This window comes from Paenibacillus sp. FSL E2-0178 (genome assembly GCF_038593005.1).
Classification (GTDB): domain Bacteria; phylum Bacillota; class Bacilli; order Paenibacillales; family Paenibacillaceae; genus Paenibacillus_AQ; species Paenibacillus_AQ phytohabitans.
The window spans coordinates 2883183-2998525 of record NZ_CP151953.1 but is presented as its reverse complement, the minus strand read 5'-3'; the positions used below and the strand labels follow the sequence as shown (position 1 = coordinate 2998525).

Below are 115343 nucleotides of genomic sequence, written 5' to 3'. Positions count from 1 at the left end.
CGGCGACTACTTCAGGAGTACTCAGGCGGGTGCTGGCGGTGAAGCGGCAAGCAGGACCGGCAGCATGTTCCTTGAACACATCCCGATCCGCTTCAACATTGCGGACCCGTCAGAGCATTATCATGTGCCGCTGCTGGTTGCGCCGGGAGGATACAGCACATACCGCGGCAGTTAAACGTACCGATACAAATACGAATACCCTTACGAATATCACTGGACCGGAGGTGGCCGTTACATGGAGGAAGCCTATGAGATTATTATCAGGAATGGGGATGTTGTACTCCCTGGAGAAGTCCGTAAGCTGGATATCGGTGTGAAGGACGGCAGAATCGCTGCCCTGGGCGAAGCGCTGCACGGCTCACCTGCCACTACAATTATTGATGCAGCAGGACAATATGTGCTCCCCGGCATGATTGATATGCATGTTCATTTCAATGAGCCGGCGTTCGGCCATTGGGAAGGCTTCCGCAGCGGATCGGCTTCCCTTGCCGCTGGAGGCTGTACCTGTTATGCGGATATGCCGCTGAACGGTAATCCGCCGACTGTAAATATAGAAGCACTCCGCTTGAAGACAGAAGCTGCAGCCGGGAATTCGGCGGTGGATTATGTGCTGTGGGGTGGACTCGTGCCCGGCAATCTGGAAGACCTGGAGGAGCTGGCGGCGGCAGGTGTTACCGGCTTCAAGGCGTTTATCTCGAATCCCGGCGGTGAAGGCGAAGGCCGGTTCCGCGAGGTGGATGACGATACCCTGTATCAGGGAATGGTCCGCATCGCCGCAATCGGAGGCATTCTCGCCCTGCATGCGGAGAGTGAAGAGATGACCTCGGCGCTCGGAGCAGCTGCACTCCGCGAGGGGCGGAGCACTGCGCGTGATTTCGCCGCCTCCCGCCCGCCCGAAGCGGAGCTTGAGGCTGTTGCCCGGGCACTCCTATATAGTGAACGGACCGGCTGCCGGCTGCATTTCGTGCACATCAGCACCTCCGCAGCCTTGGAGCTGATTCACGAGGCCAAGCAGCGGGGGCTGGATGTGACAGCGGAGACCTGCCCTCATTATCTGATTCTGAACGAGGACAGCATGGAGGAGCTGGGGCCGCTGGCGAAATGTGCTCCGCCGCTGCGCAGCAGCGGGGAGCGGGAACGGCTGTGGCATGCGGTGGCGGCGGGCCTGGTGGATCTGATTGCTTCGGATCATTCCCCTTGTCCGGCGGAATTGAAGCTGGCGCCCGGCTTGTCTTTTTTTGAAGCCTGGGGAGGGATATCGGGGGCGCAGAGCAGTCTGGAGCTGATGTTCCATGAGGGTGTGCGGGTGCGCGGCCTGCCGGTCACTCAGATCTCTGCGCTATTGTCGGAGCTGCCAGCCCGGCGTTTCGGGCTGGAGCAGCGCAAAGGCTCCATCGCTCCGGGGCTGGATGCCGATCTGGTGCTGCTTGACCCGAATGTGAATTATACCCTGCAGGCGGAGGATTTACATTACCGCCACAAGCATAGTCCTTATGCCGGTATGACCTTATCCTGCAAGGTAACGGCAACCCTCTCCCGCGGCAATGTGGTTTATACCGCCGGAGAAGGCATTGTTGCAGCGGATGGCGGTGAATGGCTGCGGATCTCCAGCCGCCAGCCGGCCCGGTGAAGCTGCCGGTCCGGCATGTCCCGGCCGGAGAGATGCTGAAGCTGCTGGATGAACTCGCAGCCTTCAGTGCTCCCGGCCCGGGGGTTACCCGGCTGCTGTACACGCCGGAGTGGTACCGGGTACAGCATTTTTTGCAGGAGAGAATGTCTGGATTCGGACTTGAGGTCAGAACGGATGAGGTCGGAAATGTATACGGCAAGCTGGCCGGATCAGTGGTAACGGATAAAGTAATTCTAACCGGCTCACATATCGATACGGTGGTGAACGGCGGACGTTATGACGGTGCTTACGGAGTAGCTGCTGCTGTAACTGCACTGCATTATCTGCAGATGACCTTTGGCCAGCCGCTGCGGACGCTGGAGGTGGTGTCCTTTTGCGAGGAGGAGGGCAGCCGCTTTCCGTTGACGTTCTGGGGTTCCGGCAATGTTACAGGGCTCTACGACGGGAGTGAGCGCGAGAATTGTGCAGACGGCGAAGGGGTAACGCTCGGAGCGGCGATGGCTGCCTGCGGTCTGGGCGGCAGCATTGAAGCCTCCGGAGCTAGCCATTATAATACTTCAGAGAGTGGCGGCACTGCCTTCGGACACAGTCCGGTCCGCAGTGATATTGCCGCCTACGTTGAACTGCATATTGAACAGGGGATTATTCTGGAACGGTCGTTCCAGGAGATCGGAGTGGTGCAGGCGATCGCCGGTCAGCGGAGATACAAGGTCAAGGTGTGCGGCACAGCCAATCATGCCGGAACAACGCCGATGGGACTGAGGCAGGATGCACTGGCAGGCAGCGCAGAAATGCTGCTGGCACTGGAGCGTTCCGCTGTGGCAGAAGGGGACCCGCTGGTGGCAACAACGGGCAGGCTGGAAGTCTATCCGGGGACGCCGAATGTCATTCCGGGCGAAGTTCAGTTCACGCTGGATATCCGGCATAGCGAAGCCGTGACACTGGAGCGCTTTTGCTTAGGGATGCTTGATAAGTTCACAGCGATTGCCGGCAGGCGCGGTCTGATTCTGGAGGTGCTGCCTCTGCTGGCTACAACTCCTGCACCTATGGATACGGAGCTATGCCTGTCGCTGGAACAAATCTGTGTGGAGCAGGGGCGGTCGTACCGGAGCATGGTCAGCGGGGCGGGGCATGATGCCCAGCTATTCGCGCCGCGCTGCCCGTCGGCAATGATATTCGTGCCCAGCCGGGGAGGGGTCAGCCATTCTCCTGATGAATATACTTCACCGGAAGAGCTGGCTGCGGGACTCGAAGTACTGACGGCAATCTTATATAAATTGGCTTATACAGAGAACTGAAGCTCAGGGGGTTCTTGAGAAGGTGGAATTCCGGAGATTCAGGAGATTCAGAGAGACGAAAGGGGAGAGAGTGATGAAGCGCTACGAAGATTTGTCGCCGTCCTTGCGGTGTATTATGACTCCGGGGCCGGTGGAGGTTGATCCGCGTGTGCTGCGGGCCATGTCTTATCCGGTACTGGGTCAATTCGATCCCGAGTTTACAGATATTATGAACGAGACGATGGAGATGCTCCGGGAGCTGTTTGCCACAGGCAATAAGTGGGCCTATCCGGTGGACGGCACATCACGCTCCGGGATTGAAGCGGTAATGGTCAGTCTGATTGCTCCGGGAGACCGGGTGCTGATTCCGGTCTTCGGACGCTTTGGACATCTGCTGCATGAGATTGCTGAGCGCTGCGGTGCTGAGGTGTTCACTATAGAGCAGACCTGGGGCAGCGTGTTTCCGCCGGAGGATGTGATCGCGGCGATCCGCAGCTTCAAGCCGGATGTGGTGGCGATTGTCCACGGGGAGACCTCTACGGGACGTGTGCAGCCGCTGGCCGAGATCGGGCGGGTGTGCCGTGAGCAGGATGCCATGCTGATTGTGGACGCGGTGGCGACCATTGGCGGGGTGCCTGTGGAGACGGATGCCTGGATGCTGGATGCCGTGGTCGGCGGAACGCAGAAATGTCTGTCTGTCCCTTCGGGCATGTCCCCGGTCACCTATAACGAGCGTGCCGAAGCCAAGCTGCTGAAGCGCAAACAGGTAGAGAGGGGGCTTAGAACCGGCGGCGATGAGGCAAGCGAGCTGCCGGTTGTCCGCAGCAACTACTTTGACCTCGGCATGCTGCAGGATTACTGGAGTCCCCAGCGGCTGAATCACCATACGGAGATGACCTCCATGCTGTACGCATTGCGTGAGGGGCTGCGGCTGGTGCTGGAAGAAGGGCTGGAAGCCCGTCATGCCCGCCATAAGCATCATGAGCGAGCCCTGGTAGCCGGCCTGACCGCAATGGGTCTGGAGCTGTACGGTGATCCGGAGAGCAAGCTGACGGTAGTCACCTGTGTGCTGATTCCGGAGGGAGTGGACGGGGAGTCGGTGCGTTCCATGCTGCTGAACCATTTCGGGATAGAGATTGCCAGCTCGTTCGGTCCGTTAAAAGGCCAGATCTGGCGCATCGGCACGATGGGCTTCAGCTGCCGGGAGAATAATGTGCTGCGTCTGCTTGGTGCACTGGAGGCGGCGCTTGTACGCCACGGATTCGCCGTTTCAGCCGGCCAGGGTGTCCAGGCGGCACTTGACGTATACGAGTCAAAAGTAAGATAATCATAAAAATGCGCTAAGTGGTGAAAGGTAAGCAGCACCAGTTGCGATCCGGAGCAGCCGGACGGCTTGTATTTTAGCTAAGTACCTCTGTATAAGCATCGTTAAGCTCCGCTTAGATAAGCAGTCAGGTCTATCCTCCTGGCGGTAGTTCAAACAACGGCTTGCGACCCGTGAGGGGCGTCAGGGCCGTTTTTGCTAAATAGAATATAAATATAGGAAACCAATAACCGGAAGGGAGTGTGTATTATGACTTATACAAGAAAACCACTCGCGGACTGCGTGCCCGGACTTGTGGCTACAGCCCGCGGCGACCAGCCGGCGACACTGGTGATTACTGGCGGCAAACTGGTCAATGTATGCTCCGGAGAGATTCTGGAGGGTATGTCTGTAGCAGTACAGGGCGGACGTATTGCCTACGTTGGCAAGGATGTCTCGCATACGATCGGTGAGGGGACACAGATCATTGATGCGGCGGGCAAATTCATTGCCCCGGGTCTGCTTGACGGGCACTGTCACATCGAGAGTACACAGCTGACGGCGACTGAGTTTGCCCGTGCAGTGCTGCCTATGGGCACGACCGGCGGATTCTTTGATGCCCATGAGATCGCCAATGTATTCGGGCTGAAGGGCATTAAGCTGATGCTGGATGAGATGCGTGCAACTCCGCTGGCGGCTTATATGCAGGTTGCCTCCTGCGTACCTTCAGCAGGGGCGGAATTCGAAACGACCGGCGCATCGATCGGACCGGAGGAAGTAGCCGAGGCTTTTACCTGGGGCGAGGATGTCATTGCGCTGGGCGAAGTGATGAATTTCCCCGGCGTGGTGTACGGTGATGAGAAAATGCTCGGGGAAATTCAGGCGACCCTGCGTGCGGGGCGTTATGTGGACGGTCATTTCACCTGGCCGGCGGATGACTGGAGACTCCCGGTCTATGCCGCCGCAGGAGTAACAGGCGATCATGAGTGTGTGACGGCGGAGGATGTAATCGAACGTGTACGTCTTGGGATGTATGCCAAAATGCGCCGCGGCTCCGCCTGGCATGATGTGGCGAAGACCATCACCGCGCACACTGAGCATGGGCTCGACCCGCGCCGGATGATGCTGGTGACCGACGACCGCAGCTCAGAATCGCTGCGGGATGAAGGTCATATGGATTTTGTGGTGCGGCACGCCATCTCCCAGGGCCTTAAGCCGGTCACGGCTTTTCAAATGGCAACGATCAATACCGCCGAGCGGTTCGGGGTAGCCCGTGATATTGGCTCAATTACTCCGGGCTCCTGTGCAGATATCATTCTGCTGGACGGAAATCTGGCTGATGTTCATGTTGTCATGACGATTGCGGCCGGAGTGGTCGTAGCGGAGAACGGGATCATGACCGCTGAGCTGAGTCCGTACACCTACCCGGAGGAAGTGCTGGCTTCCGTGCATCTGCTGCAGCCTCCGGCTCCGGAGGACTTCGTGATCCATGCACCAATTGCTGAAGGTACTCTGGCCACACGGGTCATCAAAGTGATTGAGAATCATGTGGAGACCGGGGAATTGATCATCAATCTGCCGGTGGCTGAGTCCAGGCTGCTGGTCCAGGAGGGCTTGTGCAAAATCGCCGTCCTGGAGCGGCATAAGGGAACCGGCAACAAATCGGTTGGAGTGGTTGAGGGGATCGGCTTCCATGAGCCTGCTGCGATTGCCATGACTGTAGCCCATGACAGCCATAATGTGCTGGTCATCGGTAATGATGATAACCTCATGGCTAAAGCTGCGGGTGCAGTAGCTGAAGCTCAGGGCGGTGTTGCGGTTATTACCGCTTCCGGAACAACTCTGTTCCCGCTGGCAATTGCCGGACTGATGTCGGCAGAGCCGTTCGAGATTGCGGCAGCCCAGTCTGCGGCCATCAGCAAAGCGCTGTATGATGCAGGCTGCACACTGAATTATGCTTTTATGACCTTGTCGCTGCTTGCACTGGCAGTTATTCCGACGCTGCGGATCTCGGATAAAGGGCTGGTGCGGATTTCGCCGGAAGAGGGGATTCAGCTGGTTCCATTGTTTGTGAGCTAAATCCTTGCGATCAGAAGCCGGCAAATGTCTTGCCGGATCATACAGACATCACCTAAACGGGATGCTGCCCGCTCATTACAGAGCCTGGGCAGCATCCTTTTTTGCATGTGATTTCTCTTGTCAGAATAGCCTTTACTGCTAAAATAATGACATTAATCCGGTGCGGGGCATATAATTAACCATTTCATCACAATTAGAAACATATTTTTTTAAAATTTTAATGAAAAACATTAACAAATTGTGAGAAATAGTCGATAATACTTTTAAATTAGTTAAAATTATTGTCGAATCGTGTATTTGCGGAAAAATACTGAAAGTCCAAATATAAGGAACGGGGTGTATGAGATGATGAGATTAGAAACACAGGACATCGTGAATATCACCAAGAAGCAAATTACCGGTATTTTTAAAATGGAGCCGGTGGAACTGAGATTTGTCAACGACTTTCAGGGTGAGCAGTATCTCTTGACCAATGATAAGCTGCATCTCAGCAACCAGCATTATTGGGCCAAAGTAATGGATTGTGTCTTCGACAGTCATGTCAGACCTGTATTGATGTGCGAGGTGCTCTACTTCCTGCGGAATGAGTTTCTGGAGAGTGATATCAAGCTGATGTTTTCTTATGACTTTGCGGATGGGGCAGATGGGGCAGCGGTCGCTACTGCTGAAATCAGCTTCAATGATTCGCCGGAGCTGCAGCCGGGTGAGATTGCCGAATTGATTGATTTTGCGTTGACATTGCAGGATAAACAGTGGTTCGAGGAACTGACTGCCAAATATAAACAGCTGACCGCTTAAATTTATGCGGAAGGATAAGCTGACTGAATACAGTTCATAGGATAAAGCCGTCCGGGCCGCAGGGGAAGTCAGCCTGCGGACTAGGCGGCTTTTCTGTTGTATAGGAAATGATGATATTCGTCTGTTGGGGGGACTTAAAGGGATAAATCCCTCTAATTCCGCCGAAAGTGGGCGGTTGGGTGAAATTAAAGGGATAAATCCCTCTAATCCCGCCGAAAGTGGGCGGTTGGGTGAAATTAAAGGGATAAATCCCTCTGATTCCACCGAAAGTGGGCGGTAGGGGGGACTTAAAGGGATAAATCCCTCTAATTCCGCCGAAAGTAGGCGGTAGTTTGAAGTTAAAGGGATAAATCCCTCTAATTCATCCGCCTCTCTGCTCAACGGAAGAAATGAGGAGCAAAAGTGCCCCTGATTCTACTGGATGCTGCTAAAGGGAGGAAATGAGGAGCAAAAGTGCCCCTGAATCCACCGGATGCTGCTTAAGGGAGGAAATGAGGAGCAAAAGTGCCCCTGATTCCACCGGATGCTGCTAAAAGGAGGAAATGAGGAGCAAAAGTGCCCCTGATTCCACTGGATGCTGCTAAAGGGAGGAAATGAGGAGCAAAAGTGCCCCTGATTCCGCTGTATGCTGCTTAAGAGGTAGTCTGAATGGAGCAACGCGAAGCGGCGCTTAATCTGCATAAGCTGCTCGGGCAGTATAAACTTGCACAGGCCGCATAAACCCCGGCTTGATACACCCGTTAGGGTGTTTTTCTTTAAATATAGAAGGAAGTATATGTTTACGCCATACTTTATCCTTATATTTCCCGCTGGAACGGAAGCATTCCCTCAAAAGACGGCATAGCCGCTTCCGCTTAGGTAATGAACGTCTCCGGAGTGGATGATTCCGCAGCTTCAGCAGCTGGGAGCCAGCCTAACGCTGTGCGGTTCACCATCCGGGAGAGGAAGTCTATCCATTCCGGGTGGTCATTCAAGCAGGGGGCGACAGTTAAATTCTCAGCTGTTCCACCGCCTGAAGCGAACAGCTCCCGGCCTTCTACAGCCAGCTCATGCAGCGTTTCGAGGCAGTCGGTTACAAGCCCCGGGGAGAAAATCATAGGCCTCCGGATCCCGCGTCCGCTGAGCTCTTTGAGCGTATCGGCAGTAGAAGGGCCGACCCATTTCTCGGGTCCGAAGCGGGATTGGAAGGAAATCTGCCAGCGTTCCGGTGCCCAATTCATAGCCTCTGCAAGCAGGCGGCCGGTCTCATGGCATTGCTGAGGATACGGGTCTCCGGTCTCCGCATAACGGCGGGGTATTCCATGGAAGGACAGAATATAGTAATCCGGTTCTTCGTTCAGCTCGCCAAGCTTCCGGAGCAGCAGCGACTTCATCGCCGAGATATAGTCCGGCGCATCATGATAGGCTTCGATGAAGCGAAGAGCCGGCACGAAACGCTTGGAGACCTGCCCTGAGCGACTATGCCGCCCCAGTGCGGCATAGCTTGCAGCTTCATAGACCGACGCAGTTGTAGTCGAGGAATACTGCGGGAACAGCGGGAGTACAATGATCCGTGTAATACCTGCAGCCTCCAGCTTGCGGAAGGCTTGCTGCATGCTTGGCTCGCTATAGGCAAGACCTAATTCCACCTGGTAGCGGCTGCCAAGCAGGGACTGCAGCGCAGTCTGCTGAGCCCTGGAGTGGACGAGCAGCGGGGAACCTTCCTTCATCCAGATATCCTGATACAGCTTCGCAGACCGGCGCGGCCGGGTACGAAGGATGATGCCGCGCAGCAGAGGCTGCCAGAGCAGCGGATGATAATCAATGATTCTGCGGTCAGACAAAAAGCGCTTAAGATATGGACGAACCGCCTTGGCGCTTGGGGCGTCAGGTGTTCCGATCTGAGCAAGAATAACTCCTATGGGAGGCTGATTCATGAGCAGCAGCGGCTCCTTTCCATGAACATGACATCGTTTAAAAATATCACATATAGAGGCAGAGTTACAATGTGTTGAATCACATTATTATCATATGACGGTGTAAATGGGAGAATTTGAGAGTTAGGAGAATTGTAGTTTTGAAGTTAATTGCGAAATAGTGATGTTTCTTATAGGGTGTGTGATTTTATATACAGAGAAAAGTGTATCAATTTTGATACCATCAAGCCAGAAATTACCGATAGCAGCCTGAAATCATCTTATGTGAATTTATTCACCTTTTTATGTGAATTGTTTCACCTTTTAAAAGATTGTATAAATGGATGCATCTTTTTTGCACACGGGATGGGTCGCGCAGGAACGGGAAAGGGGGGATGACCTCTTATGAAGAGTCAGGGTACTCTTTGTAAGAAGGAATGGAATGAACGGGAAAAACGGTTTACAAGAGCTACATACTACTGGGGATATAATAAAGGAGAATACGCATTTGAAAAAACTAATTGCTTTGACTGTAAGCGCAGCCTTGCTGCTCGCGCCAATCGCCTACACGATTAACGCACCGGCCTTGAACCTGAAGGTGGATGCGGTTTCAGCAGCTTCGGAAGAAGCTCCGGCAGCTACTGCTAAACCAGCTCCTAAACCGACTGCCAAACCAGCTCCTAAACCGACTGCAAAGCCTGCAGCAACACCTAAGGCAACCGCAAAACCTGCAGCAACACCTAAAGCAACTGCAAAGCCTGCAGCAACACCTAAAGCAACTGCTAAACCGGCAGCAACCGCTGCACCTGCAGCATCCGCCAAAGCATCTGCTAAACCGGCAGCAACCGCTGCACCTGCAGCATCCGCCAAAGCATCTGCTAAACCAGCAGCAACCGTTAAGCCAGCTGCTACAGCTAAGCCTGTTGCAACAGCAGCACCGGTTACTGTTAAAGAAGCCGTGTATCAAGACGGAGTCTATGTAGCCTATGGCGATGCTTATTCCAAAGGTACTGAAGGCGCTAAAGTTACAATCAAAGACGGCAAAATTGCCGACATCGAGCTGCTGAGAACCAGCCCGAAAATTATCGACCGCAACGCCCGTGATAACTACAGCGGCGTATGGGTGGCATACGGTCTGATGAAAGACAGACTGATCGGTAAAACAAGAGACGGCGCAGCAGCTGTTGACGCTGTATCCGGCGCAACCCGCTCCAGCAACGGCTGGAAATTGTCGGTTGACAGAGCGTTCGAAAGATCGCTGCAGGATAAACCGGCTGATGCTACTTATTTCGCCGGCGACCACATGGGTGTAGACCCTGAAGCCAAGTATGCTGTATTCGCAAGCTATGATGCGAACAAGCTGACTGCAGTTAAACTGTATCCGCTGACTGCAACTGGAGATTTCGCAGATGAGAAGACTTATACTGCTGAACAAACGGCAGCGATTGCAGCAATTACACCAGTGCTGTTGGCCAATGGTTCTGCGGCTAAGCCTGTAGCCGGCTTCGAAGCTGAATCCAAAGCTGCCATCAACGCATTCTGGGATGCTGAACAAAATGCAAGCATCAACAACACTTCCGCTTATGTGGACGGATTCTACTCTTCCTACGGTACAGCAAGAAGTGTAGGCGTTGAGAGAGCTGATGTTGTAATCCGCAACGGCAAGCTGGTTGATGTGAAATTGTTCAGACTTGGTACTAACCTGATTGACAGAGGCGCAACTGCTTATGCTGAAGTAGTGAAAGCTAATGCTCCTATGACTGCTAAATTACTTGCGAACGGTTCTTATATTGCTAATTATGATGAGAAGGTAGACGGAATTTCCGGCGCTACTGAGAGCAGCCACGGCTGGAACCAGGCAGTAGAAAGAGCTTTCGAGAAGGCTCTGAAGGTTTCGCCAGAAGGTAAATACTTCGACGGTAAATTTGCCGGCGTAGATAACCAGTCTAAAGTTCTTCTGCTGGTAGATGTTGATGCTGATCAAGTTACTGGTATTACAATGAGCCTGTTCGGCACAGACGGCAAAATCATTGCTAACGACAAGCTTACCGCTGATCAGAAATCTGCTGTAGAAAAATTGACAGCCGGATTGCTTGCAAACGGCGTGGACACTGCTGATATCGCTGGCCAGGAAGCTGTATCTGCTGCAGCAAAGGCAGCCCTGACTGATGCCCTGACCAATGCTTCCAAAGTACAAGGCACTTATAAAGACGGCACGTTCACCGCTTACGGTGACGCGTATGACAAGGGTACAAACAAAGCTGACGTTACCCTGCGTAACGGCAAGATCGTAAATGTTGCTCTTTCCCGTGTAGGAATGAACATGGTAGACCTGGGTAAAGCCGCTTACGCTGAAGTTCAAAAAGCAATTCCGGTGCTGACAGCCAACTTCCTGGCTGCAGGTACAAGAGAAGGCGTAGCACAGGTTGATGCTGTATCCGGCGCTACCAGCAGCAGCAATGCACTTAAAGCTGCCGTTGACAGAGCTTACGGTAAAGCTGAAGTTGTTGAAACCGAAAAGGCTGCATACTTCGACGGGATCTTCATCGGTGCCAGTGCAGACAAATCCGTAAATGTAATGGTTACTACTAAGTTCAATGTTCCAGTAACTATGGTTGTTTACTACCTTGATGATAAAGGTAAAGTAAGATACAACCTGACGGATGACGAATTGCTCGTGAAATACGAAATCGAGAATACTTCTAACGGCAAAGGGCTGCACAAGTACGGATACCGTGCTGCAGCATTCGGAACGAATGATGCTCAGAAAGCAATCTCTGCCAAAGCTATTGAAGCTATCAAAGCAGCACTTGAAGCAGCTGGCAAATAATTAAATCTAACCACAAAGGGGCGTCCCTGACCATGCAAATGGTTGGGGGCATCCCTTTTTTATTTTTACACGAACGGGCTGTAAGGGGGGATGGACATAATTAAGAATGGATATCGTATAGTAATTTAAAGGGATTTCGGATGTGAATGTCTAAACTTTAATATACACCGCAGGTTCAAAGCCTGTAAGTAATAGGAGGCTCCTCATGACATTAATTAAACAGCTATCCCCACAGGATGAATTCACCGGCTTCTATCTGCTTAGGGAACTGGTGCTCAAACAGACAAACGGTACTCCTCCAAAGGATTATTTTGATATTGTACTTGGTGATTCCAGCGGCCAGCTGTCGGCTAAATATTGGGATGTAAGTGTAACGGATAAAGAAACTTTTTTCCCGATGGCCCTGGTGAAGGTCCGCGGGATTGCCCATACTTACCGGGAGAAGCTACAGGTCAAAATAACCAAAATCAGACTGGCGGACGAGTCCGATGGCGTGTCGCTTACCGAGTTCATCCGTTCAGCCCCTGTGCGTCCTGTGGATCTGATCCACACGATTAAGAATTCAATGGCCAGTATAACCGACCAGGAGGTCGCATCGATCGTATCCTTCTGTGTAGGCAAGGTTGAAGAGAAGCTAATGCACTATCCGGCGGCCAAAACACATCATCATGCTTATTTTGCCGGACTGGCTTATCATATGGTGCGGATGCTGGAGATCGGGGATTTCCTGTGCAAGCAGCGCCCGTTCCTGAATCCTGATCTTATGAGAGCGGGAATTATCCTCCACGATATTGCCAAACCGGAAGAAATGATCTCGCAATTCGGCATTGTGTCGGATTATAGTGTGCAGGGCAAGCTGATCGGGCATATATCGATGGCATCAAGCTGGATTACAGAGGCGGCAATCCGCACCGGTATTGATCTGGAGTCGGAAAAGGTATTGGCCCTGCAGCATCTGGTCCTATCACATCATAATCTGGGTGAATGGGGAAGTCCGGTGCAGCCGCAGACTGCTGAAGCGGTCGCCTTGCATCATATCGATGCCATGGATGCCAAGCTGCAGATGGTGGAGGATGCGCTGGATACTACTCCCGAGACGGAAGAATGGACACCGTTCATCAGGGGACTGGAGAATAAGGCGGTTTACCGGATGAAAATCTGAGGCTATGCTGTAACGCATAAGAGAATAACAACACCCCCAAGCCACGATTGCGGCTTGGGGGTGTTTGTTCATGCCATAAGGGGCATGAATTCTATGATTTGCGGGCAGACGGAGGGATCCTGCCGGCTGTTCGTACTATTTCTGCTGTTTCTATTGTTGCGGCTGATTCAGCTGCAGACTCAGCCGCAGCTTCAGGAGGTTCCACCTCAAGACCATATTGATTACACAGGGCACGGAGTCCGCCTGGGAATCCCTCTCCAATGGCAACAAATCTCCATTTGTCCTTGTGCCGGTAGAACTCGCCAATGACTACTGCCGTCTCAAGGCTTAAGCCCTGGCCAAAGGGAAAAGCGGCCAGCCTGTTTCCCGTCTGGGAATCAATAAGTGAAGCGGAGGCGTTATTGATCTGGCCCGGGTTCTGGCCGGAAGCCTCCCCATAGAGTGTGAAGGTCAAAGTGATCCGCGTAATAGACGCAGGCAGCTTCGCCAATTGAAGATGCAGATGTCCCGCGTTTGGAGCAGGCTTCGAGTAGAATACAGAACCGCTGGGGTCTTCCATGTTTCCGTAGAAGACAAAATCCTGATCCTGTCCGCAGCGTCCTGACTCCCGGAGCAGGAAAGCAGAGGTGTCCGGCTCCATGGCGGAAAGCGTTGGATCCCACTCCACAGACACGAGAATTCTCGAAGCACTGAGCTTGCCGCCGATATCCACCCGCTGGCCTCTCACCAGCTCGGGTACAGGTTGAACTTCAGGGGCAGGCGGTGTTGCAGCCGGGAGACTTGCAGAAGAAGTCAGACGCTGAGTGGGTACGAGGGGAGCTCCGCGATCCGGTACAGCCGGGCTTACGGGAATTTCCGTCTTTGCTGCAGCAGTCTTCGGGGCAGCCGGTTTCTTGGCGGCTTTCTTGGGGGATGCCTTGAAGGCAGTATAACCGCCCGCATACATCGTGCCTGCCTGGTAGCCCTGGCTGCCCGCTAAGAGGAGGGGATCGAACTGCTGCCACTGCTCCATCAATTTTAATAGAATGAGTGCCGAAGCTCTGGCGTCATCCAGTGCATCATGGTGCTTCAGCCTAATGCCGAAATGCTCGGAGACTACATTCAGTTTATGGGAGGGCAGCTCCTGAAGCATTTTTTTGCCCAGCAGGTAGGTACACATATATTTGAAATCCGGATAGCTGAATAACGAATCATCCAGGCAATAACGCAGAACGCTCATATCGAAGGAAGCATTATGCGCAATCACAATCTCGCCTTGCAGCAGCGGTTCAATCGTGGGCCACAGCTCTGCGAAGGTAGGTTTGCCTTTAACCATTGAGGGCGTAATTCCGTGTATCGCGATATTCATTCCGTCGAACCTCTGCCGCGGGTCAATCAACCAGTCATATTCTGCGGTGACCACACCATTTCTAACCTGAACAAGCCCCAATGCGCAAGCGCTGGAGCGGCTGGAATTGGCTGTTTCAAAGTCTATTGCTGTAAAATCCATAGGTAAAGCCCCTTATCTATCATGTATAAGGTTCATATTAAAGGAGCGCAGAGAGAATTACAATCCAGCAGAATGTACAAAACGCAGCGGATATGGTATGCCTTATCTATGAACTGCTGGAATATGCTGTTATAACGGGGAGATGAGAGACTTGCAGCTGTTAAAAGGCCAAAAAGTAGATATCACCAAGGGAAAGGGCGTCCGTGATCTAACTATCCGGTTGCGCTGGAATACGGAGCATGCCGGAATCAGTGTGGATGCAGCAGCCTTTTTGTTGTCGGGGCAGAACCGGTGTGAACGGGACGAGGATTTTATATTTTACGGTAATCCGGTATCAAGGGATGGAACGGTAAGTCATACGGCAGAGGGGGAGAACGAGGAGAGCCTCTTGATTTCATTATCCGGAATTCCGGAGCAATATGCCCGGATTGCGGTGACGTTGACGATCTACGAGGGGGAGCAGCAGAATCTGCGGATGAAGGAGCTGTCCGGATTGCAGCTGTTACTGATTGACCGCAAGAACGGTGAGGAATTATACTGCTTCGATTATGGAACGGATCTGTCCGACGAGACAGCAGTGGTGGCCGGGGAGCTGTACCGTCATCAGGGAGAGTGGAAATTCAGCGCGGTCGGCAGCGGTTTTAACGGAGGATTGGCTGCGCTCTGCAAGAGCTATGGACTGGAGGTTGAACCGGAGGCAGGCAACGAAGCAGCAGCGACAGCCGAATTGGTGGAGAAGACGGAGAAAGTGGAGGAAGTAGAGAAAGTAGGGAATGTAGAGAATGTAGAAAAGTCGGAGACCATCCTTCCGCAGACTGCACCGGCCGCCGATGTCAACGTCCTGTCATCCATAGACTTGCGCAAGAAAATTGTCGGGTTCACCCTGGTCAAAAAACAGCTGACCGATGTAAAAGCCAGAGTGGGAATTGTGCTGGACATCACCGGCTCCATGAGAAACCTCTATTCCAGCGGTGTCGTGCAGGAAGTAGTGGAACGTATTCTGGCCGTAGCCTGTCAATTGGATGACAACGGTTCGCTGGATGTGTGGGTGTATGATACGGAATTCAGCAGGCTGCCGCCGGTAACGGAACGGGATCTCGGGAGCTATGTCTTCAATCATATTATGAACAACGATTCAATCCATAAGTTCGGACGCAACAATGAGCCGCCGGTGATGGAGGATGTGATTCAGAAATACACCCGCGAGGAGAAGGATACAACTCCGGTTTTCATTATCTTTATTAATGACGGGGGCGTAGTGAAGCCAACCAAAAAAGTAATTATGGCGTCTTCCTCGCTGCCGATCTTCTGGCAGTTTGTCGGGATCGGTGATTCTGATTTCGAGGTACTGAAGCAGCTCGACACGATGGGCGGAAGGCTGGTGGATAACGCAAACTTCATCCATCTGGACCGCATAGAAGAAGTGAACGACGAGCAGCTCTATGATCAGCTGTTGAATGAATTCCCGCAGTGGCTGAAGGCGGCGAAGGCGAAGCGGATTCTCTAGCAGCGAACACCAGTATGGCGTACGCCTGTATGGTGTTTACACAGTAAACTGTTTAGCTATAAGCCGTATTCACCTGTATGGCGCTCACACTGGATGGCGTTTATTCTAGCCGTATTCACCACTATAGCGCTCACACTGGGTAGCGTTTATTCATAGCTATTCACCCGTATGGCGCTCACGCTGGATAGCGTTTATTCATAGCTGTATTCCCCCGTATGGCGCTCACAGTGGATAGCGTTCATTCATAGCTATTTACCCGTATGGTGCTCACGCTGGATAGCGTTTATTTTAGCCGTATTTACCACTATAGTGCTTACCAATATGATCTTCACAATGTATAGGCAATATTGTTGTACTTTTTACAACTTTATCTCGCAGATAGGTGGGCGTTTGGGAAGATTGTTGTATGAAATACAACAATCTTCCCGCTAAGCGCCTTAGAGGAGGAGGAATGCTGTATTTTATACAACAATTTTGGATTAGGGCCGAGATTATGAGGAAAATGTTGTATTTTGTGCAGGATTTTTTTAATACCCCAGATTTCAATCATAATTAGCGGACTTGCATCATAATTAGCGGATTTGCATCATAATTTGATCCCCACCATAATCCCCGGACTCCACTACTATCAGCGGTTAAATATTAGCAGCTAAAATAAACCAACCCCCGGACTGAGCGGAGCTATAGGCTCCTGCTCAAAATAAAAGTCTGCCAATCAGCTCTGCCGCCTGTCAGCTCTGCCGCCCGTCAACTCTGCCGCCAATCAGCTCTGCCGCCAATCAGCGCCGCACCCATCAGCCCCGCCGCCTGTCAGCTCTGCCGCCCGTCAGCTCTGCCGCCCGTCAGCTAGGCCGCCCATCAGCCACGTCGCTAATCAGCTCTGCCACCAATCAGCTCTGCCGCCAATCAACTCTGCCGCCAATCAGCTCTGCCGCCTGTCAGCTCTGCCGCCTGTCAGCTCTGCCGCCTATCAGCACCGCGCCTGTCAGCGCCGCCCATCAGCCCCGTCGCCCATCAGCTCAGCCGCCCATCAGCGCCGCTGTCTATCAACTCGGCCGCGTTTCAGTACCGCGCCCATCAGCCCCGCCGCCAATCAGCGCACCTGCCACTCCTGCGGGTTTTATCCTGCAAGCGGGTTTCTTTCAGCAGCCACCAGCATTCTTTATCCTTATATTCCCGCTGGAAGGGTTACCGTCCCCTAAAGGACGGCGGGACGTTTCCGCTCAGGCTGTGGAGGTGGAGGTTTGCCTGCGTCTGCAGGCCGGCGGAGACGGGAAGCTCCAGGCGGTATCCTTTGACCAGCGTGTCCCCGTTCTTAATATCCGTTTCATAAGCCCGCTGGAAGCCGAGCTTCTCGTACAGCCTGATTGCGGATGCCATCATGTCCGAAGTGTGGAGATTCAGGCTGGCTGCTCCAAGCAGCGCAGATTGTCTGGCGGCCTCACGGATCAGCAATCTGGCAACCCCGCGTCCACGGACAGCCGGAGAAACAGCGAGCAGACGGATGATTGGCGTGTGGATATCCAGCTCCGGCCTGCCGTAAGCGGCCTCTGAAGAGGTGAACAGCAGCACACTGCCTATGATCTGCCCATCCAGCTCCGCTACAATCCGCGAGACCGGAGCATTGCCGTGGACGGAATCGAGAATGGAGTCGCGGTACTGCGCCCAAAAAGGTTCGGGCAGCACGGCTGAATATTCGCTGTAAGCCTCAAGCAGAACTCCTGCGATAGCCTCGCGGTCAGCCTCTGCGGCTTCACGGATTACAATTTGTGCTGAATGATTCATCGGGTACCTCCTGTTCAGAAATGGGATGTGACGCTTATTATAATTCATAATTCCGATGAATATAAGAGGAATTTAACAAAACCGATTAACAGATAGAAAAGTTCTATCTGGTTTTGTGATCTTTGTAATGGTTTTTGCTGTATATTACACGATAAGTCAGTTGACAAAAAAAGGGCCGGTGACTAAGATATAAACAAAATCTATACACCTGTACGGTATTAATTCCTTGTTAATCAATTGGAATAGTTAATTTAAATAAAGTTGTGGAGGAGGACTACGCTTGAACATCGAGAATATTGAAGCCTTTGTCTACATCAACCACTACGGAAGCTTCAACAAAGCGGCAGATGTACTCTACATCTCCCAACCGACCGTGACGGCCCGCATCCAGTCGCTTGAACGGGAGCTGGACTGCAGAGTGTTCGACCGGCTGGGCAAGCAGATTAACCTTACGGATAAAGGCCGCCAGTTCCTTCCTTACGCGCAGCAGATTCTGCAGGTCTACCAGAACGGTAAACATCAGATCCAGTCGAAGGGCCAGATTCCGGATGAATTGAGAATCGGCAGTACGGTATCGGTCTCCAATTATCTGATGCCGCAGCTCCTGCAGCATCTGAAGCGGAAATATCCGCATATCCGCTTCAAACTGACAACCTCATCCACAGATTCATTAATTGAGAAGCTGAAGGCCAAGGAGATTGATCTCGCTTTTATACGCAAAGTGGTTAATCCGGCCATTCAGTCGTTCCCTTTCTGTGAAGATCCGATATCGCTATACGTATACAAGAACCATCCGCTGGCCCGCCAGGGCCGTGCCTCTATCCAGGAGATCAGGGAGGAGACTCTTGTATTCTTCGAGTGCGGCTCGCTGGACTGGATGCGCCTGCACCGGGTATTCGAGAGCATGGAGCAGCCGCCGGACATAGTGTATCAGGTGGATAATCTGGAGACAGCCAAGAAGCTCGTGCTGAGGCAAGCGGGGATTTGCTTCCTTCCGGCCCTCAGTGTGCAGGAGGAAGTAGAGGCGGGAACGCTGATTAGGGTGGATGTCGCTGAGACGGAAGGGATTTCCCTGCGGACCAGCCTGATCTCGCTGAACGGGGAGAATGCGGAATTCATTGAGTCGCTGCTGGAACTGGCGGTGGGCCGCAGTAAGCCGGATCGACTTCTTGTATAACAGTATTAAAAAACTCTATTAGCGCATGGCTACATGCAGTGATAAAGTTAATTGCATATAATCACCACTAAACAGATAGGGATTATCTAAATTGAGAAACGGGGGCATGAAATGAGCGAGGTATACCGGCAGGCCGGAGAGAAGGACGCCCAACAGCTGCTGGATGTGACCTATCGTGCCTATCAGCTGATCCGCGAGCTTGGACTGCACTGGCCGGCGGCAAACGCCGATTTGGCTCTAATTCAGGATAACATCGCCACCAATGAGTGTTATGTGCTGGAGATCGACGGCAACGTGGAGGCGACGATCACCCTCTCGAAGAGCGGAGAGGTCAAGGCGGTAACCGATCTGCCTTTTGTGAAATGGTTCGCAGTGAATCCCGAGCGCAGCGGCAAAGGTTACGGCGGGAAGCTGCTCGACTGGGTGGAGGAGCATATTATTCACGGCAAGCTGGGGGCTTCCGCTGTAACCCTGGCTACGGCACAGAAGCATCCCTGGCTGGTTGCCATGTATGAACGCCGGGGGTATGAACGGATTCTGGAGCTGGATGCGCAGAATGGCGACGGCATTATGTATTTGATGAGAAAGACACTTACGGCTCAACCATACTACAACCTAAAGGGGATAGAGAGATGAAAAAGACCATTTCGCTCACAACTGCATTGGCATTAACGCTGGTGATCGCCGGCTGCGGCAACAATAACAGTGCGAACAGCAGTAGCAGCGGGAATGTGGCGAAAGCAGCACCGCAGACCAGTGCGGAGGCAACGACTGCAGCCGCAGAACCGGCAGAGGTGACCAAGATCGTGGTGGGCACAGGCACCGCTTTTCCGAATGTCTGCTTCATTGACGAGAACGGCAAGCTGACCGGGTTCGATGTAGAGCTGCTCAAGGAAATTGACAGCCGTCTGCCGGAGTATGAGTTCGAATTCCAGACGATGGACTTCAGCAATCTGCTGCTGAGCCTGGAGACCAAGAAGATTGATCTGGTAGCCCATGTTATGGAGAAGAACCCGGAGCGGGAGCAGAAGTATTCTTTTAACAAAGAAGCTTATGCCCACTGGAGAAACCGCATTATTGTAGCCAAAGGCAATGATTCGATCCAGACGCTGGACGATCTGCAAGGTAAAAAGGTGCTGACAGGCGCAACCAGCGCACAAGCGCAAATTCTCGAGAATTACAACAAGGAGCACGGCGCGGATTCGATCAAAATTGTCTATCAGAACGGTGCAGCCAACGATACAGTGAGCCAGATTGACTCGGGCCGTGTGGATGCCACGCTCGCTGCGGATTTCGTACTGCCGATTATTGATCCGCAGAGCAAGCTGCAGGCGGTAGGTGCTGAGCTGTCCTCTGCTGACATTCTGTATGTGTTCCGCAAGGATGATGCCCCGTCGCAGAAGCTGTCGGATGCCATTGACGGAGTGGTTGCAGAGCTGAAGGCAGACGGCACGCTGGGCAAAATAAGTACGCAGTGGCTGGGGGCTGACGTCACCACATCCGCGGTTCAATGATGAGGCTGCCGTTATAGCGGAGAAGGAGGGGCAGGATGGGAGCACCGTTTGATCTTAGTTTTGTATTCTCTTTTCTGCCTAAGCTGCTGACTACGCTGAGCACAACACTGCTGATCGTAGCCTGCTCGCTGCTGGCAGGTGTGATTGTCGGATTTATTATCGCCCTTCCCCGCCTCTACAAGGTGCCGGTCCTGAAGACCTTAGCCGAGGTGTACATCTCATTCTTCCGGGGAACGCCGATTCTGATCCAATTGTTCCTGTTCTATTACGGTCTGCCCGAGGTGCTGAAGCTGGTCAATCTCGATATGACGCGGACGCCGGTGCTGGTGTTCGTAATTCTGACCTACGGCCTGCATACGGGGGCTTTCATGTCGGAGATGATCCGCGCCTCGGTAACGGCTGTCGATAAAGGCCAGGTGGAAGCGGCTTATGCTACGGGGATGACCTCTTATCAGGCTTTTACCCGGATCGTATTGCCCCAGGCACTGGGGATTGCCATTCCGGTGTTCTCGAACCTGGTCATTGCGCTGTTGAAGGATACTTCGCTTGCGTTCACGCTGGGCGTGATGGAGATGACGGGTAAGGCGCAGACTTTGGGCAGCGTGACCCAGCATTTTATTGAAACCTATATTGCACTTGCACTCATCTATCTCGTGATCAGCTTTACGATCGAGAAGCTGCTGCTGGTGGCGGAACGCCGGTTACTCCGGCATGAAGACCAGGGCAGTCCGGTGAAGCGGAAATTCAGTCTGCAGAAAAAAGCGTCCTACCGCCATATCATTGCGGACATGGGACCGGGTAAAGGAGGCGGCGCGTAATGAAGCTGGACCCATCGTTTATCTGGACGGCGTTCCTGCAGATTCTGGGAGCCATTCCTACAACGCTGTATATCACGGTGGTCTCGGTACTGGCCGGTTTCGCGATTGGAATTGTGGTGGCACTGGTCCGGATTTATAAAGTACCTGTGCTGTATCCGCTGGCGGTGGGGTATGTCACCTTCATCCGCGGCACCCCGATGCTGACGCATCTGCTGCTGATCTATTTCGGGCTGCCGATGATTATCGACGGGCTTGGCGCATATTTCGGCTGGAGCTTCCGCTCGGTGTCGATTCCGATGATCGGCTTCGCCTACATTTCTTTCTCCATTACAGCGGGAGCCTATATGTCCGAGGTCGTCCGTTCCGGCCTGCTGGCGGTGGACCGCGGTCAGATCGAAGCCGCCCATTCCATAGGGATGAGCACTCCCCAGGCGCTCCGGCGGATCGTATTCCCCCAGGCGCTGGCGGCGAGCCTGCCCAATCTGTCGAATTCCGTGATCGGAATGCTGCACGGGTCTACGCTTGCTTTTACCGTATCGGTCGTGGATATCAATGCCCAGGCGCAAATCGTAGCTTCGACAAACTGGAAATTCTTCGAGGCGTATCTGGCGGCGGCGCTGATCTTCTGGGGGCTGACCTTCCTCATTGAGCGGGCCACCGCCTTGATCGAAAAACGGATAAATCTGTATAACCGGGGTGGAGTCGCATGATTAAGCTGGAACGTATATCGAAGTCTTTCGGGCGCCATCAGGTGCTGAACAATATTGATCTGAAGGTGTCCAAAGGGGAAGTTGTCGTCATTCTCGGCCCCAGCGGCTCCGGCAAAACAACCCTGCTGCGCTGTGTGAATTATCTGGAGAAGCCAAGCGGCGGCGAAATCTCGATCGGTGAGTTCAAGCTGGACTGCCGGCATGCCCGCAAAAAGGATATTCACCAGCTGCGGCAAAAAACGGCCATGGTCTTCCAGCAGTACAATCTGTTCCGCCACAAAACGGCGCTGGAGAATGTGATGGAAGGGCTGCTGATCGTCAAGAAGCTTCCGAAGGAGGAAGCACGGAAGAGAAGCATCGCACTGCTGGAAAAGGTCGGCTTAGGAAGCAAGCTGGATGCCTATCCAAGCCAGCTGTCCGGCGGGCAGCAGCAGCGGGTCGGCATAGCCCGGGCGCTGGCGCTGGAGCCGGAAGTGATTCTGTTCGACGAGCCGACCTCGGCGCTGGACCCGGAGCTGGTAGGCGAAGTGCTTGCGGTGATCCGCAAGATTGCCAAGGAAGGGATAACGATGATTGTGGTGACGCATGAGATGGGTTTTGCCCGCGATGTGGCGAACCATGTGGTGTTCATGGACGGCGGCGTGATTGTCGAAGAAGGCACACCCACCGAGGTGTTCAACAATCCGCGTGAAGAAAGAACCAAGCAGTTCCTGAAGCGGATTACGCCGGAGCTGAACTATTCCATCTAGGAGGCATAACTATGGCGATTACAATCAGCGTTTTGGATCAAAGCCCGATTTATCCGGGAGAGACGCCGGAGGAAGCCTTCCAGCATACAGTCCAGCTGGCGCAGCTGTCGGAGCGTCTCGGCTTCCGCCGGTTCTGGGTATCCGAGCATCATGATTCCGAGCAGGTGGCCGGATCTTCACCGGAGGTGCTGATCTCGCATCTGCTGGCCAAGACGGAGAGCATCCGCATAGGCTCCGGAGGGATTATGTTGCAGCATTATAGCCCGTACAAGGTGGCGGAGAACTTCAACGTGCTGGCTGCGCTGGCCCCGGGCCGTGTAGACCTGGGCGTCGGGCGCGCTCCCGGCGGGCTGCCGCGCAGTACGCAGGCGCTGCAGCAGGGGGGCGGCGAGGCTCCTTCATTGACCGATAAAATCATTGAGCTGGAGAAATATGTACATAACCGGCTGGAGGAGGATCATCCGCTCACCGGGCTGAAGGCTGGCCCGCTGCCGGGAACTCCGCCGCAGCTGTATGTACTGGGTGCAAGTGTCGCCAGCGCCGAAATCGCTGCGGAATTGGGGCTGCCGTATGTATTCTCTTTGTTCATCGGCGGCGATCAGGCCGTTGCCCTGGAAGCGGTGCGTGCTTACCGCAGCGGCTTCAATACCAGCAGCGGGAAGGAGCCGCAAGTGATCATCGCGCTGGCTGTAATCGTGGCCGATACGGAAGAGGAGGCCAAAGAGCTGGGCGGAGCGCATAAGCTGATCCGCATTCACCTCGCCAGCGGGAAGAAGCTGACGGTGGCTACCCGCGAACAGGCGGAGGAGTTCACCCGCCAGAGCACGGAGCCCTACACACTGGAAGAGCGGGAGCCTGAGGTTACCAAAGGAACGAAGGAATCGGTCCGCGGACAGCTGCAGGCGTTGGCTGATGCCTCCGGCGTAGAAGAGTTCATCGTCACGACCAACGTGCAGCCCTTCGATAAGCGGCTGCGTTCCTTCGAGCTGCTGGCTGAAGCGCTCGCCGGGGTTCCGGCGGAGGCCTCATCATGACAAGCACAGCTGCAGAATCCGCTGCACAGGCAATAAATACATTACCGTTCAATGAGCGGCTGGCCCAGATCCGCCGTCATCTGCACCGGCATCCTGAACTCTCCAATGAAGAATATGAAACTAGCGAATATATCACCTCTCTGCTGAAGCAGGCGGGCGTGAAGGTTGTGGATTACGGGCTGAAGACCGGAGTGATCGCCGAAATCGGCGGCTTGCAGGGCGGTCCGGTGATTGCCCTCCGGGCCGACATTGATGCATTGCCGATTCAGGAAGAAACCAGGCTGCCGTATGCCTCGCTGGTTCCGGGCAGAATGCATGCCTGCGGGCATGACTTCCATACGGCGGCGCTGCTGGGGGCGGTATATCAGCTGAAGGAGCAGGAGAGTACCCTGAAAGGAACCGTGCGCTTATTGTTCCAGCCTGCCGAGGAGAAAGCCAAAGGCGCGCAGCAGATCATCGCGGCCGGAGGGCTGGAGAATGTCCGCGCAGTGATCGGCATGCACAATAAGCCGGATCTGCCGGTAGGAACCTTCGGCATTAAGGAAGGTCCGCTGATGGCAGCTGCTGACGGCTTCATCGCGGAGGTCCGCGGGTTCGGAACCCATGCGGCAGTGCCGGAAGCCGGTATAGACCCCATCGTGGCGGCCTCACATATCGTCACGGCGCTGCAGTCCATCGTCAGCCGGAATGTGAGCAGCCTGAACAGTGCTGTCATCAGCGTTACGCAGATCCACAGCGGGAACTCGTGGAATATCATCCCGGAGACGGCGGTGCTGGAAGGGACGATCCGCTCTTTCGATGAAGCGGTGCGCGGCAGGGTGCTGAAACGGTTCGAAGAGGTGGTAGCAGGCGTTGCAGCCGCACTGGGGGCGGAAGCCAGCGTGCGCTGGATCGGCGGACCGCCGCCGGTTATCAATGATGCGCTGCTGGCCCGGCTGGGAGAAGAAACGGCCGCAGATTTGGGCTATACTTCCGTGAAGCCGGTGCCCTCACCGGCCGGGGAGGATTTTGCCTTCTACCAGCAGGCGGTTCCCGGTTTATTTGTCTTTACCGGCACGGCCGGAAGCCGGGAATGGCATCACCCGGCGTTCGATCTGGACGAAGCGGCTCTGCCTGTAGGTGCCGGATTCTTCAGCAGTCTGGCGGTACGGGTGCTGGAGCATTTCGCGGCTGAAGGGGGTGCGGATCATAGCTGAGCATCCCGTATATGATGTGATCATTGTCGGCGCAGGCTCGATGGGCATGAGCGCGGGTTATCATCTGGCCCGGCGCGGCGTGAAGACGCTGCTGATCGATGCCTTTGATCCGCCGCATACCGAAGGCAGCCATCACGGGGAGACCCGGCTGATCCGGCATGCCTATAGCGGAGACCCGGCCTATATTGACCTGGCGCTTCGTGCCCAGGTGCTATGGGAAGAGGCAGAAGCGGAGAGCGGGACGGAGCTGCTCGTCCCTTCTGGCGTGCTCAATCTGGCGGACAGCGGCGTATATTCCTTCGCCGGCCGCCTGGAGGAAGCGCAGAAGCGGAAGGTGCGGGCCGAGCAGCTGGATGCGGACGAAATCCGCCACCGCTGGCCGGCGCTGAACGTTCCAGAATCCTTCGAGGCGATGTATGAGCCGGATGCGGGTTACCTCTACAGCGAGCGGTGCATAACAGCTTACCGGCAGCTTGCGCTGGCTCACGGTGCAGAGCTGCTGACGAATACACACGTGCTGAATGTGACCGCCCGCGAAGGGAGCGTTACGGTTCATACGAAGAACGGTGAGTACCATGGAGCGGCTGCTGTTCTCAGCGCTGGCGCCTGGTTTAAGTCATTATCACCCTTTGTCAGCCTGCCGATTAAAGCGGTCCGTAAGGTAGTAGGCTGGTTTGGGAGTACGCCGGACTTCGAGGCCGGGAAGTTCCCCGGCTTCACGCTGGGCGCTGAAGAAGGCGGGTTCTACGGCTTCCCCAGCATCGGCGGGTCGGGACTGAAGATTGGCCGTCATGACACTGGCGAGGAATGGAAGCCTGGCGAACCGCTGGCATCGTTCGGCAGTCTGGAGAGCGATGAAGGCGACCTACGCCGCGTGCTGGAGGTTTATATGCCCGGCGCAGCCGGGAAGCTGCTTAAAGGCTCCGTCTGTAAATATGAGCATACGCCGGATGAGGATTTCATTATTGACCGCCACCCGGATTACAGCAATGTGCTGCTGGCTGGAGGCTTCTCGGGGCATGGCTTCAAGTTCTCCAGTGTAGTCGGAGAGATCCTCGCAGATTTGGCTGTGCAGGGAAATACGAGGCAGAATATTGCACCGTTTGCGCTGTCACGCTTCAATAACGGGCCTGACCAGCCACAACCGAAACCTATATTGGAGGAGATCGAATGAGCAGTGTGGAGCTAACAGAGTACTTGAATACGCACGGGCAATTGGTGCAGGCACTGGAAGGCTTATCTGATGAGCAGCTGAAGTGGAAGGCGGAGCCGGCCAGCTGGAGCGTAACCGAGGTGCTGTCACATCTGGCTGATCACAGCATCGTGGTCTCCTTCCGTATCCGTGATATTCTGGCGGATACGAAGGTGCAGCTCCCGGCGTTCAATCAGGATGCCTGGGTCAACGGACAGCACAGTAATCAGGGGAACGCCACAGACAGTCTGGAGCTGTTCCGCAGCCTGCTGCATTACAATAGTCTTCTGCTCGGAAGGCTGAGTGCCGATGATTGGGAGAAAAGCGGGATTAACTTTAAGGGGGAAACGGTGAGGATTGCCGATATCGTCCGCAGCTTCACCGCTCATGTGCAGACCCATCTGGCCCAGATCGAGCGGATTAAGCGGGGAGCGCAGGCCGTAGTCTCTGCACAGCAAGCCGCTCTGTAATGAATACACAACCTTGAGGAGGAATGAACATGACTAAACCGAGACAATTGAAGCTGGGAGCACTGCTGCACGGCGTTGGAGGAAGCACCTCCATGTGGCGACATCCCGATGCGAAGCCTGATGCCAGTGTGAACTTTGAGTTATACAAGGAATGGGTGCGCAAAGCAGAGGAAGGCAAGCTGGATCTGATCTTCATTGCAGATGGTCTGTTCATCAATGAGAAGTCTATCCCTCATTTCCTCAACCGCTTCGAGCCGCTGACGATTCTTAGTGCGCTGGCGGCGGTCAGCAGCCGTATTGGTCTGGTAGGTACCTTGTCCACCTCCTACAGTGAACCGTTTACTGTGGCCCGGCAATTCGGCTCGCTGGATGTCATCAGCGGCGGACGGGCCGGCTGGAATGTGGTGACCTCACCGCTTGAAGGCTCGGCTCTTAACTACAGTAAGAAGGAGCATCCCGATCATGGCAAGCGGTACCGCATTGCCGCCGAATATCTGGAGGTGGCGCGCGGGCTGTGGGATTCCTGGGAGGACGATGCGTTTGTCCGCAATAAGGAGACAGGCGTCTTCTTCGATCCGGAGAAAGTGCATACGCTGGATCACCAGGGTGAATTCTTCTCAGTGAAGGGACCGCTGAATATCGCCCGCTCGAAGCAGGGGCAGCCGGTTATTTTCCAGGCAGGGTCCTCAGAGGTCGGCAAGGATTATGCCTCGGGCGTAGCGGATGCCGTCTTCACGGGTCATGACACGCTGGAGTCTGCCCAGGAATTCTATAAGGATGTGAAAACCCGCGTAGCTTCGTTTGGGCGCAATCCCGAAGAAGTGCTGATCTTCCCTGGAATAGCACCGATTCTGGGAGCTACCCCTGAGGAGGCGGAACGCAAATACCAGGAGGTTGCCGGTCTGGTGACGATCGAGAATGCGCTGAACTATCTGGGCAGATTCTTCGAGCATCATGATTTCTCGCAGTATCCGCTGGATGAGCCATTCCCGGATGTCGGTGATCTGGGCCGGAACAGCTTCCAGAGCGGCACGGACAAAATCAAAAAGGATGCCAGGGAACAGGGCTTAACTCTGCGGCAGGTGGCCTTGCAGTCTGCTACGCCGCGCAGTAGCTTCATCGGTACGCCGGAGCAGGTGGCCGATCAGATTCAGACCTGGTTCGAGGCCGGAGCAGCCGACGGCTTCATGCTGGCAGCCGCCGTGCCGAACGGACTGGAGGAATTTGTGGATCTGGTCGTTCCGATTCTGCAGGAGCGCGGACTGTTCCGCACCGAATACGAAAGCGATACACTGCGGGGCAATCTCGGACTGCCAGTGCCGGAGAACCGTTACTCTAAGGCTTCTGAACCGGCAGGGCAGGTGTGACGCATACGCAGTCCGGTGCAGACCGTCTGAAACCGGATCTTGAAGCCATGATGAAGTATGCCGGCGGGCTGGAGGCGGAGCTGATCGCGATCCGCCGTGATCTGCACAGCCACCCGGAGCTGCTCTACGATGTGGCCCGCACTTCCGGCAAGGTTGCCGAACTCCTCGAATCATGGGGCATTGAGGTGCGGCGGAATGTGGGCCGGCATTTCGGGATGGGAGTCACCGGGACGCTGCGGGGAACGGCAGGGAGCGGGCCGGTAATTCTGCTGCGGGCGGATATGGACGCGCTGCCGATTAGTGAGCTGAATGAGCTGGACTATAAGTCCAGGAATCCCGGTGTAATGCATGCCTGCGGGCATGACGCCCATACGGCGATGCTGCTCGGGGCCGCGCAGACCCTGGCGGCATTCCGCCATCAGCTAAGCGGCACGGTGGTCTTTGTCTTTCAGCCGGCGGAGGAAGGCGCAAGCCGGAGTCCGCTGGACGGGCGCCTGCTCTCCGGCGGCAGGGATATGATCGAAGACGGCATTCTGGAAGGTGTGGACCAGTGTTATGCGCTGCATGTGATGCCAGAGCTTGCCGTTGGTATGCTGGGCATTCATCCCCGGTATGCCATGGCGGCCTCCAGCCATTTCACCGTGAAATTCCAGGGCACCGCCGGACATCACAGTGCGCCGCATGAAGCGGTCGATGCTATACAGATGGCGGCACGGTTTGTTACCGAGGTGAACGGGCTGATGGCGAGTGGGGTCAATCCGTCGGAAGCGGCGGTGCTGGCCTTCGGCATACTGCGTGCTGGAACAGCAATCAATGTCATTGCTGAGCACAGTGAGCTGACCGGCACCTTCAGGGCCTTCACGAAATCAACCGTCAGCCGGATTACGGAAGGACTGAAGCGCCACGCTGCAGCGATAGCCTCGGCTTATGGCGGCAGCAGCAGCCTGGAGCTGCGCGAAGGCATTGCCGTGGTGAACGACGGCTTGGCCGTTCAGCGGATGCTCGGCGCAGCGCGCAAGGTGCTGGGAGATGAGCAGGCGTATCTGCTGGAGCAGCCGAGCCTGGCCGGGGAAGATTTCGGCTGGTATCTCGATCAGGTGCCCGGGGCGTTTGCTTTTATCGGCTGCGGCAATGCGGAACGGGGGATAACCCATGCGCTACACCAGCCCCGGTTCAACATTGATGAGGCTGTGCTGGTACAGGGCGCCAGAGTATTGGTGAGGCTTGCTGCTGAGAGAGATTAAATCAGGGATATACAGGAAAAAGGCTGCTCCTTCCGCCAATACGGCGTTAGGAACAACCTTTTTTTCGAATGAACGGGTTACATGTCCTTGTTCAGGTAATTGCCCGAACAGATTCTCTTTCCACAATGGAGTGGGTACAGATTTGACTCTTCGCGGGCTCCCCTGTTTCAATCATGCCGATCAGCTTCTCGGAAGCGATCATTCCAATGTCATATAGCGGCTGGCGCACGGTAGTCAATGGCGGATTGACCATCCGGGCTAACCGGAGATCGTCGTAGCCCATGATGGAGATATCTTCAGGCACATTCATTCCATGCTTCGTAACGGTGGAAAGGGCACCAATCGCCATTTCGTCACTGGCCGCGAAGACAGCAGTAACCTCCGGTGTTCTCCGTAATATGGCTTCCATGGCTCTACAGCCGCTTTCGTATGAAAAGTCTCCATATACGAGGTAACGGCTATCAAATGTGATACCTTGTGCTTCCAGCGCTTTGCGGTATCCTTCGACCCGTGGAGTTCCAGCGATGGGATCGCCCTTGGTTCCGCTGATCATGCCGATTCTGCGGTGGCCTTTGGTGATCAGATAATGGACAGCGTCATAGGCTGCCTGATAATCATCGACCTTCACATAAGGTACGTTGGCATAATCCGTTTGGGAAGAGACCAGCACCACCGGAACTTTCATGCTCTCCAGCATGTCATAATACTCTTTCTTGAGCACTTCACTGGAAAAAATAATCCCGTCAACCTGCTTCTCGCGCAGCAGCTGCAAATACTTCAGCGTACGTTTGCCGTCCTGATCGGTGTTACAGACCATCACACTGTAATTGCGGTCATGGACGAATTCGTCGATTCCGTGGAGCAGATCGGAGGAGAAGGCGCTCGACACATCAGGAAATAACACGCCGATGGTTTGGGTACGCTTGTTAATCAGTCCGCGGGCGATAGCGTTCGGCTGATATTTAAGCTCTTTGATGGTCTGATCTACCTTTTGCTTCGTTTTATCTGAATATCCGCCTAAGTTATGCAGAACCCTTGAGACGGTGGCAATGGATACGTTCGCCTTTTGGGCAACATCTTTAATTGTGGGATTCATAGACTCTCCTACCTGTCGTTTAGCAGTAAACGCTTACTGAAAATATAAGTTCTTGCCTTTTCTTTGTCAACCGGAATTAAACATTATGTAAAATAAGCATTGACAAGGAAAAATAAACGAGATAACTTTTATAGTAAGCGTTTACGTAATGGGGATTTAAGATTGTAGGTACAAAAATACATAACTTACATTCAAGTGAACGTATAAATTCACACCATAGATTTTTTTGGAGGAGGCGGGTAAGATCTTATAAAGGTATGTTTTTTGCATATTTGAGTAAACGTTTACGTTAAAAAGGAAACTATTCTTGTGAAAAAAATTCATTGGATAAGGGTCACTGAGGTGACTCTTTCTTATATTAAGTTATAGAAAGGAGCATTATGAAAAACAGGAAAAACTCACTGGGTGTAAAACTGATTCAGCTGTCTGCTGCAATAACGATTCCGCTCCTTGCCGTTCTTTTTGCCGGGGGATATTATGCCAAGGGAGTTGTGCTCGACCAGGTATCCAGATCCTATCAGAATCTGGTCAACTCCAATCTTAAGATGATGGAGAGCAGTCTGGAGGACATAACAATTAATCTGGTCGATATTGTCGATCATGATGTGAATTTTCTTCAATTGAATCAGCCGGGGCTGACAGAATCCGAATATTATTTTGCCCGTATGGGGATTATGCAGAGAAATCAGGCCTACCAGGCCTATTACCATAGCGTGGACATGTTTTATCTGTACTCCGGCGTTAATGATACCTTGACACTATCCAATGTATTAGGGACAACAGAGGATGATATGGACCGGATCAGGGAGTGGATTACGACACAGGTTAAGGATGAAGATCATCTGGAGACCCTTCAGTACAAATGGACGATCGTTAAAATTGCCGGAGAGTACTATTTAAACCGGACCGTCAGCAATAATCTGGGCAATACCGCCTGCATTGGCGCTCTGATCCGAATCGACTCTATGCGTTCACCGCTGGGCAATCTGAACCTGCAATCGGGCGGTGATGTGCTTATTGTGGATAATGCAGGGAATATCTTAACCCGTCCTTCGGCATCCATGGGCTACGACTTCAAGCTGCCGGGTGAGAAGATGAATCTGAATTCTTCCTTTTCTTTTATACATGATGGCCTGAAGTGGTTTGTGGTGTCCAGCCAGTCCTCCGCCCTGGGAATCAATCTGTCTGTGGTCATCCCCGCTTCCGAGCTGCTCCAGGGACTCAATACCTTCCAGACGATTATTAATGTCCTGCCCTTTATTATTTTGCTCATTTTACTGGTTTACTTATATTATTTCCGCCGTATGGTCATCCGCCCGATTCTGGATCTGCTGAGCGGCATCCACCGGATTCGCAACGGCGCCATGGAAACCAAGCTTCCCGATTCTAACCTGGTGGAGTTCCAGGCGCTGAATCAGGCCTTTAATAATATGGTTGTGGAAATTCAAGATCTGAGAATTGATATCTACGAGGAACGGATTAATGCGCAAAAGGCAGAAATGAAGCATTTGCAAATGCAAATTAATCCGCACTTCTTCTTGAACACGCTCAATATTATTTTTCAGCTTGCCGATCTGAAGCGTTTCGAATTGGTCAAAAAGACAGTACGGCATCTCGTGCAGTATTTCCGCTTTATGCTTCAGGTCAAGGATAACCGCATTACTTTGGGACAAGAGCTTGAACATCTCGGCAATTACCTTGAAATTCAAAAGATGCGCTACCAGCAGTCGTTTGAGTTTCAGATCACCATAGCCGAAGAGCTTAGCCGTGCCTCCATACCCTCCTTGATGGTACAGCCCTTTGTAGAAAATGCCATGCTTCACGGTATAAGTCTGAAATCCGGGATCTTTCATCTGGAGATTTCGGCTGGTCTCTCAGAAGAAGCAGCCGGTACCATGATCATTGAAATCGCGGATAACGGAAAAGGCAGCAGTGCAGAGAAGCTGCGGGAGCTGAATTCGCCGGATTACAACCCGGCCACAGATGAAGGGCATATCGGGATCTGGAATGTGAAGCAAAGGCTGGCGATGATCTATCAGGGGAGAGCTGAAATTCACTTCAGCGACAATAAGCCATCCGGATTTCGTGTGCGGCTTAGCCTGCCTATTGAATATACAGAAGGAGAACGATGAGCAATGCGATTATTGATTGTAGATGATGAACAATTCGCTGTGGAGGGGCTGCTCTACTGCTGCGACTGGAAGGCGTATGGGATTGAAGAGGTCTTGACGGCGAACAGGGCCGACAAGGCCAGGGAGCTGCTGAATGATCACAGAATAGAATTGCTGATTTGCGATATTGAAATGCCAGACGAAGACGGACTTTCACTGGTTGGCTGGGTGAAGGAGCACTCTCCCTGGACGGAATCGATTTTTCTGACCTGCCATTCCGAATTCTCCTATGCCAAGAAAGCTGTTAACCTCGGGAGCTTTGATTACTTGCTGAAGCCTGTTGACACGGATGAGCTGTTGTCTGCCGTATCGGGAATGATGGCTGCTATCCGCGAGAAGGAAGAATATGAGTCCTATAACCAGATGTATCATAAGTATCTGAATCTGTGGCAACAAGAAAAGCCGAAGCGTGTGGAACGTTTCTGGCAGGATTTGTTGTCCCGCAGCATCCTGTCGTTCGGGGATTTCTTTGATAGGGAGCTGGCGGGTGCGGGGGTAGGGTTGAATCCTGAGGATCAGGTACTTCCGATTCTGATCAGTATTGAGGAGTGGTCCAAGCCGCTCAGCCCGCGTGATCAGGAAATCATGGAATATGCGGTGAAGAAAGCGGCGGAGGAATGTTTCACAGAAGAGTATCCGGGGGAGGCCGTCACCGATAAAAGCGGGGTTTTGTTCATTCTGCTGTATGCCGGAGCTGTGGAGGGAGAGCATGCAGCTAAGAAGCTTAGCATTCAGCAGCTCACGGCCATAGGTAAACGTTTTATCAAAGCTTGCCAGGAGTTGTTCTACAGCATCGTTACCTGCTATGTCGGCTCGTTCAAACACCTGCAGGAGCTGCCGGGAATGTGCGAGAGTCTAAAGATCATGGAGCGTGACAATATCTCCCGGACCCAATCTGTGCTTTTATACTTACCGCAGGACCAGATATTATTATCACCTGATACTAATTCGGAGGATATCCTGCTGGATGATCTGATCTCTTATATGCTGAACGGCAAACGTGAGTCCGCTGTGCAGTTCATTCATAATCTGGCAGCGAAGCTGGAAGCCAATCCTTGCTTTCAGGGAAGACATCTGGACGCCTTGCATCAGGATACCCTGCAGATTATATACCACTTCCTGCAGGTAAGAGGAATCAATGCGGGAAGCATAGTCCTGTTTACAGACTGGACAACCGCTAGGATACGGGGACTGCTTCAATACAGGCATTGGGCGGAAGGGATCGTATCGGCGGTCATGGAAGCGGAATTCGAGCGGCAGGAGAAGGGCGGTGTGATTGAGCGTTCCATCCGCTACATCCAGCAGCATGTGGAGGAAGAGATCTCCAGGGCCAGTGTCGCTGATTATGTGGGCCTGAATCCGGCTTACCTCTCCAGGCTGTTCAAGAAAGAGACCGGCCAGATCCTTATCGATTTCCTGATTTCAGTGAAGCTGGACCGCACCCGCGAGCTTTTGGACACCACGGATATGCCGGTCAGCGCAATCGCGCAGCAGGTAGGCTACAGCAATTTCTCTCATTTTACCAAAATGTTCCGCAAGCAGTTTGGCGTCAATCCCCAGGAATACCGCAAGGTCACAAAACGAATAGACTAAGGTTATAAAAACGGCAGAGCAGCTGCAGGCAACTCCTTATAATGAAGCCATAATCCAATAAGAAGGTGTGGAACTATGGCTTCGGAAAGCAACTCAAAATGGAAAAGCATATGGAAGTACAGGTCCTTGGTCGTGCTGGCTCTGCCTGGTGTGCTGCTGATGCTGATCAATAACTACCTGCCCATGTTCGGTATTTTCCTGGCCTTCAAGGACCTGAATTATACGGCAGGAATATGGGGCAGCAAATGGATCGGACTGGACAACTTTAAGTTTCTGTTTGCTTCGAACGACGCTTGGCTGATCATCAGGAATACCTTGCTGTACAACCTTAGCTTCCTGATCATCAATACGATACTCGCTGTGATGCTGGCACTTCTCCTTAACGAGGTCAAAAATAAGTTCGCCTCCAAATTCTTTCAGAGCACAGTGATCCTGCCCAATTTCATTTCCATGGTCATTGTCGGCTATATCGTCTATGGATTTCTGAATCCGGAACTGGGATTCATCAATAAATTCATTCTGGAGCCCTTCGGGATAGATCCTAGAAACTGGTATGCGGAAGCAGAGCATTGGCCTTATATCCTGACCCTTGTCAACACCTGGAAGGGTGTGGGTTACTCGGCCGTCGTCTATCTGGCAGCCATTGTCGGAATAGATTCTGAATATTATGAAGCAGCCGTCATTGACGGGGCAAGCCGCTGGAAGCAAATGACGAAAATTACGATTCCGCTGATTGCACCGATCATTATCATCATGACACTGCTGGCGATCGGCCGGATTTTCAACGCTGACTTCGGTCTGTTCTATCAGGCAACCATGGCCTCCGGCATGATCAAAGAGACAACGGATGTTATCGATACCTATGTATACAGGGCGTTAATGGTTACCGGTGATACGGGACTCGCCTCCTCGGCAGGGCTGCTGCAATCGGTGGTTGGCTTTACACTTGTCATTACTGTCAACCTGGCCGTCCGTAAATTCAGCAAAGAAAATGCTTTGTTCTAAAAGGAGAAGACCATGGAGAAAAAACGAACCAATCCCTTTATCCTTATCGTCCTGTCATTGTTCAGTCTTGCCTGCCTGATCCCGTTCTGGCTTGTATTTATGATATCGGTTGCTGATGAAGACTGGGTGACTGCGAATGGATACAGCTTCTGGCCCGGCAAATTCAGTCTTGTCGCATATCAGTATTTGTTTGAAGATGCCGGAAAAATATTGCGGGCTTACGGTGTGTCTGCCTCGGTAACGCTCATTGGAGTCGTCGTCAGTCTGTTTGTGACTTCGGCCATGGCCTATGCATTGTCGCGGAAAGAGTTTCCGCTTAGAGGTGCCCTGAGCTTCTACATCCTGATCACGATGCTGTTCTCGGGCGGCTTGCTGCCCTGGTATCTTGTCTACACCCGGTTCCTGCATGTTCAGGATACGCTGATGGCTCTTATCATTCCGGGTCTGATCGGCGGCTTCAATGTTATCATCATGCGGACCTTCTTCACGAACAGCATACCGCCTTCCCTGATTGATTCCTCTCAGATCGACGGGGCAGGTGAATTCCGGACATACTTTAGCATTATTCTGCCGCTGTCCTTGCCTGTAATGGCTACAATCGGGTTATTCACCACCGTATCCTACTGGAACGACTGGTTTACAAGCCTGGTCTTCATCCAGAATGAGAAGCTGTTCTCGCTGCAATATCTTTTGACCAAAACCTTAATGAACGCTTCGTTCCTGCAGACAATTGCCAATAAGGCTTACAGCTCAACCGCACAGGTCACAACGCCGCTTGAATCCATCCGGATGGCGATGGCGATGATTGCAATCGGACCGCTGGTGCTGGTATTCCCTTTCCTGCAGAAGTATTTCGTCAAAGGACTTACCGTAGGCGCTGTGAAAGGCTGATGCCGGTAAATGGCCGGATTAGTATAAGCAAGTTCAGAATGATGAGGCAATAATACAGAAGGATTCCAGGGAGGTCTACTATTTATGAAGTGGTTGAAAAAGAGTTCTGTTGTATTGACATCGCTTGTGTTGACTTCAGTTGTAGTAACCGGCTGCGGCGGGAATAATGGTGCGAATTCACCGGCGGGCACAGTCCAGCCGGGAAGCGAGGCCAGCTCCGGATTGAAGCCTTACGAAGTGGTAATGGTATTCCCCGATGCGCCGCAAAATGATAATCAGCGGGTACAGGATGCGATGAATGATTATCTGAAGAAGACTTATCCGGAAATGAACATGACGGTCAAGCTGAATCCTATCGACTGGGGTGCCTGGAGTGATAAAACGAACCTGATGATGGCCTCCGGCGACAAAATGGACCTGCTGTTTACGGCGGATTGGCTCGGGTTCCAGCAACAGGTGACCAAAGGGGGCTTGCTGCCGCTGGATGAGTTGCTCGCTACATACGGCCCGGACATCGAAGCTGTAGAGAAGGACTATCACGGGCCGGCTAAACGCGGCGGCAAGCTATACGGTATTCATACCCACCAGGAGCTGGGCGGTGCACAAGGGGTATATTTGAACAAAGCGCTTGTGGACAAGTACAACTTTGATCTGACTGCACTGAAGTCTGGTAAAGTCGAGGATCTGGAGCCTATGCTTCAAACCATCAAGGAGAACGAACCGGGGATTACGCCTTTAGTGGCACCGAGCTTTCCTCTCGAAGCTTACTATTCATCCACGAACCTGGATTCTATTGTGAGTATTGCAGCGATTAACACCGTGGGAACAGCGGCAGATGATTATACAGTCATCAATTCCTACACGACTCCGCGGTATCTGGAGCTTGCCAAGCTTACCAACAAATGGTACAAGGCAGGATACATTAACAAGGATGCACTGACACCTGGTCTGGACGCCTGGAAGAAGATTCAAGCGGGGAAAGGCTTCGCCTTTGTCTCGGATATGGATATTATCGCGGATATGGAGATCGGCAAAGCAGCCGTATCACCGAATGGTTCGATTAAAGCGGGCCGTGAGATGCTGCAAATTCCGCTCAATATTGACCGTTTGCAGACAGGGAAAATGACAGCAACCATGTATTCGATTGCAAAAAGCTCTGAAGATCCGGAACGTGCCATGATGCTGCTTAACCTTTTCTATAAGGACAAGGAATTGCTGACCCTCTTCAACTTCGGGATTGAGGGAACCCATTATGTGCTCAAAGACGGACAAATTGCGCTGCCGGAAGGCAAAACTACAGATAATGTCGGCTACTATCACGATATTATGTGGCAGCTCGGCAATCAAATGCTCAACTATACCCGTGTAGGCGAGGATCCGGATAAATACCAGAACTACGAGAAGTTCAACGAACAGGTTTCTTCTAATCCTTCGCGGATCTTTGGATTTGTCTTCGATCCGGAGCCGGTAAAAAATGAATTGATCTCGATCGACAACGCCAACAAAACCTTTGTTGACGGTCTGAAATCCGGCCAGCTCGATCCGGAAGAGTCTCTTCCTAAAATGCTGGAAAAACAAAAAGCGGCGGGAGCAGACAAAGTACTCGCGGAAGTGCAAAAGCAGCTGGATACCTGGCTGGCTGAAAACGGCAAGAAATAAGCGGAATGACTAAGCTCAATCTACAAGTATTGGAGAATTCATATGGACAATAGAGTATTGACACATATAGATATATATCCAGATCAAGCCCAGTACAAAACCGGTCAATCCGGCAGCATTATCATTGAAGTGGAGACCCGGGAGAAAGCGGCTCTGCAGCTGGTTGTCGGCTTCTACAAGCTGGAGCAGCAGGTTGCTGAAGAAAGACTTAGCATCAGTACGGAACCAGGCTTGAGACAAAAAGTGCCTGTTCCCTTGTTCACTGAAGCTACAGAGTGGGCGGGTTATGGGGTCAAGGCTGCAATTATCTGCAATGAAGCTGTAGTCTCAACCGCCTATACCTCATACGATATTGCCGATCATTGGGGCCGGGCGCCGCGGTATGGATTTCTAAGCGATTTCCGGAGTGAAGAATCCGGAGACACCCGTGACGTCGACAGCATGAACAAATACCACTTGAATGTCATACAGTTCTATGACTGGATGTACCGGCATGATGATCTGGTTCCAAAAGAGGATGAATTTATTGATCCGATGGGCCGGACGATGTCCTATAAGGTGGTTCGTGAAAAGGTCGCAGCCGTACACGATAAAGGGATGGCTGCCATGGCCTATGGAGCGGTATATGCAAGTCTTAAGGACTTCTTGCAGGCACGTCCGGAATGGGGACTGTATAACCGCCAGGGAGAACCGTTTCAATTAATAGATCTGTTCTATATTATGGATATTACACCGGATTCGCCTTGGACCGATCATATTGTTGAACAGTTCCGTCAGGCCGTACAGGCCGGATTCGACGGAATTCATATGGATCAATACGGTTTTCCGAAGAAAGCTGTGCGCCGTATCGCAGGAAAAGAAGAACAGGTCGATTTGGCGGAATGTTATCCGGCACTGATCAACCGGACCCATGCGGCTGTGAAGGAAATCAAGGCAGAGGCCGGGGTTATTTTCAATAATGTGGGTAATTATCCTATCAACAAGACGGCCTCGTCGGATCAGGAGGCGCTTTATATTGAAGTATGGCCGCCTGTAGTCCGGTTGCGTGAGCTTAAAGGACTGATCGATCATGCGCGTTCACTGGACCCGCACAAGCCGGTGATCCTCTCCGCTTATCTGCCCTCCTTCTACCCGGAAGCCGGGCATGATAAGGAGTGGGCTGAGAACGGCGCGCTGCTAACGATGGCCTCCATATTCGCCAGCGGGGGATATCACCTCTTGCTGGGTGAGGATCATGGAATGCTGACTATGCCCTACTATCCCGATTATGCAGTGATGCAGCCTGAATTTGCCATTGAGGTCAGACGTTACTATGATTTCATCGTGCGTTTTGGAGTGCTGATACATGATGCGCAATTAGAAGATGTGTCTTATACCTATACCGCCGGGGTTAACACCGAGATTACCTTCGAAGGCAATGTGCCTTTTGCACCGAACGGAGATATTGATTCTGTCTGGACGATCATTAAGCGGAAGCCGGGTTATCAGATCCTGCAGCTGATTAATCTTGCCGGGCTTGAAGATGATTATTGGGAGTATGGCAAGAAACAGCGGCCTGAAGCTCAAAATGGTGTAGAGTGCACACTATTAATCGAACAGCCGATAGAATGCATTTACACGGCCAGCCCGGATGATCAGGCCCAGGAAGTGATTGTCCTGGATTACGAGGTGGTTCCGCACGGGCAAGGAGTTGCGGCCAGATTCACTTTGCCGTCCCTGCGCATCTGGTCCATGGTTGTAGTTAAATTTAGCTTACAGGAGTGAATGGGTTGAACAATACGAAATGGTGGCAGACCGCTGTAATTTATCAGATATATCCCCGAAGCTTTCAAGACAGTGACGGGGATGGAATAGGTGATCTCAGGGGGATTATGAACAGGCTGGACTATCTGGAGCAGCTTGGCATTACCGCAATCTGGCTTAGTCCCGTATACAAATCACCCAATGACGATAACGGCTATGATATCAGCGATTACCAGGATATTATGACCGAATTCGGAACCATGGATGACATGGATGAATTAATTGAACAGGCCAGGCAGCGCAATATCCGGATTATTATGGATCTGGTTGTTAACCATACCTCGGATGAGCACCGATGGTTCATTGAAGCCCGTACAGGAAGGGACAATCCGTACCGTGACTATTACATCTGGCGTGATCCGGTCAACGGCGGGGTTCCCAACTCCCTGCGTTCCACCTTCAGCGGATCGGCCTGGGAGCTCGACGAAGTCAGCGGCCAATACTTTCTGCACTTGTTCAGCCGCAGGCAGCCGGATCTGAACTGGGAGAACAGTAAGGTCCGTCAAGAGGTATGGGACATGATGAATTTCTGGCTGGATAAGGGCGTTGGCGGATTCCGCATGGACGTGATTGATCTGGTCGGCAAAATTCCTGATCAGGAGATCACAGGAAATGGTCCGAAGCTTCATGAATATCTGCAGGAGATGAACCGGGAGACCTTCGGAGCCCATGATGTTCTGACGGTGGGAGAGACCTGGGGGGCGACTCCGGAAGTAGCCAAGCTCTACTCCAATCCGGACCGCAAGGAGCTGTCGATGGTGTTCCAGTTCGAGCACATTGGTCTGGATCAGCAGGACGGGGGAGAGAAGTGGGATCTGAAGCCCCTGGATGTAAGCGAATTGAAGCAGGTGCTGGCGAAATGGCAGACCGAGCTGGGGAACGAGGGCTGGAACAGTCTATTCTGGAACAATCATGATTTGCCGAGAATTGTATCGCGCTGGGGCAATGATAAACAGTACCGTGTGCAGAGCGCCAAAATGTTCGCCATTCTTCTGCATTTGATGAAGGGCACGCCTTACATTTATCAGGGCGAGGAGCTCGGAATGACTAATTATCCGATTCAGGATATCAGCGAAGCGCAGGATATTGAGGCTATCAATATGTATCATGAACGGATCGGGCAAGGCTATGCCAAGGAAGCTATCATTCATTCCATTAATGCCAAGGGAAGAGATAACGCCCGGACCCCGATGCAATGGGAAGCCACCCGTAATGCAGGATTTACAGCCGGAGAGCCATGGCTGCCTGTACATCCGAATTATAAGGAAATTAATATGGAGGCGAATCTGAAGGACCCGGATTCTGTGTTCCATTGCTACCGTAAGCTGATTGAACTGCGGAAGAACAACCCGATTGTGGTATGGGGTGATTTCGAACTGGTGACCGGCGTGCCGGATCAAGTGTTCATGTACTTCCGCCGCTATGAAGGACAGACCTGGCTGGTGACGGCCAACTTCAGCGGGGAGCCAATCACGCTGGAATTGCCGGAGCTGGGTCAGGCCGGATTCATCATCGGCAACTATTCCAGAGATGATGTGGACTTTAAGCAATTGCAATTACAGCCTTACGAAGCCTTTGCTGTAATACTCGCATAGACACCAAACAAGGATGCCTCCCTTAAGAAAGGGAGGCATCCTTGTTGTCTTTGTTGTCTTGCTGACCTCACACCGTCAGCTTATTTGCGGTTACGCAGGCGCTCAAGCTCAGCCTCAACCGCGCTATTCAGCGGAGATTCAGGAGCGGCAGCAGCTGCTGCTGCCAGTCCGGATTGCTCAGCAAGGGCTTCCTGCATGGCAATCTTGTCCTCCATCCGTTCGAAGCCGCGGGATGCGCTGCCGGCGTTCAATACCTGGCCGCGGCATCCGGCCGGGGAACCAGAGGCGCTTGCTTGAGCCGCCTGCTTAATCTCTGCCGCTTTGCGGGCACGTTCCGCCAGCTCTGCTCTTTTGGCTTTGAGGCGTTTATGTTCTTCCTTCACATTCGCCAGTTGAACCTCAAGCGAGGCGAGTGTGGCCTGAGTCTCCTGCAGTCCGGCTGTGCATTCCTGTCCGCTCTCCGTATAGCGCAGCTTAGCCATTACCGCAGCGCGGGCTGCCGGCTCATTGCCTTCGCTCATGGCTTGAACGGCTTCTGCTTCACTGCGCTCCGCAAGCACCTGATATTCATAGATGCGGCGCTCCAGCACACTGGCAGCAGCTTTGAATTCACGCTGTTTGCTCTCGGCATCGGTGATTTTATCCTCCAGATCCCGCAGATACTGGCCGGTAAGCAGCATTGGATCTTCCAGTTTGTTCAGTCCCTCGTGGATAGCTGCTTTGGTTAATGTAGTGATTCTTTGGAATATACTCATGGTTATGATCTCCTTTTTAGTTGGGGTTGGGTAGTCTGGAACGAGTGATTAATAGTCGAAACCGTCAGTGAAGCCGCCGTAGGATTCTTTGGGCACGATGACACTGCCGATGACATAGAGGACCAGGACGGTACCGAAGCTAAATACGGCAGCGGCGGCTACGAGCAATCTGACAAGGGTAGTGTCAACGTTCAGCCAGCGTGCCAATCCTCCGCATAAGCCTGTAAGTTTGCTGTCAGTTACGGAACGGTATAATTTTTTCATATGAAAATCTTCCTCTCTTATATGGTGATCGCCGGTTCGCGGCGTGTTCACTGCGTTGTCTATGTATGTATTGTACGAATTAATCCCGCGCAGCAAAACAGCCTGCAGACTGTTCTTTGTTCCCGACCTTAGTCGGGGATGCTGACCGCAATAGGACGGGGAGAGGCCGGGAAAATACGGATGAATCCAGAAAAACACGGATTTTTACACAAAGAGGTCTTGTTGTTCATTCGGGGTTAATACTGGAGGATTAAACTGTACTCTAGCGGAGCTTATCATAAACATACGGGAGGACTGGCCTCATGGGAATTCACAAGTATTTTCGCTCACTGAATGAACTGGAACGCATTATCCGCTGTCCGGGCAAATTCAAATTCGAGGAGCACAGCGTAGCGGCCCATTCCTGGAAGGTCGTACAATACGCCAAAACACTGGCAGATATTGAAGAGAAACACGGTGCGGTGATCGACTGGAAGAAGCTGTACGAGATTACGAGCAGCCATGATTACGGAGAGATTTTTATCGGGGACATCAAAACTCCGGTGAAGCACTCCTCACTCCAGCTAAGGTCGCTGATTCAGCAGGTGGAGGAGGGCATGATCGACAACTTCATCAAGGAGCATATCCCGGATGAGTTCAAAAGTATCTTCTACCATCAGCTGCGCGAGGGCAAGGACGAGTCGATTGAAGGCTTGATTCTGGAGGTTGCCGACAAGATGGATCAGGTGTATGAAGCTTTTGCCGAGCTGCAAAGAGGGAACACGGAGAAGGAATTTGTGGTGATGTACCGCAATGCCCTGATCAAGATCAAGAACATTGAGCTGAGATGTGTGGATTACTTCCTGGCAGAAATCCTGCCGGATATGGTGAATGAAGAAACACTGTCCTCCATTGATATTAAAAGAATTACGGAAGAGGCGCTGGCTCTGTAGATGAGCTGTGGCTCTTTTTTTCTTATACATAAATGAATATGTGCCAGGCTGGACGCTGCTTTATATTTGGGTCATGGTATTGTAAGATAAAAGGGTATTATTTAAAATTTAAATTATACGGCTTGATGGACGGAGAAGGAGGTTCAACTTTGATTCAGAGCAGCTCTTCAAAAATTAACGAATCCCTATTAAATGTACTGAATGTAAGGCACAGAGCGATAGCCGAGAATATAGCTAATGCAGACACCCCCAACTACAAGAAGAAAACCGTTGAATTCCAGGAGGAACTCAGGCGTGCTATCCAGAATGACACTCAGGATGAGCTGGAAATAAAGCAGACCCATCACAAACATCTGCAGATCAAGGATGCGGATGCCCCCTTAATCCCTTACCGCATGATTACGAACAACCATACGGCGATGAATAATAACGGCAATAATGTGGACATGGATATGGAGATGGCGAAGCTTGCGGAAAATCAGCTAATGTACAATTACTTGGCCGATCGGGTAAGCGGTCACTATTCCAAGATAAGAACGCTCATGCAAGACCTTAAATAAATGTTAATTCAAAAAAAGAGTCAGCTGCGCGAGATGCGGTTGTACTCTTTTTTGCTGCAAAATTGGCATACAACACTGCGGAGCCGTTAAAAGCGATATGCAGCGGAATCGTCAGCAGGATGGACCCGGTAACCTGTGCGATAAGCCCGAAGAATATTCCCCCGCTAAAGGCGAACAGCATAAAACGGATGCTCTGGCGGTTCAGTCTATAATACTGCAAATGAGACACCGCAAACAGCAGCGAGGTAATTAGGATAGTCCAGCTAATATCGAGGATGGAATTGGAGTGAAGCTGACCGAGTGCGGGATGGCGCGCAAGGATTGGCAGTACCAGCCCCCGGAAAGCGATCTCCTCCACGATGGGGGGGGCTAGTAAGAAATTGATTGTATGGGAGGTTCCCAAGGGAGAATAACCGGAGGATCTTGAAATCAATAGACTACCTAAAAGACTGACAAGAAATAACGGTAGCACCGTCTTCACATTCTGCATTGTACCGAACGTATAACTGTTTTTCCAGAGAACACTTACTCCAATCATCGCCACTCCCCAATAATAAACAGCGAACCGCTCCTGCTGTTTAGATACAACCCGCAGTATTCTCTCGATTATCTTGTATGAAAAAGACAGCAATAACGCAATAACGCATGATTCCAGCAACAGCATAAGTGGTTACCCTCCGGTAGTAGTGAAAGCGTGTTCAGAACTCCTTCTGATTCTTACAGCTCTGCAGTTTGAAATCTATTACATTTATTACAATAATGAAGGAGAAGAATGTTACGGCAGGGAGACCGGCCGGAATGCTATGGTTAAGGAAAAATAAGGATGGTGTAGTAGTTGCTGTATTTGAATCTTGTGCCGTTCTCCGTTACGGTCGCCTGGTTTAGTATTTTAATGTTAATTGTGTGTGTCGTAGATTTCCTTCAGAGTGGCTCTCTTGTTCAGCTCCCGGCAATCAGCGGCAGAGAGCGGATTAAAGGTATAATGGCTGAACTTCTCATTTTTGCAGGAATTAACGGGTTACTCTTGTATGTACTTCATCCGATGAGGAATCAACTGCTAATCTCTCTGACTGCTGCGGGGCTACTCGTGACGTATTTCCTGACCTCCGGAATGCATAAGCAGCGCTGGCCTAACCGCCCCGTAATCCTGCTGATTCATCTGCTGCTTGGAGTCTTATTCTATCTGCTGTTCGGCATGCTGCTGATGGGTAAGCTCATTGTTACCTACAACCTAAATATGACGAATCAGTTCGATATCCTCTATTTCGTCTACGGGCAGGACCGGGCTGTGGTCTACGCGCTGCTGCTCATCGTGGTTGTTCTCTATTTCGTGATCGGCAAACTGCTCATGCGGCCATTCTACTCTTGGTATGCGCTGAGCCGCTACAAGGCTTCCAAGGTGAGTATTAAGCTGACGGGCGGGGAAATCATAACCGGGGTACATCTTTTGCGGGATAGTGACAGAGAATTTCTGCTTGTTAGCGATAGCTTGAATCCGCTGGAGGCTGTCAAGACTTACAAGATCAACCGGGAGAAAATAGAGTACATGGAGAGAGACGGCAGTGAACGTTGACTCAATCTACTAACATAAAGTGGCCCCCGGACCGTAATGACGGCCGGGGGCCGCTTTGCTGTGATCCTATCTGCTCATAAGCGAGTGCTGGATTACAATGGAATTACAGAGCATGGAGAAAAAAAGGGGGAAATAATTATTGATTTTATAACATTATATGGTAAAAAGACTTGACAGGCATATGCTACAATTTATTTATAGGTGATTATTATCAAATGGCCTGGGAGCCGCAGATGAACTGAAATGGCCGGGTTTCCGGTCAATACTGGAGGACTACTATTGCATCAATATATAACGGTAAGCGGAGCAAGAGAAAATAACCTGAAGAATATCAGCCTTAACATTCCGCGTAATCAGTTAGTAGTGTTCACCGGAGTGAGCGGCTCGGGCAAATCAAGCCTGGCTTTTGATACGCTCTACGCCGAAGGACAGATGCGTTATGTGGAATCTTTGTCATCCTACGCCCGGCAATTCCTGGGACTGATGGGCAAGCCGGATGTGGATGCCATTGACGGGCTGTCACCTGCCATCGCCATTGAACAGAAAACCACCTCGAGCAATCCGCGTTCCACCGTAGGAACAGTAACAGAGATTTATGACTATTTGCGGTTGTTATGGTCTAAGATCGGAACCCCGCATTGTCCGTCCTGCGGGCGGATCATACAGCGGCAATCCGTGGACCAGATTGTAGAACAGATTGCGGGGCTGCCGGAAGGAACCAAATATGAGGTGCTGGCGCCCATGGTCCGGAACAAAAAAGGTGCGCATCAGCATATATTCGAGCAGGCTAAGCTGGGCGGATATGTCCGTGTCCGGGTGAACGGTGCGGTCCATCATGTAACAGAGCCCATTTCCCTGGACAAGAATAAAAAGCACTCCATCGAAATTGTTATCGACCGGCTGATCGTGAAAGACATGGATGTTCAGCGGCTGGCCGATTCTTTGGAGCATGCTTTTGCCCTGTCAGGGGATTTGGTGATTATTCACCAGAGTGCCAGCGGTGAAGAGGTAACGTATTCGCAGAGCTACGCCTGCCCGCATTGTGAAGTGTCTTTGCCGGAGCTATCCCCCCGCATGTTCTCTTTCAATAACCATGAAGGGGCTTGCCCGGCCTGTACAGGTCTGGGTTCACATCTGAAGGTGGATCCGGATAAAATCATGCCGGATACCAGCCGCTCCATCCAATCCGGCGGGATTATCGCGAACGGCTGGAATAATGTGAAGACCAACTCTTTTTGCAAAATGTACTATGAGGCTTTGGGCGAAAAGTACGGCTTCGACTTCAGCACACCACTGCAGGAGCTATCATCAGAGGCCATGAATGCGCTGCTGTACGGGACTAACGGCGAGAAGCTTGAAGTGCACCATCCCGGTGATGCCCTCCGGAACTATGTCAAAGAAGCCTTCGAAGGAATCGTCAATAATCTGGAGCGGCGTTACCGGGAAACTCCATCCGAAGCGATGAAGAAGGAACTGGAGGAATACATGTCCGTTCTGCCGTGCCCCCATTGTCACGGTGACCGTCTGTCGCCTGTTGTGCTTGGTGTGAAGGTCGGCGGTAAAAGCATTGCAGAGTTCTGCCATTTACCGGTGGAGGCTGCGGTAGACTTTATTGCCGGGCTTAGCCTGACTGCTGCGAATGCGGAGATTGCCGGTACCATCCTGCAGGAGATTGATGTCCGGTTCCAGTTCCTGAATAATGTCGGACTAAATTATCTGACGCTCTCGAGAGCTGCCGGAACGTTATCAGGCGGTGAAAGTCAGCGCATTCGTCTGGCCACACAGCTGGGTTCCGGTCTTATGGGTGTCCTCTATATTCTTGACGAGCCGTCGATCGGCCTGCATCAACGGGATAATGACCGACTGCTGCTGGCTCTGAAGAAGATGCGCGACCTCGGCAATACGCTAATTGTAGTGGAGCATGATGAAGATACGATCCGCCAGGCGGACTGGATTGTCGATATAGGTCCAAATGCCGGAATACACGGCGGAGAGGTTGTGGCGCAGGGTTCCCTTGCAGATATACTGGCCGAATCCCGCTCGATCACCGGCCAGTACCTGTCCCGGAGTAAACAAATATCCGTCCCGGAAGAGCGGCGGAGCGGAAACGGCAAACAGCTGACGATTACCGGAGCTGCCGCCAACAATCTGAAGGGGATTACGGTATCTATTCCCTTAGGCACGTTAACCTGTGTGACGGGGGTTTCCGGCTCAGGCAAATCCAGTCTGGTCAACGAAATCCTGTACAAGAAGCTGGCTTCTACACTGAACCGGGCTCATACGATTCCCGGGGAACATCAGAGTATTGACGGGATAGAGCATCTCGACAAAGTTATTAATATTGATCAGAAGCCGATCGGGCGTACTCCGCGTTCCAATCCGGCCACCTATACCGGGGTATTCGATAATATCCGCACACTGTTCTCATTGACGAATGAGGCCAAGGTTCGTGCCTACGGCCCGGGACGGTTCTCCTTCAATATCAAAGGCGGCCGGTGTGAAGCCTGTGCGGGGGACGGACTGATCAAGGTGGAGATGCATTTTCTGCCGGATGTGTATGTGCAGTGCAGTATCTGCAAGGGACGGAGATACAGCCGGGAGACGCTTGAGGTGCATTATAAAGGTAAAAGCATCGCGGATGTGCTGGACTTGACCGCTCAGGAAGCCGTCCAGTTCTTTGGCAATATTCCGAAGATCCGTAAAAAGCTTGAGGCTCTTTGCATCGTTGGCCTCGGTTATATCAAGCTGGGCCAATCCTCCACAACCTTGTCAGGCGGCGAGGCGCAGCGGGTGAAGCTGGCGGCAGAGCTGCTTAAGCCGGCTACCGGCTCCACGCTATATGTGATGGATGAGCCGACGACCGGATTGCATTTTGCCGATGTACACCAGTTAATTGATGTCCTGCATTCCCTGACCGATGCCGGCAACACCGTAGTGGTCATTGAACATAATCTGGAGCTGATCAAGAATGCTGATTACATTATTGATCTCGGCCCGGAGGGCGGCGCGGACGGGGGAGAGATCGTCTGTACAGGAACTCCAGAAGAGGTTGCGGTGCATGAGAAGAGCTATACGGGCAAATATCTGAACCAAGAGATGGGGAGAAGATGAACTTAATCCAGATGCAGGTTGAGCATAGCAAATATGGAGCGGGAACTGTCGTAGGTCATGTGGAAGAGCGGATTATCATTGATTTCTCCGGAGATACGGGCGAGAAAAGCTTCTTGTACCCGGAGGCTTTTGAGCAGCATCTGCGCCTTCTTGATCCGGTGCTGCAGGCTCAGATCGGCGAGGAAGTGCAGTTGAAAGCTGCGCAGCGGGCAGCAGATCAGCTCCTGCGGGAACAGCAGCGGGAGGCAGAGCATGCAAGGCTTGCTGAAGAGAAGCTTCAATTAAAGAATGACAAGAGCAAATCGCGGCGGAAGGCTGCTCAGGCGAAGAACAAGGGATAGGGCCAGACTAACCAGGAAGGCTAAAAGCGTTCTATAATAGAGACGGAGCATAATTTTAATAAGCATCGGCGGTCTTTTCCGGGGAGTTCTCTGGTGAGGGCCGCCAAGTTTTTTGTACACAATAAATACTATATACCGGAGGTTAACCCATGTATCAATATAAAGACCGCGAATTTACCCGTGTCCATTTTGACGGGCAGGATTTGCGTTATGGTGAGCTGATCAGCTGCACTTTTGAGAAATGCACGTTTATGAACACTTCTATGGAAGAGATCGATACCAGCTACTGCCGGTTCATTGAATGCGACTTCAAGGGTGTCAGCCTGAACTCCTCGATTCATAACGAGTCCGCCTTTGAGAATTGCAAGTTTAACGGCGCGAATCTCTTTGTCTCCAAATTTATCTCCTGCAAAATGACCGGCTCGGACTTCTCCGGCGCCCAGGTGGACGGCATTACGATTGACGGGGGAGACTGGTCGTACACGAATCTGCGGCATGCCAATCTGAGCAAGCAGGACCTGTGCGGAGTGCGCTTCTTCGAGGCTGACTTCACCGATACCGATCTGACGAAGGCGGATCTAAGGGACTGCAATCTGGAGCGGGTATCACTGAGCCGGGCCAAGCTTGCAGGGACCGACCTGCGGGGGGCGAACCTGGAGGGGGTTGACCTGAAGGCACTGGATGTGAAAGGCGCGCGGATGGATCTGGAGCAGGCTGCTCTGTTTATGCGTTCCTACGGGGCGAAGGTGGATTGAACCTCGGACAGCAATTTTGTGCTATTTGTGAATCAAATTTACGATGGAAACAGAAAAGAATTGCCGATACAATTATTCTGTATCCACAATAAATTACAATTCATTCACAAATGGAGGTCACATAACTTATGAATCATTGGGAATTCGCCCCTACACCGCCAATGGGCTGGAACAGCTGGGATTGCTATGGTGCTTCGGTGACGGAGGCAGAGGTACGGGGGAATGCTGAATACATGGCCAGCAACCTTAAGGGACATGGCTGGGAATATATTGTGGTTGATATTCAGTGGTATGAGCCCGGGGCCGTGTCGGACCAGTATCGTCCTTTTGTCCGCCTGGAGACAGACGCATATTCCCGGCTGATTCCTGCGGTGAACCGTTTCCCTTCGGCAGAAGGCGGTCTTGGGTTTAAGCCGCTAGCTGATTATGTACATAGTCTTGGCCTGAAGTTCGGAATTCATATTATGCGCGGTATTCCCCGTCAGGCGGTTCACGACAATACACCCATCAAGGGAACGGCGGTGACTGCACGCGATATCGCACATACCTGTTCCTTCTGCGGCTGGAATACGGATATGTATGGTGTGGATGCTTCCAAGGAAGGTGCCCAGGAATATTACAATTCTTTGTTCGAGCTGTACGCGTCATGGGATGTCGATTACATCAAGGTGGATGATATCGCAGATTCCTGGCTGCATGGCGGCCCCCATCTGGCCGAGATCGAGCTGATCCGCAAAGCCATTGACCATACTGGCCGCAGCATTGTGCTGAGCCTGTCGCCGGGACCTGCACCTGTGAAGCATGCTGACTTCTTGGAGAACCACGCGAATGTATGGAGAATGACGGATGATTTCTGGGACCGCTGGCCGCTCCTGCTGGATATGTTCGACCGCTGTTCCACTTGGGAAGGCCGGCCTAAACCCGGCTGCTGGCCGGATTGTGATATGCTGCCGCTTGGACGTATCGGCATACGCGGTGTACAACATGACCGCTGGACGAACTTCACGCAGGATGAGCAATTGACGATGATGACCTTATGGACCCTCTTCCGTTCCCCGCTCATGTTCGGTGGTGAGATGCGCGATAACGATGAATGGACGCTGTCCCTCCTGACGAACCAGGACGTGCTGAATATGCACCGTCACAGTTTTGGCGCCCGGCAGCTCAGCCGTGATGGCGATCGGGTTGTATGGTTAGCTGAAGGTCCTGATGGCGAGCGGTTCGTAGCTTTGTTCAACACAGGCGAGCTACTGGCGGAAGTGTCTGTAGCTATTGCCGATCTGGGAGTGGGCAGCGGGGTTAAGGCCAAGGAGCTGTGGACCGGGAAGCAAACCGACCTGCTTGCAGATACACTGAGTGCAGCCATTCCGCCCCATGGAGCAGCATTGTTCCGTGTTGCGGCAGAGTAAGCGTATAAAGCAAAAGAGTTCACATTACGAAGAGACGCAGCAGGGTGCTGGTCTCTTTTTTGGCGTGACCGGGTTAGATAGAGAAAGTGTATAATCATATAAACATAGAATCTGCTAGGAAGGGCGGGGAGAGTCAGGATGGAACAGGAGATATTTAAGTTCAGCTGGACGGGCAGTGACGAGATGCATCTCGACAATCCGGTAACAGTTACATATAAGAGTACGGTGATCGGCCGTTACGGCGGGAACACGGCAGCAGGTGCTGATAAGAATGAGGATGGTGCCTACGTATTAAATGAACCGGGCGGCGGTTGGGAATTTGTCATGCTCCTGGATGCCCATAATACTGCAGAAAGCGCGGAACTGCTGATCCGCACAATCGACAGTGGAGCTGGTGAAATCATCAGGCTGCTCTCGCTGACGGTAGATCAGGCGTTTTATGCGCTGGAGGAATTTCTGTTGTCTATTTTCAAGTCGGAGGATTTCATAAGGAAGTGCAGGCAGGTTACAGGGGAGACCGCGTGTCTGATTAGCGTGCGTATGGAGAATTACATCTGGTGGTTCTCTGTAGGAGATAATTCGCTGTATCTGCTTCATCCGGATCTGGCCGCCCGCGGGCAATATGCTTTGAACCAGCGCAATTACTATGAATGGATCGGATTCGTGAACACCTTCGACCAGCCGGTTGCCTGCTATTCTTCCGGAATCCGTGAGCTGCGGCAGGGCCATAACGTAATCGTGATGACTACGGACGGTCTGTTGGAGGTGGGAGCAAGAGTACTTGAGGACCCGCGCAGGCTTTATGCTGCTTTTGCAGGTGAAGAGGAGTTGGAGAAGTGTGTACAAGATGTATTGACAGATGTGCATCAGCAGTTAGGCCAGGACAGCGCCACAGTTGTTGCCTGGAGTTATGATAATGGCAGGAATGGTGCGATGCCTAGTGATTAGCTATATATTATGAAGGTGAATTTTATATTGAGAAGGTGATTATTATGAAGATTACTATGAGAGCCATTAGAGACTTCTGCGGGACTGACTTTTATAACCGGGGGAAGTCTTATTATGAACAGGGGTGTGTCCGCAGCCTTACCTTTTACCCGGGCGATAGCAGCTATGAAGCACAGGTGAAGGGAAGGAAAGTATATGAGGTGAATATTGATATTTATGACCGTACCGATACCTTCAAAGCAGCCTGTTCTTGTCCTGCCTATGAGAACTATAGCTGCTGTAAACATGTAGCGGCAACACTTATTGCTATACACATGCAGCAGATGAAGGAGCCTGCCGATGCACAAGCTGCTCCATCCAGACGCGTAAACAAGTCCAAATACAACCAGACGGAGCACCTTATTTCTTCTTTTCAGAAATCGGTTCTTAACCGTGAGAGTGAGCCTGTGCTATTCGGTCTTGCAGAGCCGCTGCAGTTTGAGTTCACGCTTAACGTTAATGGTTACAGCAGCAGTCCGCGATTCTCCGTTGAAATGCGTGTGGGAATCAAACGTCTGTATGTAGTGTCCAAAATAAACGAGTTTCTAGAGCATTTCGAGCAGCGTCAGCCGTTATACTTCAAGAGTATATTTACCTTTGATGCTGAAAACCAGCACATTAATCCTGCGGATATGAAATTCCTTGAACTGCTGATTCTAATGAAAAACACTGAGAAAATTTATAGAAATGATCTCCCCAGCTATTATAATAACTCCTTAAAGGACGGGAAAACAATTGTCGTCACCCCGCTGGCCTGGGACAAGCTTAAACTGCTTTTTCCGGAGGTGAATGTCATTATGGGGGGATCGGAGAATCCGGGAATTCGGGCTGAGCTTGCAGAAGAGGCGCCTCCGCTTGAATTTATGATTGGACCAGGGAAGAGACAGGACTATGTTCTGTCAGCTTCAGCACTGGATCATCTGATGCTGTTTCCGGACTACTCCACTGTGATCATGAATGGGAAGATATATTCAATGAACAGTGATGTTATAAGCATGCTTTCACTATTAAAACAGCAGTTTGCGGCATCGCAGAACATTGAGATCGCTCCCGGACAAATCGAATCGGTCGTTCAGCAGGTACTGCCAGCCTTAAGAAAGCTAGGAAAAGTAAGGGTGGAGCAGGCAGTAAGCGAGCGGATTGTGGAACCGGACATGCAGGCAAAGCTGTATCTGGATTATGCGGATGGCATATTGACGTTTCGGCTGGAATTCCATTATGAGGAGATTATTATCAACCCGCTGGAAGAGAAACCTGATGACGCAGTCCGCGAGCAGAAGATCCTGATCAGGAATGTTCAGCAGGAAAATAAGATCATTGCGGTTCTGGATAATTCTCCACTCAGGCGGGAGCGGCAGCACTGGGCTTCAGTAAATGAACCGGTTCTTTATGAGGCGCTATATGAGGTTATTCCAGTGCTGGAAGACTATGCAGAACTATTGGTTACCCCGGCTGTTCAGGGACTTGTGCTGGCGCGTAAATCTTATCCCAAAGTCAAAGCGAATTTAAATGAGGGCCTGGACTGGCTGGATATCTCGTTTGAGCTGGAGGGATTGGATGAACAGGAGACGGTTCGCGTCATGCAGGCTATTGTGGAGAAAAAGAAATATGTCCGGCTGAGCAGCGGGGCCTTTCTGTCCCTTGCAGATGAAAGCTTCAGCGAATTCGGTAATGTGGCCGAGCGGCTGAATCTAAAGCGGAAAGAGCTGAAGCAATCCGTGATACGCCTGCCTTCCGTTCAGGCGCTGCAGCTTCCGGAGCGGGGGCAGGGGTTCAAGCATACGAAGTGGGGCAAGTCTCTCCGGGTATTCCTGGAGCAGCTGCGGGAACCGGACAGTCTGGAGTTCGAGCTGCCGGCTGAGCTTAAGCCTGTGCTCCGTGACTATCAGGTCAGAGGCTTCCAGTGGATGAAGACGTTGTCGAAGTTCAGATTCGGCGGAATTCTGGCGGATGATATGGGACTGGGTAAAACCATTCAGAGTATCGCTTATATCTGCTCCGAGCTGGCTGAGCTGGAGACTGAGGTGCAGGTGAAAGCTCCGGTGCTGATTCTCTGTCCGGCATCCTTGACCTATAACTGGGGGAATGAGTTTGCCAAGTTTGCTCCAGAGGTAAAGGTGCTGGTGGCGGCAGGGCAGAAGGAGGAGCGCAGCGGACTGCTGGAGAGTAAAGCCATGGAGGAAGCGGATGTGATTATTACTTCGTACCCGCTGCTCCGGAGAGATATTGACCTGTATTCCGGCACCAACTTTCATGCGCTAATTCTGGATGAAGCGCAGGCGATCAAGAATTCAGCTTCCCAAACAGCCCAGGCGGTTAAATCTATTATGGCTGCCCGGAAATTTGCCCTGACAGGAACACCGATTGAGAATTCGGTGGATGAGCTGGAAGCTATCTTCAGTACAGTATTCCCGTCGCTGTTTGCCGGACGCTCGACCTTTAAGGAGCTGCCTGCCGGACGCATCGCCAGTATCGTATCTCCCTTTATTTTGCGGCGGCTCAAAAAAGATGTGCTGGAGGAGCTGCCGGACCGCATCGATACCGTGCAGCGCACAGAACTGCTGGATGAGCAGAAGCAAGTGTATCTCGCATACTTATCCAGGCTACGTGACGATACCGAACAGGATTTGCTAACCGAAGGCTACCAAAAGAGCCGGATGAAGATTCTGGCGGGGATCACCCGTCTGCGGCAGATCTGCTGCCATCCTTCATTGTTCATCGAGAATTATACGGGCGGCTCAGGCAAGCTTGCGCAATTGCTGGAAACCGTGCAGGAATGCCGCGATTCGGGCAAAAGAATGCTGGTGTTCTCGCAGTTCTCCAGCATGCTGGAGCTGATCCGGCAGAGCCTGGTGGATGCGGGTGTGGAGCCCTTTTATCTCGACGGCTCGACTCCGGCCAGGGAACGGGTGGAGCTTTGCCGGCGTTTCAATGAAGGAGAAGGAGAAGTATTCCTAATCTCGCTCAAGGCAGGCGGAACGGGCCTCAATCTGACCGGAGCAGATACTGTTATTTTATATGACCTGTGGTGGAATCCAGCAGTAGAAGAGCAAGCGATTGGCAGAGCGCACCGCATGGGGCAGCGTAATGTCGTTCAGGTGATCCGGATGATCACAGAAGGCTCCATCGAGGAGAAAATTCTGGAGCTGCAGCAGCGCAAAAAGGATTTAATAGAAGAAGTGATTGAAGCAGGCGAGAATAAGAACACACGGCTGTCGGAAGAGGATATCCGAGAGCTGCTCAGAATGTAAGGGAGCCCGTACCTATTTTACCCGTACATGCACTTCTAGGCATCTACCCACATACAATAAAAGGACCATGAACCCGTAGTTCTCGCTTGCAGATCGGTTTCATTGTACATGTGCGGGAGGTGTCGCCAAGTTGCCTGGAATCATAAGCACGATTGCGCTGCTGATCAAAGAACTGACGCTGCTGGTATCTTACGTAAGGAACAATGCTTTTCCCCAGCCTCTATCGGAGCAGGATGAGAGCAAATACTTAGGGATGATGGCCGAGGGGGACGCTAAAGCACGAAATTTGCTAATTGAGCATAATCTGCGGCTCGTTGCCCATATAGTCAAAAAATTCGACAACACCGGCGAAGACATGGAGGACCTTATCTCCATCGGCACCATCGGGCTGATCAAGGCTATCGAGAGCTATCGCCCGAATAAGGGCACGAAGCTGGCTACTTTTGCAGCTCGTTGTATTGAAAACGAAATCCTGATGCATCTTCGCTCGCTGAAAAAGACCCGGAAAGACGTGTCCCTGCACGATCCGATTGGGACAGACAAGGAAGGGAACGAGATTACGCTGATCGACATCCTCGGTTCCGAGGCTGACGATGTGATCAAGGAAGTTGACCTTAAAATCGAGAAAAGCAAGATTTACCGTAACCTGGATATTCTCGATGAACGCGAGAAGGAAGTCGTGGTAGGGCGGTTTGGTTTGGACACCGGTGGGGAAGAGCGGACGCAGCGGGAGATTGCGAAGGATCTGGGGATCTCGCGGAGTTATGTGTCGCGGATAGAGAAAAGGGCACTGATGAAGCTGTATCATGAGTTTTATAAGGCGAAGCGGTAACCACCATATGAATAAATAAACTTATTATCCGTTAGCAATAAACTGTATAGACAGCGACTTGTCTGCGGATGAGTTGCTTTTTGTTTTTAGAAAGATCAGATGAATGAGAAATGGCGGAAAAATATTTTAAAAGGAGCATTAAAATTACATACAAAGATGTATATCATCTTCATATCCAACTGCTAGATATTTACGATAAAAATTAGGGACAAGACCAGAGAAAAATTAGTTAATATAAGAAGTAGTTTTTCATGACTGAAGATGTAGTTCAAAAAATCTTTGTATTAAATCAACTCGTGAAAATATATGAGAAGAGAGAGCAAATGATGAAGTGGTGCACAGAAGAATACTTCCAATAAATGATTCTCTATTTCGCTTACTATAGATATGATCCTCACAATTGAACTTGTTTAGCAAGAATGTTGCCATAACTTTGTGGAAAGGGCGTATGGAGTGATTAAGCGGAAGTCCTATGTCCTGCCATCATTAGTGGGGTTCTGGTATAGAGGTAGATCGTATAGAGTAATGCATACAAAGTTCTGAAATCGGATGCTGAATTTCTAACAGCTGCGTTGTCGCAATGTCTAGTATCTGTTATTGAACGCCGTAGTAAATTTGCCGGCTGTTTTATCGATAGCGGAGGGTTTGTGCGGAAGTGGAGCCCGGAAAGCGTGAAGGTTGCTGATACGTATTACCGAAGAGGTGAGGTTAAATTTAGAATGGTTTTAGCTTAACTCATACATAAAATAACCCGCCGGGCTTATGTCTACCGGGTTTGTTTTTACTTAATTAGCAGTGTACTCACTTACTTCAAAGGTTAGGATCTTATCGTGAATTACATAATCTGTCCGTTTGCTGAATGGACCTTTATTGTTGTCGTGTTTGTTGATGCCGTAACGAGCTGATCCAGTAGCTGAATCATACCAGGATAGGAATGTTGTTACCTCGGACATAGGTAGTTCAAATTCTTTCTCAATACCCGTAACCAGAGTTAGCGTCAAAATTGCACGTTCTCCACTTGAAGGTTCTGGTGTAGGTGTAGGTGTTGCGGTTGGTTCTGGTGTAGCTTTTACAGACAAATTTCTCTTTTAGATTTTTGTTAGTACCATCGTTATAGATCGTTATAGAAACAACATCTTTTGGCATGTATTTGATCAGGTCTTGATTCGCAGCAAACTGTTTTCTGAGTTATCGGATCGTTACCAAATATTATTTAAATGGAACAGGCACTTTTTGTTAACTGGTCTACCCTTTTCCCCCAGACCAAAGAGATTTTGAAAAGCCATTGCCGACTGCTAAATCCGCCGGCTGATTCCTTACCGAAAAAGAGCAGAAATCAGTTAGATCAACTACTGACCTTCTCCCCACTGCTGCATAAGGATTATACAGATGAGGTAAGAAAATTATACGCACATGGTCAAAATTATTCACGTTCCGCGAGGATGAAGCAGGTAAGATTCAGCTAAGTCCGCTAGACGAGCAAAAGAGGAGGGGCAGGCCGGGCAGCGGCGCTACGATCGGACTTGAAGCTTTTATACCTAAATCAAATAGCGGGGTGACAGAATGCGGAAAATCAGTCTGATGCTCACGATCGCTATGGCGGCTGATCTTTGGGTTGCAGCGATCGGAACAGTTGGTCTGGGAGCCGGAAAAGCGGAGGCCACAGCGTTCAATCTGATGCAAAACGGCAGCTTTGAACAAACAACCTCAGCAGTGACCGGCGCCTGGGTGGGCGTAGCACAACCTATTCCGGTGAACTGGAGTGTATGGATTCCAACCGGAAGCGGTAAGGAGCCGAACAAGACCACAACAGTCAAAATAGATACACAGCAAGCCTATGAGGGGAATCAGTCCTTGTTATTTGATGCTTTTACTACGAGCAGGGTATCTGTCAATCAGGCAGTGACATCAGTGCTCCCCGGCAAATCATACCGGCTGTCGATGTGGATGAAGACGGATGGCGTAGCCGGGCAAGGCGCATATTTTAGGACGCAATTCTATAATACAGCTAAGGTGGGGGACGGTCCGGCAACGGCCAAGCTTACCGGAACCCGGGACTGGACTCGGCAGCAGGTGGTGCTGACCGTTCCTGATAGCGCTACTAAATTGACGGTAGAGCCATTTCTTGAGACGGGTACGGGTAAGGTCTGGTTTGACAATCTCGTTCTGGAGGAATACTCCGGCTTAACAGGCATTACACTGGACCGGACGGCGTTCTCTATGGAAGTTGGGGATACGGTGGCCTTGTCTCCGGCTCTGACGCCCTCTACAGCAACCGACAAGACACTGGTCTGGACCTCCAGCAACCCGCAGGTAGCAGATGTTGATCCTAACGGGCGAATCACCGGTAAGGAAACCGGGACTGTAACAATCAGAGTCTCTACGGCGGACGGGACCGTTTCGGCGGAGTGTCTGGTGAATGTGGAATCTTCCAGTGACATTCAGGCTTACGAAGAGCTGCGGCAAAAATGGTACGCACGGCTGACCGGCGGCGACTATGACGTTAACGATCCAGATATCGCTGCTGCCATCAGCACACAGGCGCAAAAGGCGTCTGCCTTATGGGATTCAATGAACCTTTCCTCTGGACGCAGCTATCTGTGGAGTAATCTGGCCAGTACAACCGATTCCAGCCAGATCACGACCGCATATACACAGCTCAAAACACTGGTGCTGGCTTATTCGGTGCCTGGAAGTGAATTGTCCGGGAACAGAAAGCTTGCCGTTGACATTATCGGTGCGCTGGACTGGATGTACACGAACCGCTACAACAGCAGCAAGAGTGCATACAACAACTGGTGGGACTGGGAGATCGGATCGCCACAGACGCTGAATGATGTGATTGTACTCATGTATGATGAGCTGTCCCAGGTGCAAATTGACCGGTATTTGTCGGCAATCGATAAATTTTCGCCCAATCCGAAGGTAGGCTCTGTACTTGGCGTAAGCGGAGTCAAAATGACCGGGGCCAATCTGCTGGATAAGGCCTTTGTGGTGACAGTGCGCGGGATTATCGGTAAGAACAGCGCCAAAATCCTGCTGGGCAGAGATTCCATCGGCTCTGAATATGTCTATGCTACAAAAGGGGACGGTATATACAAGGATGGTTCGCTTGTCCAGCACAACAATATCGCCTACACCGGGGGTTACGGTTCCGTTTGGCTGAAGGGGACGGCAGACCTGTCTTATCTGCTGTCCGGTTCGCCCTGGCCGATTGTTGATCCGAACGTACTGAATGTATATGACTGGATCAGTCAGAGCTTTCAGCCAATTATCTATAACGGCCAGTTCATGGACATGGTTAACGGCCGGGGAATTTCCCGGAGCGGCAGCGGCAGTGCACGCAGCACGATTATCACATTGCTGCGGATGGCGGAATCAGCTCCGGAAGAGGTGGCCGTCTACATCCGTAGAATGGCCAAGGAATGGATTGCCAAGGATACGACCTACGCTAATTATTATACAGAACTGGCTCTGAGCGATATTACGATCATCAAACAACTGATGAACGATGATACCATTGAACCGAGGAGCAGCCTGGTGAAGAATCAGGTATTTGCCGGAATGGACCGTGTAGTTCATCTGCGGGATAGCTTCGGCTTCGGGCTAAGCCTTTTCTCGGACCGCATCTCGGCATTCGAGAAGGGCAATAACGAGAATCTCAAGGGCTGGTACACAGGTATCGGCATGACCTATCTGTACGACAGCGATTCAGGCCTGTACCGTAAAGACTTCTGGCCGACCGTCGATGCCTTCCGTCTGCCGGGGACAACCACAGACGGCTCGGGGCAGAATCAGGTTCCCGGAGAGTGGGCCTCCTATATGAATACTGGCTCCTGGGTCGGTGGTGTAAGCCTTGAGGGCGAGTATGGCGCGGCAGGCATGGATTTCTCGCTGGCCAAGGTGACGGGAAGCGACCTGAAGGGTAAGAAGTCATGGTTCATGTTCGATAATGAAATCGTGGCCCTGGGCTCCGGCATCAGCAGTTCCGGCGCCGGGCCGGGTCCGGTCGAGACCATTGTTGAGAACCGGATGCTAAACGATGCCGGAGACAACCTGCTCCTTATTGATGGTATCGCGAAACCAGAGGATAACGGATGGTCGGAGACGGAAGCCGGGGTGCACTGGGCATATCTCAACAGCAACACCCCTGGAACCGGTACGGGGTACTATTTCCCGGATTCGCCTGATGTGCACGCGCTGCGTGAATTGAGGACAGCCAGTTGGAAGGAGATTAATGCGACACAGCCGGATACTCCGCTTACCCGCAACTACCTCAGCCTAGCGTTGGAACACGGGGATGCTCCGGCAGATGCCTCTTATTCGTACGTGCTGCTGCCTGAGCAGAGTGCGGAGGCTACACAGGCCTACAGCGACAATCCCGATATTGAGGTGCTCGTGAACACAGAGGATATTCATGCAGTCAAAGAGCGGAAACTTGGCCTGACAGCATTGAATTTCTGGAATCCGGGCACAGTGGGCAATCTACGTTCCGCAAATCCTGCTTCCGTTGTTATGAAAGAAACAGAGGATAGTCTGATTATCGCAGTTTCCGATCCCTCGCAGCGGCAGTCAGAAATTACACTGGATCTGCAGCGTGCCGGGCTGTCACTGGTAAGCTTAGACAACACGGTAACTGTAAGCAAGAGTGCTCCATTCATCCAGCTGAAGATTAATACGCAGGGCGCTTTGGGGGCGACCCATGAGATTGTTTTTAAGAAAAATGCTCCAGTATCATCGCTTCTCTCCCCAGTACAGACAGAAACCTCTGTTGAGCTGACGTGGTCGGTTCCGGCCGGAATCCAGGGGATCGCAGGCTTTGAAATTACCAAGGATGGTGTGAGCGTCAGCGATGCCATCTATCAGACTGTGAGCGGGAGCACATATGGCGCGTCAGTGGAAGGGCTACTTCCGGCTACAGTCTACCTGTTCTCAGTAACCGGTCTTGATGCGAACGGCCGCCAAGTGGGGCCAAGCCAGGAGCTTGCGGTGACAACCCGCGACGATACTCCGCCAAGCGCTCCTGTCCTAAGCTATTCGTCGCTTACGGATATTGGTATCGTGCTTGACTGGAGCCCTTCTACAGATAATGTTGGAGTAATGGGATACAGTCTCTATCAAGACGGAGATTGGGTGCAAAATGTCTCAGCATCCGTCTATAGTCAGATAATAGAAGGGCTGCTGCCTTCGACTAAATACGTTTTCAGTGTGAAGGTAGCAGACAGCGTAGGGCATCTGGCAGAAAGCAATAGTCTGCAGGTGACGACGAAGGCAACATCCGGCAACAACACCGGGGGAGGCAACAGTTCGGGCAGAGGTACAGATAGCGGTTTAACCGCACCTATAACGCCTGCCAGCGGGCAGGAGGCTGCTTCTGTAGTTACCATTAAATCAGATACGCTTAAAAATGCTTCTGGTGATATCGTTGCCATCTGCCTCAGGGACAATGAAACGAAGGTAGTACTCCCGGTTGGAGCCGGAGCATTGCTGGGAAACCGCCTGCTGGACATTATGAAGGATGGGACTGTGTCCATTCGGATTACTCCTGCCCTGCTTGCAGAGGTGCAGGCTAATACTTCCGACAGTGCAGCCATTATGCTAACCCTGGAGCCGGCAGGCATCAGTGAAATGGCTGACTTTGCAGCCGCTTCAAGCCGGCCCGGTCTGCAGCTGCGCGCCGGCAGCATGCTGAAATTTGGCATTTCCACTGCAGATTCAAGCGGAACGAAGGAATACAGTGTAACGCTTGCAGAGCCGTTCCTAGTACGTTTTGAACTGGACGCGGCGTCCGGACTGGACCGTGAACTGCTGGGTGTGTATACGATTGATCAAGCACAGGGGGACTGGCACTATACCGGCCGAACCGCTGTACGCGGTGAGGATTCGCACATTGTGGCCGTGAATCTTCCCGGAACGTATGCTTTACTGGAATATGCCAAAAGCTATGAGGATCTGCCTGCCGTGCATTGGGCATTCCGTTCAGTCCAGGTACTGGCCGGACGGCATATCGTAGAAGGGCAATCGGATGTCTCCTTTGCTCCGGGTGCGCCAGTAACCCGTGCCGAATTCGTGGCTATGCTTGCACGGGCGGTGTTACCAGAGGCTGAGGGAGCAAGCGCCGGATTCACCGATGTCTCCCCGGAGGCATGGTATGCCGGTGCCGTGATTGGCGCTCGGGAAGCCGGGATCATCACCGGCTCTTCCGCAGGCTTGTTTAATCCGAATGGGCCACTCACCCGTGAGGATATGGCCGTCATTGCGGTTCGATTGGCTGTGAGGCAGGGCGCGCAATCTGCCGCCGGACAAAATCCGCCACTTACCTTAAGCGATACCGCCAGCGTGTCCCCTTATGCCTTAGATGGAGTTATGGCTGCTCTGGAGCTTGGTTTGATGGAGGGCTACGGGCAGAAGTTCCAGCCGCAGGCACAGACTACGCGTGCAGAAGCGGTACAGGTTCTGATGAATATACTGCAGCTGCTGCAGCTTTAACCGCAGACAATAGCCAGTAGGGCATCCTCCAGCGGAGTAATACCGCCGGGGGATGCTTTTTGATATAGCCATAAAGAAAGATGAAAAGAAGTCAAAATTATACACACTCCTGGCAAAAGTTATCTCCTTTGCAGTTGCCCGATTCTCGTACGATAAGGGCAAACACAGCGCAGAGAAAGGGAGATAAACAGTATGTGGAACAAGGCAATTGAGGATGCTGTAGCCAAAATACAGCGCAATATCGGACGGTTCGGGGACCGCTATCCGCATGTGGGCAACGGGCTGAAGTATTCGCTGATTGAGAACGATGACTGGACTAACGGATTTTGGAGCGGGATGTTATGGCTTGGCTATGAATATTCGGGGGACGGGCGGCTTCGTGACGCAGCCAGACGGACAGTGGACAGTTTCCGCAGCAGAATGGGGCAAGGGATCGTGCTCGACCACCATGATATTGGATTCCTGTATTCCCTGTCCTCTAAAGCGCAGTGGATCGTAGAAGGCAATACAGAGGCAAAAGAGTTGACGCTGCTGGCGGCGGATCGGCTGATGAACCGCTGGCGGGAGCACGCCGCTTACTTTCAGGCCTGGGGCCGGGAGGGCGATCCGGTAGAAGGCGGGCGGATTATTATTGACTGTCTGCTCAATCTGCCGTTGCTTTACTGGGCCTCGGAGAAGACCGGCAATCCGGCGTACAAGGCGGCAGCGGAAATTCAGGCAAACAAAAGCAGACGTTATCTGGTTAGGGGTGACGACAGCTCGTACCATACCTTTTTCTTCAATCAAGAGACCGGAGAACCTATCGGCGGCGCGACCCATCAGGGATACACCAACGGATCGACCTGGACGAGAGGGCAGGCCTGGGGGATATACGGCTTTGCGCTGTCCTACCGCTACACCGGCGATCCGCTGTTCCTGGAGACCTCCAAACGGATGGCCCGGTATTTCCTGGAGCATCTGCCGGAGGACGGGGTCGCTTACTGGGATTTCAATCTGCCGCAGGATGCAGTGAATCCCTACCGTGACAGCTCGGCATCCGCCATCGCCGCCGCAGGACTGCATGAACTGCTGTCCCATTTAGATGAAGCAGAACCCGGATATGCCTATTACCGCAGAGGGCTTATCCGCTCGATGCAATCGCTGGTCCGGCATTATGCCACAATCGGTGACAGCCAGGCGGAAGGGCTGCTGAAGCATGGGTCTTATCATGTCCGCGGCAGTCAGGCGCCCGACGAGTACATGATCTGGGGGGATTATTTCTATCTGGAAGCACTGATGAGGCTGGAAAAAGGGATCGGGGGCTACTGGTATGAGCGCAGATAGCGGAGCTCCTGCAGCAGCGGATTTGCCGTCAATGGAATCTGTGCTGATGCTGTTGAACCTGAATCACCCCGGCCTAGAGCGGGTGAAGGAAGCAGTCTTGCTTGACCGCCGCAGCGAGGCATTCGCGGAGCTTGTGGCTTTCCTGATCCAGCCGACCGGGATGTTGTCTCGGCGTACGTCCGGGAGAACTGCCCGGAAGAGCTGGCGCTGGTGCTACGTACGGCTGATCAACTGCTGGAGCAGACCTTTCTGTTCCGGTTTCCATGGGATATGGAGCGTGCCGCAAGGTACGGGTTATTAAGTAGTAAAATTAATATCTGAAATTTCCTGAAGTCTGGGAACCTTCTTGGGATGTCCATCCTCTGCCGGGAACTGTTACAATAGATAAAAATGATCCGAAATGAAAGAGGCGCGGTGCATGCATAAACTTACCTACTACCGGAGAATTCAGCTGTCGTTTCTGCTGTTCATTATTTTGCCGATTCTTGCGATCTCTGTCTTCTCGTACACCCTGCTCAAGCAGAACATGATCGAGAAGTTCCAGCTGAGCAACAGTAACATGCTGAATGTCATCGTCGGTGAGATTGAACGGACCATTGATGATGTGACCTTTGCCTCGCATTATATTGTAAACGATACCGGCCTCCGGGCTTCACTGGATAATTTCGCCGATACCGGGCGGATTAACACATATACGGACTATACCCGGTTTACGAAAATCAAGGACAGCTTCTCGCTGATTACCTCTAAGCCGCTCAACAACAGCATCCGAATGTATCTGGTCAACCGGGCGGGGTTCGTCATTTCGCCGGATTCGGAGAATCTAACGGCGATGAGCGGGCGGCTGGACCAGCTAATGGCTGGGGTTGACCCTACCCGGCCTGCCGTGCTGCAATGGCTCGGACTGCTAAAGGATGAAACGGATGATGAGGGAACCTATTATATTGCCAGAGTCATCGGCGGCGGAACCAAACAGCCCTATACGTCAGTGCTGCTGATCGGCATTAAGACCTCTTATTTCGAGCAGCTGCTCGGCCGGGTGGAGTTCGGCTCGCCCGCCTTGTTTGACAGCGGAGGGACACGGCTCGCCGGCGACCCGGATGTGGCACAGCATCCGGAGAACACACCGGACTCGAAGCGCCGGCTGGAAGCGGTGCTGGACAAGACGGACTGGACGCTCGTCTATGAAACGTCTGAGGAATCGCTGACGGGGCAGATCTCGCGGGCTTTTTATACTGGGATGGGTCTGGTGCTGATCTTCACCCTGCTGTTCTCAGTCATCTCGCTCTTCTTCGCCAAGAGACTGCATAGCCCGATCCGGAAGCTGCAGCGGGTGGCCCGCCAATTCACGATGGGCAACCGCGACATGCGGCTGGATATCGTCGGCAAGGATGATATCGCGGAGCTAGGCGCCTCCTTCAACCTGATGCTGGATGAAATCGAGGTGCTGATAGCGAATATTGAGCAGGAACAGGAGCAGAAGCGGGTAATCGAGCTCGAGGCCCTGTTTATGCAAATCCGGCCGCATTTTCTGATCAATACGCTGAATTCAATTAAATGCAGTCTGATCCTGAATAGCGATCAGATGCACAGCGGAGTTATCGATTCACTGATGGGCCTGCTCCGTGCATACCTGAAGGTCAGTGAGCCTTCCACGCTGGAAGAGGAAGGCCGGCTGCTCGGATACTATGCCGATATTATGAATGTGCGCAATGAAATGGAGCTGCAGCTGGAGTTCACGCTGGCGCCGGAGCTGGAGAAGTTCGTTGTTCCGAAGCTGGTTCTTCAACCGCTTGTGGAGAATGCCATTATCCACGGGCTGGTAGACCGTGAGGATCCGCGGATTGCCTTAACGGCGTCCCAGGAACAGGGAACCGTCACCATTGTAATCGAAGATAATGGCTGGGGGATGGAGAAGGAAGAGCTCCTGGCGCTGAACCGCCAACTGAATGATCCGGAATCGGAAGAGTATGCTACTTACCAGAGGGTGGGTTTGCGGAATGTGATTCAGCGGCTGCGTCTGACCTTTGGCCCGGATGCGGCAATGAAGCTGTGTGTGAATGATCAGGGCGGCATTTCGGCTGTCCTTAGTATTCCGGTACCGGACCGTTAAAGATCACAGGAGGTTATTACTATGCATAGAGTCATGCTGATCGACGACGATATTCCAATGCTGAAGGTACTGCAGCAGATGATTAAGTGGGAAGAGCTGGACCTGCATGTGGTTGGTAGTACTTATTCCAGCGCGAAGGCGCTTCACATGTTCAGGGAAACACTGCCGGACATCGTGATCACAGACATCGGACTGCCCAAGAAATCAGGGATTGAGCTGGCAGCTGAGTTCACGGCGATTAAGCCTGAGGTGAGAATTATTTTTCTGACCTGTCATGAGGACTTTCACTATGCCCAGGCGGCCATCAAGCTCGATGCCGATGATTATTTGCTTAAGGATAAGCTATCTTCAGAACAGCTGGAGGAGAGTCTCCGTAAGTCGGTGTCCCACCTGAAATTCGGAGCCGGAGACAGCCAATTGGAAGGTACGCCATACAGCGGCGGTCTGCTGAGACGTGCGCTTCTGCAGATGATCATGAACGATGCCGATCTGGAGCAGGCCCGTCCGCATGCCGCCAGGCTGGGGATATCCTGGAACTACTCGTGGTTTATGATGGGCATTGTCAATATCCGCTACTGCGCCTATGAACCGTTTTACAACCGGAGCAATCTGCCGCTTATCCGTTATGCGGTGTACAATATTGCGCTGGAAATTGCGGAGGCCTACGAAGGGATTACTCCTTTTATCGAACAGGAGCAGTTCATTATTCTGTATAATTACCGATATAATCTGGCCGGGAACGATGCGGCCTATCTTCATTCTTACATGGAGGAGCTGATTCACCAGTGTTCCGCTTATCTGAAGCTGACACTGCAGATTGTGGCGGCGGCAGACCGGCTGGTCCTGCAGGCCGTAGGTGCAGTGTATCAGCAGATCAGGCTGGGCAGGCCTGAGTTCTACAGCCGGGACCAGCTGCTTATGGCGCCTTGCAGCCACCTGCTGGAGAACATGTTCTATCCTGCGCCGCAGGGCTTTGCCGATCCGTTCCGCAACAGGCTGGAGCAGGCCATTCTCGAAAAAGAGATTGAAGGCATCCGCCAGGTGCTGGAGCATTTCGGGCGTGAAGCCCAGAACCGGAAGGTTGACCCTGGCGAGTGGATCGAGGAGCTGGTTCAGCTGATGCGCGGTGCAGAGATGCTGTTCGCCCGGCGGAAGCCCGATGAGGATATCTATTACTATCTCGGCGAATCCCGAACGCTGGAGGATGCGCTGGGACTTGCCTTTGGGCGGCTGGAGCAGCTTGTAAGGGAGGAGTGGATGCCCTCCGGCCTAGTTACCGCGAGCGAGTCGAGGCTGCAGGTAATTCAGGCGTTTATCGACCAGCATCTGAGGGAAAATATTACTTCCATTGATATCGCGCAGTATCTGTACCTGAATCCAAGCTATTTCTCCCGCTATTTCAAACGGCTGACCGGTCTCAGCTTCACCGATTATGTACATCAGTACAAAATGAAAATCGCAGCCAATATGCTTAAGAATTCAGGGCAGACCCTGGAGGTGCTGGCGATGGGGCTCGGTTATTCGGACAGGGCCTACTTCTCCAAAGTGTTCAAAAAATATATCGGAGTCACCCCGAGCGAATACAAGCAGAAGAAGCAACTGCGGCGCACCCCCTGATGGCTTCAGTCGCCGGAACTCCGTCGATTGTACAGTACCGCGCAGATATGCGCGGCTTTTTACATACCAGAAAGTATATGTCTGGGGACTTAACCCCATTTTCTCTTCTGTTAAATAGGTCAAAATCTTACCTGTTACCGGTCAGAATCCGGCCCTTACCATCCCTGCTATTCCCTTATGATAAACTCAACAAACATGTTAGAGGTGATCGAAGTGGAAGCTGTAAAAAAGGCTGCCTACCCAGGCCAAACCGGGGCTGCGGCTCAAAAATTCTGGACGCCGAAACGGAAGGAAGCGCTGGTCGGCTGGCTGTTCTTGACCCCCGAAATTATCGGGATGTTGCTTCTGAATGTGTTCGCGCTTGGTTTTTCGTTATACTTAAGCTTCTCGAAATGGGATATGCTGTCCGGTATGTCCGGCATTGAGTGGATCGGGCTGGGGAATTACACCGAGCTGTTCCGGGACCCTGCCATCCTGGAAGCTCTGAAGAACAACCTGCTCTATACGCTTATGACCGTGCCGGTTCCGATTGCCATCGCGCTGGTGCTGGCGGTCATTATCAACAATAGTGTGTTCCTGAAGAGTTATTTCAAGGTGGTATTCTTTATTCCTTACATCTCTTCGATTATTGCCATCGCGGCTGTCTGGAGCGCATTGCTGCATCCGTCGCTTGGTCCGGTTAACCAGTTCCTGATGCAGTTGGGTATCGACTCCCCGCCGAAATGGCTCGTAGATCCGCACACCTCGCTATTGTCTATCGCGATCATCAGTACCTGGGCGAGTCTGGGGTACACCATCATTATCTATACGGCAGGCTTGACCAACATTTCCAGTGAAATCTATGAAGCTGCCGATATCGACGGTGCGACGCCAATCAAGAAATTCCTGCGGATTACAGTTCCGCTGCTGCGCCCGACTACCTTTTTTCTGCTCATTACGATGCTGATCGGCTCCTTCAAGGTATTCGATATTATATCCTACCTGACCGAGGGGGGGCCGAACAATTCGTCCACGGTGCTCGTCTACCGCATTTATGAAGAGGGCTTCCGCAACTATGATATGGGCTATGCCTCGGCCATTTCCTGGCTTCTGTTCGCGATCATCGGTGTAATTACAGCCGCGACCTGGAAGCTGCGAAATGAACACGCCTAGGATAAAGGAGGGGTTAAGCATGCAACAGATAAGCAAGAATATTTCCAAATCAATTCTGACCTTGGTGATGGGGGCTGTGTCTATAGTTTTCCTTGTCCCGCTGATCTGGATGGTCTCTGCAGCTTTTAAATATGAAAAGGATGTTATGCGGTTTCCGATCCAGTGGATTCCCGATAATATTAATGTTATTTATAATTTCAAGGCAGTGTGGATGGGCCGGGTGCCGTTCTATGATTTCTACTTCAATTCTTTAAAGGTAGCGATCATTACAACGCTGCTCACGCTCATTATTTCCTCCATGTCAGCCTACGGCCTGACGAAGCTGCATTTCCGGGGACGCAATCTGGTCTTCCTGGCGCTGTTATCCTTTATGATCATTCCTGATCAAGCGACGCTGATTCCGCGTTTCATGATCATCCGCTGGCTCGGGCTGTATGATACCCATGCGGCGATTATCCTGATGAGCATGTTCTCGATTTATTTTACCTTTTTGCTCCGCCAATTTATGATGGACATCAGCGATGAATACATTGAGGCTGCACGGATTGATGGTGCCGGGCATCTGCGGACCTTCGCTTCCATTATGATTCCGCTGTGCAAGCCGGTGCTGGCGACAGTGGCCATCATCAAATTCATTTGGACCTGGAACGATTACCAGAATCCGCTGATCTTCCTGATGAGCAAGAAGCTGTATACCATTCCGCTGGGGATTACGCTCTTCCGCGACGATTATACGAATAACTACGCGATCATGATGATGGCTGCCTTGTCGGCGATCATACCGCTCCTGGTAGTCTTTATCGTCATGCAGAAACAGGTAATCAACGGGATTGCCCTTGGCGGGGTTAAGGGCTAAACCGAAACAGAGGCTAACGAAGAAGGTAAAAAATGTCCTCGTTCCACCTCAAAATTATACACTTGGCGATTTCTGCGGCCCGGTATACTGAGGTAGCACAAGAGCAGTAGCATCCATTTATGGTCAAGGGGGAAAAGAGGATGAAACAAATGTCAAAACGCAAATGGTCGGCGGCACTAACCTTATTGCTAACCGGCGCAATTGCGCTTAGCGGGTGTGGCAGCAATTCAGCCAATTCGCAGGAGGGCTCAAATGCCGGCTCAGCCAATACGGGGTCCAGTTCAGAACCGGTATCGATCAAGTATTATAACTGGGATAATGAAGCGCAGACAGCGGCCACCGACGCCATGCTGGCTGATTTTATGAAGCAGAATCCGGATATCATGGTTGAGCATGTGGTGCTTGTACCGGGAGATTCCGTTGAAATGCTGAAGAAGCTGGACTTTCTGATCTCCTCCGGTGAAGCAGTTGATGTAGTTGCGCTGCCGAACCTGGGTGCGGTATATGAACGAGCAACAAGAGGTGCCCTGTCGCCGCTTAACGAATTCTATAAGCAGGAAGGTCTGGTTCCGGAAGATGAATATTATGTCAATCCAAAGGTTGACGACCAGTACTACGGCATGCAGCTTACCTCCAGCTTTAACTATGTCCTTCTGAACAAGGATGCCCTGGACGAAGCCGGACTGCCGGTGCCAACCTATGGCTGGACCTGGGATGACTACCGTGATTACGCTAAAAAGCTGACCAAAGGTGAAGGGGTAGACAAGCGTTACGGAACCTACTTCCATACCTGGGAGCTGTACATGAATGCCCCGGCGCAGACAGTAATGAAGGACCCGTTCCGGTATGATGACGGTTCGACGATCTTCTCGGACCCGACATACAAGTACTTCTTCCAGCTACGCAAAGATATGGAGATTGTTGACCAGTCGGCCAAGCCTTATGCCGATGTTCTGGCGGCCAAGCTCAATTACCGGACCGAATTCTTCAATGAGGAAGCGGCAATGGTGCTGACCGGCAGCTGGACAATTCCGGACTCCGGCAACCAGGAACAATATCCGCACAGCTTCACTACCGCATACGCTCCGGTTCCGCTGCCTCCGGCGGGTGCTGAACCGAAGAATTACGAAGGTGGCAAATACTTCACCAGCGGCAACCAGATTGTGATGGGCTCAACCTCCAAGCATAAGGAAGCAGCCTTTAAGCTGATGCGCTACATGTCTACCACAGATTCGGAATCCAGAACTGAATTCTCCGGCTGGAAAAAAGCCGACAATCAGGCTGTACTTGACCGTCTGATCGGCGATGATAAGACGCTGTATGATGTTGAATCCCTGCAAAACACACTGTTTGGCGACGATATCCAGTATCTGGACGCTTCCAGCGTAATTACCGTCTCCACCTCGGAATTGACGAAGGTGATCGATGACGGATTCAGCAAGTTTATGCTCAGCAACGCATCCATTGATGATGTGCAAAAATGGATGGTTGACGAAGCTACCAAAATTATCAATGAGAAGGAAAGCAAATAACTATAAAGATAACGGAGAACAAGAGCTTCGGAGACCGCCTGCCGGCCGCTCCGGAGCTTTCTTGTTCCTGCTGTAGAATGGAGGCGGCAAGCTTGAGCCGATTGGAGTGGAAGGATCATAAATACCTGCTGGATGGCCGGGACCACCGGATATTGTCCGGGGCGCTGCATTATTTCCGGATTGTTCCGGAGTACTGGGCCGACAGGCTGATGAAATTGAAGGCCTGCGGGTTCAATACGGTGGAAACGTATATCCCTTGGAATTTTCATGAGCCGGAGGAAGGGGGCTTCTGCTTTGACGGAATGGCGGATGTGATTGGGTTTATCAGAATGGCTGGGGAGCTCGGACTGCAGGTGATTGTCCGCCCGAGTCCGTACATCTGCGCGGAATGGGAGTTCGGCGGACTGCCTGCCTGGCTGCTGAAATCCGGAATGGCGCTGCGCTGCTGTGACCCTGACTATCTGGAGAAGGTAGACCGCTATTACGATGTGCTGGTCCCCATGCTTGTGCCGCTGCTCAGCACGAACGGGGGGCCGATCATAGCGGTGCAGGTAGAGAACGAATACGGGAGCTACGGCAATGATACGGCCTATCTCGAATACATGCGGGACGGACTGGTTTCGCGCGGGGTGGACTGTCTACTGTTCACCTCGGATGGGCCTACCGATGAGATGCTGATCGGCGGCACCGTGGAGGGGCTGCACGCTACCGTCAATTTCGGTTCGCGTGTCGCCGAATCCTTCGGGAAATACCGGGAGTATCGGAAAGATGAGCCGCTCATGGTGATGGAATATTGGCTGGGCTGGTTTGACCACTGGATGAAGCCGCATCACGTCCGGGAAGCGGAGGATGTTGCCCAGGTACTGGATGAGATGCTGGAGCAGGGCTCCTCGGTGAATCTCTATATGTTCCATGGCGGAACCAATTTCGGCTTCTACAGCGGAGCCAATCATGGCGAAGGATATGAACCGACTGCAACCAGTTATGATTACGATGCGCCGCTGACCGAATGGGGCGACATTACAGACAAATATAAGGCAATCCGGCAGGTGCTCGGGAAGCACGGCATTGCCGAAGGCTGCGAGCTGCCGGCGCCTCTTCCCAAACAGGCGTATGGGCGGGTAGAACTGGCTGAGTCGGGCGATCTGCTTAATCAGTTGGACAGCTTATGTACCGGTCCGGTAGAATCAGTCACTATTCAGCCGATGGAGAAGCTGGATCAGGCCTATGGCTTCATCCTGTACTCCACGATGATCAAGGGACCGCGGAGCGGCCAGAAGCTGCACATACGCGAGGTGCGGGACCGCGCCCAGGTCTTCCTGAACGGCAAACTGCTTGGCGTGGTGGAACGCTGGAATCCGGCTCCGCTCGACTTGACCGTGCCTCCGGAGGGGGCGCGGCTGGATATCCTAGTCGAGAATATGGGCCGGGTCAATTACGGGCCTTGGCTCCGTGACTCTAAAGGAATTACCGAAGGAGTGCTGATCGACAACCAGTTCCAGTCCAACTGGACAATCTACCCGCTGTCGATGGAGCCGGAAGTACTGGGCAGCGTAAGTTATATTGTCAGCGGCGGACAGTGCGTGGGGGGAGTGAAACCGCTGGGCGCTTCAGAAGCTGTTAAGCAAGATGCAGGCATCGAAACGGATGATCCGGCATTGCTGCCGGAGGGCCAGCCAGCTTTCTACCGGGGTTATTTCGAGGCGGAGACTACAGCAGATACGTTCCTGCGGTTTGATGGCTGGACTAAAGGCGTAGCCTGGATCAACGGCTTCAATCTTGGCCGTTACTGGAACGCCGGTCCGCAGCGCGCCCTGTACATACCGGGACCGCTGCTCCGCGAAGGGCGGAACGAAATTGTGCTTCTGGAACTGCACGGACCTGCCGGCGACCGGTCAATAATGCTCACTGATGTACCCGATCTTGGTGAGGAGGCGGCGGTGGATAAGCGGGTGCTGAATTTTGTGCAGGAAGAGTTGAACGGGTGACGGAAGACAGTTAAGCTCATCTGTAGTACAGAAGAGAGTGTATTATGCTATGGCAATAACAGCAGAAGAGGGCCGGGAATACCAAGATAGATTTGGAATGACCCGGGATCTGATGCGGACGGAAATAAGCCTTCGGCTAACTAAGTACATTACTGAACTGGAAAACGCATTAGCTGAAGGGAATTTAAAGAAAGTAAAGGAACTATAGCAAAACCCTGGATATCCTCCGGGGTTGTTTTTATTTGCTCTCATGCATTGCTTTATCTAACTGCGATTCATTTTTAGCAGGGATTCAGGTACTGCTCCGGCAGTAAGAAATGGGTCAAAACCAGGAGACATTAAGAAAACACGACCGGTGTGTTCTTAATGTCTCTTTTTTTGCCCGTATTGGTGTTAAGTATTAGAGTTCAATTTCTAACTCCAACAAACCTCTGCACAGGAGAAAAACAATTTTTCTGTGCAGGGGGAAATTGGACAGGAGGAAAGCAGAATTCCTTATGGTCGGTGCTGTATTTTGGCTGGATCGTGGTGTTTTTACCTGTAGCGAACAAGAATATCTGGAGAAAAAAGCTGCTTTGAACGGAATCATTGATCAGCTGCTTGCGGTGAATAAACAATGATTAAAATAACTTTATCAGTCGATGGAAAGAAGGAAAAAGAGAATGAACACAGTCAATCAGGTAAAGGATTTTAGTGAGGTTATACATGGCCGTCGTGCGGTGAAAAAATACAATCCGGATTATAAAATCAGCCGGGAAGAAATTATAGAAATACTTGAGGAGGCTACTCTGGCTCCATCAGCATTCAATTTGCAGCCTTGGCGCTTTGTTGTTATTGAAAGTGAAAAGGGCAAAGAAGAGCTGCTTGAAATTGCACCCTTCAATTCTTCACAAATTAATACTTCATCAGCAGTTATCGCAGTGTTTGGTGATCTTACGTTTGTTGATCGTGCTGAAGAAATTTATACGGAAACAGCTGAACACGGCTATATCTCACTGGAAATGAAAGATAAGATGCTTGCTACAATTGTTCCTTTATATAATCGATATTCAATTGATGAAAAAAGAGAGTCTGTAATTCTTGATAGCGGACTTGTCTCCATGCAGTTGATGCTTACAGCGCACGCTCGCGGTTTTGCTACTAATCCTATGTCTGGCTTCAACAAAGAGAAAATTGCAGTATTATTGGAATTGGATCCGGAACGATACGTTCCGGTTTTGATTATTTCAATCGGCAAGGCAGCTTCAGAAGCCCGTCCGTCTGTCCGTCTGCCGGTCAGCGGAATTACAGAGTGGAAATAACTAATCACAAATAAAATAAAATGCTCCCCGTCACCTTAACTTCGTGGATGGCGGGAAGCATTTTTATTTATAATAGACTCAACTTTCTCACCATCCGGTCGAGGAGTCTGTCTTGGAGGAAGTGGACCACACGATTTAATTCCGTAAATTCATGAAAACAAAAAAATAAAGTATTAGATTGTAGCCGTGCCAGTGCGGTTCGTCCTTCCGGCTTTGTCCGAAAGCAATCAGGTGTATGGAACCGCTGTAGCCTGCCCTCCGCTAAGCTGGAAGAACCAGGAGTACGAACACTTAGCAACTGGTTGCTGTCGTTGGCATGCCAGTCTACAACTATATTTTCCGAGTCTAATACTTTATCTTCTTCTAGCAGCAGGCAGACGTCTCATTTTCGAAAAGAGGTATGGAAGAAGGTAAGTTCAAAATGACATCGTGTCGTGTCCACAACCTCAAAAAATTCGACAACACCGGCGAAGACATGGAGGACCTTATCTCCATCGGTACGATTGGATTGATTAAAGCAATTGAAAGCTACCGCCCTAATAAGGGGACAAAGCTGGCGACTTTTGCCGCCCGCTGTATTGAAAACGAAATCCTGATGCATCTTCGCTCGCTGAAAAAGACCCGGAAAGACGTGTCCCTGCACGATCCGATTGGGACAGACAAGGAAGGGAACGAGATTACGCTGATTGATATTCTCGGATCTGAGGCAGATGATGTGATCAAGGAAGTTGACCTTAAAATCGAGAAAAGCAAGATTTACCGTAACCTGGATATTCTCGATGAACGCGAGAAGGAAGCCGTAGTTGGCCGCTTCGGGCTGGATACAGGCGGGGAAGAGCGGACGCAGCGGGAGATTGCGAAGGATCTGGGAATCTCGCGGAGTTATGTGTCGCGTATAGAGAAAAGGGCACTCATGAAGCTGTATCATGAGTTTTATAAGGCGAAGCGGTAACCTTGAAAGCAACTTGTCTTCGGATGAGTTGCTTTTATTTTAAATACGCAGGAGAAATTACTACAATGAGCTACAAAGAAATATATGATCTCCATGTTCAATTTTTACATACGTATGAAAAACACGAAAAGTATCAAGGTCCATATCAGAGAGAAATATATCATTTCAAAAACAGTTTTTCCTGACGGAGGATGGGGTTGGAAAAAATTTGTGTTAAATCAGCTTGTAAAGATTTATGAGAAGGAAAGAGTGCAGATAGCGAAGTGGTGTTCAGAGAAGTTATAATTAAATTCCAGTATGCAAATTTTACGGGACATGCTCAGGGTATTGCTTTTTCCTTTGACAGGCTCTGGTACCCCATAGACTAACAACGCTGTCCTGGTTGCTTTGGAGCAGCATGTTTTTCCGCTTTGGAAGCTGGTCTAGCGTATCCAACACTAAAGACGTATCCTGCCTGTACGCTATACTGTAAGCGATGATCTCTCCGTTGTACAGACAGATCCAAAATACTTGAAAGATACAGCATCTTGCCACCAAACGGCAAGCAGTTTTTACATCGGGGCCGCTACATAAAATTGCCGTTTTAGCAGATATTCCACAGGTAGTGTCGGTTGCTCCGTAGTCTTTCGTTTCTTCATCCTCACCATAATCCGCTGAACCCGTTTATCTTACAACAAGGTTCCATTCTCTTGAAGGTATTTTGATTTGTTTCATGATATGGGATCAGTCCCAAGTTTGGTGGGGGATTTGTTTAGGTAAAATTATTTCATATAAAAAGGTTTAAGATGTTAAGTCACCTTGAGTCTTCTATTAAATAAATCAAAAATTCCCAACCAAATATGATTTCATGGTAATTTCATATAGTCATCTATGGCTCACTCAATAATACAATTGCTATATAACTCAAAAAAATGAGTTCATCGTGTCTTTAATTGGCGTAGTATTAAAGACAAAAATTATAGCAAATATCAAAATTCCGCTCACAAGTTATACGACAATAAATAAATTCTATTATTTTGAAGATTTATTATCCCCATCATCATGTTGTCAAAGCTGGAATATGATACATCAGTCCTAGAAATTGAAGTATTTGTTTGGTTATTTCTTATCGTAAAGTATCCCTGGTCAGCATCGAATGGTAATAATTTGGATGTCGTCTCATCGGTAATTTCCTCAATCTTCTTGAAAAATGCAGCCGAGAAATCCGAAGGTAGCGGTAGTTCGGACCAATGATTCTCGCGACCTTTTTGTGCTATCATTTTCATACTCTCAGAAGAGACTTGATAGATATATACCCGATATCCATCCCCCATTGCACCATATGATTTTTTACTAAGTATAATCTCGCTTTCTTTGGGTAACTGTATTCCAAACCTATCGTTGAAAAATTCTATTTCTTTATTGTTGTCAAAAATACCTCTATAAAACACTGCTAATAAAATTATAAAAACAACGAATCCACTAATAATTATTCTTGTGTTTTTCATCATGTTTCATATCCTTTATTTGATAGTTGAGAGCAGGGTTAAGAACCTAAGTAAAACAACTCATGCCCAATCATCTGACAAACTGATTGTGCATGAGTAAAATTCTATTTGATATTATTTACAGATAACTAGAAATTCATTACTACAAGAAAGGGAACAATAACTCCCTTTGATTGAGCAAGCCACATTGTATTTACAGCAGTTCCAGCTATACCTTCATAGTCAGCGTTAACCGCATAATCATATCTATCCGTAATACTCACGGTTCCATTATTCCATTTGTAATTATAATTGTGAATAGCATAGTATAAATCATTGTCTTTAGTGCTAGACCCTTTTGCAAAAGCTCCACTACCAGATCCAGTGGATTGAGTAGTTCTAAGTCTTGCTAATTCGGCAGTTCCATTTGCCTGACTTTTATAGTATGGACTGTAGGAACCACCATTTGAAGTTTGTTTGGCATAAGTTAGTAATTCAGAAGCCAACAGGTAGCCTTTCGCATTGAAAAATGCAATTATTGAAGTTACAGCAGGCGACAGCACGGAGTCATTCACCCCGGTAGTCGAAAATTCACCTCTACTCGAATTTTGTTGGGAAATATAATTTTCATATTCAGTGATATTCGCAGCATAACCCGCAATTAAATCTGTCAATTTACCTTTTTCAGTTTCATCAGTTTCATTCTCAAAATCCCTTTCAAGTCTTTCCTTCCCTTTAACAAGTTCATTTAAAACGGATGTTCCTTGAGTTTCCATGTATTCATCAATCTCATTAATATTATCTGTTAAATTTTGTTGAGCTTGGAAGCTGGTCAATTGATTTACCGAGATATCACTATTAAAAGTGGATGCCGTGGAACTTTGCGCCCCCACTTGTGTAAGACTTGTTGTTCCGGCTAGAAGTGTTGCAGCACTCATTAATAAAAAAGATTTTTTAATAGTATTCTTCATAAATGTGCCTCCCGTATAATTTAATAAAATAGTCTAGAAGATATAATGTCATTATTTCCTCTCTATGTATTTTAAAACATTTTCCTCCCTACAATATCATAAATTGGATCATAAAGTAAATAATTATCTAATTTTGTATTTGTTATTATTTTCTTAGAATAATTGGGTTATAGTTTTGTTTTTGCTAGAATGGGATTTATTACAGAAGACACCTAGGAAGGCAGACTGAATCATCCGGATAGTCAAAATCGGTATATTTATGTGGAAAATAATCAGCTTAATGTAAGAGGATCCGAGTGTAGAATTTCTCAAGTTGTTTTAGCAGCTGCTGCAGTAGATATTGCATCAGGAGCAATAATAAATGGTGTAAAGGCTGCTGTAAATGATGAGCATTTACTTGTCTGCTATAGAATGAGGAGCCATTAGTGGAACAATTTCTGGGCTTGAGTACGCGGCTGGAGACCCTGCACATGCTGCAGCGGCTGGTGTATTAGCCAGGTTAGGCGATGCTGCAGATTTAGCATCAACAATCGTAGATAGTTATGAAACTTTAATTAAATATAAGTTGTAATAATATCCGAATTTAGGTGATATAATCCGAGCCTTATTACATAAATGAGGTGTATGAGGATGGATATAATTTGGTAGATTGCTGGAATTGTATTCTTCAGAATTTCTATAAAGGAGTTAATCAAGCCATCAAAAAAGAATATAGTAAAGAAGGCTGCATTTTTATGCGTTTTTTTAGTTTTGTAATTATCATTGGAGCTTATTAGCCATTTTTCAATTAATTTTTAAGTGGTAATGGTATTATAATGATTCGTTTTAAAAAGAGCAGATATTATGTATCATGCTAATATTTTCAGCTCTAATATCTGTTGATTGTTAGAGCAATATGTGTCGCGGATAGAGAAAAGGGCGCTCATTATGTTGTTTCATGAGTTTTATAAGGCGAAGCGGAGAACTGGAAATTTAGGGTGATAGTCTGTAAGGATGAGACATTAAGTGTCTCAATCCTGCAGTTTATTTATACATTTATGCATAGTGCTTAGGGTGATATAAATTACATTGTACTGCGGTAAACTCGAGCTATAAGTGGAAAATGAGGTGTTTGTATAATGACGAATCTTACGGAGGATCTTGCTAAATTGATCCGGTTAACGGGTGACCGGGACAAAAATCAATAACGGGCATCCTGAAAAGAGTAAAGTATAAAAACCACTTATGCTCGAAAATCCTTGCTTAAGTGGTTAATCGCGCTTTTGAATCTTAGGATAACCTTAAATTGTCGGGTTCAATGCCCCTTGGTACTCATTCATTAAATTGTCGATAATCTGCTGTACGGACAAAATCTCTTTAATCTCATGAACTCTGGACCCGGCAAAAACCAATCCGTTCTTAACATCTCCTCTAAGGGAAGTAAGCAGGGATTCCATTGTACAGAAGCGATGTGAACAGACCTTTAGACAATCATAGCATTTGGCTATCTTTAATTTGGCATCATTACTGATCCGGTCCGTAAATTCATTTCGAATCGCTCTTCCTTCTAGACCCACAGTAGACTTGATTAGGACAGTATCTCCTTGCTGAGCATCTACATATCTTTGCTTGAAGGCTAAGGGAGCATCACACTCATGGCTTGCCACAAAACGGGTACCCATTTGAACACCAGATGCGCCAATCCGAAGGGCTTTTGCGATATCATCCCCTGTCAGAATTCCACCCGCAGCAATAACCGGAATCGAAACGGCCTCTAAGACTTCAGGAAGGATATCAAACATGGGTCTGTCTGTACCTAAATGTCCCCCGGCTTCGAACCCTTCCACAACGACTGCGGAGGCACCAAGTCTTTCGGAAATTCGGGCTAATTTGGCGGATGAAACAATAGTTACGACAGGAGTACCATATTCTCTACCCCAAGCATAAATATCTCTAGAAATTCCGGCTCCGGAAATAATAAAGTCAACCTTTTCTTCTAAAGCAACCTTCATTTTCTCGGCAAAGTCCTTCACTGCGAATAGTACATTCACACCGATATAGCCAATTCCTTTAGAGAGTTCTCTTGTTTTGCGAATATGCATTCTCAGCTCTTCAGCAGTGATCCCTGTACCAGAGATGGTGCCGATCCCGCCTGCATTGGCTACAGCAGCGGCTAGTCCACTTAAGGATATGCCTACACCCATTCCACCTTGAATAACAGGAACTCTCGATTTAATATGTCCGAATTGGATTGTTGGAAGTTTCAATTACACACCTCTTTCGCAAGTTGAAGGAATAAGATATATCGTAACACAGTTAAGTCTTTCCCGGATGTGACTGTAAACATGCTCAAACTATGTTAAATATCATGTCTTTCAACTGTTTTCTTTAAGTTGTTGTTATCAAGTGAAAATTTAAGAAACGAAGTCACTAATAAAAAAAGGACAACGAATAATAAAAAAGAGCCATTAATCCGGTAAAATATTCATACTTATATCAGCGCTTTTCTATCAAGAAAGTGATTTTGACATCGCATCGTGTCCATAACCTCAAGAAATTCGACAATACCGGCGAAGATAGGGAGGACCTGATCTCCATTGGCACCATCGGGCTGATCAAAGCGATTGAGAGTTATCGCCCTAACAAAGGAACGAAACTCGCCACTTTTGCGGCCCGCTTGTATTGAAAACGAAATTCTGATGCATCTCCGTTCGCTGAAAAAAACGCAAGGATGTGTCTCTACATGATTCGATTGGGACGGACAAGGAAGGTAACGAGATCACCCTAATCGATATCCTTGGTTCCAATGCAGATGATATTGTTAAGGAAGTGGATCTCAAGATCGAGAAGAGCAAGATTTACCGCAATCTTGACATTCTGGATGACCGGGAGAAGGAAGTTGTAGTGGGCCGCTTCGGCCGGACACCGGCAGGGAAGAGCGGACGCAGCGGGAGATTGCCAAGGATCTGGGGATCTCGCGGAGTTATGTACCTGTTAAACCTTATTTCTTTCAAAATGAGTTCACATCATTTTTCCCTTTAATCAGGCGAGCGCTCTCCCGTTATATTGGGAAAGCGCTCGCCGTATTAACACGTTTTTCTATTAACTACCGTATTACCAAGGCAGCTCTGTATCCATATGAAAGAACTTGCCTGTCGGTCCGTCCGAAGGCAACGTGGCAAGCATTACGCTTGTCTTACCGCCATCTTCAAGATCCATATCAGCGTATTTTCCGCCCAGTGGAGTCTTCACCCAACCAGGGTAAGCAGAATTCACTTTGATTGGTGTATCCTTCAGCTCATGTGCAAGATGGGTCGTAAAGGTATTCATTGCCGCCTTCGAGGCATCGTAAGCAAGAAGCTTGACATCATAAATTTGAGCAGCGGGATCGGAATGGAGTGTATTCGATCCAAGCGCACTGGATACATTAACAATTCTTCCGGCTGGCGCTTTGCGAATCAACGGCAGCAGTAGCTGAGTTAATTCAACCATGCTGAAGAAATTGGCATCGAAGGTTTCACGCATAACGACCGGCGAAACGGTGCTTGTTTCATTAATGGGTGCAAGATCTTCAATCTCTATCTGTATCCCAGCATTATTAATCAACATATCAAGCTTACCGTACCGCTGTTCAAAAAAATTGTAGGCAACTTGAAGGTCTTCGGCTAGATTGACGTCCAATTTGATACTCTCCGCTTGGATTCCCTCCGAACGAAGTGTATCCGCAGCAACCTTCCCTTTCTCCAAATCACGTGATCCAATAACGACAGTGGCGCCAAGCTTACCTAATTGACGTGCCGTTTCCAATCCAATGCCACGATTTCCTCCAGTTACAAAAGCAACTTTGCCGTCTATGTTTATAGTCATTTTTAAATTCTCCTTTAAGATTTATTTTATACAGTCCTTTGACTTAGCCTTGATGATTTTAGGATTGGCATCACACCTAAAATTAATGCCGCTTTCGATTTGAAACGAGAACGATCATTCTAATTATGTTAAAAATTTATCCCAGGACTGCTAAAGTTGTATTAATAATGCTTTCCAGCTTTTCTTTGTCTTCTGTCGTTTTAATCATTACACGCAATCCCACCCAAGCATTATGCAGATAGAGGGAAAGGCTCACAGCATCATAATGTTCGGGGATTTCTCCCGTTTTCTGACCGCTCACCAGCAAATCATACAACAATTGCTCTGAAGCAAAAAACTGCTCATGAATTTTAACTGCCACTTCTGGATCCAGCAGTGACAGTTCAACGGCCGCATTTACCGTTAAACAGCCCTTGGGTTGATTCTCTTCACAACTGACTATCATTTCAAACAACTGCCTGATAGCCTCTTTGCAGAATTTGAGCGATGAATGCGATTCGTAATATTTCAATTCAAAGTCGAATTATATCGGTTCAAGACATCCATAAATAACTGAAGTTTGTCTCCGAACGTATCATACAAGCTTCTTTAATACCACGTTGATTTCAAACTCTTTGCTTCTCGCCATAATCATTCTCACGCCCTTTTGCTGCCCCACCTCCTGTCTGCAATTCATATTATCATATTGAGAACGATCGGTAAAGTATTGTTTTGAATTGAGCTGCAGCCCGCAGCAATGGGGTTTATGTGTACATTACGGATTGCACCGTGAAGAAAATCGTTTCCATTTTATGATTACTTTCCCTTCTATATGGTCACTAAAATATATAGCCATTTTACTTTTAGGCATTTTACACCTGGACGTTGAAACTTGCCACTCGCTATATTGAACGTGAATTTGGGAAAACCTTTAGTCTGCGTGGTCTGTCTTTACTCTTGCATCGACTTGGATTTAGCTACACGAAAGCGACGTACACCTTGGCGGCTGCGGATCCCGAAGAGCAAAAAGAGTTTCGGGAGAAAACAGCGCTTACCAGTCCTTGCAGTACAACTGGTTTCCTCGAGGGCACCAGCGCAAGATCAAAACGTATGGCAAGAATGAGGGTGCCAAACTCTTTGGAACGCTGGACTATGCAACGGGAAAAGTGTTTTACCAGGAAAGTGAATCTTACGATACAAAGGCGTTCAAACACTTCTTTGTCTCGCTTCTCACCGAATATCCTACCGGACGATGTGATTCACAACGTTTTCTGCGATAAAACTTACAAAATTCGAACGGCAGTCAGCCGATTCATGAAACATTTAAATCAGAATCCACTCGAAGTAATTGATCGACTGTGTCTTAATGTGTAATTCTTCAGCTCATTTTATATATTTATGGAATCAAATTAATATTTTCTGCTACTCAACACGCCCTGGACATTTAGGTAAGCCATAAGTAAAATCCCTCTAAATTTTAGAACCTGACTAATTCAGGTTTCAGATTCTGGAGGGATTTTTTTGGGGATTGGTCATCCCAAGTTGTAGCTATACTACGTACCTCTCATTTTTCCGATGGGACAATAAAAGAAAGAGGATGTTATAATAGGCTCTACTTATGACTTATATAGCCGTTGAAAAGGACTTCAGTATTTACATTATTTATTTTCACCGTACCTGAAACATATGCAAACATAGATAAGGGAATTTAATTTTAGGTTGATAAGAAAAACAAACAATTACTAAGTCAAAACAAATATAATTGTTGAAACTAAATAGCTACCTGGCGAAATAGTTCTAAGTCTGCTATTTATATTCATACTCCTCCTTTTATAATATTGGGAAATAATAAAATGAGGTATTCCAATGAGCGAAGTAATTGATCTAGTTTACTCGCATAGAAAGGCGATAAGCAAGCTGTAGTCGCGCAGATTCACAGATCGATCAATTAATTCACAAATATTCGCGACAGGTTGGGAAGCTGAACGAAGATTGTAAACGGCAAATAATGCTGGAACTCATATTAGCTATACATCGTTTTGATCACAGCAGGCATCAATTGAATTTTGGACCCTTTGTTGTAGTAAGGAGAGGAGGCCTTTTATCACATGAATATAGGCAGGATCAGGACATGGATAAAGAATCAACGTATCAAAAAGAAAATCATGCTTGTTTATTTTCCGCTTGTTGTCATTCCAATTATTGCTCTTGGATTCTTTTCTTACATCATGAATACGGATGCAATCATTAAGAATACAAAGAAGAATGTTCTGGATGAATCCAGGCTGATCGTCATGAAAATAGAGAATGTTTTGTCCAGTTCCAATGCTTCCGCCAACATCTTGATGCAGGACTTGAATAAAGAAACAAAATTAAAGTTGATCGAACCGGATGAATCCTGGCAGGATGAACTGCAGACTTCGGATTACGATCTCCTCAATAGGGTTGAGGACAGGTTGGATATTGCCATGATGCTGTTCCCTGAAGTGGATTCTGCGATATTTATCGATCGGAGCATGCATGTGTACAGCACAAATCCAGCCCTGATTACGGGAACCCGGGAAGGGTTGACTAGCCCGATGTTTCGGGTAATTCAGCAAAGCAATGGAAAAAACATCGGATTTCCGATGCAGCGCCGGTCGTTTTGGGTGATGAGCAAGGGAGATACTGTCTATACGATCGGCAAAAAGATACTGGATTTAGAGACGCTGGAAACAATTGGTTATCTTTTTGTCAATATTAACGAAAAAACGTTCGAGTTGGTCTATCGTTCCGTAGGCTCGCTTCAGTCGAGCGTTTACTATGTGATTGACGAAAGGGGGAATATCGTCTCCTCTTCAGACAAGAATAGGATTTTGACTCCTGCGGAGCATGGCACAGAAGTTGGAGGTGAGGTGTCTGCAGCCGGGACCGTGGAGAAGAGTGGATACTCTGACGGGCGAAAAATATTGTATACTTCCACTGGCTTTGAACAGCAAGGGTGGCGGCTGGTCAATGAGACACCTCTTCGCGAACTGACCCGAGATTCGAGGCAGGTATCAATCGTTATTTTGGTCGTTGGCCTCATATGCCTTCTGCTGGCCGTGTTCGGAGCGATGATCCTGTCCAAATGGATTGCAGCCCCTATTATGTCTTTGGCCCAATACATGAAGCGGATTAACGAGGAGAATATTGATAAGCCCCTTGAAGTAGGGAGAGGTGATGAGGTCGGGATACTCGCTGCCGGTCTCAACAAGATGATGGGTAGAATTCAGGAGCTGCTCAACCGAGTGAAGAATGAGCAACAGAAAAAACGAGAATTCGAGCTGGCGCTGATTCAAGAGCAAATCAAGCCTCATTTCTTCTACAATACGTTGGATCTCATCTACGTCTTATGCCGGTCTGGTGAGAGTGATGAAGCGGGCAGGGCCACTAAGGCGCTGGCTGACTTTTACCGCATTGCACTGAGCAACGGCAAAGATATCATCACGCTGCGGGAAGAGATTCAAAACGTGGAAAACTACTTGAAAATTCAAAGAATCCGCTATGCGGATCTGTTCGATTTTAGCATTGAAATCCCCAATGAGCTGCTGGGCTGTAAGCTTCCCAAGCTCACGCTCCAGCCCTTGGTTGAGAATAGCATTTATCACGGGCTTAAAGAAAAGGGGGAATTTGGGCATATTATCATTACCGGTTACAAACAAGAGGAGAGCGTTTGTATCAAAGTATCCGATGATGGCATCGGATTTTCACTTCCTGAATTGAAGCAACTGAGCCTGAATAATACGGATAAGAATTCGTTCGGTTTAAGCAGCGTGGGAGAGCGGATTCGATTGTATTTTGGAGAACCCTACGGAGTTAATATATCGAGCAAAATGGGAGAAGGTACTGATGTTATAGTTCATATTCCCTTACAGATGAAAGGAAATGGATAGAATGTATAAAGCGATCATAGCGGATGATGAAGCGGTGTTTCGAAAATACTTGATGGGTGCGATTGATTGGGGGACTCACGGCATTCGCGTTTGCGGTGAAGCGAAGAACGGGGTTGAAGCACTTGAGCTGATTGAGCGCGAATCACCTGACTTCGCACTCATTGATATTAATATGCCGTATATGAATGGAATTGAGCTTGCGACCGCTATTAAGGAGAAGCATCCGTCTACAATTGTATTATTCGTGACGGGCCACAGTGAGTTTGAATATGCCCGGCAAGCTATCAAAATCGGCGTATCGGATTACATTCTAAAGCCGTTTGACGAAGAGGAACTACTCGCGGCGGTCATCAAGATGAAAAGTGAAGCGGACAAGTCCAGGCTTGAACAGGATCAAAATAGGAAGGAACGGTCGATCTGGAGGGAGAGCTTGCTTAACCAACTGATCAGCAAAGGGGTAGGCAATGAGGACAAAAAAATGCTGAATCATTTGAGTATATTAGATATTCAGGATTTGAACTCCGCGTTTCAAGTAGTTGCCGTTGAGATGGATGACCAATATCAGGATTTTGCGGATGCAGATGAGATTAGTCTGCGGAAACTGATCATTTCGAACATCCTAAATGACTTGAAAACGAGTGAAGAAAATTATTACATCTTTGAAGGGCCAGAAAACCGGGTGGTTACGATTTTAGAGCTTGCGGGCAGCGACGATCCGGGGCGGCTGGAGGAATACTTTTCACGACTTTGTCAGTTGATTAAGCGACATTTCGGGTTTAGCGTCAAAGTAGGAATTGGCCGGCCAGGGCGGGGGATCTCATCCATTCACCAGTCCTATATGGAATCGGTCATCGTCCTTAGCAATAAGATTTCGATGGAGCAAAGAGATGTCGTTTTCTATGAACAGATTGCTTTGCGTTTCGGCAATATCGGATTTTACCCCAGTGAAATGAATGAGAAGCTACTTGTGTATTTGCGGCTTCATGATCAGGATGAGATTTTCAAAAGCCTAAGTGCCATCCAGCAATTTATTCGCAGTCATCAATTGACGAGCGATTATATCCATATGATTTTAGCAGGGCTTGTTTCGCTATGCCTGACTTATATCTATGAAATCGGTAAAACGGTTGAGGAGATTTTTCCTGATGGTTTTTCCCCCTTTCAGGAAATCACCAGAAAGCCTTCTCTGGAGGCTGCCTTTGAATGGATCCGCGAGTTGTACCAGATGACGATTGAGAAGTCAGAGAACATGAAACACTCCAAATCAGGAAAGTTGTTGGAGACTGCTCGTGACTATATTCATGCCCATTTTCAGGACAGCCAGCTCAAAGTGGAGGAAGTGTCCAAACAACTTTATGTCCAGTCCCGCTATCTTCGTAAGATATTCAATCAGGAACTAGGTATGGGCGTAAGTGAATACATTACTGAATTCAGAATGCAAAAAGCGAAGGAACTGCTCGTCTCTGGACAAAATTTGAGGTTGGCTGACATTTCACAGATGGTAGGTTACAGCGACCCCGGCCATTTCAGCAAAAGCTTCAAGAAGAATACCGGATTCTCGCCCAGCGAATATGAGGTCATCAAGCGAAAGTAAATATTCTGTCCGAATTATCCCTATGTGTTCCGATTCGTCCCTTCTGGTGGAGGATGATCTTTAATACAATTACCTATGTTAAGTCAACTTGCGAGAAGAGAGGGATCGGGGATGTTCAAAACAATGAAAAAGTCTTCAACAATATTTTTGGTAATCGCTTTACTCGCCGCTTTGACGGCATGCGGCTCCAAAAATGATAACGCTACCAATGACAAATCGGGACAAGCTGATGCTAAACAGGTCAAGCTGAAATTTTACGCCCAGTACAGCGGAGAGAACATTCAAGTGTATGATGCGGCCAAGGCAGCGATGAAAGAGAAGATGCCTGAGGTTAATGTGGAATTCGAGGTGGCCGCTCAGGATGATGATCAGAAGATTAAGACGTATGCCGCGGCGGGAAGTCTGCCTGATATTTTCAGCGCTTCGAGCGGACTGATTGAAGTGTTGAAAAACTCAGGCAATCTGATGGAACTGGATCAAGTGGTGGAAGAAAACCACATTGAGGACTTGCTCAATGATATTACCAAGAAAACGCTGCGCAACAAGGATGGTCATATTTACGCCGTTCCGGAAGTTGGGCAATGGTCAGCCGTCATTTATTACAACAAAGAGCTTTTCCAAAAAAACAACATTAAGGTTCCAGAAAATTATACGGAGTTCTTGCAAGCCGTAAATGCATTTCATTCAGCCGGGATTACGCCGCTCTCACTGTTTGCCAAAGAGAAGTGGCCAGGTGTGCAATTGTACGATATGGCCGTGGTGGGATCGGAGCCTGAAGGCATCAAGAGGCTGGACAACGGAGAAGGTGATTTCTCGGATGAAGCCTACCAAGGTGCCTCGCAAAAAATATCCGAACTTGTAAAAGCCGGTATGCTATCGAAGAATGCCTTTACCATGACATGGGATGACGCTCTGGCTCAATTTACTTCCGGAAATTCGGCTATGATCTTAAACGGCGCATGGGCCATGAACGATTTCTACAAGCAAATGGGCGATAAGTTTGGCATCCTCTATACGCCGCTTACCGATGCGGATAAAATCGCGGATCACAAATGGAATGTAAGCGGCGGCGGCGGTGGCGCAAGTGGAGGGTTTGCCGTATCGAAGAATTCAGATAACAAGGAAGTTGCGGCGAAATACGCTGCGCTCTTCTCCCTTGAATATGGGAAGCAGCGTGTCTATCTCCTCGGCGACCCGAATCCGGTTCAGATTGACAATCCCGAACCGAAGGACGGATTCTCCCCTATTCAGAAACAGTATAAAGAGGATGCCGTCAACTTCAAAACGATGTCCGTCTTCCCGTGGGGGCTGGAAAATCCCAAATTCAAGACCTCTCTGGAGGACAACGTACAGAAGCTGCTCAACGGTCAAAGCGTGGATGGTTTCACAAATGATATGAACAAGGCTTTGGAAAACGCTCGCAAATAGAAAGTAACCGGCAGAGAAACAGGTTATTCTTTCTAGAATATCCTGTTTTTTTGCAAAGGAGGACCCCATGACAGCCAAACAAAAAAACAATATAGCCTTGCTAGTTTTTACTGCTCCTACCTTGATCTTCTTCACACTCATAGTTGTCTTTCCAATTCTGCAAACCTTTCAGAAAAGCTTCTACGAGTGGGACGGAATTGGGAAAGCTACCTTAATTGGTCTGGATAACTACGTTCGCTTGTTTCAGGATGACGATTTTTGGGTTTCCCTAAAAAACGGTCTGATCTTTGCCTTGGTGCTCGTAATTTTTCAGCTTGGTATCGGAACCGTGCTGGCCATCGTATTGAGCACGCCTGGACTAAAAGGGCACCGGTTTTTCAAAACGGCTTACTTTATTCCGGTTGTCTTGTCTGGAGTTGTTGTGTCACAACTGTGGGTTGCTATCTATAATACTGATGGCGGGCTGCTCAACAGCTTGTTCTCGTTGTTAGGACTGAACTATCAGCAATCCTGGCTGAGTGGAACCCACACATCTATCTGGGCCATTGCCTTCACAAATGCATGGCAGAATATGGGTATTCAACTCGTACTGATTTATACGGCGATTAAATCAATTCCCGAGCAGCTCTATGAGGCAGCCAAAATTGACGGGGCGTCTTATCTGAAAACACATTGGAAAATCACGCTGCCGCTGCTGAGCGAGACATATAAATTCGGACTGGTCATGGCGATTACAGGTGGCTTGAACGCTTTTCAGAACATGTTTGTTATGACCAACGGAGGACCCGGCAACATCTCGTATACCTTCACCTTCATGATGTATAAAGCTGCATTCCGCTCGGGTGAATACGGATATGGGTCGACCGCAGCAACATTCCTGGTAATTGAGTGCCTGCTGTTTACGATCCTGATCAACAAATTTGTGGCAAAAGAAAAATACATCTAAGAGAGGAGGCCAAGAAAGTGTTGAGTAGCAAGTTGAAAAAGTCTCCGCTATACATTATGCTGTCCCTTTATCTTGTGGTCAGCGTGTATCCGTTGCTATGGCTGCTTTTCTATTCCTTTAAAAATAATGAAGAAATTTTCTTTACGAACCGATTTGGTCCTCCTCATCCGTGGAGAATTGAAAATTACCGGAATGCCTTCAATGGTTTCGATCTTTTCATGTATTTCAAGAACAGTCTCATTGTATCGGTGGCTACCGTGGCTGGAACCCTGATTCTATCACTGATGTTCTCTTATGCTGTAGCGCGAATGAAGTGGAAGTTTGCGGGTGCTAGCCGGATCTATATGACCGCAGGAATGTTCATTCCGATGCAGATCATTCTGATCCCACTTCTCGTGATTGAACGTAATCTGCATTTGCAAGACAGCTATTTGGCGGTGATTGTGCCCTACGTGGCTTTCCAGTTGTCTTTTGCCACGATTGCGTTTTATGGTTACTTCCGTTCGTTGCCTCCGGAATTGGAAGAGTCGGCTGCCATTGATGGGGCCAGTGTGTATACGACATTTTTCAGGATCATGGTACCGCTAGTGAAGCCGGCCATTGCTTCTGTAAGTATTTTCGTCTTTCTATTTGCCTGGAACGAATTTCTGGTCGCTTTGGTGATGATCAGCGACAATGCGTTGAAAACTTTGCCGCTTGGCCTGTTGTATTTCCAAACCCAATTTAGTTCCGATTGGGGAGCCATGGGAGCCGTCATGGTAATCTCGACGATTCCGACGATTCTGATTTATCTGTTGTTCTCTGAACAGGTAGAAAAATCGCTTACCGTAAGCTCGGCTGTGAAAGGATAAGGTGATACGATATGTTGCTGCAAGCAGGGTCATATGGATTGAACATTCGAGGGGACGAAGAACGATTTCGTTTTGGTGTGGAGCTATTATCCGAAGATGAAGGAATTTCTGTTATCCGGTTTGTGATGGATTCCGATCAGCCCCAAGATCCAAGCGAAATTCGAATCTCCTGGCGTCACCCAGCAATCGATGTTGCCGGGTATTGGGATCCCGGAGTCAATCGGGAGAGAGGGATTCGCGTTGACTTTAACGAGCCGTTTCTTTCGAAGGCGACTTCTTTGGCTCCAGTGGCCATTCTTTACAATGCGCTCGGGCGGAACAAGCTCACGTTCGCTCTTTCCGATGCACTAAATCCAGCCAAAATACGAGTAGGGATTCACGAAGAGTCAGCGGAATTTGATGTGATGGTGGAATTATTCACGGAAGCCTGTTCGCCGATCACTCATTACGAGGTGATGCTTCGCATCGACACGCGCGAACAGTTCTATTCGGAATGCCTGAAGGAAGTCGGCGAGTGGTGGTCTTCCCAACCCGGATATGCTCCTTCTGCCGTGCCAGAGGAAGCCAGACTTCCGATGTATTCTACCTGGTATAGCTTTCATCAGCAGCTTGTTCCGGAACAGATCCTGCAGCAGTGCAGATTGGCCAAGAGCTTGGGCTGTGAAGCGGTCATCATCGATGATGGTTGGCAAACATCTAATTCGGAACGCGGTTATGCCTACTGCGGCGATTGGCAGGTATCCAGCGAGAGAATAGCGGATATGAAAGAGCTTGTCGCGAAGGTGCATGGGCTCGGAATGAAGTTTTTACTGTGGTATTCGGTCCCCTTTGTGGGAATCCATTCAAAAGCATGGAACAGCTTTGAAGGCATGTTCATGAATCGATACGAAGATGGTACCGCTGTCCTCGACCCTCGCTACCCGGAGGTACGGGAGTATTTAATCGGCATTTATGAACAGGCCTTGCAACAATGGGCAATCGACGGCTTTAAACTGGACTTCGTGGATTCGTTCAATCTGTCGGAGGAGCAGAAAAACTCTTATGGCGGCGGGAGGGATTACGACTCCGTGCCTGAGGCCGTTGACCGGCTGCTGACAGACACAATGTTCCGGCTGCGCGCAATGAAGCCGGACATTATGATTGAATTTCGTCAGAAGTATATCGGTCCATTAATGAGGAAATATGGAAATATATTTCGGGTAGGAGATTGTCCTAACAATTACAGTCAGAACCGAATCGGGTCGATCGACATTCGGCTGCTAAGCGGCAATACGGCCGTGCATTCCGATATGATGATGTGGAATGGTAAAGATGAGCCGAAGAACGTTGCGCTGCAATTCATCCACGCATTGTTTTCGGTGCCACAAGTCTCGGTGTTATTTGATCAGCTTCCGGATGAGCATGTTGCCGTGACGAGGTTCTGGTTAGGGTTTTGGCGTGAGCATCGCAATTTACTGCTGGACGGAACGCTTATGCCCACGGCGCCGGATCTGTTGTACCCGGTCATCTACGCATACAATGAGAAGCAGTGGCTTGCAGCCGTATACAGTGATGCGTTAGTACGGGTTAGCTTCAAGGTGGAGCAATGTTATTACATTGTAAACGGCACGCCTAACGATCAAGTGACGATTATTCTGGATCATGAGATAGAGGCATGGTTAATCGTGCGGAATTGTCAGGGGGAGATTGTCAAGGAGCAGCAAACTCTACTAAATCGTGGGATTCATCTCATCCAAGTTCCCCCTTCCGGCCTAATCAAGCTGCAGATTGGCTGATCAGGTACACGTGAGGCAGATATACACACGATAAAATGAAGGAGAGTACAATAATGAAAGGAGCAACCAGCTATTGGTCAACTCGTTTGATTTTAACCAAGCAATTGATTTCTCAGCAGCAGCTAACGACGTATTAGCTGTTGGCGAATTACTTATTGATCTCATATCAGACGACTATGATGAGGAGTTCCAAAGCTCAACCTATCATAAGTTTTTTGGCGGATCACCCGCTAATATTGCCATGAATGTACGTAAATTGGGCATTCATTCTCAGGTAGCCGCAGCGGTAGGAGAAGATGGATTGGGTCTTTTTTTGGTCAACGAACTGCGTAATGCCGGAATTGAGCCGCATTTGGTGGAACGAGTACCGCTAGCAACTAGTATGGTGCTGGTCACGAAGAGCAAATCTTCTCCCATTCCTATTTTTTACCGGGGTGCTGACCATCATCTTGGCTTCCGGGCTGAACTGGAAGATACGTTAATGCAATCAAAAATATTACATTTTTCCTGTTGGCCAATTTCTATGCTGCCTTCACGCCATACAATGGAGTCATTGATTGAAACAGCGAGAAAAAATCAGATTTTAATCGGATTTGATCCCAACTATCATCCTATGATCTGGAATAGAAATGAAGATGGTATTGAGTATTTGAAGTCAATTATAGGTATGGTAGATATTATTAAGCCGTCGGAGGATGACGCGGAACGGTTATTTGGCAGAGATACGCCAGAAAATCAAGTCCATAAGATTTTAAACCTAGGCGCAAAACTTGTCATCATGACCTTGGGGGAGAACGGAGCAATCGTATCCAATGGAAAAGAGACTGTGACGTTCGGCACTCTTGCGACGGAAGTAGTGGATACAACAGGAGCGGGTGATGCTTTTTGGTCAGGATTTTACTCGGCGCTTGTTAAAGGATTCACGATTCGGCAAGCTTTATCGCTGGGGTTTGCTGTCAGCGCCTATAAATTGAAATTTACAGGCGCGGTCGTGGATTTACCTAAACTGGAGGCCATTAAAGAACTATACTCGATTTAGGAGGATCGCAATGGGCATCAAAAATAAAGTACAGTTGATTACCTATCCCGATTCTTTGGGCGGGGATTTAAACACTCTGCATCATGTTCTCAATAAGCATTTCTCGGATGTTTTTGAAGGTGGAATACACATTCTTCCGCCATTTCCATCCTCGGGTGACAGGGGGTTCGCTCCCCTGACATATCTGGAAATCGAACCTTCCTTTGGTTCATGGGAGGATATCAAAGCAATAGGGGAGAACTATGATATTCTCGTTGACTTAATGGTCAATCACATATCGCAGCAATCGTCTTATTTTCAAGACTTTCTCGAAAAGGGACGCGATTCCGAATACGCCGATCTTTTCCTAACGCTGGATAAAATCTGGCCGAATGGTGAGCCTCTTCAACAGGATATCGAAAAAATGTTCTTAAGGCGTCCTTTACCTTATTCCACATTTGCGATTCGTAACTCTGGCAAGGAAGAACGAGTGTGGACTACTTTTGGGAAAACTGATCCATCCGAACAAATCGATTTGGATATCGGATCCGAAAAGACAAAGGAACTTCTGACCCGATTTTTTGAGAATTTTCAGAAAAACAATATTAAGATTGTCCGCTTGGATGCGGTCGGTTACGTTATAAAAAAACGAGGAACAAGTTGTTTCTTCGTGGAGCCTGACATTTACAGTTTTTTAGATTGGATCATGGACATGGCGAAAAGGATGAATATCGAGTTGTTGCCTGAAGTCCATTCGCATTACAGCATTCAGCATAAACTGGCGGAGCATGGCTTCTGGATCTACGATTTTATTCTGCCGTATCGGGTGCTGGAAGCATTAATCAATCGTTCAAGCGAGGAGTTAAGCGAATATCTGAAGAGTCGTCCGCATAAGCAATTCACCCTGCTGGATTGCCATGACGGTATCCCCGTAAAACCGGATATGGATGGTCTAATCGACACAAATGAGGCGAAAAATCTGGTGAACCATTGTGTGGAACGAGGCGCGAATCTAAGCCTTATCGTGTCCGACGAGCATAAGGATGAAGACGGTTTTGATGTCCATCAGATCCGCTGCACATTCTATGATGCGTTGGACCGGAATGATGATGCGTATCTTGCAGCAAGGGCGATCCAGTTCTTTACACCAGGCGTACCGCAGGTCTATTATGTCGGTCTGTTCGCGGGAGAGAATGACTACGGACTGGCAAACCTCACTGGAGAGGGCCGGGACATCAATCGTCATAATTATTCTCTCGATGAGATTGAGCTAGCTGTCGAGAAACTTATTGTGCAACGCCTACTAAAGCTAATTCGGTTTCGTAACAATCACAATGCTTTCAATGGCAAATTTTCAGACATTACTGCCCAAAGTGATGAGTTGAAGCTTTCATGGCAACATGAGACTACGAGTTGCGAGTTGCACGTAAATTTAAAGAATTATAACACTACAATTTTTTATGTAAACGAGAATGGTTCAACTGAACTTTTTATCGTTTAATCAAGGCGGCTTCCATCATGGCTACGGTGAGCTTGCTATTACCGATTAGTATATCAAGGCTAATCGTTTGTCTCAGATATGGTTTAATATCCTAAGGTACAAACAAGCCTAAAGCCTGTACTGGTAAATTGCTACAACGCTCCTTTGTTTGGTATGGGCACAGAAAGATACTGAAATCCGAAACAACTCTAATCTTTATGTTTCCCCGGATCGTCAATCCTTTGAATGAAGGTCCGGCGGTGCTCAAGCGAAACAGTAAGATATTTATTCTATGTGACCCGAAGGCGTTAGAAATATATGGAATTTCGATTCATGTCCAACATTCAAATATGATGAAGTGTAATCACAATGGCTAATAAGAGTGATGATAGGAGCAATTAGGTAAAGGATCCTTTTTCCATAGGAGAGAACGAGGAGGATTGCATGGCTCTCATGAAGTATTGAGAGCTATGCGATCTTTTTTATTAAATGATCAGTACATTGCTCATCGGTTTTGCTGAATATACTTTGGAACTGTATTCGAGGTGAGAATAAGTGTTGGAAGTGTTGGTATTCGCCAAAACTTTTACATTTTTGGATTTAGGAGAGAGTCTTTTGCGTTTTTGAGTAGGATAGCCGTGGCTACCTGATGTGGACGCTCCACGAACGGATAAATGTGGCAATGACTATAATCAGTGGTTGTGACTCCCTAGTATCTTCCTATATTCCCTTTCTAACAAAGGCTTGGAAATCCAACAAAAAGTATAGGATTCAAAGACCCTGTTTGATTAAACTCCAAATGCGTTCGAACCTGTCTTGGTAGTCTGGAAGATTCCAGGATTCTTTGAAGGACGGGAGGCTAAACACCGCAAATGCGGAGAGAATTGCCTCTGCCCGTTCGAAGCGGGGATCGTGATAGTCCATGAAGCCGTCAATAATTTGATAGGAATCCCATAGAACATCGCGTAACACCAGGGGATTGCTATCCACGTATTGTGTATTCAAGGCGAACATTTTGGGATTTTCGTTATAGGCGCGTTTTTTGGCGTTAGCAAATGCCCAGAGCCAATCATGGAGCAGGTCCTGTGCATTCATCAAATTTGTATTATCTAGTTTTATTTGTTCTGAAATCATCCGGTTGAACCAGTTTTTAGATACGGCTGCCCAGAGCTCTTGCTTATTCTTAAAGTGTTTATAAAGCGCGGCGTGGGTGATACTTAATTCATCCGCAATTTGTGATAGCGTTACTTCGGATTTTTCCGTGCGTTCAATTAACGCCTCCGCTGTTTCAATAATGAGCTCTTGTGTGATTTTAGCCACCGCGCTTCCAACCCTTCTTTCTTCGATAAATTCCTTATCAATCGTTTATACACCTGTCTCTATTTTATCATATAAAATGTTAGGTAACAATTGTTGACTTTTGTAACCTTTGATATTATGCTTGGTGCATAAGTTACAAAAACAATAAAATGTTACTTATCATTCAGCACATAGGAGGCAATTAATTATGAAAGCGGCGCAGATTACCAAGTATTCAAAAAAGTTCACGGTAGAAGTCAATGATATTCCAGTCCCGGAAATAAGTGAAAACGAGGTTTTGGTCAAGGTGAAAGCAGCGGCGGTTAATCATTTGGAATTGCTCATCGGGACCGGAAGCGTCAAGCTGATCCAGGATTATGAGTTTCCATTAGTACTCGGTAATGAGCTGACGGGTGTTATTGAAAAGGTCGGTAAAAACGTCCGGGGATTTGAAGTTGGTGAGGCGATTTATTCACGCCTGCCACTACAAAAAATCGGTGCCTTTGCGGAATACGCGGCGATTCATGCGGATGCCATCGGGCACTTGCCCGCTAATCTGGATTTTGTGACCGGTGCTGCTGCTCCATTAACAGGATTGACTGCTTATCAAGGTTTGCATGAAGAATTGGCTGCCAAAGCTGGAGAAAGCGTGTTTATTCCCGGGGGTTCTGGTTCATTTGGCCAAATGGCCATTCCTATCGCCAAAAGCATGGGGCTGAAGGTCATCGTCAGTGGAAATCCGCAAGCACGTGAACGGACAATGGCGGCTGGAGCAGACCAATATATGGATTACACGATGGAGAACTATTGGGAACAACTTCGTGATGTTGATTATGTGATGGATACCTTGGGACCAAGCGAATTTGATCATGAACTTTCGATTATCAAAGCAGGCGGTCGCCTTCTTTCCCTGCGGACCGGCCCTAACAAACGTTTCGCCGAGCATATGGGCTTGCCAGGCTGGAAACAAAAGCTCTTCACCATTGCCGGGGCCAAGTATGATCACAAAGCGAAGAAAAAGAAGATTCAATATCATTTCATCTTTGTTCGCAGCGATGGCGATCAATTAAAGAAAATTACGAAGATTATTGAAGATAACGGGATTGTTCCAGCGGTGGACCCCACAGAATTCCACATTGATGATATCAATGAAGCACTAAAGCTTGTTGCTACAGGTCATCCTAAAGGAAAAGTCATTATCCGATTTTAAGGGGTGTTACCTTATGAAGGCTGCACAAATTTCGCGGTATTCCAAGATACTGGAAGCACAAATTAACACAGTCGCTGTTCCATCCATCACACCAACACAGGTTTTAATCAAGACTAAGGCAGCAGGTGTTGATCCACACCTTGTCTTGGCGATTACAGGCAAAGTTAAGTTGTTTGATCATTACGACTTTCCATTGACTCTGGGCAACGAGCTAGCCGGAGTAGTGATCGAAGTCGGAGCCGGTGTCATGGATTTTAAGGTAGGGGATCACGTGTACACCATGCCACCGCTCGATAAGATGGGGGCGTTTGCCGAATATGTCGCAGTAGATGCGGCGATTGTGGCTAAGATGCCAGCTAATCTTTCCTTTAAAGAAGCAGCGGCCGTGCCATTGTCTGCTTTGACGATCGTTCAGGCGCTAGCTATTTTAGATACTCGTCAAGGCGGTAAATTATTTATCCCCGGCGGTACGGGAGGCTTTGGTCAGATGGCCGTTCCTTACGCGAAGTCACAAGGGCTGTTTGTGACCGTTAGTGGTAGTGGATCAGCACGTGTCTTGGCGGAGCGACTCGGGGCAGATGAGTTTATCGACTATGCAACGCAGGACTATACTGACATACTGACAGGCTATGATTATGTTATTGATACGCGGGGCGCCGGCGAATTTAGTAAACAAATTAAGATACTGAAGCCTGGCGGCAAATTACTGTCGTTAAATGCTGGTCCCAATGCCCGATTCGCGAATCAAAGCACAGACTTGGCAACGGCGAAGAAGATTCTCTTCAGTTTACTGGGAGCACCTTTTGATGGAATTGCCAAATGGCAAAAGAAAAGGTATGACTTCTTATACGTACAGTCGAATGGTCAGCAATTAGCAGCTTTCACACAGTATCTTGAAAAAACAAACATTAAGCCGGTGATTGATTCCGAGTACCCCTTTGAACAAGTGAATGCCGCGATTGCTAAGATTGCGACAGGGCATAGCCTAGGGAAAGTCATATTGAAAGTAGATGATGCAGAATGAAATTAAAAAATAGAACGATATTGGTGACAGGTGGGACCTCCGGGATTGGTTTTGCTTTTGCTAAAAGTTTTCTCGGTATGGGAAATACTGTGATTATCACGGGGCGTTCACAACAACGCATCGACCAGATAGTAAAGAACAATCCCGGACTTATCGGGATGACGGCAGATGTTAGTGATCCCCAAAGCGTTGAGCAGCTTGCTAAAGAACTGACGATTCACTATCCGAAACTGGATATTATTTTCAATAACGCTGGTATTATACACGAATTTGACTTGTTTGATGAAACTATTACCTACGAGCACATAACCGCAGAAATCGCCACAAACTTGAATGGGACAATTTATATCACCAAGGCTTTGTTGCCACTGTTAGCCAAACAACAGGAGGCAATGGTTGTTAACGTTAGTTCACTACTTGCTAATATTACAGTTGCCAACGCACCGACTTATTCTGCAACGAAGGCTGGCATCCACATGTTCAGTGATGCATTACGTGAGCAAATCCGGGCCAAAGGAAAAAACATTCATGTGATGGAACTTTGTCCACCTGTTATTTCTGAAACTAATCTCACGGACACTTTTGACGAAGGTTTCATGAATAAGGTGATCTCTTTGCCATTAGCGAAGCTTGTTAAAGTCGGTATTAAAGGGATGGAAAAAAACAAAATACGCGTAAATGCAGGTTTTACTAAGGTTATGCGCTTTTCTATGAAGTTCGCTCCGGATTTCATTACGCATATTTGGGGTCAAATGCTTCTTAAATCAAATTAAACGAGAATAGTGTGAATTTAGTAGGGATTCTTAATGGTTTTTACCATTCATAAAATTCTTTACCGATCGTTCTCAATATGTTATATTGATTAGCAGGGAGGGAATAGAATGGCAAGAAGCAAAGAATTCGAAGAGAACGTGGTATTAGAAAAGGCGATGAAGCTTTTTTGGGAACAGGGTTACGAGAAGACATCTATGACGGATCTGGTCAAGCAGATGGGAATCCATCGGAGAAGTTTATATGACACTTTTGGCGACAAGCATACACTGTTTTTGAAAGCAATGGACCGATTTCGCGATAAAGTAAGTGCTGAGCTTGAAGGAGAAGTTAAACGCTCTAAGACTGCAACTGAGGCCCTTCAGCTTATTTTTAGCTTCGTGATATGTGGTGAAGAGGAATCACCTTCTGGTTGTTTGATGGTTAATTCAGCGGTGGAATTGGCAATGCGTGATGCTGAAGTGGATGTAAAGACCACAGAATTGTTTACATTATCAGAACAGCTGTTCAAAGATATTATTCTGTGGGGACAGCAGGATGGAGAGTTTAGCTCAGATTATAATGCCGACGATCTAGCGGAACATCTGCATGCAGTTTATGTAGGGTTAAGGGTAATGACAAGGACCTCCATACGTAAAGAAAAATTACACCGTCTAGCCAATTTATCGATTAAACTTTTATCTAAGTAATTATTGTATATGCATACTTGAGCTATTATGAAGATTCAGCATAGAAAGATATTAGTTTAATTGCCTGTGTTTATTCTAGTATGATCGTTCTTGAATGAGAACGCCGTTCTATCCCTTGAATGAAGAATTGTAATCAAAAACAAAAAGGAGCTAATACAATGAACATTTCTGAACAAGTAGCATTTGTCACTGGAGCAAACCGGGGTCTGGGCCGTCAGCTCACTCTTGAACTTCTGTCCAGAGGGGCTAAAGTATACGCTGGTGCAAGAAATCCTGAGACCATTGATATTCCTGGAGTTACACCTGTAAAGCTTGATGTTACAAAACCAGATGAGGTTGCAGCAGCAGCAATCCTTGCTAAAGATGTTACGCTTTTAATCAACAATGCAGGATCATCTACAGGCGCTTCTTTGCTGGAAGGAGACGTGGGAAAGATACAGTTGGAATTTGATACGCATTTCTTCGGTACGCTATCCATGGCTCGTGCTTTTGCACCGATCATTGAAAAAAACGGGGGAGGATCGATTTTGAATATTCTGTCCGTACTATCTTGGTTTAGTATGGGAGCTTCCGGTGCGTATACAGCTGCGAAGGCTGCAGAATGGGCATTGACGAACGATTTACGTTTAAACTTGTATCCTCGTAATATTAGAGTAGCAGGATTACATGTAGGCTTTATGGAGACAGACATGACAACCGGTATAGATGCTCCCAAGTCGAACCCTTCAGATATCGCAAAAATAGCTATTGATGGCATCGAATCTGGCAGCTTTGAAATTCTTGCTGATGATAACAGCCGAATGATACAAGGTGGACTTGCAGGTGGCGTTGCTGCAATATACCCACATCTTACTTAATCATAATTTCTTGTTAAACAAATCTAAGAGGAGTGTTAATAATGGAAAAACTGTGGACTAAAACAAAAGTTGGCAATCTGGAATTACCGCATCGCTTGGCGATGGCACCAATGACACGCAGCAGAGCAGAGGAAGATGGTACACCGGGAGAATTAAGCTCCCTGTATTATGCTCAAAGAGCATCGCTGGGACTCCTTATTACAGAAGGTGCACAACCTTCTGATGATGGTCAGGGTTACTTAAGAACACCTGGGATCTATACGGATAAGCATATTGAAGGGTGGAAAAAGGTTACGGATGCCGTGCATGAAGCAGGCGGGTATATTTATATTCAATTAATGCATGTCGGTCGTGTGTCGCACCCTGACAATACTCCTCATCATCGGCAGCCTGTGGCACCCTCTGCAATTGCACCAGGAGTAGAAACGTTTACGGCTACAGGCATGCAGGATATCCCCGTACCACGTGAATTGAGTAAAGAAGAGATTCAAATAACCATTGCAGATTATCGTAAAGCTGCGGCCGCAGCTATTGAAGCAGGCGCTGACGGCGTTGAAATTCATGGAGCAAATGGTTATCTAATCAACCAATTTATTGGTGAAAATTCCAATAAACGTACGGATGAATATGGTGGATCTATAGAAAATCGAGCTCGCTTCGCGATTGAAGTAGCCAAAGCCATCATTGACGAGATCGGGGCAGAGAGAACTGGCTTCCGCATTTCGCCAGGGACCCCTCTTGGCGGGATTCAAGATGGTGAACAAGGTCCTGATCTTTATCGTTATCTTACACAGGAATTAGCAAAATTGAATTTAGCTTACCTTCATATTATGCACCTCGGAAACGATGAATTGCTTCAAGATATTCGTTCCTTATGGACGAATCCATTGTTAGTCAATCGGGCTGGACGGGGACTGGAGAATATTAGTGTTGATATCGAGAGTGGTCTTGCTGATCTGGCACCTGTTGGGGTATGGTCATTGGCTAATCCGGATTTCGTGGAACGACTTAAAGCAGGCGCTCCATTAAATGAAGCAGATCCTGCAACATTTTATGGTAGTGGAAGCAAGGGTTATACGGACTATCCTACGTTGAAAGAACTGGAAGCTCAGAAGGGTTAAGGCTATATTATATGGAAGAAAAATGGCGTACAACTTAAATTTGTACGCCATTAATTACTTTTAAAGGGTGAATATGAATTGAAAACAATGGTTATCATCGGTGCTGGACCAGGTCTGGGCTTCTCACTGGCCAAAATTTTTGGAAGTCATGGATTCCGTATCGCAATGGTTTCAAGAACACAGGAGAAGCTGGATCAATATGCTGAGCAGCTGGACAGGATGGGCATTGAAGCTCAGGGTTTTGCTGCCGATATTACAGACAAAATACAGCTTACCAGGGCTTTTCAAGAAATTAAGAGTACATTCGGTACAATAGATGTCATGGAGTTTAGCCCACATAGTGGTAGTGTTGCTACGACTTCTGTACTGGATACGACTGATGAGAGCGCACTGCAAATTTTCAACAATGTTGTAATTGGAGCCATTAATTCAGCAAGACAAGTCATCCCGGAAATGACTGAACGAGGTGAAGGGGCGCTTCTTTTCACAAGCGATCTTTCGGCAATGAGTCCAAGCTCCATGTTTGGAAATTCAGGCATAGCGATGTCAGGGTTGCGAAACTATATCCTTAATTTACACGAGCGTTTGCTTCCACGCGGGGTATTTGTTGGTCATTTGTCGATTAGTCCTTTGATCAAGAAAGGTACAGGTTTTGATCCTGATCAAGTCGCGGAAGCTTGGTACGATCTATATGAGACAAGAACTGTGGCAGAGGATACTTTCCCAAAGGGGATCATGCAATTTATTAACTAAAGTAGAATGCTCATTCTAATTAAATGAACCAAGATGGGAATGGTGTACGTGGAATATCGTGTATTAGGTCATACGGGTCTTAAAGTAAGCAGTTTTGTATTGGGTACAGGTACATTTGGTTATTGGGGGAATAATACTCAAAAGGACTGTGCCCCCATTCTAGATGAAGCACTAGCGGGAGGCATTAACCTAATTGATACGGCGGATGTATATTCAAATGGTCAAGCAGAAGAAATTTTAGGTGAATTACTAAAAGGACGCAGACAAGATGTCATTCTGGCCACTAAGGGCGGTATGCCCATGGGTGGTGGACAGAATCAATCTGGAAATTCGAAATTCTGGATTAAACAGGCAGTGGAGAATAGTTTGCGAAGACTTCAAACCGATTATATCGATCTGTATCAACTACATCAGCCTGATCTAAATACCGATATAGAAGAAACGCTTGACATACTTGCGGATCTGGTTAGAGAAGGGAAAATTCGCTATATTGGCACATCCAATTTTCAGGCCTGGCAAGTTGCAGAGGCTCAATGGACAAGCGAACGCAGAAATGTAGCACGATTTGTTTCTGAGCAATCTCCATATTCCATTCTGAACCGCAGTATTGAATTTGATTTGTTAGCTGCCACAGCGAAATACGGAATAGGTGTTTTGGTTTGGAGCCCACTTTCGGGAGGTCTATTAACTGGTAAATACCGTTATGGAGAAGCTGTCTCCGCCGATTCAAGGGCAGCTACCTTCGCGGGAAGTTTGCAATCGATTGTTGACCCTAACCGGGAAGAAAACCGCAGCAAGTTTGAAGCTATAGCTAAACTCCAAACGCTGGCAGATGAGGCGGGATTAACCTTACCGCATCTTGCCATGGCATTCACACAAGCTCATTCTTCCATTACTTCAGCGATTGTTGGGGCTAGAACAATCGGGCAACTCCGGGAAACCTTAAAGGGGAATGACATAAGATTAAGCAACGATATCTTGGACGCAATCGATGCAATTGTCCCACCCGGAGTTACTCTGGATGCAATGGAAAAAGGATGGACTCCAGGATGGTTACAGGCAGACAAGCGAAGAATTCTTCGTTAAGCATCATTGATTCAGTGAAGAATAAAATCAAGCATCACGCTTGATTTTATTTGCAATTTACACTTTAGTTTGCGGATCATTTACTTACAGGTATAATGATTGCTTGAGGTGACTACATTGGGAAGAACCAAAGAATTTGAAATTAATGAAGTGTTAGATAAAGCGATACAGCTGTTTTGGATGCAAGGTTACGAGAAAACTTCAATGCAAGATTAAGTAGACTTTATGGGAATTCACAGAAGAAGTATCTATGATACTTTTGGTGATAAGCACGCTTTATATATGAAGGCACTTAAGCGGTATGAGTCTACTCAAAACAAGAAAATAAGGTTCTTGGTTGAGAAGCAAGAACCGGTAAAGGAATTAATCCGCCGATTTCTGGAGTCCTCGATAGAGAAAGACGGAGAACCTCTAGGATGCTTCATTGTTAATTCGGGTGTTGAACTGGGAGTGCTGGATCCGGAAGTTGCCTCTCTTGTTGAAGATAGCTATTTAAATACAGAGAAGCTGTTATATCACCTTGTTCAGACGGGTCAGCAAAGAGGAGAGCTTAGAGCTTCACTGGAGCCTGAGGCCATTTCTCATTATCTGATGAATGCCTGGTTAGGACTGCGGGCGATGGTAAAAACAGCAACAGAGCAAAGGAAATTAACGAGTATTATTCATACCATACTGAACACTCTAGATTGAAATTCCTTTACTGGATAGAATAGTTCTCAGTGAAAAACATGACTTTTTCTCTAGGGTCGGAGAAATTGCTTTATTTGCATCATGATATGGTGATACTCCAACCCAATGGTCCAAAAAGTTCAATTTGGACATGAAAATAAGATATGTTCAATTCTTTTTATAAATGCAGTAATGGCTCGGAGTTTGACTACCTCTTTTGCTTTATCAGTTTATATTGGAATCTTAGAAAGAACGGAAGCGCGTTGTTTTATCCCAGGGTATGGAGAGACTTAAATGAGGGTGGCAGCTGCACGTCTAATTTAATCTCGAAGAGGGAGTCATCTTGCAGTTCCTTGGAAACAACCTCAAATTCAGACTTGAGTTCATTAGCTTTGCTGACCGATTTGTGCCCGTGAATGCGAATTTCTCTTTCTAAGTTGCTGGCATCTTCCGGATGATCCATAAAATATTTCTTTGCCGAATCTCTACCTTGCCCCAGTCTTTTTTCACCCTTGAAAAACCAAGACCCGGATTTGTTTACTAATTCACATTCGATCCCCAAATCAATAAGTTCCCCCATTTTCGAAATACCTTCACCGTACATGATGTCAAACTCTGTTGTGCGAAATGGTGGAGCGAGTTTGTTCTTAACAACCTTAACACGAATGTGATTACCAACTATTTTATTCTCAGATTTTATAGATTCTATGCGGCGAATGTCTAGTCGGATAGATGAAAAAAATTTCAATGCACGACCTCCTGAAGTTACTTCTGGACTTCCGAACATAACACCGATTTTTTCTCTTAGCTGATTTATAAATATAATTACACATTGTGTTTTAGAGATTGCACCTGTCAATTTCCTTAAAGCTTGACTCATTAGTCGTGCTTGGAGTCCCATATGAACAGCGCCCATTTCCCCTTCAATTTCTGCTTTAGGTACAAGAGCGGCTACTGAATCAACTACAATCACATTTACGGCGTTTGATCTGACTAATGCTTCAGTAATTTCCAATGCTTGTTCACCTGTATCAGGTTGGGATATAAGCAACGAATCAATATCAACCCCTAAGGCTTTTGCATAGGTTGGGTCCAAAGCATGTTCAGCATCTATAAATGCTCCTGTTCCACCTAGTTTTTGAACTTCTGCAATGATATGAAGGGCTACTGTGGTCTTGCCGGATGCTTCTGGACCATAGATTTCGATCACTCTACCTTTTGGAATACCTCCGATACCCAACGCTAAATCTAGACCTATCGAACCTGTTGGGATTGTTTCGATCGTTCTATTAATAGAGTGTTTTCCCATACGCATGATGGAGCCTTTTCCGAATGTTCTTTCTATCTCTGTCAAGGCTTTCTCCAGGGATTTTTTCTTTTCAATCTGTGATGTTGCTGTTAGTTCAATAGCCATATCTGATATCCTCCTCAATCTATGATACAGACACTAAATAAACATCTTATCTATAATAGAGCAAAAATCCTCCAGTGGAGGATTTTTCGTGTTTTGATGTAGCGAAGAATAATATTTACACGACTAGATAATCTCCGCAATCATAAGTATTGTATTGTTTTTTGATTTTGAGGATGATAGAGCCGTCGGGCTGAGACGATTCCTCTACCACCTTGTATTTGATACGCTTACGTTCAAGCGTCGCTTTATAGGCATTTAATTCCTCTTTAAGTTCCGCAATACCTGCAGTGCTAGTAACATCATCTTTCAGATGAAAATGGATCGTTTGTTCCAAACAAGCATATTTAATACGTTTCATAGGTAATTACCTCCTCATTGATATTTCCGTATTTTAGCACAAAAAAATTTTTTGGTGTAAGTCTGAATTTTTGAGATTTTTATTTTTTTCTGAAAGCTTTAAGGGGTATTTGGGGTATTCCTTTGCAATGCTTGGATAAAATGAAAAACAAAAAAACCTTTATTCTATAAGGGTTTTTTTGTTTTTTCATTCATTCGCTGACTATAGTTTCACAATCATTCCTTAACTGAAAAATTGCTGAAAAGGGGGCTTGACATGCGTATGATATACTAAAAATATAAAGAATTAAATTAAAATTTTGGAGGCATTTCGTAATGAAACCAGGAGAACCGGTCTTTTATCCACTTAATGGCGTAGGGATATTTGATTCAGAAGTTAAACGAATTTTCATGGACGATACAAAAGCCTATTACAAAGTATATTTCCCGTTACAAAAAATGACCATGTTCATTCCAAAAGACAAAGAGCAAAAAAAAGGGATACGGCCTCTTTCCACTTTAGAATATTTGCATGAAACAAGAAAAATGTTTTTTGAAGAATTTTCAAGACTACCTGTTATGACATCTGAGCGTCATATTATCTTACAAGAGAGAATTGAAAGCGGCGATGTTACAGATGTAGTCACAATCATTCGGGATTTAATCTGTTCTCCAAAATACAATTTAAGACTAAACGGACATGATAAATATATGCTTACAACGGCCTGTGACATGTTGGCACATGAACTCATGTATGCTGCCGATATATCCATGAAAGAGGCCCAAGTTCTTATTAAAAAAGATATAGATTTGAGGCTTGCAGAATAGAATACTCTTGTCGCATTATACAAATTAAATTGAAATATAGATATCAAACTGAAAGCAGGGAAAAGTATGATTCTTACCAAGAAAGAAGCAGTAGTAATTGAAATGATTCGCAAACATCTGACTCGAAAAGATATTGCCCGCAAACTCGTGATAAGTATCTATGAGGTAGATAACATCGTTTCAAGGTTGGTAGAGCGCTCAGCTATCCAGAGATCGGAATTCGGGAAGGGAGAGTGCAAAGTACTCTTGGACGCATATGAAATTAATGACAATAGCGAGCAATTGTTTAAGCCTAAGAAAGGGATCGAGGTCTTGATTCCTGAAAAATACGAAGAGTATATTCGAAATCAATATGGAGTAATACCGCGCAGGGAGATCGCAAAACAACTAAACTTGAATAAAGTGACATTGAATCAAATGATTATGCAGCTTGGCTTAGGTGGGAAGGAGATAGTACAGATTAATAAGCACTTAACGTCGAGCGGCGATTTATCGAAAAATAATCAACGATCCGAAATAATGAGCTTCAATGGAATAATTCCTGAGCAGTAAACGGATAGCCGGTTCAGCGAAAAGTACCTGGTGTTACTATTAAGTGGAATCATTTTTGGTTATTGCAAAAGAATAAAAAGGGAGCTGTCTACGACATGAATTACAAAATTGGTCAAGTTTCTAAAATTTTAAATATTCCTATTGAAACACTACGATACTATGAACAATTAAATATAGTTTACCCAAATAAAAATGATAATAAGTATCGGCTATACGAGCCCTGGGATATAAATTTCATTTCTGAATGTAAACGTCTCAGAAGCCTGGATTATTCGTTGTCAGAAATTCACAATATAATGCATTGTGATAATCTGGAACAATACTCCAAGCGTGTAGAAGAAAAACAAATGGACTATATTCGTAAATTAAAACACTATAGTTTGCTTATTAAGAAAAATGAGGAATTCAGAAATAATTTGCTGAATATAGAAAAGGATTTGGGAGAATTCTCTTTGACCGAGCAACAGGATTTGTATTACATGCTTCACCGATATAATTACAATTATGAACCAATAGATGAATCATGGTTGAATTACCTTCCATTTGCTGAAATCACAGTTGAAATGCAAATGAACAATATTTTAAATAGAGATACTACTAATGACCACGCGTGGGGATATTCTATTAAGAAAGAATATGTTGAGGCTCTTGATATTCCATTAAATGATAAGGTTAAGTGTGTAAGGAAAAAAAAGTGTGTTACCACTATAATTACTGCAGGGGAAAAAGGGAGTTTCTCATTGAAACTACTGGATAAGGCATTGGAGTATATTCGAGAAAATGGATACCAATTGACTGGAAATGTTACTGGGAATATATTGGCACGTGTTCATGAGTCAGACAGATACCATCGATACATTAAAGTTTGGTTGCCTATAGAATAGAAACCGAGAAAACAACCAAATGAATAATTACTTTGAAGCCATTTAAAAGTAAGTGAAATAAATAACAAAGTTCTTGAGCCTGTAGTACCTATAGGGTTTATATTAAAGTTGTTAAATTTAAACATGGAGGGCTCACAATGCTTAATTATCTTTTCACATCTAAAAAAATTAATGAATGCGAAATTCCAAACAGATTAGTCGTAACGGCGATGGTGACCAATTACTGCAATCAGGATGGAACTGCAACAGAGCAGTATATTGCATATCATGAAGAAAAGGCCAAGGGAGGTTGGGGGCTTATTATTACTGAAGACTACGCTATTAGTCCTCATGCTATGGGATATGAAAAAATTGCGGGACTTTGGAATGATAGTCAAATTGAGAGTCACAAGAAGTTGACAGAAACCATTCATAAATATGACAGCAAAGTTTTTTGTCAAATCTATCATGCGGGTAGACAAGCCTGTAGTGCTGTAAACGGCGGCGTTCAGCCAGTCGCTCCCTCAGCAATACCATGTCCTTGGAATCGTGAGATTCCACATGAACTGACAATTAGTGAAATTGCGCAAATAACTGAGGACTTCGGAGACTGTGCTCTAAGAGCAAAGCAAGCCGGGTTTGATGGGGTGGAAATCCATGCAGGACACGGCTATTTGATTGCAGAATTCATGTCTTCATATGTCAATAAGAGAACAGATAAATACGGTGGTTGTTTGGACAATCGATTAAGATTTGTTAAAGAAGTATATGAGAATGTTCGTCAAAAAGTTGGAAGTAACTTTCCAGTAACCATTCGTTTTTCTGCAGATGAAGGCGTTCCAGGAGGCAGAGATATCTCGGAATCAAGAATACTGGCAAAACAGTTTGAAGAATGGGGGTTGGATGCTCTTCATGTATCTAATGGTGTTTATGGAAGTCAGAACAAGGGGGGGACAGTCGCCCCTATGTATGTGCCCCACGCTTGGACCGTTGATTTTGCCGCCGAAATAAAAAGACTTGTTGATATCCCAGTGTTTACCGTAAATCGTATTAACGAACCATTAATGGCTGAAAGTATCTTGGAGATGGGGAAAGCCGATTTTATTGGCATGGGAAGAGGCTCTTTGGCGGATCCGGCTTTACCTAACAAAGCAAAGAATGGGGAGTTCAGCGATATCCGATATTGTATTGGATGTCTACAGGGTTGTACAGGAGCGTTGCTGGCAGGATCTACTCTGACTTGCCTGGTGAACCCGTCATTAGGGAAGGAATGGGAGATAGACTATACTCGGGTTTCTGAACCGAAAACTGTTGTTGTTGTTGGAGGCGGCCCAAGTGGCTTGGAAGCAGCTAGAATAGCGGCGGTTAAAGGTCATAAAGTTAGCTTATTCGAGCAAAAAGGATTTTTGGGCGGACAATTTGTATCGGCTGCCTACCCGCCGAACAAAGGAGAATTGGCAACATACACAGCGTGGATCATAAACGAATTGGATAAGTTACAAGTAGACATTCATTTGAACACTAAAGTTACAAAAGAACTGGTACAAAAAATCAACCCGGATAACATTATTGTAGCTACTGGCGGCGTTCCAATGATTCCTCCAATTAAAGGCATTGATAAATCACATGTTTTTGCTGCCGAAGACGTGCTACTTGGTAATGTTCCCACTGGAGATAGGGTTGTAATAGCAGGTGGCGGTGAAGTGGGCACCGAAACAGCAGCTCATTTGGCCTTGCAGGAGAAGCAGGTCACAGTGGTTGAGATGTTCCCAACACTAATGAAGGAACTGGACAGTGTGAGTCGCTTCAATCTAAAGAAAATAATAAATGAGTACGAAGTCAAGCAGTACACAGAGACAAAAGTAGTTGAAATATTGGATGACGGGGTTGAAGTTGAAAATAGTCAGGGGAGAACTGTCCTTCAAGCTGATACTGTTGTTCTTGCATTGGGCTATAAGCCGAATAATACGTTAGCAAGTGAATTGAAATCTGTTTTTGATAATGTCGTAGTTGTTGGAGGGGCACTGAAAACAAGTAATGCTCTTCATGCGATTCGAGAGGGTTTTGAAGTGGGAATTAGTATTAAATGAGTACTGAATTCTTAAGGTTTTAGTTATATGTCATTAAATTATTCAATTTCTGGCCAGAATCGATGATGCTCTTACTATATTTGCTGGGTTCTTAGGAGTCCGGCTTTTTCGTGCCCCAATAAATTTCTAAAAAATGAAATTCTGATGCATCTTCGTTCGCTGAAAAAGACCCGAAAAGACGTGTCCCTGCACGATCCGATCGGGACCGATAAAGAGGGCAACGAGATCATGCTGATCGATATCCTCGGCTATGACGCCAAGGATTTGGGGATCTCACGGAGTTATGTGTCGATGCGACTTGTCTATGGATGAGTCGTTTTTTGTGCGGATATGGTTCACCGTGCTGTCTGTGACGGCAAGATTTAGGGCCATCCTTTTCGGGATGGCCCTGTCTCTTAGTTCACAGTCTCCAGTAATCTGGAGACCATTGTTGCAAACTCTGCTCTGGTAATATCTTTTCCAGGCTTAAAGGTACTATCCTCGTAGCCAGTAATAATATTATTGGAGGCGAGTGCATCAATGGAATCATAATACCATGCATTTCTATTAACATCTTTGAAGGATGTGTTTCCAGTACCTGTCAGCTTAAAGGCTCTAGTGATCAGGGCCGCTAATTCACTGCGGCTTATCTTGTCGTTCGGACGGAAGGTTCCATCGCTATATCCGTTCATCAGGCCTGCTCCGGCTGCTGCGCCGATATACGTATTAGCCCAATGCGTTGGAGATACATCTGTAAAGCTGCTAGCCTGTCCTTCAAGCCCCATGTACGTTGCAATGACCTTGATGGATTCGGCACGGGTCAACCCTGAATCCGGACGGAAGGTTCCATCGGAATAACCCGTAAGTAATCCCTTGGCTATAAGCACATCAATGCTTGCTTTTGCCCAGTGATTAATGGTATCTGCGAAACTGACAACTTCCGGCGTAGGTGTTGGTGCTGCTGGTTCTGTAGGTGCTGGTGTTACTGTAGGAGCAGGTGTTGGTGTGGGCGTTGCTGTTACCGGGGGAGTTACGGTACCTCCTCCAGGACTTGGATTGCTTGGTTCATTATCTACTGGATCAGGATTAGTAGGGTTAGAGACGTATTGAAGTGCTGGAGCATAGGCTGTAAGCAGTCTGGCTTGACTTTGTTGCTCAAGAGCATAGCCCATACCTAATACTTTTGCATCGTCCCATGCTCTGCCAACAAGCTGCATGGAGATAGAATATCCGCTGTCGTTCGTTCCTACAGGAACAACTACCGTAGGGAGGCCGACATTAGACGTTAATACGCCCGTGTTGCGGTCAGAGCTTAATTGAGAGGCTGCTGCGTCATTGTTATATACGTCACTGATAAAACCTGCATAAACCACAGCATCGACGCTATTCTCGTCCATCCAGCCTTTAATAACTTCCTTATAGTCCGTTCTATATTTGATGTAATCTTGTACAGCTTGTTCAGTCATGCGGGTAGGCTCTGTATATCCTCTTTGATTATAGATAAGCACCTTATCTGAAGCCAGTACACTTGCTCCATCAATGTAAGGGAAGTTCTTATGAAGCTCAATATAGCGCGCCCAACCTTCAGTAGATCCATTAATGCCTGAAGGACGGCTAGGCGCTGACGGTATTTTTGACATTTCAACCATTGTCGCACCCGCTGCCTGAAGCTCGGAGAACTTATTCATTACGGCTTGTCCGGTATCATCATCGGCATAACTAGAGACAAAGGAAGCAGGGATATATCCGATTTTCTTTCCTTTCAATGCATTAGTATCCAGAGATTCCTTCCAGTCAGCCGGACGCTTATGATCTGCATCTGCAGTCACTGTGAAGATATCCTGTGGATCTGTACCCGTTGTAGCATTCAACATGATGGCCAGGTCAGTTACTGTCTTAGCAATGGGACCTGCATAATCCTGTCCCCAAGTGAGCGGCAGTACACCTGTAGTACTTGCCATGCCGTCTGTACCACGGAAGCTCTTTAAGCTGGCGCCTGTAGTAGGTGCATAGAGAGAGACCCCTGTTTGTGATCCCATGGCTGCTGCTGCAAAATCAGCTGCAACAGATACTGCCGAGCCGCCGCTTGAGCCAAAGGATGTTTTTGATGGATACAGGGCATTCCAGGTTTGCTGCCAGCCGCTCTCACTAAAGCTTCCGCTGTTGGCGAACTCGGAAGTATTTACTTTACCAATAATTACAGCTCCGGCTTCCCGCAGCTTATTCACCTGGAAGGCATCAGAATCCGGCTTCCAGCCTTCAAGCGCTTTGCTGCCGCCTGTAGTAGGCATATCCTTGGTATCATAGATATCTTTTATCGCAATGGGAATACCGAGCAAATCCCCCTTTGCACCTTGTGCGCGGGCATTGTCAGCAGCTTGTGCCTGGGAAAGCGCAGTTTCAGAGACATGCAGGAAGGCATGGAAGCCAAGCTGGCCTTCATCGTATACCTTGATTCTATCTAAATAAGCCTGAGTAATTTGCACGGAAGTAGTTTTACCGCTAATCATATCCTGCTGCATTTGTGCAATGGATTTATTCGTAACATCATAGGGGGATGAAGTGATGAATGCTTTAGCAGCAGGAGCCTCAGGAATCACTAGGGTATCTCCAGTATCCAGTCCCTCTATAGCAGAGATATCCCAGTTACTGATTGAACGGATTTGTGCGTTTGTTAATCCGGATACATCCAGCTGGCTATTCAGTCCGTTTAGCATGGTCACCAGATTCTTCAGGCCTTCTTCACCCGCTTCTCCAAGTTGTACATAATGCACCAGGGATTTCGACTGACCCGGCTCAATATTTAATGTATTAATGAACCCGTAGAAATTCGCATCATTTCCGGACTTAGCTAATGGTGTGGTGAATGGATTCTGCTGCTGATTGCCTAGGCTAGTTAATCCATTCTCAAATGGATGTGGAGACCCGACTGCAACGCCCAGCGGCTTATTGTCTTTGGCACTGCTGTCTACAACAATCCATGAATCATCCGTAGTCGCCTCGAGATCATTGGAGTAGGTTGCCTTGACTACTGAAGCATTTGCTGCTGTACCATACCCCAGAGAGCCGCCGAAAGAGACATCAACCTTTACGTTCATATCATTTTTATTAGTAAAAGTATCAAAGAATCTCGTGCGATTATTTATAGTATCGACATACACATCACGTGTAACCGTTACATTTCCCAGATTTACAGATTGAGTCGAAGTGAATCTATTCACACCATCGTATTTCAAGTCAAACCCGCGCATCATTTGACCATTCATCAGTGAAGCTGTAGGCGACGACACTTTAACGAAGATATTACCGAAGCCTTGTACTTGTGTAGTCCCAACGGTACGTAAACTTCCTGTGTCTAAGCTAGGCGCAAAGACATCATGAATCTCCCATACTGTGCCGCTTGCTGAAGTAACCCGGGTTAAAGCATCAGCGGTCTGAAACGGAATGACACTAGAAGCGATAACAGATAACGCAATGGACGTAGCTATAAATTGCTTTTTACTCCAATTATTTTTTGCTGGTGAATATTCGGAGCGGGGGGAACCAGAATGATTTCTTTTAGTTTTACGTAGACGTTTTAGCTTATTCATTTCAGTAATCTCCTCTTCCTGTATGTATATTTATTAATTTATGTTAGGAAATATAACATCGTTATTTCTATCAGTCAATAAATATTAAAAATTTAATATATTTTTAGAGTTTAAACAAAGAATAAATACTATAATTATTAAAATATGTAATGTTAATGGTAATTGATAAGTATATTAAATTACATAACATGTTATGCTTGCAGTAGATAGGTCTCTTCTTTTGTTTCATGGGTACATTATAAATAGAGTAGATTCGGGCAGGCATCGTTGTAGCCTACGGATCTGGTGTTAGATAAAGCGGTACAGTTATTTTGGAAGCAAGGTTATGAGAAAACCTCCATGCAGGATCTAGTAGATTTTATGGGAATCCACAGAAGAAGTATCTATGATACTTTTGGCGATAAGCACGCTTTGTATATGAAGGCACTTAAGCGGTATGAGTCTACTCAAAACAAGAAATTGAGATTATTAGTTGAAAGGCAAGAACCGGTAAAGGAATTAATCCGCCGGTTTCTGGAGTCCTCGATAGAGAAAGATGGAGAACCTCAAGGATGCTTCATTGTTAATTCGGGTGTGGAGCTGGGAGTGCTGGATCCGGAAGTTGCATCTCTTGTTGAAGATAGCTATTCAAATACAGAGAAGATGTTATATCACCTGGTTCAGACGGGTCAGCAAAGAGGAGAGCTTAGAGCCTCACTGGAGCCGGAGGCCATTTCTCATTATCTGATGAATGCCTGGTTAGGACTGCGGACGATGGTAAAAACAGCAACAGAGCAAAGGAAATTAACAAGTGTTATTCATACCATACTGAACACTTTGGATTGAATAGTTCTCAGTGAGGTCCAAAAAAGAGTTCAAAAAGCGACTTGTCTGCGGATGAGTTGCTTTTATTATATTAAAATTTATTCATACTAAAATGGTGTGAATAGTTGATAATTTGCTTTCTTGCAGTTATAATCCTATTAATCATCAATGAGTAACAACGAAAATACAAGTATCACTGAAAGGATGAATAGAGTGGCATTGGAATCGCAGCTTCTACAGCTTGAGTATGAATTCTTAAAGGCTCTGGGGAATGCCGAAGCTCCACTTGGTGCCAGTACCCTGGTACATACGCTAGGAAAAAAATATAATCTCAGCCAAGCTACCATCGGACGCAAGCTGATGGAATTCGATATCGAGGGCTACACGGCCCTTGAAGGGCGAAAAGGGCGTATTCTGACGGACAAGGGAAACGGTCGCGTTGCCTATCTGGAAAAGCTGCTGCAGCAGAAAAATGTGAATTCTCAGCTCCTGCAGCTATTGAATAATTCGGGAGAATCCGCGCTGCTGGATGTGCTTGTGGCCAGAAGGGCGCTGGAGCGGGAAATTGCTTCACTGGCTGCACAGCGGGCGACAAAAGAAGAAATAAAGCTGCTTGAAGCTTCTATTGCCACCCAGCACGAACTGTTGTCTCAGAATATCATTCCGTATGAAGAAGACCGTGAATTTCATACTTTACTTGCGCTTGCAGCACGCAATGAGGTACTGCTCCATGCGGCTCAGCTGGTGTGGCAGACGGGGAGGGATTTCCTGGAAACTGCATATATCCGCCGCAAGGTGGGCAGCGAGCTTGTCGTAGATCACCGTAAAATTCTGAATGCCGTTGCTGCAGGTTCTGCTGAACAGGCGGAGGCAGCTATGGTGATGCATATTAATCAAATGATTGAGGATGTCAAACGTTATTACGCTATACAAAATCAGGAACAGCATAGCTTGTAAATGCCCTAAATGAAGGAGTGGAATTCGTGGAAATTAATTACCGCTTAGGCA

92 protein-coding genes and 2 pseudogenes (2 of these 94 cut by a window edge) are annotated in these 115343 nt (G+C 48.5%); 76 read left to right on the top strand and 18 right to left on the bottom strand.

The features are described 5' to 3' along the window. The 6 genes from uraH to MHI42_RS12985 all read left to right on the top strand — a co-directional run. Positions 1-175 carry the final stretch of a hydroxyisourate hydrolase gene (uraH, locus tag MHI42_RS13010; protein WP_342424074.1) on the top strand. It extends 203 nt beyond the left edge of the window, so only the last 175 of its 378 coding nucleotides appear in the window; its start codon lies beyond the left edge, outside the window; the stop codon is at positions 173-175. A gap of 60 nt (positions 176-235) precedes the next feature. Further along, positions 236-1630: an allantoinase gene (locus tag MHI42_RS13005; protein WP_342424073.1), complete on the top strand. Its 1395-nt coding sequence runs from the start codon at positions 236-238 to the stop codon at positions 1628-1630. Beyond that, positions 1594-2928: a Zn-dependent hydrolase gene (locus MHI42_RS13000; protein WP_340988601.1), complete on the top strand. Its 1335-nt coding sequence runs from the start codon at positions 1594-1596 to the stop codon at positions 2926-2928. Before MHI42_RS13005 ends, MHI42_RS13000 begins: the two co-directional genes overlap by 37 nt. Before the next feature lie 73 nt (positions 2929-3001). Beyond that, positions 3002-4234, top strand: a complete 1233-nt coding sequence (locus MHI42_RS12995; protein WP_342424072.1) for an alanine--glyoxylate aminotransferase family protein — start codon at positions 3002-3004, stop codon at positions 4232-4234. A 246-nt stretch (positions 4235-4480) separates the two neighbouring features. Beyond that, positions 4481-6289 (top strand): adenine deaminase C-terminal domain-containing protein, encoded by a 1809-nt coding sequence (locus MHI42_RS12990; RefSeq protein ID WP_342424071.1) that lies wholly within the window; start codon positions 4481-4483, stop codon positions 6287-6289. A gap of 345 nt (positions 6290-6634) precedes the next feature. Then, positions 6635-7087 carry an IDEAL domain-containing protein gene (locus tag MHI42_RS12985; protein ID WP_039301415.1) on the top strand — a complete coding sequence of 151 codons (453 nt, stop codon included), beginning with the start codon at positions 6635-6637 and terminating at the stop codon, positions 7085-7087. Positions 7088-7941: 854 nt separating this feature from the next. On the opposite strand, the gene hemH is transcribed toward MHI42_RS12985, so the two are convergent. Then, the gene (gene hemH, locus MHI42_RS12980) at positions 7942-9003 is read right to left on the bottom strand and encodes a ferrochelatase (RefSeq protein ID WP_342424070.1); all 1062 of its coding nucleotides are present in this window, start codon (positions 9001-9003) and stop codon (positions 7942-7944) included. Between the two features lie 487 nt (positions 9004-9490). Here hemH and MHI42_RS12975 point away from each other — a divergent pair, with 487 nt between their 5' ends. Together MHI42_RS12975 and MHI42_RS12970 are read left to right on the top strand one after the other, a co-directional pair. Beyond that, a complete protein-coding gene (locus MHI42_RS12975) occupies positions 9491-11812 on the top strand; it encodes an FMN-binding protein (protein WP_342424069.1) in 2322 nt (773 codons plus the stop codon). A 205-nt stretch (positions 11813-12017) separates the two neighbouring features. After that, positions 12018-12974 (top strand): HD domain-containing protein, encoded by a 957-nt coding sequence (locus MHI42_RS12970; protein ID WP_342424068.1) that lies wholly within the window; start codon positions 12018-12020, stop codon positions 12972-12974. A gap of 91 nt (positions 12975-13065) precedes the next feature. Here MHI42_RS12970 and MHI42_RS12965 read toward each other — a convergent pair whose 3' ends face one another. Further along, entirely contained in the window at positions 13066-14463 is a 1398-nt protein-coding gene (locus tag MHI42_RS12965; RefSeq protein ID WP_342424067.1) for a TerD family protein, read from the bottom strand. Between the two features lie 142 nt (positions 14464-14605). Here MHI42_RS12965 and MHI42_RS12960 point away from each other — a divergent pair, with 142 nt between their 5' ends. Beyond that, complete coding sequence (locus MHI42_RS12960; RefSeq protein ID WP_342424066.1) at positions 14606-15970, top strand: VWA domain-containing protein; 1365 nt, start codon at positions 14606-14608, stop codon at positions 15968-15970. 1188 nt (positions 15971-17158) lie between these two features. On the opposite strand, the gene MHI42_RS12955 is transcribed toward MHI42_RS12960, so the two are convergent. After that, complete coding sequence (locus MHI42_RS12955) at positions 17159-17755, bottom strand: GNAT family N-acetyltransferase (protein WP_342424065.1); 597 nt, start codon at positions 17753-17755, stop codon at positions 17159-17161. 280 nt (positions 17756-18035) lie between these two features. On the opposite strand from MHI42_RS12955, the gene MHI42_RS12950 reads away from it, so the two are divergent. The 12 genes from MHI42_RS12950 to MHI42_RS12895 all read left to right on the top strand — a co-directional run bounded on the left by MHI42_RS12950 (position 18036) and on the right by MHI42_RS12895 (position 29226). Then, positions 18036-18932 (top strand): LysR family transcriptional regulator, encoded by an 897-nt coding sequence (locus MHI42_RS12950; protein WP_342424064.1) that lies wholly within the window; start codon positions 18036-18038, stop codon positions 18930-18932. Between the two features lie 111 nt (positions 18933-19043). Beyond that, complete coding sequence (locus MHI42_RS12945) at positions 19044-19568, top strand: GNAT family N-acetyltransferase (RefSeq protein ID WP_342424063.1); 525 nt, start codon at positions 19044-19046, stop codon at positions 19566-19568. Further along, positions 19565-20446 (top strand): transporter substrate-binding domain-containing protein, encoded by an 882-nt coding sequence (locus MHI42_RS12940; protein ID WP_342424062.1) that lies wholly within the window; start codon positions 19565-19567, stop codon positions 20444-20446. Before MHI42_RS12945 ends, MHI42_RS12940 begins: the two co-directional genes overlap by 4 nt. Before the next feature lie 35 nt (positions 20447-20481). Then, positions 20482-21264, top strand: coding sequence for an amino acid ABC transporter permease (locus MHI42_RS12935; RefSeq protein WP_039301115.1), 783 nt, complete (start codon positions 20482-20484; stop codon positions 21262-21264). After that, positions 21264-21974, top strand: a complete 711-nt coding sequence (locus tag MHI42_RS12930) for an amino acid ABC transporter permease (protein WP_171716848.1) — start codon at positions 21264-21266, stop codon at positions 21972-21974. Before MHI42_RS12935 ends, MHI42_RS12930 begins: the two co-directional genes overlap by 1 nt. Beyond that, entirely contained in the window at positions 21971-22723 is a 753-nt protein-coding gene (locus tag MHI42_RS12925) for an amino acid ABC transporter ATP-binding protein (RefSeq protein WP_342424061.1), read from the top strand. Before MHI42_RS12930 ends, MHI42_RS12925 begins: the two co-directional genes overlap by 4 nt. 11 nt (positions 22724-22734) lie before the next feature. After that, entirely contained in the window at positions 22735-23757 is a 1023-nt protein-coding gene (locus MHI42_RS12920; protein ID WP_342424060.1) for an LLM class flavin-dependent oxidoreductase, read from the top strand. Continuing rightward, positions 23754-24953, top strand: a complete 1200-nt coding sequence (locus MHI42_RS12915; RefSeq protein WP_342424059.1) for an amidohydrolase — start codon at positions 23754-23756, stop codon at positions 24951-24953. Before MHI42_RS12920 ends, MHI42_RS12915 begins: the two co-directional genes overlap by 4 nt. Next, complete coding sequence (solA, locus tag MHI42_RS12910) at positions 24946-26127, top strand: N-methyl-L-tryptophan oxidase (RefSeq protein WP_342424735.1); 1182 nt, start codon at positions 24946-24948, stop codon at positions 26125-26127. The genes MHI42_RS12915 and solA overlap by 8 nt, the downstream gene beginning before the upstream one ends. Then, positions 26124-26615 carry a DinB family protein gene (locus MHI42_RS12905; protein ID WP_342424058.1) on the top strand — a complete coding sequence of 164 codons (492 nt, stop codon included), beginning with the start codon at positions 26124-26126 and terminating at the stop codon, positions 26613-26615. The genes solA and MHI42_RS12905 overlap by 4 nt, the downstream gene beginning before the upstream one ends. Before the next feature lie 29 nt (positions 26616-26644). Further along, the gene (locus MHI42_RS12900) at positions 26645-27982 is read left to right on the top strand and encodes an LLM class flavin-dependent oxidoreductase (protein WP_342424057.1); all 1338 of its coding nucleotides are present in this window, start codon (positions 26645-26647) and stop codon (positions 27980-27982) included. Next, the gene (locus MHI42_RS12895; RefSeq protein WP_342424056.1) at positions 27979-29226 is read left to right on the top strand and encodes an amidohydrolase; all 1248 of its coding nucleotides are present in this window, start codon (positions 27979-27981) and stop codon (positions 29224-29226) included. The genes MHI42_RS12900 and MHI42_RS12895 overlap by 4 nt, the downstream gene beginning before the upstream one ends. 91 nt (positions 29227-29317) lie before the next feature. On the opposite strand, the gene MHI42_RS12890 is transcribed toward MHI42_RS12895, so the two are convergent. Further along, entirely contained in the window at positions 29318-30322 is a 1005-nt protein-coding gene (locus tag MHI42_RS12890) for a substrate-binding domain-containing protein (RefSeq protein ID WP_342424055.1), read from the bottom strand. 380 nt (positions 30323-30702) lie between these two features. Here MHI42_RS12890 and MHI42_RS12885 point away from each other — a divergent pair, with 380 nt between their 5' ends. From MHI42_RS12885 to MHI42_RS12855, 7 genes are all read left to right on the top strand, one after another. After that, positions 30703-32454 carry a histidine kinase gene (locus MHI42_RS12885; protein ID WP_342424054.1) on the top strand — a complete coding sequence of 584 codons (1752 nt, stop codon included), beginning with the start codon at positions 30703-30705 and terminating at the stop codon, positions 32452-32454. Between the two features lie 3 nt (positions 32455-32457). Next, positions 32458-34086, top strand: a complete 1629-nt coding sequence (locus MHI42_RS12880) for a helix-turn-helix domain-containing protein (protein ID WP_342424053.1) — start codon at positions 32458-32460, stop codon at positions 34084-34086. Positions 34087-34161: 75 nt separating this feature from the next. Beyond that, a complete protein-coding gene (locus MHI42_RS12875) occupies positions 34162-35091 on the top strand; it encodes an ABC transporter permease subunit (RefSeq protein WP_342424052.1) in 930 nt (309 codons plus the stop codon). 12 nt (positions 35092-35103) lie between these two features. Further along, positions 35104-35982 (top strand): carbohydrate ABC transporter permease, encoded by an 879-nt coding sequence (locus tag MHI42_RS12870; RefSeq protein WP_342424051.1) that lies wholly within the window; start codon positions 35104-35106, stop codon positions 35980-35982. Positions 35983-36066: 84 nt separating this feature from the next. Further along, positions 36067-37641 (top strand): ABC transporter substrate-binding protein, encoded by a 1575-nt coding sequence (locus MHI42_RS12865; protein WP_342424050.1) that lies wholly within the window; start codon positions 36067-36069, stop codon positions 37639-37641. A 42-nt stretch (positions 37642-37683) separates the two neighbouring features. Further along, positions 37684-39405: a glycoside hydrolase family 66 protein gene (locus MHI42_RS12860; protein ID WP_342424049.1), complete on the top strand. Its 1722-nt coding sequence runs from the start codon at positions 37684-37686 to the stop codon at positions 39403-39405. A gap of 5 nt (positions 39406-39410) precedes the next feature. After that, on the top strand, positions 39411-41039 hold the full coding sequence (locus MHI42_RS12855) for an alpha-glucosidase (RefSeq protein WP_342424048.1): 1629 nt from the start codon (positions 39411-39413) through the stop codon (positions 41037-41039). Positions 41040-41119: 80 nt separating this feature from the next. Here MHI42_RS12855 and MHI42_RS12850 read toward each other — a convergent pair whose 3' ends face one another. Both MHI42_RS12850 and MHI42_RS12845 read right to left on the bottom strand, forming a co-directional pair. Next, positions 41120-41794 carry a PspA/IM30 family protein gene (locus tag MHI42_RS12850; RefSeq protein WP_336101193.1) on the bottom strand — a complete coding sequence of 225 codons (675 nt, stop codon included), beginning with the start codon at positions 41792-41794 and terminating at the stop codon, positions 41120-41122. A 48-nt stretch (positions 41795-41842) separates the two neighbouring features. Continuing rightward, positions 41843-42058 carry a PspC domain-containing protein gene (locus MHI42_RS12845; RefSeq protein WP_042211185.1) on the bottom strand — a complete coding sequence of 72 codons (216 nt, stop codon included), beginning with the start codon at positions 42056-42058 and terminating at the stop codon, positions 41843-41845. Positions 42059-42360: 302 nt separating this feature from the next. On the opposite strand from MHI42_RS12845, the gene MHI42_RS12840 reads away from it, so the two are divergent. Next, positions 42361-42990 carry a YfbR-like 5'-deoxynucleotidase gene (locus tag MHI42_RS12840; RefSeq protein ID WP_039301156.1) on the top strand — a complete coding sequence of 210 codons (630 nt, stop codon included), beginning with the start codon at positions 42361-42363 and terminating at the stop codon, positions 42988-42990. A gap of 149 nt (positions 42991-43139) precedes the next feature. Continuing rightward, positions 43140-43550, top strand: coding sequence for a flagellar basal body rod protein FlgB (flgB, locus tag MHI42_RS12835; RefSeq protein ID WP_342424047.1), 411 nt, complete (start codon positions 43140-43142; stop codon positions 43548-43550). Here flgB and MHI42_RS12830 read toward each other — a convergent pair. Beyond that, positions 43543-44214 carry a CPBP family intramembrane glutamic endopeptidase gene (locus MHI42_RS12830; RefSeq protein WP_342424046.1) on the bottom strand — a complete coding sequence of 224 codons (672 nt, stop codon included), beginning with the start codon at positions 44212-44214 and terminating at the stop codon, positions 43543-43545. The two genes, flgB and MHI42_RS12830, sit on opposite strands and share 8 nt — an antisense overlap. A 378-nt stretch (positions 44215-44592) precedes the next feature. Between MHI42_RS12830 and MHI42_RS12825 the strand changes: the two genes are divergently transcribed. The 8 genes from MHI42_RS12825 to sigK (MHI42_RS12790) all read left to right on the top strand — a co-directional run bounded on the left by MHI42_RS12825 (position 44593) and on the right by sigK (MHI42_RS12790) (position 55809). Further along, positions 44593-45123: a hypothetical protein gene (locus MHI42_RS12825; RefSeq protein WP_342424045.1), complete on the top strand. Its 531-nt coding sequence runs from the start codon at positions 44593-44595 to the stop codon at positions 45121-45123. Positions 45124-45366: 243 nt separating this feature from the next. Beyond that, positions 45367-48234, top strand: coding sequence for an excinuclease ABC subunit UvrA (uvrA, locus tag MHI42_RS12820; protein ID WP_342424044.1), 2868 nt, complete (start codon positions 45367-45369; stop codon positions 48232-48234). After that, on the top strand, positions 48231-48575 hold the full coding sequence (locus tag MHI42_RS12815; RefSeq protein WP_342424043.1) for a hypothetical protein: 345 nt from the start codon (positions 48231-48233) through the stop codon (positions 48573-48575). The genes uvrA and MHI42_RS12815 overlap by 4 nt, the downstream gene beginning before the upstream one ends. Before the next feature lie 149 nt (positions 48576-48724). Continuing rightward, complete coding sequence (locus MHI42_RS12810) at positions 48725-49330, top strand: pentapeptide repeat-containing protein (protein ID WP_342424042.1); 606 nt, start codon at positions 48725-48727, stop codon at positions 49328-49330. A 128-nt stretch (positions 49331-49458) separates the two neighbouring features. Continuing rightward, positions 49459-50739 carry a glycoside hydrolase family 27 protein gene (locus MHI42_RS12805; protein ID WP_342424041.1) on the top strand — a complete coding sequence of 427 codons (1281 nt, stop codon included), beginning with the start codon at positions 49459-49461 and terminating at the stop codon, positions 50737-50739. A 138-nt stretch (positions 50740-50877) separates the two neighbouring features. Next, a complete protein-coding gene (locus MHI42_RS12800; RefSeq protein ID WP_342424040.1) occupies positions 50878-51687 on the top strand; it encodes a protein phosphatase 2C domain-containing protein in 810 nt (269 codons plus the stop codon). A 44-nt stretch (positions 51688-51731) separates the two neighbouring features. Then, positions 51732-54977, top strand: a complete 3246-nt coding sequence (locus MHI42_RS12795; RefSeq protein WP_342424039.1) for a DEAD/DEAH box helicase — start codon at positions 51732-51734, stop codon at positions 54975-54977. Positions 54978-55107: 130 nt separating this feature from the next. Beyond that, positions 55108-55809 carry an RNA polymerase sporulation sigma factor SigK gene (sigK, locus tag MHI42_RS12790; RefSeq protein ID WP_038587424.1) on the top strand — a complete coding sequence of 234 codons (702 nt, stop codon included), beginning with the start codon at positions 55108-55110 and terminating at the stop codon, positions 55807-55809. A gap of 785 nt (positions 55810-56594) precedes the next feature. Here the strand turns inward: sigK (MHI42_RS12790) and MHI42_RS12785 are convergent. Further along, positions 56595-56888 carry a hypothetical protein gene (locus MHI42_RS12785; RefSeq protein WP_342424038.1) on the bottom strand — a complete coding sequence of 98 codons (294 nt, stop codon included), beginning with the start codon at positions 56886-56888 and terminating at the stop codon, positions 56595-56597. Positions 56889-57372: 484 nt separating this feature from the next. Here MHI42_RS12785 and MHI42_RS12780 point away from each other — a divergent pair, with 484 nt between their 5' ends. The 12 genes from MHI42_RS12780 (at position 57373) to sigK (MHI42_RS12725) (ending at position 75132) form a co-directional block, all read left to right on the top strand. Beyond that, positions 57373-62298: a polysaccharide lyase family 8 super-sandwich domain-containing protein gene (locus MHI42_RS12780; protein WP_342424037.1), complete on the top strand. Its 4926-nt coding sequence runs from the start codon at positions 57373-57375 to the stop codon at positions 62296-62298. A gap of 192 nt (positions 62299-62490) precedes the next feature. After that, entirely contained in the window at positions 62491-63621 is a 1131-nt protein-coding gene (locus MHI42_RS12775; protein ID WP_342424036.1) for a glycoside hydrolase family 88 protein, read from the top strand. After that, positions 63608-63922, top strand: coding sequence for a hypothetical protein (locus tag MHI42_RS12770; protein WP_342424035.1), 315 nt, complete (start codon positions 63608-63610; stop codon positions 63920-63922). The genes MHI42_RS12775 and MHI42_RS12770 overlap by 14 nt, the downstream gene beginning before the upstream one ends. 117 nt (positions 63923-64039) lie before the next feature. Continuing rightward, positions 64040-65734: a histidine kinase gene (locus tag MHI42_RS12765; RefSeq protein ID WP_342424034.1), complete on the top strand. Its 1695-nt coding sequence runs from the start codon at positions 64040-64042 to the stop codon at positions 65732-65734. A gap of 21 nt (positions 65735-65755) precedes the next feature. Then, on the top strand, positions 65756-67351 hold the full coding sequence (locus MHI42_RS12760) for a response regulator (protein ID WP_342424033.1): 1596 nt from the start codon (positions 65756-65758) through the stop codon (positions 67349-67351). 213 nt (positions 67352-67564) lie between these two features. Continuing rightward, positions 67565-68503, top strand: coding sequence for a sugar ABC transporter permease (locus MHI42_RS12755; RefSeq protein WP_342424032.1), 939 nt, complete (start codon positions 67565-67567; stop codon positions 68501-68503). A 19-nt stretch (positions 68504-68522) separates the two neighbouring features. Then, positions 68523-69359, top strand: a complete 837-nt coding sequence (locus tag MHI42_RS12750; protein ID WP_342424031.1) for a carbohydrate ABC transporter permease — start codon at positions 68523-68525, stop codon at positions 69357-69359. 140 nt (positions 69360-69499) lie between these two features. Continuing rightward, entirely contained in the window at positions 69500-70891 is a 1392-nt protein-coding gene (locus tag MHI42_RS12745; protein ID WP_342424030.1) for an extracellular solute-binding protein, read from the top strand. Between the two features lie 92 nt (positions 70892-70983). Then, positions 70984-72879 carry a beta-galactosidase family protein gene (locus MHI42_RS12740; protein WP_342424029.1) on the top strand — a complete coding sequence of 632 codons (1896 nt, stop codon included), beginning with the start codon at positions 70984-70986 and terminating at the stop codon, positions 72877-72879. Positions 72880-73376: 497 nt separating this feature from the next. Further along, on the top strand, positions 73377-73499 hold the full coding sequence (locus tag MHI42_RS12735; protein WP_342424028.1) for a hypothetical protein: 123 nt from the start codon (positions 73377-73379) through the stop codon (positions 73497-73499). A 42-nt stretch (positions 73500-73541) separates the two neighbouring features. Then, positions 73542-74180, top strand: a complete 639-nt coding sequence (locus tag MHI42_RS12730) for a nitroreductase family protein (protein ID WP_342424027.1) — start codon at positions 73542-73544, stop codon at positions 74178-74180. 400 nt (positions 74181-74580) lie between these two features. After that, positions 74581-75132, top strand: coding sequence for an RNA polymerase sporulation sigma factor SigK (gene sigK, locus MHI42_RS12725; RefSeq protein ID WP_342424026.1), 552 nt, complete (start codon positions 74581-74583; stop codon positions 75130-75132). A gap of 357 nt (positions 75133-75489) precedes the next feature. Here the strand turns inward: sigK (MHI42_RS12725) and MHI42_RS12720 are convergent. From MHI42_RS12720 to MHI42_RS12705, 4 genes and pseudogenes are all read right to left on the bottom strand, one after another. Then, a pseudogene (locus MHI42_RS12720) lies at positions 75490-75655 on the bottom strand (IS3 family transposase); the annotation flags it as partial. A gap of 457 nt (positions 75656-76112) precedes the next feature. Further along, complete coding sequence (locus MHI42_RS12715) at positions 76113-76622, bottom strand: hypothetical protein (RefSeq protein ID WP_342424025.1); 510 nt, start codon at positions 76620-76622, stop codon at positions 76113-76115. Between the two features lie 125 nt (positions 76623-76747). Beyond that, positions 76748-77569: a hypothetical protein gene (locus MHI42_RS12710; RefSeq protein WP_342424024.1), complete on the bottom strand. Its 822-nt coding sequence runs from the start codon at positions 77567-77569 to the stop codon at positions 76748-76750. Positions 77570-78849: 1280 nt separating this feature from the next. Beyond that, the gene (locus MHI42_RS12705) at positions 78850-79815 is read right to left on the bottom strand and encodes a nitronate monooxygenase (RefSeq protein WP_342424023.1); all 966 of its coding nucleotides are present in this window, start codon (positions 79813-79815) and stop codon (positions 78850-78852) included. A 281-nt stretch (positions 79816-80096) separates the two neighbouring features. Here MHI42_RS12705 and MHI42_RS12700 point away from each other — a divergent pair. Beyond that, positions 80097-80538: pseudogene (locus tag MHI42_RS12700) on the top strand (sigma-70 family RNA polymerase sigma factor); the annotation flags it as partial. A gap of 124 nt (positions 80539-80662) precedes the next feature. Here MHI42_RS12700 and MHI42_RS12695 read toward each other — a convergent pair. Beyond that, entirely contained in the window at positions 80663-81415 is a 753-nt protein-coding gene (locus tag MHI42_RS12695) for an SDR family oxidoreductase (RefSeq protein WP_342424022.1), read from the bottom strand. A gap of 136 nt (positions 81416-81551) precedes the next feature. After that, entirely contained in the window at positions 81552-81926 is a 375-nt protein-coding gene (locus MHI42_RS12690) for a TetR family transcriptional regulator C-terminal domain-containing protein (protein WP_342424021.1), read from the bottom strand. A 1576-nt stretch (positions 81927-83502) separates the two neighbouring features. Between MHI42_RS12690 and MHI42_RS12685 the strand changes: the two genes are divergently transcribed. The 8 genes from MHI42_RS12685 (at position 83503) to gtfA (ending at position 94421) form a co-directional block, all read left to right on the top strand. Next, complete coding sequence (locus MHI42_RS12685) at positions 83503-85308, top strand: sensor histidine kinase (RefSeq protein WP_342424019.1); 1806 nt, start codon at positions 83503-83505, stop codon at positions 85306-85308. Position 85309: 1 nt separating this feature from the next. Next, positions 85310-86902 carry a response regulator gene (locus MHI42_RS12680; protein WP_342424018.1) on the top strand — a complete coding sequence of 531 codons (1593 nt, stop codon included), beginning with the start codon at positions 85310-85312 and terminating at the stop codon, positions 86900-86902. Between the two features lie 75 nt (positions 86903-86977). Further along, a complete protein-coding gene (locus tag MHI42_RS12675; RefSeq protein WP_342424017.1) occupies positions 86978-88330 on the top strand; it encodes an ABC transporter substrate-binding protein in 1353 nt (450 codons plus the stop codon). A 67-nt stretch (positions 88331-88397) separates the two neighbouring features. Beyond that, positions 88398-89276, top strand: a complete 879-nt coding sequence (locus tag MHI42_RS12670) for a sugar ABC transporter permease (protein ID WP_342424016.1) — start codon at positions 88398-88400, stop codon at positions 89274-89276. A 17-nt stretch (positions 89277-89293) separates the two neighbouring features. Then, on the top strand, positions 89294-90127 hold the full coding sequence (locus MHI42_RS12665) for a carbohydrate ABC transporter permease (RefSeq protein ID WP_342424015.1): 834 nt from the start codon (positions 89294-89296) through the stop codon (positions 90125-90127). An 11-nt stretch (positions 90128-90138) separates the two neighbouring features. After that, positions 90139-91902 (top strand): glycoside hydrolase family 36 protein, encoded by a 1764-nt coding sequence (locus tag MHI42_RS12660; protein ID WP_342424014.1) that lies wholly within the window; start codon positions 90139-90141, stop codon positions 91900-91902. Positions 91903-91975: 73 nt separating this feature from the next. Next, positions 91976-92941, top strand: a complete 966-nt coding sequence (locus MHI42_RS12655) for a sugar kinase (RefSeq protein ID WP_342424013.1) — start codon at positions 91976-91978, stop codon at positions 92939-92941. Between the two features lie 10 nt (positions 92942-92951). Continuing rightward, positions 92952-94421, top strand: coding sequence for a sucrose phosphorylase (gene gtfA / locus MHI42_RS12650; RefSeq protein WP_342424012.1), 1470 nt, complete (start codon positions 92952-92954; stop codon positions 94419-94421). Positions 94422-95171: 750 nt separating this feature from the next. Here the strand turns inward: gtfA and MHI42_RS12645 are convergent. Continuing rightward, positions 95172-95720: a TetR/AcrR family transcriptional regulator gene (locus MHI42_RS12645; protein WP_342424011.1), complete on the bottom strand. Its 549-nt coding sequence runs from the start codon at positions 95718-95720 to the stop codon at positions 95172-95174. A gap of 187 nt (positions 95721-95907) precedes the next feature. Between MHI42_RS12645 and MHI42_RS12640 the strand changes: the two genes are divergently transcribed. The 9 genes from MHI42_RS12640 (at position 95908) to MHI42_RS12600 (ending at position 103900) form a co-directional block, all read left to right on the top strand. Further along, positions 95908-96909 carry an NADP-dependent oxidoreductase gene (locus MHI42_RS12640; protein WP_336102367.1) on the top strand — a complete coding sequence of 334 codons (1002 nt, stop codon included), beginning with the start codon at positions 95908-95910 and terminating at the stop codon, positions 96907-96909. A 13-nt stretch (positions 96910-96922) separates the two neighbouring features. Beyond that, a complete protein-coding gene (locus MHI42_RS12635; protein ID WP_342424010.1) occupies positions 96923-97933 on the top strand; it encodes an NADP-dependent oxidoreductase in 1011 nt (336 codons plus the stop codon). Then, complete coding sequence (locus MHI42_RS12630; protein WP_342424009.1) at positions 97930-98706, top strand: SDR family NAD(P)-dependent oxidoreductase; 777 nt, start codon at positions 97930-97932, stop codon at positions 98704-98706. The genes MHI42_RS12635 and MHI42_RS12630 overlap by 4 nt, the downstream gene beginning before the upstream one ends. A 108-nt stretch (positions 98707-98814) precedes the next feature. Further along, positions 98815-99393, top strand: a complete 579-nt coding sequence (locus tag MHI42_RS12625) for a TetR/AcrR family transcriptional regulator (protein WP_342424008.1) — start codon at positions 98815-98817, stop codon at positions 99391-99393. A 158-nt stretch (positions 99394-99551) separates the two neighbouring features. Next, the gene (locus MHI42_RS12620; protein WP_340988550.1) at positions 99552-100250 is read left to right on the top strand and encodes an SDR family oxidoreductase; all 699 of its coding nucleotides are present in this window, start codon (positions 99552-99554) and stop codon (positions 100248-100250) included. A gap of 41 nt (positions 100251-100291) precedes the next feature. Beyond that, the gene (locus tag MHI42_RS12615) at positions 100292-101371 is read left to right on the top strand and encodes an alkene reductase (protein ID WP_342424007.1); all 1080 of its coding nucleotides are present in this window, start codon (positions 100292-100294) and stop codon (positions 101369-101371) included. Between the two features lie 87 nt (positions 101372-101458). Beyond that, on the top strand, positions 101459-102124 hold the full coding sequence (locus MHI42_RS12610; protein ID WP_342424734.1) for an SDR family NAD(P)-dependent oxidoreductase: 666 nt from the start codon (positions 101459-101461) through the stop codon (positions 102122-102124). A 48-nt stretch (positions 102125-102172) separates the two neighbouring features. Further along, entirely contained in the window at positions 102173-103210 is a 1038-nt protein-coding gene (locus MHI42_RS12605; RefSeq protein WP_342424006.1) for an aldo/keto reductase, read from the top strand. A 225-nt stretch (positions 103211-103435) separates the two neighbouring features. Beyond that, positions 103436-103900 (top strand): TetR family transcriptional regulator C-terminal domain-containing protein, encoded by a 465-nt coding sequence (locus tag MHI42_RS12600; protein WP_342424005.1) that lies wholly within the window; start codon positions 103436-103438, stop codon positions 103898-103900. A gap of 247 nt (positions 103901-104147) precedes the next feature. On the opposite strand, the gene recA is transcribed toward MHI42_RS12600, so the two are convergent. Next, on the bottom strand, positions 104148-105293 hold the full coding sequence (gene recA, locus MHI42_RS12595) for a recombinase RecA (RefSeq protein ID WP_342424004.1): 1146 nt from the start codon (positions 105291-105293) through the stop codon (positions 104148-104150). Positions 105294-105408: 115 nt separating this feature from the next. Then, a complete protein-coding gene (locus MHI42_RS12590; protein ID WP_342424003.1) occupies positions 105409-105651 on the bottom strand; it encodes a hypothetical protein in 243 nt (80 codons plus the stop codon). A gap of 314 nt (positions 105652-105965) precedes the next feature. Here MHI42_RS12590 and MHI42_RS12585 point away from each other — a divergent pair, with 314 nt between their 5' ends. The 5 genes from MHI42_RS12585 (at position 105966) to MHI42_RS12565 (ending at position 110274) form a co-directional block, all read left to right on the top strand. Then, positions 105966-106457: a CarD family transcriptional regulator gene (locus MHI42_RS12585; protein ID WP_342424002.1), complete on the top strand. Its 492-nt coding sequence runs from the start codon at positions 105966-105968 to the stop codon at positions 106455-106457. 66 nt (positions 106458-106523) lie between these two features. Continuing rightward, positions 106524-107009, top strand: coding sequence for a hypothetical protein (locus tag MHI42_RS12580; protein ID WP_342424001.1), 486 nt, complete (start codon positions 106524-106526; stop codon positions 107007-107009). A 95-nt stretch (positions 107010-107104) separates the two neighbouring features. Continuing rightward, on the top strand, positions 107105-107893 hold the full coding sequence (locus MHI42_RS12575) for a MerR family transcriptional regulator (RefSeq protein WP_342424000.1): 789 nt from the start codon (positions 107105-107107) through the stop codon (positions 107891-107893). 137 nt (positions 107894-108030) lie between these two features. Then, a complete protein-coding gene (locus MHI42_RS12570) occupies positions 108031-109962 on the top strand; it encodes an FAD-dependent oxidoreductase (RefSeq protein ID WP_342423999.1) in 1932 nt (643 codons plus the stop codon). 180 nt (positions 109963-110142) lie between these two features. Further along, entirely contained in the window at positions 110143-110274 is a 132-nt protein-coding gene (locus MHI42_RS12565; RefSeq protein ID WP_342423998.1) for a hypothetical protein, read from the top strand. An 83-nt stretch (positions 110275-110357) separates the two neighbouring features. Here the strand turns inward: MHI42_RS12565 and MHI42_RS12560 are convergent, their stop codons facing one another. Beyond that, on the bottom strand, positions 110358-113531 hold the full coding sequence (locus MHI42_RS12560; protein WP_342423997.1) for an amidase family protein: 3174 nt from the start codon (positions 113529-113531) through the stop codon (positions 110358-110360). 285 nt (positions 113532-113816) lie between these two features. Here MHI42_RS12560 and MHI42_RS12555 point away from each other — a divergent pair, with 285 nt between their 5' ends. The 3 genes from MHI42_RS12555 to MHI42_RS12545 all read left to right on the top strand — a co-directional run. Continuing rightward, a complete protein-coding gene (locus tag MHI42_RS12555; RefSeq protein ID WP_342423996.1) occupies positions 113817-114356 on the top strand; it encodes a TetR/AcrR family transcriptional regulator in 540 nt (179 codons plus the stop codon). Between the two features lie 192 nt (positions 114357-114548). After that, positions 114549-115292: an FCD domain-containing protein gene (locus tag MHI42_RS12550; RefSeq protein WP_342423995.1), complete on the top strand. Its 744-nt coding sequence runs from the start codon at positions 114549-114551 to the stop codon at positions 115290-115292. 26 nt (positions 115293-115318) lie between these two features. Further along, on the top strand, positions 115319-115343 hold the beginning of the coding sequence (locus MHI42_RS12545) for a hydantoinase/oxoprolinase family protein (protein ID WP_342423994.1). The gene runs 2018 nt beyond the window's last position; the window shows 25 of its 2043 coding nt (coding positions 1-25); it begins with the start codon at positions 115319-115321; its stop codon lies beyond the right edge, outside the window.

What these genes read in the sequence shown, in the direction of transcription:
- MHI42_RS13005 (WP_342424073.1), top strand. Translation starts at nt 236, where the DNA reads ATGGAGGAAGCCTATGAGATTATTATCAGGAATGGGGATGTTGTACTC.
- MHI42_RS13000 (WP_340988601.1), top strand. Translation starts at nt 1,594, where the DNA reads ATGGCTGCGGATCTCCAGCCGCCAGCCGGCCCGGTGAAGCTGCCGGTC.
- MHI42_RS12995 (WP_342424072.1), top strand. Translation starts at nt 3,002, where the DNA reads ATGAAGCGCTACGAAGATTTGTCGCCGTCCTTGCGGTGTATTATGACT.
- MHI42_RS12990 (WP_342424071.1), top strand. Translation starts at nt 4,481, where the DNA reads ATGACTTATACAAGAAAACCACTCGCGGACTGCGTGCCCGGACTTGTG.
- MHI42_RS12985 (WP_039301415.1), top strand. Translation starts at nt 6,635, where the DNA reads ATGATGAGATTAGAAACACAGGACATCGTGAATATCACCAAGAAGCAA.
- hemH (WP_342424070.1), bottom strand. Translation starts at nt 9,003, where the DNA reads ATGAATCAGCCTCCCATAGGAGTTATTCTTGCTCAGATCGGAACACCT.
- MHI42_RS12970 (WP_342424068.1), top strand. Translation starts at nt 12,018, where the DNA reads ATGACATTAATTAAACAGCTATCCCCACAGGATGAATTCACCGGCTTC.
- MHI42_RS12965 (WP_342424067.1), bottom strand. Translation starts at nt 14,463, where the DNA reads ATGGATTTTACAGCAATAGACTTTGAAACAGCCAATTCCAGCCGCTCC.
- MHI42_RS12960 (WP_342424066.1), top strand. Translation starts at nt 14,606, where the DNA reads ATGAGAGACTTGCAGCTGTTAAAAGGCCAAAAAGTAGATATCACCAAG.
- MHI42_RS12955 (WP_342424065.1), bottom strand. Translation starts at nt 17,755, where the DNA reads ATGAATCATTCAGCACAAATTGTAATCCGTGAAGCCGCAGAGGCTGAC.
- MHI42_RS12945 (WP_342424063.1), top strand. Translation starts at nt 19,044, where the DNA reads ATGAGCGAGGTATACCGGCAGGCCGGAGAGAAGGACGCCCAACAGCTG.
- MHI42_RS12940 (WP_342424062.1), top strand. Translation starts at nt 19,565, where the DNA reads ATGAAAAAGACCATTTCGCTCACAACTGCATTGGCATTAACGCTGGTG.
- MHI42_RS12935 (WP_039301115.1), top strand. Translation starts at nt 20,482, where the DNA reads ATGGGAGCACCGTTTGATCTTAGTTTTGTATTCTCTTTTCTGCCTAAG.
- MHI42_RS12930 (WP_171716848.1), top strand. Translation starts at nt 21,264, where the DNA reads ATGAAGCTGGACCCATCGTTTATCTGGACGGCGTTCCTGCAGATTCTG.
- MHI42_RS12925 (WP_342424061.1), top strand. Translation starts at nt 21,971, where the DNA reads ATGATTAAGCTGGAACGTATATCGAAGTCTTTCGGGCGCCATCAGGTG.
- MHI42_RS12920 (WP_342424060.1), top strand. Translation starts at nt 22,735, where the DNA reads ATGGCGATTACAATCAGCGTTTTGGATCAAAGCCCGATTTATCCGGGA.
- MHI42_RS12915 (WP_342424059.1), top strand. Translation starts at nt 23,754, where the DNA reads ATGACAAGCACAGCTGCAGAATCCGCTGCACAGGCAATAAATACATTA.
- MHI42_RS12905 (WP_342424058.1), top strand. Translation starts at nt 26,124, where the DNA reads ATGAGCAGTGTGGAGCTAACAGAGTACTTGAATACGCACGGGCAATTG.
- MHI42_RS12900 (WP_342424057.1), top strand. Translation starts at nt 26,645, where the DNA reads ATGACTAAACCGAGACAATTGAAGCTGGGAGCACTGCTGCACGGCGTT.
- MHI42_RS12890 (WP_342424055.1), bottom strand. Translation starts at nt 30,322, where the DNA reads ATGAATCCCACAATTAAAGATGTTGCCCAAAAGGCGAACGTATCCATT.
- MHI42_RS12885 (WP_342424054.1), top strand. Translation starts at nt 30,703, where the DNA reads ATGAAAAACAGGAAAAACTCACTGGGTGTAAAACTGATTCAGCTGTCT.
- MHI42_RS12880 (WP_342424053.1), top strand. Translation starts at nt 32,458, where the DNA reads ATGCGATTATTGATTGTAGATGATGAACAATTCGCTGTGGAGGGGCTG.
- MHI42_RS12875 (WP_342424052.1), top strand. Translation starts at nt 34,162, where the DNA reads ATGGCTTCGGAAAGCAACTCAAAATGGAAAAGCATATGGAAGTACAGG.
- MHI42_RS12870 (WP_342424051.1), top strand. Translation starts at nt 35,104, where the DNA reads ATGGAGAAAAAACGAACCAATCCCTTTATCCTTATCGTCCTGTCATTG.
- MHI42_RS12865 (WP_342424050.1), top strand. Translation starts at nt 36,067, where the DNA reads ATGAAGTGGTTGAAAAAGAGTTCTGTTGTATTGACATCGCTTGTGTTG.
- MHI42_RS12860 (WP_342424049.1), top strand. Translation starts at nt 37,684, where the DNA reads ATGGACAATAGAGTATTGACACATATAGATATATATCCAGATCAAGCC.
- MHI42_RS12850 (WP_336101193.1), bottom strand. Translation starts at nt 41,794, where the DNA reads ATGAGTATATTCCAAAGAATCACTACATTAACCAAAGCAGCTATCCAC.
- MHI42_RS12845 (WP_042211185.1), bottom strand. Translation starts at nt 42,058, where the DNA reads ATGAAAAAATTATACCGTTCCGTAACTGACAGCAAACTTACAGGCTTA.
- MHI42_RS12840 (WP_039301156.1), top strand. Translation starts at nt 42,361, where the DNA reads ATGGGAATTCACAAGTATTTTCGCTCACTGAATGAACTGGAACGCATT.
- MHI42_RS12830 (WP_342424046.1), bottom strand. Translation starts at nt 44,214, where the DNA reads ATGCTGTTGCTGGAATCATGCGTTATTGCGTTATTGCTGTCTTTTTCA.
- MHI42_RS12825 (WP_342424045.1), top strand. Translation starts at nt 44,593, where the DNA reads ATGAGGAATCAACTGCTAATCTCTCTGACTGCTGCGGGGCTACTCGTG.
- uvrA (WP_342424044.1), top strand. Translation starts at nt 45,367, where the DNA reads ATGGCCGGGTTTCCGGTCAATACTGGAGGACTACTATTGCATCAATAT.
- MHI42_RS12815 (WP_342424043.1), top strand. Translation starts at nt 48,231, where the DNA reads ATGAACTTAATCCAGATGCAGGTTGAGCATAGCAAATATGGAGCGGGA.
- MHI42_RS12810 (WP_342424042.1), top strand. Translation starts at nt 48,725, where the DNA reads ATGTATCAATATAAAGACCGCGAATTTACCCGTGTCCATTTTGACGGG.
- MHI42_RS12805 (WP_342424041.1), top strand. Translation starts at nt 49,459, where the DNA reads ATGAATCATTGGGAATTCGCCCCTACACCGCCAATGGGCTGGAACAGC.
- MHI42_RS12800 (WP_342424040.1), top strand. Translation starts at nt 50,878, where the DNA reads ATGGAACAGGAGATATTTAAGTTCAGCTGGACGGGCAGTGACGAGATG.
- MHI42_RS12795 (WP_342424039.1), top strand. Translation starts at nt 51,732, where the DNA reads ATGAAGATTACTATGAGAGCCATTAGAGACTTCTGCGGGACTGACTTT.
- MHI42_RS12780 (WP_342424037.1), top strand. Translation starts at nt 57,373, where the DNA reads ATGCGGAAAATCAGTCTGATGCTCACGATCGCTATGGCGGCTGATCTT.
- MHI42_RS12775 (WP_342424036.1), top strand. Translation starts at nt 62,491, where the DNA reads ATGTGGAACAAGGCAATTGAGGATGCTGTAGCCAAAATACAGCGCAAT.
- MHI42_RS12770 (WP_342424035.1), top strand. Translation starts at nt 63,608, where the DNA reads ATGAGCGCAGATAGCGGAGCTCCTGCAGCAGCGGATTTGCCGTCAATG.
- MHI42_RS12765 (WP_342424034.1), top strand. Translation starts at nt 64,040, where the DNA reads ATGCATAAACTTACCTACTACCGGAGAATTCAGCTGTCGTTTCTGCTG.
- MHI42_RS12760 (WP_342424033.1), top strand. Translation starts at nt 65,756, where the DNA reads ATGCATAGAGTCATGCTGATCGACGACGATATTCCAATGCTGAAGGTA.
- MHI42_RS12750 (WP_342424031.1), top strand. Translation starts at nt 68,523, where the DNA reads ATGCAACAGATAAGCAAGAATATTTCCAAATCAATTCTGACCTTGGTG.
- MHI42_RS12745 (WP_342424030.1), top strand. Translation starts at nt 69,500, where the DNA reads ATGAAACAAATGTCAAAACGCAAATGGTCGGCGGCACTAACCTTATTG.
- MHI42_RS12735 (WP_342424028.1), top strand. Translation starts at nt 73,377, where the DNA reads ATGGTCGGTGCTGTATTTTGGCTGGATCGTGGTGTTTTTACCTGTAGC.
- MHI42_RS12730 (WP_342424027.1), top strand. Translation starts at nt 73,542, where the DNA reads ATGAACACAGTCAATCAGGTAAAGGATTTTAGTGAGGTTATACATGGC.
- sigK (WP_342424026.1), top strand. Translation starts at nt 74,581, where the DNA reads ATGGAAGAAGGTAAGTTCAAAATGACATCGTGTCGTGTCCACAACCTC.
- MHI42_RS12715 (WP_342424025.1), bottom strand. Translation starts at nt 76,622, where the DNA reads ATGATGAAAAACACAAGAATAATTATTAGTGGATTCGTTGTTTTTATA.
- MHI42_RS12710 (WP_342424024.1), bottom strand. Translation starts at nt 77,569, where the DNA reads ATGAAGAATACTATTAAAAAATCTTTTTTATTAATGAGTGCTGCAACA.
- MHI42_RS12695 (WP_342424022.1), bottom strand. Translation starts at nt 81,415, where the DNA reads ATGACTATAAACATAGACGGCAAAGTTGCTTTTGTAACTGGAGGAAAT.
- MHI42_RS12685 (WP_342424019.1), top strand. Translation starts at nt 83,503, where the DNA reads ATGAATATAGGCAGGATCAGGACATGGATAAAGAATCAACGTATCAAA.
- MHI42_RS12680 (WP_342424018.1), top strand. Translation starts at nt 85,310, where the DNA reads ATGTATAAAGCGATCATAGCGGATGATGAAGCGGTGTTTCGAAAATAC.
- MHI42_RS12675 (WP_342424017.1), top strand. Translation starts at nt 86,978, where the DNA reads ATGTTAAGTCAACTTGCGAGAAGAGAGGGATCGGGGATGTTCAAAACA.
- MHI42_RS12670 (WP_342424016.1), top strand. Translation starts at nt 88,398, where the DNA reads ATGACAGCCAAACAAAAAAACAATATAGCCTTGCTAGTTTTTACTGCT.
- MHI42_RS12660 (WP_342424014.1), top strand. Translation starts at nt 90,139, where the DNA reads ATGTTGCTGCAAGCAGGGTCATATGGATTGAACATTCGAGGGGACGAA.
- gtfA (WP_342424012.1), top strand. Translation starts at nt 92,952, where the DNA reads ATGGGCATCAAAAATAAAGTACAGTTGATTACCTATCCCGATTCTTTG.
- MHI42_RS12640 (WP_336102367.1), top strand. Translation starts at nt 95,908, where the DNA reads ATGAAAGCGGCGCAGATTACCAAGTATTCAAAAAAGTTCACGGTAGAA.
- MHI42_RS12635 (WP_342424010.1), top strand. Translation starts at nt 96,923, where the DNA reads ATGAAGGCTGCACAAATTTCGCGGTATTCCAAGATACTGGAAGCACAA.
- MHI42_RS12630 (WP_342424009.1), top strand. Translation starts at nt 97,930, where the DNA reads ATGAAATTAAAAAATAGAACGATATTGGTGACAGGTGGGACCTCCGGG.
- MHI42_RS12625 (WP_342424008.1), top strand. Translation starts at nt 98,815, where the DNA reads ATGGCAAGAAGCAAAGAATTCGAAGAGAACGTGGTATTAGAAAAGGCG.
- MHI42_RS12620 (WP_340988550.1), top strand. Translation starts at nt 99,552, where the DNA reads ATGAACATTTCTGAACAAGTAGCATTTGTCACTGGAGCAAACCGGGGT.
- MHI42_RS12615 (WP_342424007.1), top strand. Translation starts at nt 100,292, where the DNA reads ATGGAAAAACTGTGGACTAAAACAAAAGTTGGCAATCTGGAATTACCG.
- MHI42_RS12610 (WP_342424734.1), top strand. Translation starts at nt 101,459, where the DNA reads ATGGTTATCATCGGTGCTGGACCAGGTCTGGGCTTCTCACTGGCCAAA.
- MHI42_RS12600 (WP_342424005.1), top strand. Translation starts at nt 103,436, where the DNA reads ATGGGAATTCACAGAAGAAGTATCTATGATACTTTTGGTGATAAGCAC.
- recA (WP_342424004.1), bottom strand. Translation starts at nt 105,293, where the DNA reads ATGGCTATTGAACTAACAGCAACATCACAGATTGAAAAGAAAAAATCC.
- MHI42_RS12590 (WP_342424003.1), bottom strand. Translation starts at nt 105,651, where the DNA reads ATGAAACGTATTAAATATGCTTGTTTGGAACAAACGATCCATTTTCAT.
- MHI42_RS12585 (WP_342424002.1), top strand. Translation starts at nt 105,966, where the DNA reads ATGAAACCAGGAGAACCGGTCTTTTATCCACTTAATGGCGTAGGGATA.
- MHI42_RS12580 (WP_342424001.1), top strand. Translation starts at nt 106,524, where the DNA reads ATGATTCTTACCAAGAAAGAAGCAGTAGTAATTGAAATGATTCGCAAA.
- MHI42_RS12575 (WP_342424000.1), top strand. Translation starts at nt 107,105, where the DNA reads ATGAATTACAAAATTGGTCAAGTTTCTAAAATTTTAAATATTCCTATT.
- MHI42_RS12570 (WP_342423999.1), top strand. Translation starts at nt 108,031, where the DNA reads ATGCTTAATTATCTTTTCACATCTAAAAAAATTAATGAATGCGAAATT.
- MHI42_RS12560 (WP_342423997.1), bottom strand. Translation starts at nt 113,531, where the DNA reads ATGAATAAGCTAAAACGTCTACGTAAAACTAAAAGAAATCATTCTGGT.